Origin of the sequence: Dyella sp. KRB-257 (assembly GCF_049445995.1) — a bacterium.
Taxonomy (GTDB): Bacteria; Pseudomonadota; Gammaproteobacteria; order Xanthomonadales; family Rhodanobacteraceae; genus Dyella_A.
The window spans coordinates 54,574-167,135 of the sequence record NZ_JBMSDZ010000001.1 but is presented as its reverse complement, the minus strand read 5'-3'; the positions used below and the strand labels follow the sequence as shown (position 1 = coordinate 167,135).

Below are 112,562 nucleotides of genomic sequence, written 5' to 3'. Positions count from 1 at the left end.
CGCCCAGCTCAAGGCGATCGGCAGCGCCGCGCGCCGGCACATGGAGCGCCTGTTCGAGCGCAAGGTGTTCCTCAAGCTGTGGGTCAAGGTGCGCGAGGGCTGGGTGGACGACGAGTCCATGCTGAAGAAGTTCGGCTACACCGACTGACCCGGCGGCACGCGTCGCGACCCACGCCATGCGCATCGAGCAGCAGCCTGCCTATGTCCTGCACGCGCGGCCGTACCGCGAGACCTCGCTGCTGCTGGAGTGCCTGACCCGCGACCACGGGCGGATCGGCGTGGTTGCGCGCGGCGTGCGCAGCGGGAAAGGCCGCGCGCAGCGCGCGCTGCTGGAACCGTTCCAGCGCCTGGCACTGGATCTGCTGATGCACGGCGAGCTGGCCACCCTGCGCGGCGCCGAGCCGCTGGACGCACCGCGCCGGCTGACCGGCGATGCGGGCCTGGCCGGGCTGTACGTCAACGAGCTGGTGGTGCGCCTGACCGGTCGCCAGGATCCGCATCCGGACCTCTTCGACGCCTATGCGCAGACGTTTGCGCGGCTGGGTGCGCAGGAGTCGCTGGCGTGGACGCTGCGCCGCTTCGAGCGCGATCTCCTGCAGGCGCTCGGCTACGCGCTGGTGCTCAACCGGGACGCCGCAAGCGGCGACCCGCTCGATCCGCATGCGTTTTACCGCTACCACGCCGAGAGTGGGCCGATGCCCTGCCTGGCCGGCGACGCCGGCGCCCTGCGCGGCGACAGCCTGCTGGCGCTGGCCGAGGATCGTCCGCCGGAGGCGGCGGACCTGCATGCCCTGCGCGGCATGATGCGCGGGATCATCCGCTTCCATCTCGGCGGCGGCGAGCTGCGCGCGTGGCAGGTGCTGGCTGCCGCCATCACGCGCCGCTGAATCGGCGCGCCCCTGCGGCTCAGGCCGCCTGCTGCGGCCGATCCAGCGCCTGCAGCGTGTCCATCAGCACGTTGCGCAAACGCGCCACGGCCGCGGCGGTCTGCTCCGGCCGCGCCCCCAACTGCTGCTGCAGCGCCACCACGTGCGCGGACAGGGCCGTGGCGCCGCAGAAGCCGCACGAGGAGCGCAACCGGTGCAGGCGGTCGCGCAGGGCCGAGACATCCTGGCCGAGCCGGTCCAGGTCGTTGCACAGCGTCACCAGTTCCTGTTGCAGCAGCTGACGCAGGGCGCGCATGGTGATCGAGTCGCCGCTGGCGAGCAGGGCGGCGTCATCGTCGAGTACGGGCAGCTGGCGCAGGTAGGCCGGTGCCAGCGCCATCACGCGACGCAGGTCATCGATGCGGCATGGCTTGACCAGCACGTCGCTGAAACCCGCGGCCAGCAACTGCGGGCGTTGCTCCGGGTCGAGCTCCGCGGTGGTGGCGACCGCCAGACTGTCGTGCGAAGCGGCAAAGCTGTCCTCGCGCAATGCCGCAAGCACCTCGGATGCGCCGGCACCGGGCATGCGGCAGTCGAGCAGCAGCAGGTCGAATGCCGTGTTCTTCGCCGTGCCCAGTGCCGCCTGGCCGTCCGCGCAGTCCACGCCGTCGGCACCCAGTGCGCGCACGGCGTCGAGCAGGAAGCGGCGGCTGGCCGCGTCGTCGTCGGCAATCAGTATCCGCAGGGCGGGCGCGTCGGCGGGCGTGCCGGACGTGGCATGGGGAAGCGGGTGCGTCATGACGAAATCCTTGTCGTTCAGCAGAGTTTGGCAGAATGGCCGGACATGGGAGTCTTATCAAGCCGTCTGCCGCTGATCCTGCTGCTGATGCTGGCGCTGTCGGTATTGCCGACGGCCCGGGCATCGGCCGGTGCGAGCCTGGCTGCGAAGACGCTGACCGTGCCCGGTGCGACCTTGCAGCAGGTCACGCTGGCGGTGACGCCGGCCGATGCCGGCGGGCTGCGGCTGCAGCTCGACGCCGCGCGGGCCGATGTGCCGGCCATGGGCTGGCGACGTGTGGGGCTGCATCTCGATGGCGTGCTGCAACGCGATCGGCAGGGGCGCTGGCTGCTGGACGGTCCGCTGCAACTGAAGCGTGCGCCGGGCGGCGCGCTGGCTGACGCCACGGTCGGCCTGCAGGTGGATCAGGCGGCCAACACCCTGTTCGTCGATCTGCGCCAGGGCAAGGCCCGGGCCACCACCGCGGTGCCGCTGGACCAGCCCACCCACGCCCAGATCGAGTTGAAGAACCTGCCGTTCGGCTGGCTGCAGGGGCTGATCAGCACGGTCTGGTCCGGCCGGGCGACCGGCGGGCGCGTCAACGCGGTGGTGGCGCTGGACCGACGTTCCACCGGCATCCAGGCTTCCGGCCAGTTCGACCTCGCCGCGCTCGGCTTCGACTCGCCCGGCGGCAAGCTGGCCGCACAGGGCCTGAGCGGCGGCGGGCGCTTCATGCTCAATACCGCCGACGGCCCGGCCAGCATCAAGCTGGAGAGCACGCTGCGCGGCGGCGAGTTGTTGCTTGGACCGATCTACGCCAACCTGCCCGAACACGCCGTGCAGCTGTCGCTGGACGCGCAGGTGCGGGGCGGGGCGATCAGCGTCAGTCGGCTGCGGGTGGGGGATCCGGACGCCATGCAACTGCGTGGCTCGATGGCGTTCACGGCCAAGGGTGCCCTCGCCTCGCTCGATCTGGACCAGTTGCAGCTGAGCCTGCCGGCGGCTTACCAGCGTTACGGTCGCGCCTGGCTGGCCACCCTCGGGCTGCGCGACGTGACGACACGCGGCCAGCTCTCGGCGACGCTCGATCTGCGCGAGGACGGCCTGCACGCGTTCGACTTCGACACCGACGGCATGGACCTGATCGACGCCGGCGGTCGTCTCGCCATTTCCGGATTGCGCGGCGGGCTGGACTGGAGCCGCAATGGCCGGCGCCAGGCCACCAAGCTGAGCTGGCAGAGCCTGGGCCTGTATCGGTTGGTGAACGGGCCGGCCACCTCGCGCTGGCAGAGCGGCAATGGCGTGCTGTCGCTGCAGCAGCCGGTCAGCATGCGCCTGCTGGACGGACAGGTGCGCATCGGCAATCTGGACTGGATGCCTGCCGCGCCGAAGGGTCAGCGGCTTGATGTCTCGCTGGCGCTGACCGGCGTGGACATGGCGGCGTTCAGTCGCGCGATGGGCTGGCCGCCATTCCCCGGCACGCTCGGCGGCGCCATCACCGGATTGTCCGCCAGCGGCGACCAGATCGTGCTCACTGGCGGCCTCTCGCTCAACGTGTTCGGTGGGTTCATCGACGTCACCGGACTGGCGCTGCAGCAGCCGTTCGGCGACAACCCGGTGCTGGCCGGCGACATCGCGCTGCGCCAGCTCGACCTGGGCGCGATCACCAGCGTGTTCGATTTCGGTTCCATCACCGGTCCGCTGGACGGCCATGTCAACGGCCTGCGCCTGGTGAACTGGCAGCCGGTGGCGTTCGACGCGCAGCTGCTGGCCAGCCGGGGTGGACGCATCAGCCAGCGCGCGGTGAACAACCTCACCTCGGTCGGCGGCGGCGGAGTCGCGGCTGGCCTGCAGGGCGCCGTGCTCAAGCTGTTCAAGACCTTCGGCTACGAGCGCATCGGCCTGAACTGCCGGCTGCAGGGCTCGGTCTGCCACATGAGCGGACTGGAGCCGACGGCGGACGGCTACACTATCGTCGAGGGCAGCGGCCTGCCGCATCTGAACGTCATCGGGCACCAGGCCGACGTCGACTGGCCTACCCTGATCCGTCGACTCAAGGCTGCCATCGACGGCAACGCGCCGGTCGTGCGCTGACCGACTGTCCCGAATTCCCCGCCACCTGGAGCTGATCATGCGCAAGATTGTTTACGGATTGCTGGCCACCGTGATGGTGGCGCTGGTCGGCTGCGTCACCATCAACGTGTACTTTCCCGAGGCCGCGGCGCAGAAGGCCGCCGACCAGTTCATCGGCACCGTGCTGGACAACGCCGGCAAGCCGGCACCCAGGACCGACACGCCGCCGCCGGCCAAGCCGGCACCGCCCTCGGCGATGCTGCTGAACCTGCTCGTTCCCGCCGCCTACGCGGGCGATGCACCGAACATCCGCATCCAGAACGCCACCACCGAGGCGATCCGCCAGCGCATGCAGTCGCGCTTCCAGGGCGGCCTGGGCGACCTGTTCAAGAGCGGTGCGGTGGGTTTCACCCATGACGGCATGGTCGCCGTGCGCGACGCCTCCAAGGTGCCGCTGAGCCAGCGCGCCCAGGTCAACGCCATCGTGGCGGAGGAGAACCGCGACCGCGCCGCGCTGTATCGCGAGGTGGCCAGCGCCAATGGCCATCCGGAGTGGCAGGCGCAGATCCGCGCCACCTTCGCCAAGGGCTGGATCGAGCGCGCGCCGGCCGGCTGGTATTATCAGGACGCTGCGGGCGCCTGGAAGCGCAAATAAGCGTCCGCGGGCCCCATCCGCATCCCGCGCCCGGGTCCCTCGACCCGGGCGCCTCGTTTTGAGCGCCATGCAAGAACTCCAAGCCACCATCACCGACCTCAGCCACGACGGCCGCGGGGTCGCGCGCATCGACGGCAAGACCGTGTTCGTCAGCGGCGCCCTGGTCGACGAGCGGGTACGCCTGCGCATTCGCAAGCGCCACCGGCATTTCGACGAGGCCGAGGTGGTGGACGTCATCACGCCGTCGCCGCACCGGGTGACCCCGCGCTGCCGCCACTTCGGCGAGTGCGGCGGCTGCTCGCTGCAGCACATGGACGCGGCCGCGCAGATCCACGCCAAGCAGCGCGTGCTGGCGGACAACTTCGCCCGCATCGGCAAGGTGTCGCCGCAGCACTGGCTGGAACCGCTCACCGACGCGCCGTGGGGCTACCGCCGCAAGGGCCGCCTGTCGGTGCGCCACGTGCCGAAAAAGGAGCGCGTGCTGGTGGGCTTCCGGCAGGAGGCCAATCCGCGTTTCGTCGCCGAGATCACCCACTGCGAGGTGCTGCATCCGTCGCTCGGGCCGAAGATCGGCCTGCTGGCCGAGATGATCGGCAGCCTCGTCGCTGCGCGCGACATTCCGCAGGTGGAATTTGCCGGCGGCGACGAGGGCATCGCGCTGGTGTTCCGCCACCTGCAGCCGCTGGGCGAGCGCGATCGCGCGGCACTGATCGCGTTCGGCCAGCAGCACGGCTTTGCCATCTACCTGCAGCCCGGCGGCGTGAGCAGCGTGCATCTGCTGTGGCCGGAGCAGTCGCACCTGGCGTTCCGCATCGCCGCGGGCGCGGGCGTGCCGGACGTGGAGCTGGAGTTCCGCCCGCTCGATTTCGTGCAGGTCAACGCCGGCATGAACGCGAAGATGATGGCGCGCGCGCTCGAGCTGCTCGATCCGCAGCCAACCGATCGCGTGCTCGATCTGTTCTGCGGCCTGGGCAACTTCACCCTGCCGATCGCCCGCCGCGTGGCCGAGGCGGTCGGCGTGGAAGGCGAGCACGGCCTGGTGGAACGCGCCGCCGCGAACGCCGCGCGCAACGGCCTGGCCAACGCGCGCTTCCACGTCGCCAACCTGTTCGAGGACCAGCGCGGCACCGACTGGGCGCGCCAGCCCTGGGACAAGCTGCTGCTCGATCCGCCCCGGGCCGGCGCCGACAAGGTACTGGAATACCTTCCGCACAAGGTGACCAAACGCATCGTCTACGTCTCCTGCCACCCCGCCTCGCTGGCGCGCGACGCCGGCATCCTGGTCAACCGGCACGGATTTCGACTGGCGTCGGCCGGCGTGATGGACATGTTCCCGCACACCGCGCACGTCGAATCCATCGCGCTCTTCGAGAAATAACCGGTGCGTTCATCCATGAACGCGAGGATCAAGCAGCGGCCATTCCTGGCCGCACTCTTCATGAAAAGCCATGCCCATTGAGATAGAGAGGAAATTTCTGCTGCGCCATGACAGCTGGCGCGCGCGGATCGAACGCACCGAGCGCATGGCGCAGGGCTATCTGGTGAGCGCGCAGGCGCTGCGCGACGGCACCGCCAGGGCCTCGGTGCGCGCGCGCGTGGCCGGTGGCCGCGCGTGGCTCAACATCAAGGCGGCGCGGCTGGGCATCGAGCGCGCGGAGTTCGAGTACGCCGTGCCGCTGGCCGATGCCGAGGCGATGCTGGCGACCCTGTGCGACGGCGTGCTGGCCAAGCAGCGCCACTACGTCACCGTCGACGGCACGCTGTTCGAGATCGACGAGTTCGAGGGCGACAACGCCGGGCTGATCGTGGCCGAGGTGGAGCTGCCCGCGGTCGATGCGCCGTTCCCGCGTCCGGACTGGCTGGGCGCCGAGGTCAGCGCACTGCCGCGGTACTACAACGTCAACCTGATTGCGTACCCTTACGCGCAGTGGACGCGCGACGAGCGCGATGCCATCGATGGAGCACCGCCCGCATGCTGATGATCGGTCTGGCCGGCCTCACGCTGGAGCCGCGCGAACGCGACTGGCTGGTCGCGCCCGGTGTGTCCGGTGTGTTGTTGTTCTCCCGCAACTTCGCCTCGCGCGAGCAGCTGGCCGCGCTGACCGAATCGATCCGTGGGGCCGGCGGCGAGGGCATGCTGGTCGCGGTCGATCAGGAGGGCGGCCCGGTGCAGCGTTTCCGCGACGGTTTCACCCGCCTGCCGGCGCTGGCGAAAGTGGGCGCGCTGTACGACCGCGATCCGACCGACGCCGTGCGTCTGGCCGAAGAGCACGCCTGGGTGATGGCCAGTGAGCTGCGCGCCACGGGCGTGGATTTCAGCTTCGCGCCGGTGGTGGATCTCGCCCGAGGCAACGCGGCGATCGGCCTGCGCGCGTTCCACGCCGATCCAGCCGTGGCCGCCGAGCTGGGCCAGGCCTACGTGCGCGGCATGCACCTGGGCGGGATGGCCGCGGTGCTCAAGCACTTCCCCGGCCACGGTTCGGTGGCCGCCGACACGCACACCACGCAGGCGATCGACCCGCGCCCGCTGGCGGTCATCGAGCAGACCGACCTGCTGCCGTTCGCGCAGTGCATCGAGGCGCGCGTGGAGGCGGTGATGATGGCCCACGTGATCTACCCGGACGTGGACGCGCTGCCGGCGGGTTTTTCCAGGGTGTGGATCGGCGACGTGCTGCGCGGCCGGCTCGGCTTCGATGGCGCCGTGATCAGCGATGACATTTCCATGGCCGCCGCGGGAACCGCCGGTGGCGTGGCCGCGCGCGTGCGTGCGCATCTGGATGCCGGCTGCGACCTGGTACTGGCCTGCTTCCCCGAGGTGGTGGACGAGGCGATCGCCGCCGTCGCCGACCGCCATCCCGTCGCGCCCCGGCGCCTGGCGGCCCTGCGCGGCGCGCTGGGCGCCAGCTGGGATTCGCTCACCGACAACCCGCAGCGCGACCGCTTCGTCGCGCGCATCACGGCGCTGGACGCCGAAGGAACCACCGCATGACCCACGGCACGACCACGCCCTCGCTCGCCGACGCCCTGGCCAGCGCCGACCTGCTGGTGGACCGCCCGGCGATCGACGCGATGATCGCCCGCATGGGCGGCGAGATCGACGCCGCGCTCGATGGCGAGCGCGCGCTGTTCCTCACCGTGATGAACGGCGCGCTGATGTTCGCCGGCCAGCTCGCGCTGGCGATCCGCACCGACCTGGAGTTCGACTACGTGCACGCCACCCGCTACCGCGGCGCCACCACCGGCCACGACCTGCACTGGCTGCACGAGCCGCTGGTACCGATGACCGGCCGCACCGTGCTGCTGGTGGACGACATCCTCGACGAAGGCCACACGCTCAAGGCCGTTCGCGACGACTGCCTGCGCCGCGGCGCGCGCCGCGTGCTGATCGCCAGCCTGTGCACCAAGCGGCACGACCGGCTGGTCGAGGGTATCGCCGCGGACTTCAACGGCATCGAGCTGCCGGACCGCTACGTGTTCGGCTACGGCATGGACTACCACGAACAGGGCCGCAACCTGCCGGGCATCTACGCCCTGCGCGAATCCTGATCACTCAAGCGTTGGAACCGACATCGTGAGCATCGATCTGGCCGTCATCGGCGGCAGTGGCCTGTACAACTTCCCCGGGCTGGAGAACGCCCGGCGGCAATCGGTGGATACGCCGTTCGGCCCGGCCTCGGGCGACGTGGTCAGCGGCGACTTCGCCGGCAAGCGGCTGGCCTTCCTGGCCCGCCACGGCGAGAGCCACAGCCTGCCGCCGCACCGGGTGAATTACCGCGCCAACCTGTGGGCGCTGCATCACCTGGGCGCGCGCCGGGTGATCGGCGTCAACGCGGTCGGTGGCATCCGCCACGACATGGGGCCGCGGGTGATCGTGGTGCCGGACCAGATCATCGACTACACCCACGGCCGCACCACCAGCTTCTGCGACGTCGACGGCGCCGAGGTGAAACACATCGATTTCAGCGAGCCGTATACCGAGTCGCTGCGCCGCGAACTGCTCGCCGCGGCGAGCAAGGCCGGCATCGCGGTGGTCGACGGCGGCTGCTACGGTGCCACCCAGGGGCCGCGACTGGAAACCCGCGCCGAGATCGCGCGCATGAAGCGCGACGGCTGCGACCTGGTCGGCATGACCGGCATGCCCGAGGCGGCATTGGCCCGCGAACTGGAACTGGATTACGCCTGCCTGGCGCTGGTGGCCAATTTCGCCGCCGGCTGCGGCGACGAGGCGGAGATCAGCATCGAGGAAATCTTCGCCCACCTGGCCTCGGCCACGGCCGAAGTGCCGCGCCTGCTGGCGGCGATGCTGACGGCCTGAGACCTCCGTCGGGAGACGCGCATCCGCTCCGTTCAGGATATTGCGCTGGACCCACAAACATGCTGATACTTCAAGGGTGCCAGGGGCGGCGGACCAAGGGGATAGGGGTTCAACGCGCAAGCCTTGGTGCATCCATCCTTAAGCTTCAGAGGTTGCCGCAATGCGTTTCGGTACGGTCAAGTGGTTCAACGACGCCAAGGGCTTTGGTTTCATCGCGCCCGAGGACGGTGGGGAGGACGTTTTCGTCCACTTTTCTGCGATCAATTCCAAGGGCTTTCGCAGCCTGCAGGAAGGTCAGCGCGTGAAGTTCGAAGTGACCCAGGGGCCGAAGGGCGCCCAGGCCTCGGGCGTCGAGATCGCGGCCTGATCGTTCGGTCCACGAATTGCCCCAGCTGGACGGAAACCCCGCGCCTTGCGCGGGGTTTCTTTTTCCTTTTTCCGGATCCCTGCCGTCATCGGTGCACATGGTTCCTGTGCGAGGCAGCCAGGCAGGTGTTGCACGCCGCCACGCGGCGTAGCGTCGATGGCGCTGCGCATGCCTTGCCATGGCATCGGTCGGCGCGAACGGTGAGAATGCCGCTACCGGCATCCACTCACCTTGCGAGCATCGAAGCAATGGTCAAGGCAATCCGCCCCGTCCCCGCATTGCGTTATGCATGGCTGCCGGGAGAGAGATCATGCGGACGCCGCGCATGCTGATCGAACGGGTGCTGCGCCGCCTTTCGGTGGGCTGGCGGATTGGCCTGATCATCGTGCTGCTGCTTGCTCCGCTGGCCACGCTCAGCGCAGTGAGCGTGGCCGTGCTCAACCAGCAGGAGATGGCGTTCCGCGATTCGGTGGAAGAGTCGCTGTACATGCTGCTGCCGCTCACCACGCTGGAACAACTGCTGGATCGTGCCCTGATCGACGAACTGGAGGCGCAGTCCCACGAATCGGTGCCGGATTTCGCCTCGCTCACCGAGAACATCGACCACAGCTTCACCACGGTGGAAATGGCCGGCAGCAGCCCCGACCTTCTGCTGGACCGGGTCACGGCCGCGCAGCATGCCTGGGCGCAGGCCAAGCCTTCGGTGCAGCGCCTGATCGAGCAGGTCACGCGCGCCAGCGTGGGCGACAGCAGCGCCTCCGCGGCGCTTTCCAGGAAGGAGCTGCAGGAGGCGATCCGGGATGTGCGCGATGCGCGCGAGCATCTCGCTGCCGCGGTAAAAGCGCGCTACGAGCGCGCCGCGACCATGCGCCATCGCCAGTTGCATTGGCTGCTGTCCGGCTGGATCGCCACGCTCGCCGCGGCCGCGTTGATGATCGGCGTGGTGCTGCGTTCCATCCTGCGGCCGATACGCGAGCTGGGCGGCTCGGCCAGGCGCTTCGCGGCCGGCGACATGTCAGTGCGCCTGCAGGTGCGGGGGCGGGACGAACTCAGCGCCTTGGCCGAGCAGTTCAACGCCATGGCGATCTACTGGGAACAGACCCATCGCGAAGTGCTTGCCGAGGCCACGGAGGACGTGCTGACGGGCCTGCCCAACCGCCGGCGCATCCTCGCCCTGCTGTCGGCCGAACTCGAAGAGCACCGTGACGACCAGCGACCGCTCGCGGTCTTCATGATCGACCTCAACGACTTCAAGGCAATCAACGACGGCTTCGGCCATGCCGCTGGCGACGATGCGCTGGTCTGGGTCACCCAGCGCATGCGCGAGTCGTTGCGCGAGCGCGATCATCTGGGCCGGCTCGGCGGCGATGAATTCCTCGCCATTCTGCCCGATACGACGCAGCCGCAGGCGCAGGCGCTGGCCGCCCGCATGAGCGCCCATGTCGCTGCCGCTGCCGCATTGGAGGCCGCGCGCCCGACCATCGGCGTCGGCATGGCCGCAGCTCCTGCACATGGCTGGCAGCCGGGGACCCTGTTGAGCCATGCCGATGCCGAGCTGTATGCAAGCAAGCAGCGGGCGAAGGCGGGGCGCGGTGACTAGCTTCGCCTGGCAGCGCCTCCAGTTGGTGGTGCCGCTCATTCGACGAAAGATCCTGCAGAGTCTTGGCGGGCATTGCCGCCGGGCATAAAGTCAGTGCTTGCACGGACGACAGGGAACCAACGCATGACCCACTCAGCGGCAAGACGACTGCTACTCGCACTGGTGCTCGGCCCGTTGGCAACTGCCGTTAATGCTGCAGGGACATCGGATGCATGCGATGCCGCCGTTCCGGCGGGCCAGCAATCCAGACCGGCGGCCATTCGCGAACTGGCTTGCCAGGTGCAATCGCATCGGCTGCTGCTGTTCGGGGAGTTGCACGGCACGGCGGAATCGCCGGCCCTGCTGGGTGAGCTGCTGCGTGAGCAGCCCGCCGCGCGACCGATCCGGCTGGGGCTCGAGTGGCCCATCGAACTGCAATCCAAGGTTGATACCTATTTCCGGTCGGCGGGCACACCTGCCGATCGGGCGGCGTTTGCTGCCGGGCGCGACTGGACCTGGTATGACGGTCGCATGAGCCAGGCATGGCTTGCGCTTGTCGATACCCTGCGTGATCTGCACCGGCGGGGACGGGACGTGCAGATTTTCATGATGGAACCGACCTATGGCACACCGGCCGAGGTCAACGCCGCGGGCGGCTTCGTGAAGGTCAAGGAGGCCGGCATGGCCCAGGCCATTCAAGAGCAGTTGAAGCACGCGCCGCCCGGGGCACTGGTCGCCGCGCTGATGGGCAACTACCACCCGCGCGTCGGCGCGGACGTGCCGGATCGCGATTCGTCGGTAACCTACCGGCTGGTGGCCGACCATCCCCTGGTCCTGCTTCCACGCTCCACGCATGGAACCTTCTGGGCCATCGTCGGCTCACAGAATCGCGCCGCCGTGCAGACGATCGACAGCGCCAAACCGCCACTGCCGCATGGCGAGATGGTCATCAAGGCGCAGGCGGATGTTCCGGCCGGCGTGTTGGCCGAGACGATCCTGCTGCCCAGGTTCAGCGCGTCACCTCACCCTTAGGTACGTCTGACGGATTTCTGGCTCCGGCGTAGCGATGCGCTCGCCGCGATGTCCGCTAGCCCCGCCAGTTGGCGTACGACTCCCAGAACTCGGCAGCGCGCCGGTACGCCTCGCGATCCAGCGGCACGCCGGAGCCGCCTTCTTCCACGCCAAGTGCGTTGCGCAGCATGGTGATCGGCGCCATCGGGATTTCCTCCGGTTCCATCGTGTAGAGGCAGCCGACCACGCCCCAGTCGGCGTCGATCGAAGGCTTCGGCGCTGCAGTCCTGGATGGTGTTGCGGCGGGATTCGCGAGGGAACAGGCGAGCGCGGGCGAACGGCGTGAGCGCCATGGACATGGCGGGCCTCAGGCGACGAACTGCAACCGCGCCAGCTCCGCGTACAGTCCACCCTCGGCCAGCAGGCTCTCGTGCGTGCCCTGCGCCACGATGCGCCCGCCGTCCATCACCACGATGCGATCGGCGCGCTGCACGGTGGCCAGGCGATGCGCGATGACCAGCGTGGTGCGGCCTTTTTCCAGCCGCTCCAGCGCCTGCTGGATGGCCGCTTCGGACTGCGCATCGAGTGCCGAGGTGGCTTCGTCGAGCAGCAGCAACGGTGCGTTGCGCAGGATCGCGCGGGCAATCGCCACGCGCTGGCGCTGGCCGCCGGAGAGACGCACGCCGCGCTCGCCCATCTCGGCCTGGTAGCCGTCATCCAGTGCGCTGATGAACTCGTGTGCCTCGGCGGCCCTGGCCGCTTCGATCACTTCCGCGTCGCTGGCGTCCTGCCGGCCGAAGCGGATGTTGTCCGCCGCGGTGCCGCTGAAGATGATGGTCTCCTGCGGCACCAGCGCAATGGCGCCACGCAGGTCGGGCAGGGTGAGCTCGCGCAGGTCCACGCCATCGAACGTGATCGTGCCGGACTGCGGATCGTAGAAGCGCAGCAGCAGCGCGAACACGGTGCTCTTGCCCGCGCCGGAGGGGCCGACCAGCGCCACTGTTTCCCCCGGCTGCACGGCCAGCGAGAAGTCTTCCAGCGCCGCGGCGTTGGGGCGCGTGGGGTAGTGGAAGGTGACGTGATCGAACTGCAGTGCGCCGCGGGTGGGTCTGGGCAGCGCCAGCGGCTGGGCGGGTGCGGCGATCTCCGGCTGTTCGGCCAGCAGCTCGCCGATGCGTTCCATCGCGCCGGCCGCGCGCAGCACGTCGCCCCACACTTCGGACAGGCCCGCCACCGAGCCGGCGGCGAACACCGCGTACAGGACGAACTGGCCGAGGATGCCGGCATCCAGCGTACCGGTCAGCACGTGGCGCGCACCGGCCCACAGCACCAGCGTGATCGCGCCGAACACCAGCACGATCACCGCCATGGTGAGCAGCGAGCGCATGCCGATGCGTCGACGCGCGGTGGCCAGCGCGCGATAGATGGCGCTGGCGTAGCGTTCGCTCTCGATGCCCTCGCGGGCATAGGCCTTCACCGCAGTGGACGCGTTGAGGGTTTCGTTGGCGATGGCGGCGGCGTCGGCCAGGCGATCCTGGCTGGCGCGCGAGAGCTTCTGCACGCGCCGGCCGAAGACGAGGATGGGCAGCATCACCGCCGGAATCACCAGCGCGGTGAGCCCGGCCAGCGACGGTGCCGTCCATACCATCGCCACCGCCGCACCCACCAGCATCACCGCGCTGCGCAGCGCCACCGACACGCCCGAGCCGACCAGCGCCTGCACCACCTCGGTATCGGCACTGAGGCGGGAGGTGAGCTCACCGACGCGGCTCTTCTCGAAGAAGCCAACATCGAGCCGGATCACGTGCGCGTAGAGCGCATCGCGCAGCGAGGCCAGCGCGCGTTCGCTGAGCAAGGTGATGCAGAAGTAGCGCGCCGCCGTGGCGAAGGCGAGCACCAGCGCCACGCCGAACAGGGCGAGGAAGGTCTCGTTGATTACCGCCAGGCTGGAGTGGCCGAAGCCCTGGTCGATGATGTGGCGGAACGCCATCGGCAGCATCAGTGAGGCGCCGGAGGACATCGCCAGGAACAGCAGCCAGCCCAGCGCCAGCGCCTTGTGCGGCCTGAGGAACGGCCAGAGCTGGCGCAGGGCGCCGATGCGACGGGCAGGGCGGGGCGTCTCGGCGGCGGCGTCGGTCATTGGATCTCGCGCGGCAGGTTCTGGGGTGGTTTTGCAGTGGGTCGTCGCGGCTCGTGGCGGTTGGGCGTGGAGCGTTTGCCTGATGCCTTGAGGCCTGAGCGCTTGGCGAACTTACCTGACCACGATGACACGGCATTGAGGTGGGGTGGGTGGGGGTGGATTCAATGCGGAGGCGGGGCGAATGTTTTTGCGGTGGGCTGCGGTGCGGTGGGCTCTGAGAGCCAAGTCGCTGGATTCCGGCTTTCGCCGGAATGACGGATAAGGAGGTTCGCGTAAACTTGGGTCTCCACGCTTGATTGGTACACCTTCCTACTCGTCATTCCGGCGGAAGCCGGAATCCAGCGTCGTTGGCGTGGCGTTCCACCTATGCGCATGTCTCGGACAGCGCGAGCAAACTCACCCCACCCGCAGCGCGTCGCTCCGCCCGCGCGTGATGTCGCCGATGCGCGCCTGCACTTCGTCCGCCTGCGCCTGCGGCAGATGGATGAGCAGGTCGGCGCCGGTGGCAGTGAACGTCTCGGCGGTGATCGCGGCGCCCCATTCCGCCAGCCGCGCCTTGAGCAGCGCCAGCTCGGCAAAGTCGCACGACAGCGCCAGCGTGGCCATCGGCACGATCGGCACGCGCTCGGCCAGCCGCAGGCATTCGGCCGCGGTGCCGCCGTAGGCGCGCGCCAGTCCGCCCGCGCCGAGCTTGATGCCGCCGTACCAGCGGGTGACCACCACCACGGCGCGGTCGATGCCCTGGCCTTCGATCGCCTGCAGGATCGGTCGGCCGGCGGTGCCGCCGGGCTCGCCGTCGTCGTTGAAGCGGTAGGCCGGGCCGGTGCGATACGCCCAGCAGTTGTGCGTGGCCGCCGGGTCGCTGACCTGCTGCACGAAGGCCAGCGCCTGTTCGGGCGTGTCCACCGGCGCGGCCTGCGCCAGGAAGCGGCTCTTCCTGATGTCCTGCGCGTGGCGGCAGCGGCCGGCGAGTGACTGGCCCGGATCCCCGGCGCAGCGGTCTGCAGCCTGTGATGCAGCGGTACGGTTGGTGGTGGACATCGCGCGATTTTACATGCCCGGTGGCGGTGGCCGCCTCGCGGCGCGCCCGTCGGGAAGTCGTGCGCGATGCGGGCATCGCGTAGCATGCGTGGTTCCCGCATCCATCGACGCCCGCCATGCTCCACAACGACACCCTGCGCGCCATCCGCTACATGCTCGACCTCGGCGACGCCAAGGTGGTGGAGATCGTCAAGCTGGCCGACCCGGCCTACCTGCTGGAGAAGGAAGACGTGCAGGCGATGCTGCTGCGCGAGGACGACCCGGGTTACCAGACCTGCAGCAACACCATGCTGGCGCGCTTCCTCGACGGGCTGGTGATCTTCCGCCGCGGCCGCGACGAGAGCCGCCCGCCGCGGCCGCCGGAAAAGCGCATCACCAACAACATCGTGCTGAAGAAGCTGCGCGTGGCGTTCGAGCTGAAGGACGCCGACATGCACGCCATCTTCGACGCCGCCGGCTTGCCGGTGTCCAGGCCGGAGCTGAGCGCGCTGTTCCGCCAGCCCGGGCACAAGAACTACCGCGAATGCGGCGATCAGCTGCTGCGCAACTTCCTCAAGGGACTGACCCTGCGACTGCGCGGCGCGGGCTGAGCAAGCTTCGCACTTGCGTTGAGTCGCTTCAGCCGATCACGTTGCCTGGAACCGGGTGCCGGAAGTCCTCCGGCGCGAGGTTCTGCGTGAGGCGGAACACGCCTTCGTGCACTTTGCGCGGCAGCACGACGTCGAGCACGGTGGTCTGGTGCGGGCCGATGGCGGTGAGCAGGTCGTCGTCGTCGGCGCTGCTGGCCAGTGCGTGGTGCACCAGTCCGGTCAGATCGGCGGGCTGCACGCGGGCGCCGTAGGGGCGGTGCGGCTGCACGGCGGGGCGCAGCGTCTTGCGCACGTTGCGCGGATCGGCCACGCGGGCGTCGCCGGCCAGCAGGCTGTAGTTGAGGAACAGCGACACGCTGCTGCGCTGGTGCGAGTTGGCCTGGCGGTCGATCAGGAAGCCGGGTGGCAGCCGGTCGGCGCTCGGCGGCGTGCCGGCGGTGAGCAGGAAGCCGGCGTCGGTCAGCGGTTCGCCGGCTTCGTCGGTCAGGCGCACGATGAGCAGGCTGCGCGGATCGTGGATATGCACGCGCGGTGCGAACGGGCCGACCGGCTCCAGCTCCACCTTGTCGGCATCGCGTGCGGCGTTCTCGCGGTCGAAGGCATCGCACAGGTGCGCGTAGTCGTCGATGCTGCGCACGCCGAGGCAGCGCAGGATCGCCTCGATGGTGGCGGGCTGCGCGCTGGCGAGGATGCCGTGCGCGGCGCCGGAATGCGCCGCGCCGGCGATCAGCTTGAAGGCGCAGCGCGGCCCGCGGGTGAGGTACAGCGATAGTGCATCGATCGCGTTGCCCGTGATGGCCTGCGTGCTCAGTACCGCGTGCTGCGCGTTGAGGTTGGCGGCGGCCAGGCGCACCACGCCGTCGGAGCCGTCCTCGCCGGTGTAGCTGTTGAGATGGTCGTAGAGCGAGCGGTCCGGGCGGTCGCCGATCAGCACGAATTCGTAGCGATCGCCCGCCGCCGGATCGGCGCCATGGATGCGGTCGAGATTGAGCGACAGCGACGCGGCGCTGCCCAGCTCCAGCCAGTCGAGGATGCGCTGGCCCGGCTCCACGCTGTCGAACCACGCCTTCAGCCGCCCGATCACGCCCTTGCCCAGTTGCGCCAGCGCGGAGCCGAAGCTGGCCGGCGCCAGCATCACCAGGTGGCTGAGGCGGATGGTGCTGTAGCGGTTGGGCTTCTCGCGCTGCGCGCGCAGCCACTCGCGCACCACCGGCCCGCCGGTGGAGTGGGTGATGCAGGCGAACGACGGTTCCAGCAGGTGCAGGTCGCGCAGCGCGTGGTCGAAGGCACGCACCAGGTCGTCCATGGTCACCGCGTCGTCGAAGCTCACGTACTCGCCGAGCCAGAGGTCGCGCAGGGTCAGCGGCAGTCCCTGCGCGGCGGCCTGCTGCTGCAGGCGCTGCGGCATCTGGCCGTAGGTGGCGGTGCTGGTGACGCTCCAGCCGTGGACGAAGACCAGGGTGCTCATCGGGCGGCTCCATGTCCTGCACGTGCGATGCCGGGAGATGGTACGCCGCCCGCCTGGCCGGTGCGTGACGCAGTCGCTGGCACCGGCTACTCGGTGGCGAGGCGTGCCTGCGTGGTGGCGGACGGAGCCGGCCCGTGGCCGACCAGTTCCAGCGTCTGGCCCCACGGTGTCTGCACGTCGATGCGCACGAGTCCGTCGGCGCCGACGGTATCGGCGGCATGGTCGCCGATGACGGGAACGTGGCGGTGCTGCAGCCAGTCCAGCGCGGCGTCGACGTTCTCCACGCGCAGTCGCAGGGCCGGTGCACGCGGGCTGGAGGCGGCGCCGTGCACCACTTCGACGATGGCGCCCCGGCCGCATTCGAGCAGGGCGCGCCGGGTGGATACATCCAGCGGGTCGCAGCCCATCACGCCGGTGAGGAAGTCGCTGGCGCGGGCCACGTCAGGCGCGGCGACGCGGGCGTAGTCGCCGCCGCCATCGCCCTGCGCGAAGGCCGCCGACGGCAGTCCGCCCGCCAGCAGCAGCGCGAGCCACAGCATCTTTCCGAGCGATCCCTGTTGAGCCACGCCACGCCACCTCTCATCGGCACTGCATGCCAAGTGGTCATGGCTGGCGGGGTTTCCAGAGGGGGTTCGGTGGTCGCTGCGTTTCCTGCGGTGAACGCTGCGGCGGGCATGTGCTGTGCGCGAGGTGCCCGGCGCGGTCCCATCCCGATGGGATCGTCGCGATCGAGGCATGCGGGAGCCATCGTCAGCCTCTCAGCGCTCGCGCATCACCATCAGGCGGATCTCGGTCATGTCCTCGATGGCGTAGCGCACCCCCTCGCGGCCCAGGCCGGAGAGCTTCACGCCGCCGTAGGGCATGTTGTCGACGCGGAAGCTGGGCACGTCGTTGACCACCACGCCGCCTTGCTCCAGCTCGTCCCAGGCGCGCATGGCGTGGTCGAGGCGGTTGGTGAAGATGCCTGCCTGCAGCCCGAAGTCCGAATCGTTGACCAGTGCCGCTGCTTCCTCGAACGAGCGGAACGGGGCGAGCAGGGCGAACGGGCCGAAGGCTTCCATGCGGTTGACCTCGGCCTCGCGCGGCACGTCTTCCATCAGCGTGGCCTGCAGCATCGCGCCGTCTCGCTTGCCGCCGCACAGCAGCTTGGCGCCGACCTGGAGGGCCTCGTCGATCCAGCCGTGCAGGCGTTCGGCGGCGGCCTCGTCGATCATCGGGCCGAGGAACACGTCCTGCTTCTTCGGATCGCCGGCCTTGAGCTTCTTTACTGCGGCGACCAGCTTGCGTTTGAGCGCCTCGTACACGTCCACGTGCGCATAGATGCGCTGCACGCTGATGCAGCTCTGGCCGGACTGGTAGAAGGCGCCGAACACCAGCCGCTGCACCACGTGGTCGAGCCGGTCGCCCTGGTCGGCGTCGACGATGCAGGCGGCGTTGCCGCCCAGTTCCAGGGTGACCTTCTTGCGCCCGGCGCGGGCCTTCAACTCCCAGCCGATCTGGCCGCCGGTGAAGGAGAGCAGCTGGAAGCGTTCGTCCTCCACCAGCGGCGTGGCATGGGCGCCGTCCAGCGGCAGGATCGAGAACGCGCCCTTCGGCAGGTCGGTCTCGGCCAGCACCTCGCCGATGATCAGCGCGCCGATCGGGGTCTTCTCCGACGGCTTGAGCACGAACGGGCAGCCGGCGGCGATCGCCGGGGCGACCTTGTGCGCGACGAGGTTGAGCGGAAAGTTGAACGGCGTGATGAAGCTCACCGGGCCCAGCGGCACGCGGCGGGTGTAGCCGCGATAGCCGTCCAGACGGCCGGCCAGTTCCAGGTTGATCGTCTCGCCGTGGATGCGTACGGCCTCCTCGGCGGCGATGCGGAAGGTCTCGATCAGCCGGGTCACTTCGCCGGCGGCATCCCCGATCGGCTTGCCCGCCTCGATGCACAGCGCGTTCGCCAACTCGTCCCGGCGCTCGGCGAAGCGTTCGGCGCAGTGCTGCAGCACGGCCTGGCGCTGCCACGGCTTGAACGCGCGCATCGCGGGCGTGGCCTGCACCGCGGCGGCGATCGCCTTTTCGGTGGCGCGGGCGTCGGGCACCGCCACGCGCGTGGCGACCTTGCCGCGGTACTTGTCGCGCACGTCCAGCATCGTCTTCGCGGTCTGCGGGCGGTTGGCGAGGTAGTAGGGGTAGGTCTTGGCAAGCATGGCGACTCCCGGTGCGGGCCGGTGATGAAGGGCAGAAGTCAGTGTGCGGCGACGGGCGTGGTGCGTGCGTGGACGGCGGCGATCAGTCGCCGGCGCGCGCGGGCAGCTCGCCGTCGGCGAGGCGGATGCGCAGGGTATCGCCGTCGCTCACGTTGGCGACCGAGCGCAGCACCTTGCCCTGCGCGTCGAACACGATGGCGTAGCCGCGATCGAGCGTGGCCAGCGGGTTCACTGCGTGCAGCGCGCGGGCGGTCTGGCCCAGCGTGAGCCGTTTGCGTTCCAGCGTGCGCGCGACGGCGCGACGCAGGCGCGGATCGAGTTCGGCCAGCCGGCGCGCGAGCAGGGCGAGTCGATGGCGCGGATGCTGGGCGAGCAGCCGGCCGTGCAGTTGTTCCAGTCGGCGCTCGCGCCGCTGCTGGCCGACCGCACCGGCGGCGAGCAGGCGGCGATGCAGGTTGACCAGCCGCTCGCGGTCGCGCGCCAGGCGTGCCTGCGGGCGCTGCGCGTTGAGCCGGGTGAGCAGGTGATCCACCCGCTGCGCCAGCGTCTGCTGGCGGCGCTGCTGCACGGTGGCGATGCGCTGGCGCAGATGGCGCAGCTGGCGCGTCATCGCCGTGACGTCGGGCACCAGCAGTTCGGCGGCGGCCGAGGGCGTCGGCGCGCGCAGGTCGGCGACGAAGTCGGCGATGCTGAAGTCCACCTCGTGGCCCACCGCGCTCACCACCGGCACCGCGCTGGCATGGACGGCGCGGGCCACAGCCTCGTCGTTGAACGCCCACAGATCTTCCAGCGAACCGCCACCGCGGGTCAGCAGCAGCGCGTCGTAACGGCCGCTGGTCGACGCCTTGCGCAGCATCGCCACGATCGCCGGTGGCGCCTCCTTGCCCTGCACCGGCACCGGCAGCACGTCGACCTCGACCAATGGCCAGCGCCGGCCGAGCACGCTGAGCACATCGCGGATCGCCGCGCCCGTGGCCGAGGTGATCACACCGAGGCGGCGGACGTAGCGCGGCAGCGGCCGCTTGCGCGCCGGGTCGAACAGGCCTTCGGCGTCGAGCTTCGCCTTCAGCGCATCGAACGCGCGGCGCAGCGCGCCCTCGCCGGCCGGCTCCATGCTCTCGGCCACCAACTGGAACTCGCCGCGCGGCTCGTACAGACCCACCTTGGCCCGCACCAGCACCTGCATGCCGTCCACCGGCTTGAAGGTGAGCCGGCTGCTTTTCAGCTTGAACATGGCGCAGCGCACCTGGGCGCCGGCGTCCTTGAGCGTGAAGTACAGATGGCCGGAGGCCGGGCGCGCCATGTTGGACAGCTCGCCCTCGATCCACACCATCGGCAGCGCGTCCTCCAGCAGTCCCCGCACCAGCCGGTTCAGCGTGCTGGGAGTGAGGATGCGGCGCGGCGCGGCGGCGTCGTCGGACGCGGGGCCACGCCCGGAGAGGGGGTCGAAGGCGGACATGAGTGCGGGAGGTTAGCACAAAGGTGACGCACAACATGTGCTTGCGCCGCGAGCTGCCGGTGCTTTCTCACACAGGTTCGGCAACTCCATGATAAACCTGAAGAACAACGGGCCTGAGCGGGCTCAGGACTCGTCCTCGTCGCCCTGCCGGCGCGCGCGATGCGCCTGCCGGGTGCGCCATGCACGCACCGCCAGATTGAGCGCAAACCAGGCAGCCAGCAGCGCCAGCGGCCAGGCGATCACCGCCGGCCACAGGGCGCCGATCACCGCGACCGCCGCCAGCACTGCGGTGCCGGCCAGCAGCGGACCGGTGTCGGTATCGCCGAGCACGCGGCGATCGGTCAGCACCGCGCCCACCGAGTTGGCCAGGCGCAGGGCGCTGGCCGCGGCCCGGCCGGAGCTGCCGTTGCCGCCGCGCGGACGGCGCACGGTGCGATGCATACGCGCGGCCGGATCGTCGCCGGAGCGCTGCACGCGTTCGCCACGCAGGCGCCGGCGCGGCGCCAGCACGATTTCGGTGGCATTGCCCAGGTCGGTCTCGTACTGCTCGGCGAGCTGGCGGGCGAAGCCCTCGTCTTCCACCGCCACGTCGATCTCGCGGTTGCCCAGCCAGCTGGCGATGTTGAGGTTGGAAGACCCGACCCGCGCCCAGATGCCGTCGGCCACCGCCGTCTTGGCGTGGATCATCGAGCCGTTCCACTCGAACACGCGCACGCCCGCCTTGAGCAGCGGCCGGTAACCGGAGCGCGACAGGCCGGCAACCATCGGGATATCGCTGCTGCCCGGCACCAGCAGGCGTACGTCCACGCCATCGCGCGCGGCGGCGGTGAGCGCCTGCACGTAGGGCGCCACGCCCACGAAGTAGGCGTCGGTGAGCCACAGCGTCTTGCGTGCCATCGCGGCGATCTGCTGGTCCAGCCGGTACAGGCCGGCGGTGGACGGTTCGGTGGCGATCACCCGCAGCGCCACCTTGCCCGGCGGCTCGTGTGGCGCCACGCTCGGCCAGTGCGGCAGCGGTACCCCGGTGCCGGCCCAGCTGCGGGCGAAGGCCGCTTCCACCTCGGCCACGGCCGGACCGCGCAGCGCCACGCCGGTATCGCGCCACGGCGCCACGCCGCGCGAGGGGTCGCCCAGCCACTTCTCGCTGATGCACACGCCGGAGAGAAAGCCCAGTTCGCCGTCCACCACCAGCACCTTGCGATGGTCGCGGCTGATCCAGCCGAACGGCTTGCCCAGTTGCGGCGGGTTGAACACGCGCACCTGGCCGCCGGCGTCGCGCAGCGGTTTCCAGAACGCCGCGCCGGACTGCCCCAGGCAACCGAGCCAGTCGCACACCACGGCGACGAACACGCCGCCCAGCGCGCGTTCCACCAGCGCGTCGCGGAAGACGCGGCCCACGCTGTCGTCGCGGATGATGTAGTTCTCCAGCAGCACCCGCTGGCGCGCGTGGTGGATCGCCGCCAGCCAGCGCTGGTAGTGCACGGCGGCGTCGATCAGCAGCTCTACCGCATTGCCGGTGAGCAGCGGTGCGCCGGCGGCGCGGCTGAGCACCTGCGCGGCGATGAGGCGATCCGGGCGGGAGGTGTCTATGGGAGATGCAGCCATGGCGCGAGTCTAGTGTGGCGATGCAGAATCATCGACACATGTAGGAGCGCACCCTGTGCGCGAATGCTCTTGGCGACGTGACGAAGAGCATTCGCGCACAGGGTGCGCTCCTACGGCGCCGGACGTTGCTGAATTTCATTGTCGCAACACCACACCAGGCCATGCTCCGTGAAAGTCGCTTCTGGCATGATCCGACCATGCCACTCCAGCAGCGATACACGGACACGTCCGCCTGCGCCCAGGTGATCGCCGACCGGCTCGGTCCGGATCTGCGCGTGGCCGCGCCGCTCGGCCTGGGCAAGCCGCACGACCTGCTCAACGCGATCTATGCGCTGATCGCCTCCCAGCCGGCGCGTTCGCTCACCCTCTACACCGCACTGTCGCTCACCCGCCCGCAACCGAAACCGGGGTTGGAGGCGCGCTTCCTGGCGCCGTTCCTCGAACGCCATTTCGGCGCCGACGCAGTCGATCCGCAGTACGCGCTGGACCAGGCGCGCGATGCGCTGCCGCCCAACGTGGCGGTGCATGAGTTCTACCTGCAGTCCGGCGCGATGCTGCATTCGGGCAGCGCCCAGCGCAGCTGCATCAGCCAGAACTACACCCACGTGGCGCGCGATCTGGCGGTGCAGGACATCAACCTGCTGTTGCAGCTGGTGGCGCGTCGGCAGACGGCCGATGGCGTGCGCTACAGCCTGTCCAGCAATCCGGACCTGACGCTGGATTTCCTCGATCGCGTGGTGGCCAGCGGCAAGCCGCGGCCGTTGTGCGTGGCGGTGGTGCATCCGGACCTGCCGTACCTCTCCGGCAACGCCGAGGTGCCGCAGGACTACTTCGACATCGAACTGGCGCCCGAGTGCTCGCCGCCGCTGTTCGCACTGCCGCGCCAGCCGGTGACGGCGGCCGAGTACGCGCTCGGCCTGCACGCCAGCGCGCTGGTGAGGGACGGCGGCTGCCTGCAGATCGGCATCGGCGCGCTGTCCGATGCGCTGGTGCAGGCGCTGCTGCTGCGCCAGCGCGAGAACCTCGCCTGGCGCGCGGCGCTGGAGGCGCTGGACACCGGCTACGTCACCCACACGCTGGCGTTGTCGCTGGGCGGGATGGAGCCGTTCCAGCGCGGCCTGTACGGCGCCAGCGAGATGGTGATGGACGGCTTCATGCACCTGCAGCGCGGCGGCATCCTCAAGCGCCGCGCGTGGGACAACCTGGCGCTGGAGCGCGCCGCGGCGATCGGGCGGCTGCCGGACGATGCACCGGGCGGACATTACCTGCGCGGTGCGTTCTTCCTCGGTTCGCGCGAGCTGTACCGCTGGCTGCACGAGACCGAGGCGGCGGACCCCGACGCGATCGACATGTGTCGCGTCTCCAACGTCAACCAGCTCTACGGCGACCATCAGGTGCTGGCCAGCCTGCAGCGTCGCGGCGCGCGCTTCTTCAACACCTGCATGATGGCCACGCTCACCGGCGCGGCGGTCTCTGACGCGCTGGAGGATGGCCACGTGGTCAGCGGCGTGGGTGGCCAGTACAACTTTGTGGCGATGGCGCACGAGCTGCCGGACGGGCGCTCGGCGCTGCTGCTGCGCGCCACCCGCGAGGGTGCGCACGGCACCGAGACCAACATCCGCTTCAACTACGGTGCCACCACCATTCCGTGCCACCTGCGCGACCTGTTCGTCACCGAGTACGGCATGGCCGATCTGCGCGGCAAGACCGACGAGGAGTGCGTGGAAGCGATGCTGTCGATCTGCGACGCGCGCTTCGTCGACGCGCTGGCCGCCGAGGCGAAATCCCACGGCAAGCTGCGCGCGGATTTCGCGGTGCCCGAGGCGTGGCGCCGGCATCGTCCGGAGGTGCTCGCCGACGCGCTGGCGCCGCTGCGCAAACGCGGGCTGATGCCGACCTTTCCGTTCGGCAGCGATTTCAGCGAGGTCGAGCAGCGGCTGCTGCCGGCGCTGGGCTGGCTCAAGGCGAACAGCCGCACGTGGCGCGGCCGGCTGCGCATCCTGCGTGCGATGGCCAAGCCCGGCCAGCCGCGGGCGGGAGAGTCCGCGGCGCTGGCGCGGATGGGTTTCGGGCACCCGCGATCGCCGGCCGACCGCCTGCAGCGCCGGCTGCTGCAGGCGGCCCTGCGGCACGGCGGGAATCCGGCATAGCTGCATGTCGGGCGTGGGCATCCGGGTTCACGCCAGGGGCCGTGATGCATGCGCGGCGTGACCGCGCCGCCGCCGCGTCTTGACGAGACGTTTACGGATCGACGCGTCGCGCTGGGGCGGCCGGGAGGCTTCGGTTATTCTTGCCACTTCGCCGCGACTTCCTGCGGCAGGCATCATTCCGGTCCCCATGAGCGAACTTTCCCAACCCGCCCCGCGTCCCGCGCAAGCCGCACCGCGCCGTCCCAGCGTGGGCGTGCAGATCGGCAAGGTCACCGTCGGCGGCGGCGCGCCGATCGTCGTGCAGTCGATGACCAACACCGACACCGAGGATGCGGCCAGCACCACCAAGCAGATCGCCGAGCTGGCCCGTGCCGGCTCGGAGCTGGTGCGCATCACGGTCAACACGCCGGCCGCCGCCGCGGCGGTGCCGCGCATCGTCGAGCGGCTGCAGATGATGGGCGTGGAGGTGCCGATCATCGGCGACTTCCACTACAACGGGCATCAGTTGCTGGAGGTCGAGCCGGCCTGCGCCGAGGCGCTGGCGAAGTACCGCATCAACCCCGGCAACGTCGGTTTCGGCAAGAAGAAGGACGCCCAGTTCGGCGCGATCATCGAGAAGGCGATCGAGTACGGCAAGCCGGTGCGCATCGGCGCCAACTGGGGCTCGCTGGACCAGTCCATGGTCGCCATGCTGATGGACCAGAACGCGCAGCGCGCGCAGCCCTGGGATGCCCCCCACGTGGCGCGCGAGGCGCTGATCCGCTCGGCGCTGGATTCGGCCGCGCTGGCCGAGAAGATCGGCCTGCCGCGCGAGCGCATCATTCTGTCGGCCAAGGTGTCCGGCGTGCAGGAGCTGATCGCGGTGTACCGCGACCTCGCCGCGCGCGGCAATTACGCGCTGCACCTGGGCCTGACCGAGGCCGGCATGGGCTCCAAGGGCATCACCGCCTCGGCCGCGGCGCTGGCCGTGCTGCTGCAGGAAGGCATCGGCGACACCATCCGCATCTCGCTCACGCCCGAGCCCGGCGGCGCGCGCACCGGCGAGGTGATCGTGGCGCAGGAGCTGCTGCAGACCATGGGCCTGCGTGCGTTCACGCCGCTGGTTACCGCCTGCCCGGGCTGCGGCCGCACCACCAGCGAGTTCTTCCAGCAGCTGGCGCAGACGGTGCAGGCGCACGTGCGCGAGCAGATGCCGCTGTGGCGAGTGAAGTACGACGGCGTGGAGAACCTCACCCTGGCGGTGATGGGCTGCGTGGTGAACGGGCCGGGCGAATCCAGGCACGCCAACCTCGGCATCTCGCTGCCGGGCAACGGCGAGGCGCCGGCCGCGCCGGTGTTCATCGACGGCGAGAAGGCGATGACCCTGCGCGGGGACAACATCGCCAGCGAGTTCATCGGCATCCTCGACGAGTATGTCGAATCGCACTACGCCTCGCGCGCCAGCTGAGACGATGGGCGGCGATCGCGAAACGGCGATCCTGCGTGTCTGGCACCAGCACGCCGCGCCATGGACGCGGGCGGTGCGCGAGCAGGCGATCGCCAGCCGCCGGCTGGTGACGGATGCGGCGATCGTCGAGGTGGTGCTCGCGCGGCGCCTGCAGCGGGTGATCGACGTGGGCTGCGGCGAGGGCTGGTTGCTGCGTGCGCTGGCCCGGCACGGTATCGAGGGCCTCGGCGTTGACGCGGTGCCTGCGCTGGTCGAGTCAGCCCGCGCGACCGGCGGTGGACGTTTCCTCGCCATGGACTACGCGGCGATTGCCGCCGGCGCCCTGCGCGAGCAGGCCGACGTGGTGGTGTGCAATTTCTCTTTGCTCGGCGGGGAGTCGGTCGATGCGCTGCTGGGCGCCATGCCCGCGCTGCTTGCGCCCGGCGGCGCGCTGCTGATCCAGACCCTGCATCCGTGGAGCGCCTGCGGCGATGGCGCCTATCGCGACGGCTGGCGCGAGGGTTCCTGGGCCGGCTGCGGCGAAGGGTTCGGCGAGGCGGCCCCGTGGTATTTCCGCACGCTGGCCGGCTGGATGCGGAGTTTCGCGGCGGCCGGGCTGGTGCTGGAGTCGATGCGCGAGCCGATCCATCCGCAGAGTGGTCAACCGGCTTCAGTGATCTTCGTCCTGGTGCCACGTTGATTCAGGCCCGTGTCGCGCATCCATCGGCGCGACGCCGGCCCACAGCGCGGGATCCAGCGGCTGCGCGGCCAGGCTGCGCAGCGCGGCCAGGTAGTCCGCCCGCGGCATCTCCTCGGCACCCAGCGAGAGCAGGTGCGGGTTGGCCACCTGGGCATCGAGCAGCGGGCAGCCCCACTCGTGCAGCAGGCGGGCCAGCGCCAGCAGGGCCACCTTGGAGCCGCCGCTTTCGCGGCTGAACATCGATTCGCCGCTGAACAGGCGCCCGGACATTACGCCGTAGATGCCGCCGACCATCGACGCGCCCCGCCACACCTCGACGCTGTGCGCGTGGCCACGGGTGTGCAGCGTGGCGTAGGCGTCGATCATCTCCGGGCTGATCCAGGTGCCGTGCTGGCCATCGCGCGGCGCGGCGCAGGCGTGCATCACGCCGACGAAATCGCGATCCACGGTGACCTGCCAGCTGCAGCGCGCCAGCAGCCGGCGCAGCGAACGGTTCGGTCGGCACAGCTTGGCGGTGCGGAACACGCAGCGCGGATCGGGCGACCACCACAGGATCGGCTCGCCCTCGTTGAACCAGGGAAAGATGCCCTGCGCATAGGCCGCGCGCAGCCGCTCGGGCGAGAGGTCGCCGCCGAAGGCGAGCAGGCCGGAAGGCTCGCGCAGCGCCTCGGCCGGATCGGGAAAGCGCTCCGCCGGCCAGTGATCGAGCAGCGGCAGGCGGATCATGCGATCTCGCCCGGTGCGCGGCCGTGGGCGTACGGGCTGTGCGCCTGCAGCTCCTGGGCGTAGGCCTGCAGCGAGGCCGTTTCGTGCACCAGCGCATCGCGCACGGCGCGGCGGAACTGCGGGTGCGCCAGGTAGTGGCGCGAGTGCGTGTGCACCGGCAGGAAGCCGCGCGCCAGCTTGTGCTCGCCCTGTGCGCCGGGCTCGAAGCGCTGCAGGCCGTGGCGGATCGCGTGCGCGATGCCCTGGTAGTAGCACAGCTCGAAGTGCAGCCCCGGCACCTCGACGCTGGCGCCCCAGTAGCGACCGTACAGCGTGTCCGCGCCCTGGATCAGCAGGGCCATCGCCACGATCGTCTCGCCATCGCGCGCCAGCGCCAGCTGTACGGCATCGCCCAGCGTGTCGCCCAGCGCCAGGAAGAATGCCCGCGTCAGTGCCGCGTGGTTGCCCTTGGCGTCGAAGGTGTTTTCGTACAGCGCGTGCACGCGGCACCACTCCTCGCGGCTGACGCTGGCGCCGCCGCGCATCCCGATCTGCAGGCCGCTGCGTGCGACCTGCGCGCGCTCGTGTCGGATGTTCTTCCGCTTCTTGTGGTTGAGCGCGGCGAGAAAGGCCTCGAAATCGGTGTAGCCGCGGTTGTGCCAGTGGAACTGCACGTCGCTGCGTGCCAGCCAGGCGTCGTCGAACGCAGGCAGCTCGTCGTCGCGCAGAAAGTTGGCGTGCAGCGAGGACAGGCCGAGTCGGTCGACCTCGCCGCGCATCGCCGTGACCAGCGCCCGGCGCAGCGCGGCGGCGTGGCGACCGCTCCCGGCCAGCAGCCGCGGCCCGGTGACGGGCGAGTAGGGCACGGCGTTGAGCAGCTTCGGGTAGTACTCGCCGCCGGCGCGCTCCCACGCGCTGGCCCAGCTCCAGTCGAACACGAACTCACCGTGCGAGTTGCCCTTCAGGTAGAGCGGTGCGGCGGCGACCAGGGTGTCGCCTTCGTACAGGCCCAGGTGATGGGCCTGCCAGCCCCACTCGTGGCGGATGCAGCCGGTGGCTTCCAGCGCGGCGAGAAAGGCGTGCGAGACGAACGGGTTGTCGTCCGGCCGCAGGCTGTCCCATTCCGCGGCTGGCAGTTCGGCGATCGCGGCATGGAAGCGGATGTCGTACATGGGCGATAGGCCTTACGGTAGGAGCGCACCCTGTGCGCGATGCTTTTGGCTTTGATGTCGATCAGGAGCAAAAGCATCGCGCACAGGGTGCGCTCCTACACAGGTGTCAGCCAGCCGGCGTCTGTTGCTCCAGCCAGCGCTCGGCATCCAGCGCCGCCATGCAGCCGAAGCCGGCCGAGGTGATCGCCTGGCGGTAGACGTGGTCGGCGACGTCGCCGGCGGCGAACACGCCGGGCACCGAGGTCATCGTGGCCATGCCGTTCTGGCCGCCGTGGATGCGCAGGTAGCCGTCGTGCATGTCGAGCTGCCCCTGGAAGATGCCGGTGTTGGGCGAGTGGCCGATCGCCACGAAGAAGCCGGTGGCCTCGATGTCGCGGGTGGCCTCGTCGTCGACCGCCTTCACCCGCACGCCGGTGACGCCGGAGTCGTCGCCCAGCACCTCGTCGATGGTGTGGTTCCACAGTAGTTCGATCTTGCCGGTCGCGGCCTTGGCGAACAGCTTGTCCTGCATGATCTTCTCCGCGCGCAGGGTGTCGCGACGGTGCACCAGGGTGACCTTGCGGGCGATGTTGGACAGGTACAGCGCCTCCTCCACCGCGGTGTTGCCGCCGCCGACCACCACCACGTCCTGCTCGCGGAAGAAGAAGCCGTCGCAGGTGGCGCAGGCGGATACGCCCTTGCCCTTGAACTTCTCCTCCGAGGCGATGCCCAGGTATTTCGCCGTGGCGCCGGTGGCGATGACCAGCGCATCGCAGCTGTATTCGCCCGCATCGCCCTTGAGCGTGAAGGGCCGCTTGGACAGGTCCGCCTGGTGGATGTGGTCGAACACCATCTCGGTGTGGAATCGCTCGGCGTGCTCGGCCATGCGCTGCATCAGCATCGGGCCCTGCAGGCCTTCCACGTCACCGGGCCAGTTGTCCACGTCGGTGGTGGTCATCAACTGGCCGCCCTGCTGCAGGCCGGTGATCAGCGTCGGCTTGAGGTTGGCGCGGGCGGCGTACACGGCAGCGGTGTAGCCGGCGGGGCCGGAGCCGAGGATCAGCAGGCGGCTGTGCTTGGGCGTTTCGGACATGAGATAATCCTCGGGTTTGCTGAACGGCTTTGATCGCTTTCGGCCCGGTTGCCAGCGGCACGTTGACGCGACCGATTCGGAAGGGAGGGGCGGTGCTATCGAATCCGCAAGGATGGGGAAGCCCACGGCCCGATTCAAGCGTTCCATCGCTTTGCTTTCCCAACCCAGGGCGGCGCCGCTTCGGTGCCGTCCAGACGAACTCCACAGGATTGCTTCCCTATGCGTATCGGTATTCCTTCCGAAACCAAGACCCTCGAAGGTCGTGTTGCCCTGGTACCCGCCGCCGCCGCCGATCTGGTGCGCCGCGGCCATGAGGTCTTCATCCAGGCGGGCGCCGGCGAAAAGAGCGGCTTCGCCGACGCGGCCTACACCCAGGCCGGTATCACGGTGGTGCCGGACGCCGCGGCGCTGTACGAGAAGGGCGAGCTGATCGTCAAGGTGAAGGAGCCGATCGCCGGCGATTTGGCCCTGCTCAAGAAACACCACCTGCTGTTCTGCTACCTGCACCTGGCGGCCGAGCCGGAACTCACCCGGAGCCTGCTCGACATCGGCCTGACCGGCGTGGCGTTCGAGTCGGTGGACGACAACGGCAGCCTGCCGCTGCTGCTGCCGATGTCGGTGATCGCCGGGCGCATCGCCACCCAGATCGGCACCACGCTGCTGCACCGCCCGCAGGGCGGCAAGGGCAAGCTGCTGGGCGGCATGGCCTCCACCTCGCGCGGCAAGGTGGTGGTGCTCGGCGGCGGTGCCGCCGGCAAGGCGGCCGCCTCGCTGGCCGCTGCCGCCGGTGCCCGCGTGGTGGTGTTCGACAAGCGCCAGGATCGCCTCGCCGAGATGATGGATCTGGGCGCCAACGTCACCGCGCTGTACGCGTACGAGTCGTCGGTGGCCGAGGAAGTGCGTGACGCCGACCTCGTGGTCGGCGCGGTGCTGATCCCCAGCGCCAAGGCGCCGCGCGTGGTCACCGAGGACATGGTCAAGACCATGGAGAAGGGTTCGGTGCTGGTCGACATCTCGATCGACCAGGGCGGCTGCTTCGAGACCTCGCGCCCGACCACCTGGAAGGAGCCGACCTACGACGTGCACGGCGTGACCCACTTCTGCGTCACCAACATGCCCGGTGCGGTGCCGCAGACCTCGTCGCTGGCGATCTCGGCGGCGATCCTGCCGTATGTGCAGCGCATGGCGGCCGGTCCCGGATGGCGCGACTTCGAGCCGCTGCGTTCGGGCATCAACGTCGATGGCGGCAAGCTGGTGCATCCGGCGCTGCTGGGCTGATTCACCGCGATGGACGCTGGCCGGCGCCTGCAGGCCAGCGCATCGGGGCCGGGCCTTCGGGTCCGGCCTTTTTCGTGGCCGACGCCGCGTTCCGCGCGCTTCTGAAGGGGGGGGCCGCCTGTGTAGACTTGGGCGGAATGCCCAGTTTCATGGAAGTGCGTACCGGTGGCGCGTAGCGCGAACGTCAAGAAAGCCAGGCCCCCCACGCCCGCCCTCAGCGAGGAGCTCAAGCGGCGCCTGCGCGAGGCCGGCGCGCTGCTGTTGCTGCCGCTGGCGCTGTACCTGCTGGTCTGCCTGTTCAGCTACAACGAGCAGGACCCCAGCTGGGGCCACGTCGGCACGGTGGAGCACGCGCGCAACTTCGGCGGCGCGATCGGCGCCAACATCGCCAACCTGTTGCGCTACATCTTCGGCCTGGCGTCCTACGCGTTCCCGTTGCTGCTGCTGGTGCTGGGCGTGCAGGTATTGCGCCACCGCGGCGAGCGGGCGGTACACCCGTGGGAACCGTCGCTGCGCCTGATCGGCTTCGTGTTCTTCTTCATCACGCTGCCGGCGCTGTTCGCGCTCAACGCCAGCCGCCCCGATCCGGTGATGCCGCAGGGCGTGGGCGGCATCGCCGGGCAGTGGCTGGGCAACTCCCTGCTCGAGGCGCTGGGTTCCACCGGCGCACCGCTGCTGCTGCTGGCGCTGTTCCTGGTCGCGGTGACGCTGGCGACGGGGCTGTCGTGGTTCCGCCTGATGGACTGGACCGGGGCCATCGTGCTGCGCCTGGTCACCTGGGTCGGTACCAGGCTGCGCAAGGCGCCGGAAGTGATCGCCGCCCGCCAGGCGCGCGGCGAGCGCGAGGTGGTGAAGAAGGCCGAGGCGGTCAAGCAGGCCCGGCGCGAGCCGGTGCGCATCGAGGCGCCGCCCGCCCCGGTGGCGAAGAGCGACCGCGCCCGGCTGGAAACCCAGATTCCGCTGTTCGTCGGTGCCGCCCAGCCCGGCGAGCTGCCGCCGCTGTCGCTGCTGGACGAAGCCCCGCCACAAGGTCCCGGCTATTCCGAAGAGACGCTGGAAGTGCTCTCGCGCCAGGTCGAGCTCAAGCTCAAGGATTTCCGCATCGAGGCCAAGGTGGTCGGCGTGTATCCCGGCCCGGTGATCACCCGCTTCGAGCTGGAGCCGGCTGCCGGCGTGCGCGGCTCGCAGGTGTCCAGCCTGGACAAGGACATCGCGCGCGGCCTGTCGGTGGTGAGCGTGCGCGTGGTCGACGTGATCCCCGGCAAGAACGTGATCGGCCTGGAGATTCCCAACACGCGCAAGCAGATCGTCTACCTCTCCGAGATCCTGCGCTCGGACAGGTACGACCAGATGAAATCGCCGCTGGCGCTGGCGCTGGGCAAGGACATCGGCGGCAAGCCGGTGGTGGTGGACCTGGCCAAGATGCCGCACCTGCTGGTGGCCGGCACCACCGGCTCGGGCAAGTCGGTGGCGGTCAACGCGATGGTGCTGAGCCTCTTGTACAAGGCCAGTCCCAAAGACGTGCGCATGATCATGATCGACCCGAAGATGCTCGAGCTCTCGGTCTACGAGGGCATCCCGCACCTGCTGGCGCCGGTGGTCACCGACATGAAGGAGGCCGCCAACGCGCTGCGCTGGTGCGTGGCCGAGATGGAGCGCCGCTACAAGCTGATGGCGGCGGTGGGCGTGCGCAACCTGGGCGGCTTCAACAAGAAAGTGAAGGACGCCGAGAACGCCGGCCAGCCGCTGCTGGATCCGTTGTTCCGGCCCAACCCGGAGATGCCCAATCTCGCCGCCGAACCGCTGGAGCCGCTGTACAACATCGTGATCATCATCGACGAGTTCGCCGACATGATGATGATCGTCGGCAAGAAAGTGGAAGAACTCATCGCCCGCCTGGCGCAGAAGGCGCGCGCCGCCGGCGTGCACCTGGTGCTGGCCACCCAGCGTCCGTCGGTGGACGTGATCACCGGCCTGATCAAGGCCAACATCCCCACCCGCATCGCGTTCCAGGTGTCGAGCAAGATCGACTCGCGCACGATTCTCGACCAGTCCGGCGCCGAGGCACTGCTGGGCCACGGCGACATGCTCTACCTGCCGCCGGGCACCGCCACGCCCGAACGCGTGCATGGCGCCTTCGTCGACGACCACGAGGTGCACCAGGTGGTGGCGTGGCTGCGCTCGCAGGGCGCACCGCAGTACATCGAGGGCGTGCTGGAGGAGGTGCAGGCCACCGGCGATGGCAAGTTCATCAACGACGCCGGTCTGCCGCAGGACGGCGAGGAGGGTGGCGACGCCGACACCCAGCTGTACGACAAGGCGGTGGCCATCGTCACGCAGACCCGGCGTGCCTCGATCTCCGGCGTGCAGCGCCACCTGCGCATCGGCTACAACCGCGCGGCCCGCCTGATCGAGCAGATGGAGGTCGACGGCGTGGTCAGCGCGCCCCAGCACAACGGCAACCGCGAAGTGCTGGCGCCCCCGCCGCCGAAGGGGTGAGCCATCTCCCGTAGGACGTAGGAGCGCACCCTGTGCGCGAATGCTCTTGCTTTGATGTCGGTCAGGAGCAAGAGCATTCGCGCACAGGGTGCGCTCCTACACGGGGCGAGGCGAACGGCGTGCCGGCGAGAGCGGTTAAGCCTTCCGCCTTACAATGGTCGCCCCATCCCGTGCTCCCGGTCTCCGATGAAACCCATTCTTGTCTTCGCCGCCGCCGCGCTCTTCGCCCTGACCGGCATGGCCCACGCGGCGACCGGCCCTGCGCGCGCGCGCCTGGACGCCTTCGCGCACGACCTGCACTCGCTGACCGGCCATTTCACCCAGACCCTCACCGATGCCAACGGCAGGGTGGGCAAGGGTAGCGCCGGCCTGCTGGCGCTGCAGGCGCCGCGGCAGTTCCGCTGGGAGACGCTGACGCCCTACCGGCAGACCATCGTCGCCGACGGCAGCCGCGTGTGGCTGTACGACCCGGAGCTGGAACAGGTCACCGTGCGCAAGCAGAGCTCGGCCGAATCGCACAGTCCGCTCACCGTGCTCACCGACCTGAAGCAGATGGACAAGGACTTCACCGTCACCGAACAGGGCGAACACGACGGCCTGGCCTGGCTGCGCCTCACCTCGAAGGACCAGGATCCGCAGTTCGACTACGCCGACCTCGGCTTCGACGCCAGCGGCCTGGCACGCATGGTGTTCCGCGACCAGCTCGGTTCGACCACGCAGATCCGCTTTTCCGGCTGGCAGCGCAACGCGCCGATCGCCCCGGATACCTTCAACTTCGTGCCGCCGGCCGGCGCCGACGTGATCGGCGACCTGCCGGTGATCAGCACCCGGCCGCTGAAGGACTGATCTGCCGTGTGGATCGGATGCTGCGGCGGCGGCAGGCTACGGTCGGCGCTGCCGGGTGATCTGCAGCAGGCCGCGCAGCAGCGCCAGCGGCGTGGGTGGACACCCGCTGACCACGATATCGACCGGAATGACGGCGCTGATCGGGCCGCGCGTGGCATAGCTCTCGCCGAACACGCCGCCGCAGGCACCGCAGTCGCCGACCGCCATCACCCATTTGGGCTCGGGCATCGCCGCGTAAGTGCGCTTGAGGGCGTCTTCCATGTTGACCGAGACCGGGCCGGTGACCAGCAGTACATCGGCATGCCGCGGGCTGGCCACGAACGCCATGCCGCTGCCTTCGAGGTTGTAGTACGGATTGGAAAGCGCATGGATCTCCAGCTCGCAGCCATTGCACGAGCCGGCATCCACATGGCGGATGCGCAGCGCGCGCCCGAACACGCCCTGCAGTTGCCGCTGCAATTTTTCCACCACGGCATCGGGCGGCTCCAGCTTCGGCAGGGGTTCACTGAGGATGCCGTTGCGGCGAATGCGGTTCAGGATATCGAACATGCTGGCATCACCCGTCGGGGCCGCTGTAGGCGAGGTTGAACGATTTGTTGATGAGCGGGAAGTCCGGCACGATGTTGCCGATGATCGCGTACTCGACCAATGGCCAGTTCTGCCACGAGGGATCATGTGCGTGGCAGCGTCGCACGCGCTGATCCGCCGCCGTTTCCAGGGCGATCAGCACCGGGCCGCGCCAGCCTTCGATGAGGCCGATGCCGAGTCGACCGGGCTCCGCCGCCGGTATGATCGCTTCGATTGATCCGGGCGGAAGTGTTTCGAGCAGCGAGCGGCACAACCGCAGCGACTCCATGACTTCATCGAAGCGCAGCAGGGCGCGGGCGGCCACGTCGCCGCCGGTGGCCAGCGTCGGGTTGGGGCGCAGACGATCGTAAGGTGGCCATGGCAGGTCGATGCGCAGATCCTGCGCGATACCTGATGCACGTCCAACCAGGCCCAGTGCCCCCCGTGCCCTGGCCAACTCCGGGCTGAGCACACCGGTATCGCGGAAACGATCCTGCACGCCAGCGTGGTTTTCATAGATGGCACGCAGCGCAGGCATAGCCAGCTCGAGCATCGCCACTTCATCGAGCATGGCCCGCACCGCCCGTACCTCCGGATCGACGGCGACGCCGCCGGGAACCACGTAGTCGAACAGGTAGCGCTGCCGAAACACGTCCTGGTTCAGCCGCACGAGCCGCTCCTTCAGGGCAGAGAACTGCATCAGGCCGAAGGCCAGGCCGGCATCGTTGCCCAGCGCGCCCAGATCACCCAAATGGTTGGCCAGGCGCTCGCGCTCCAGCGCCAGTGCGCGCAGGGACGCGGCGCGACGTGGCAGTTCGATCCCCGCGATCGCCTCCAGCGCGGCACAGTAGGCCCAGGAAAACGCCACGGTGCTGTCGCCGCAAATCCGTGCCGCCAGACGATGGCCTTCCTGCAGCGGCAGGTTCTCGAAGCGTTTGGCGATGCCCTTGTGGGTGTAGCCCAGGCGCGCTTCCAGGCGCAGCACTTTCTCGCCCACCACGGAAAAGCGGAAATGCCCCGGCTCGATCGTGCCGGCATGCACCGGGCCCACGGCGATCTCGTGCACGCCATCGCCCTGGACCGGCACGAAGGGATAGGGCCGCGGTTGACCCGGATAGGTGGTCGCCGCAGCAACGTCCCGGCGCAACGGGAAGCAGTTCTCGGGCCACCCGCCATGGCGAAGCCACGGCCGGGTATCGCCCGAATCGGCCACCAAGCCCAGCAGATCGTATACGGCACGCTGCAACCGATCGGCGACCGCGAACCAGCGGGTCAGTGCGGGATAGCCCAGCGTGCCGCCGGCCAGGGCGTGCTCCAGCACGACGACCCGATCGGGCAGCAGGAAGACGGCGAACACCCGAAAAACACCGTCGCGATCGTGGTCATCGGCGCCCCACAAGGCAAGCAGGCTGCTGCCTTGTTCATGCAGACGCTGTGCGTTTGCCATCCATTGCGCGGCATCGACCAGCACATGCTGCGCCGGCACATTGGCGGGTAACCGGCCGCCTTCCTGCTGAAGCAGATCGAGAGTCATGCTGTCATCCCATCAACCGCCAATCAGCCGGGCCGCCAGGCGGTACCACTCGGCCAGCGCCGGCGGAATGTACACGCCCATCATGAGCACGATCCCCAGGTGGATGAATGCCGGAACCAGCGCCGGGGAGTGCGGCAGCGGTTGGGTATCGGTATCGCCATACACCATGGGTTGCAGGCGACTGAAGATCGCGCCGAAGGCGACGGCGAGGGCGATCAGCAGGATGGGCGTGGCCCACGGGTGATCGCGCATCACCGTGGTCAGGATCAGGTATTCGCTGGTGAACACACCAAACGGCGGCATGCCGAGTATCGCCAGTCCGCCGAGCATCAGGCCCCAGCCCACGCTGGGATGAATCGCCAGCAGGCCGCGGATCTTGTCCATGCGCTGTGTACCGGACAGCTGCGTGGCATGGCCGGCGGCAAAGAAGATGGCGGACTTGGTCAGCGAGTGCATGGTCATGTGCAGCAGCGCCGCGAAGTTCGCGATCGGCCCGCCCATGCCGAACGCGAACGTGATGATGCCCATGTGCTCGATCGAGGAATAGGCGAACAGCCGCTTGATGTCGCGCTGACGCCATAGAAAGAAACTCGCCAGTACGGTCGACAGCAGCCCGAAACCCATCAGCATGTGACCGGGCAGGTTCGAATGGAGCGCCCCATCGGTGAGAATCTTGCAGCGGATCACCGCATACAGCGCCACGTTGAGCAGCAGGCCGGAGAGCACCGCCGAGACCGGTGTCGGACCCTCGGCATGCGCATCCGGCAGCCAGTTGTGCAGCGGCGCCAGGCCCACCTTGGTGCCATAGCCGACCAGCAGGAAGACGAACGCCATGCCCATCACGCGCGGTTCCAGCTGACCCTTGACGGCGTCGAGATGGGTCCACAGCAGGGCGCCCATGCCTTCGCCCCCGAGCAGATCCTCGGCGGCGGTGTACAGCAGCGCGGTGCCGAACAGCGCCAGCGCGATGCCGACGCCGCACAGGATGAAGTACTTCCAGGCGGCCTCGATGCTGGCGCGCGTGCGATACAGCGAAACCAGCAGCACGGTCGACAGCGTGGCCATCTCCATCGCCACCCACATGAAACCCATGTTGTTGGTGGTCAGTGCCAGCAACATGGCCGCCATGAACAGCTGGTACATGCTGTGGTACAGCCGCAGCCGAGCCGGCGTGAGCCGACCCTGGTTTGCCTCGATGCGCATGTACGGCCGTGAAAAGATGGCGGTGGTGAAGCCGACCAGTGCAGTCAGCGCCACCAGAAACACGTTGAACGGGTCGATGAAGAACTCTTCGTCCCAGGCGGTTATCGGGCCGTGCCGGATGACCCGCGCCACCAGTGCCGCGGCTGCCAGCAAGGTGGCCAGGCTGACCACCACGCTGACCTCGGCGGCATGGCGTTTCGCCCCGGCGGCGGCGAGCAGCGCCGCACCCAGCAGCGGACATCCCAAGACCAGCAGAATCTCCACGTCAATTCTCCCTGAGAGATTCGAGTTGGTCGAGATCGAGGCTGTCGAACTGCTCCCGGATATGGAAGAAGAAGATGCCGAAGATGAAGACGGCCACCAGCAGATCCAGTGCCATGCCCAGTTCCACCACCATCGGCATGCCGTAGGTGGTGCTGGTGGCGGCGAAAAACAGCCCGTTTTCCAGCGACAGGAAACCGATCACCTGGGTGAACGCCTTGCGCCGGGCCAGTATCATCAGGAACGACAGCAGGATCACCGCCAGGGCGATCCCCAACGTGTGCCGCAGCACCGTCGTGGCCAGCGCCGTGACCGGCTGCGCCAGCCCGAACGCGAAGATCACCAGGCCCAGCCCGACCAGCATCAGGGTGGGCACGTTGACCAGCGGCTCGTTGTCGCGTTCGATGCCCAGCTTGCGCATCAGCCGGAACAGGATCCATGGCAACAGGCACACCTTGAGCAGCAGGGTCAGCGCGGCCGAGTAATACAGGTGCGTGAGATGGGCCGAGGCGGCTACCAGCACGGTGGAGGCAACCAGCATCGCGCCCTGCCACACCAGCAGGATCAGCAGCCGGCGGCTACGCCGCTCGGCCATCATGGCGAACGAGATCAGCAGCAGGGTGCCCGCGAGCACCTGCACGACCTGAGTGGCGAAGCTCAACGGGGCCATGGGCTCAGGCTCCCAGCAGCAGGTAGACGAGCAGACCGAGCACGGCGAACAGGAACGCCATGGTCAGGAACTCCGGCGCACGGAACAACCGCAACTTGGCCGAGAGGGTCTCGAACAGGGCAAGCGCGGCCCCGGCGATGACGAGCTTGACCAGCAGCGTGCCGATGGCGAGTGCCAGCAGGCCGATACCGGCACCATGCAGGGCGATACCCCAGGGCAGGAAGAGCGCGAAGCCGATGCAGGCGTAATTGAACAGCTTCAGCCACGAGGCCCATTCGAGCAGTGCCAGATGGCGCGCCGAATATTCCAGGATCATCGCTTCATGGATCATCGTCAGCTCGAGATGAGTTGACGGGTTGTCGACCGGCAAGCGGGCATTTTCGGCCAGCAGCACCATCACGAATGCCACGCCGGCAAAGAACAGGCTCGGATGCAGCACGATAGCGTGCCGGCTCAACGCACCTTCCACCACGCTGGGCAGTGCGGTGCTGCCATACGTCATGAAGGCGCAGAACAGCACCATCAGCAGCGCCGGCTCGGCCAGAAAACCGATCATCATTTCGCGTCGCGCGCCCATGCTGCCAAACGCCGTGCCGACATCCATCGCCGCGAGCGAGATGAAGACGCGCCCGGTCGCGAACACACCGACGAGCGCGATCGCGTCGGCGACGCGGGCCAGCGGCAGATCGGTGGTCACCGAGGGAATGATCGCAGCCGCCACCACCATGGTGGAAAACACCACATAGGGTGCCGAGCGAAACAGCCAGGAGGCATGCGTGGCCAGCGCCGCGTTCTTGTGAAACAGCTTGCGCAATACTTTGTAGGGCTGCCACAGCGGCGGTGCGGATCGGTTCTGCAGCCAGGCACGACATTGCCCGACCCAGCCGGCGAACAACGGCGCGAGGGCGATCGCCAGCAGGCACTCGCCCAGCTGCCATGCGTAAGCGATGGCTGTCATAGCACCCACACCAGCAGCAACAGCAGCGTCATGAAGCTGTAAAGCAGGTAGATCGCCAGACGTCCGCCCTGCAGGATCGTCACGCGTTCGGCGATGCGCTGCACCAGCCGGGCCAGTGGCAGGTAAAGCGCATGCCAGAAGCGTTCCTCGACCTTCACGCGATACTGCGGCTGGGTATCGGCGGGCGACGGCAGCTCGCGCTCCATCCGGAACACCGGGCCGAACAGATGGCGGATCGGTTGGCCGAAACCCTCGGAGGAATCCTGCATGCGCGGCGTCTGCCACGGGTAGCCGCAGTCCCATGCCGGCGTTCGGCGAACGCGGCCATGGTAGAAGCGGCGCACGAGCACGAAAGTGGCGCCGATCACGAGCAGCAGGCCCAGCCACAGCCACAAGCCGCTGTACGACGCCTGGTTCGAGGCGACCGGAGTCATCCACCACGGCGACGGTCCCCGTTGCACGGCCGCCCCGACCAGTGGCTGGGTGATGCGGCCCGCCACATCCAGCGCCACCTGGGGAAACACGCCGATCAGGATGCAGCCGAGTGCCAGCCAGCCCAGGCCGATCCGCTCAAGCCAGCCGGCATCGTGTGCTCGCTCCAGCGAAGGTTCGCGCGGCTGGCCGAGAAAGATCACGCCATAGAACTTCACCATCACGTAGCCGGCCAGCGCGGCGGTCAGCGACACGATCGCCGCGCCCAGCGGCACGATCATGTTCAGGAACGCATGCGGAATGTGCGGCGTCTGCAGAAACGCCTGCAGCAGCAGCCACTCGGAGACGAACCCGTTGAGCGGCGGCAGCCCGGCGATCGCCAGCGAACCGATCAGGGCCAGCGCTGCCACCCATGGCATGTAGCGGATCAACCCGCCGAGCTTGCCGAGGCTGCGCTCGCCGGTGGCGTGCATGACCGATCCGGTGACGAGGAACAGCAGGCTCTTGAAGAACGCATGATTGAACGCATGAATCAGCGTCGCGGCCAGTGCCAGTGCCGCCAGCAGGCGCATGTCAAAGCTGCGGCACAGCAAGGCCAGCCCGACGCCGGCGAAGATCAGCCCGATATTCTCGATCGAGGAATACGCCAGCAGACGCTTCATGTCGGTCTGCACCGCTGCGAAGATCGCGCCATACAACGCGGTGACGAGGCCGAGCCCGAGAGTCAGCAGACCCCACCACCACGGCCCCATGTGCAGCAGGTCCAGGCTGACCCGCAACAGTCCATACACCCCGACCTTGAGCATCAGGCCACTCATCATCGCCGACACCGGCGACGGCGCCGCAGGGTGGGCCTCTGGTAGCCAGACATGCAGCGGTACCAGGCCAGCCTTGGCGCCGAACCCGAACAAGGCCAGCACGAAGGTCACGCTGGCCCAGGCCGGCGCCAGCGTGGTGCCGCGCATCGCAGCAAAGGTCATTTGCCAGCTGCCGCCATGCAGCACTCCGAAGCACAGCAGGATTCCGAGGGCGCCCACATGGGCCATCAGCAGATAGAGGAAGCCGGCGCGCCGGATCTCCGGCAACCGATGCTGGGTGGTCACCAGAAAATACGAGCTCAGAGCCATGGTTTCCCAGGCCACCATGAACAGGTAGGCATCGTCGGCCACGATGACCATCGCCATGCTGGCCAGAAACACGTGGTACTGCAGACAGAGCAGGCCAGGGGCGGTGCCTTCGCCTTGCCTGAAATAACCGGCGGCGAAGATCGAGATCCCTGCACCCGCGCTGCCCAGCAGCAGCAGAAAGAAGCCGGACAATGCATCCAGTCGCACGTGGAACGGCAGATCCGGCAATCCGAGCGGAAGCACGGCGCTCTGCACGGCGAAGTTTGTCGTCAGCGCCAGCGCACCCATGCCGGCGACGCCGAGCGCCGCCAGTGCCCCGAGCGGAAACAGGGTGCGCGCGACCCATCTGATGCGATTGGGCTCGACCAGGCCAAGCGCACCCACCAGCAACCACGCGGCGACGAGATCCAGCAGCAGTGCCAGCGGCGTGGTGATTCCCAGTGTGCTCACCGCTGCCGTATCCCTGGCGCGGGCATGCCGCTGGCCGGGCGGCAGCTGGTCAGGACCGGCCTTTGTGTGGTTACCATGATAAATGTATTATCATACAAGTTGCTTCCAGTGTAAGACTGATGAGACACATATGCCAACAGAAAATCGCACGGCCCGCCTGACCATCCTGATCGACCCGCGCAAGAAGGCCGTCTTCGAGCGACTGTGTGCGGGCGAGGACGCCACACCGTCGCAGGTCGTGCGGCGGCTGATCCGGGACTATATCGAGCAGCGCTCGGGACGCCCCTGGCATGCCGAGAACGATCCCGCTGAAAAATCCACGCCCACATCCGGGAATCCACATGCCCGGGCACGCTGAGTACGCCCGGCGGCCAACGCGGCAGACAGCGGCCGCTGCAGGCAAGGCCGCGCCGCCGTCGATGACCGGGCTGGCCCCCGAACACGTGGCCTTCGTGGGTCAGACCGCCGCAAAGAACGTGTTCGTGCAAATCCTGTGCTGGCCCACGATGCCCGCTGCGTGGTCGATGCTCGCCGAGGCGGTCGCGGCCTTGCGGGCCGTGCGCAATGGCCTGTCCATGTCCAATCCGGTGCTGGGTTCATCCTGGATGCAACAGGTGGCGCCGCAGTTGAGCGGGCCGCTTGAACGCGAATGGGGCGCCGCCGAGAGCACCGTGGCCACGCTCATCCGGCGCCTGCCGGTGCGCTTCGCGGCAGCCGTCGTGGAACACGAACCGGGGCAAGGGCAGGGTACCGATGCGATGCGTCACCGCTCGCTGTTCTCGGGCTGCCTGACGGCCTATGACACCTATCTCAAGAACTCCAATCAGCGTGCATTCCGGCTCATGCTTGCGCCAAGTCACAGTGCAGCAGAGAACGACCTGCGCCAAGCCGTCCTTGCGGAAATGCTGCCGCACATGGACGGCAGCGAGCGATTGGGAACCCTCGAGCTGGCATTCTGGTCCGGGGCCGCATCACCGCTACCGATGGAAGTGGCGCAACTGGCCGCGGTGGCCGTGAGTCGTCATCTGCAGGAGCCGGCCCAGGTCAGTCCGCTGTTCGAGGCAGTGCGTGCGCGCCTCGCGCCCCCGTCACACTTTCATGCCTTCGGGGGTCGATCGGCGCGTCGCTGAGCGCGTGCGGCTTGAGCTGGCGCGGGCCGGCGGTGGCTGGCTATGCCGTATCATGGCGGCATGCCACGCTCAGTCGCGCCGCCCATTGCCGGTCTGTTCACCGACTTCGACACGCTCAGACCCCTGGCCGAACGCATGCGCCCGCGCAGCCTCGACGAGATCGTGGGCCAGCAGCGCATCGTCGGCCCGGACAAGGCCCTGCGCCGTGCGCTGGAGGCCGGCAAGATCCACTCGATGGTGCTGTGGGGGCCGCCCGGCTGCGGCAAGACCACGCTGGCCCTGCTGGTGGCGCGCTATGCCGAGGCCGAGTTCAAGGCGATCTCGGCGGTGCTCTCGGGCCTGCCCGATGTGCGCAAGGCGCTGGCCGAGGCCGAGACCAACTTCGCCCAGGGGCGGCGCACCGTGCTGTTCGTGGATGAGGTGCACCGCTTCAACAAGGCCCAGCAGGACGCCTTCCTGCCGCACATCGAGCGCGGCGTGATCCTTTTCATCGGCGCCACCACCGAGAACCCCTCGTTCGAGCTGAATTCGGCGCTGCTCTCGCGCTGCCGCGTGCACGTGCTGGAGTCGCTGTCGGTGGACGACATCGTGCAGGCGCTGCGCCGCGCGCTGGCCGACCGCGAACGCGGCCTGGGCGAGCTGCAGCTGGAAGTGCCCGACCCCTCGCTGCGCATGATCGCCCAGGCCGCCGACGGCGACGTGCGCCGTGCGCTCACCCTGCTGGAAATCGCCGCCGAGCTGGCCGATGGCGGCAGCATCGGCGAGGCCACGCTGGAGCAGGTGCTGGCCGATCGCACCCGCCGCTTCGACAAGAACGGCGAGCAGTTCTACGACCAGATCTCGGCACTGCACAAATCCGTGCGCTCCTCCGACCCCGACGCGGCCGTGTACTGGCTCACCCGCATGCTCGACGGTGGCGTCGATCCGCTGTATCTGGCCCGCCGCATGACCCGCATGGCGGTGGAGGACATCGGCCTGGCCGAGCCGCGCGCCTGGCGCATGGCGCTGGATGCCTGGGACACCTACGAGCGCCTGGGCAGTCCCGAGGGCGAGCTGGGTCTGGCGCAGCTGGCGATCTGGCTGGCCATCGCGCCCAAGAGCAACGCCGCCTACATGGCCTACAACAAGGCCCGCGCCGCCGTGCGCGAAGGCGGCACGCTCGACGTGCCCATGCACCTGCGCAACGCGCCGACCAAGCTGATGAAGGGCCTCGGCTACGGCAAGAACTACCAGTACGACCATGACGCCGAAGGCGGCGTGGCGCTGGACCAGCAGTGCCTGCCGGACGAATTGGACGGTACTGTGTTCTACGAGCCGGTCGACCGCGGGCTGGAGATCAAGCTGCGCGAAAAACTCGAGGCGCTGCGCGCGGCACGGCGGCGAGCCCGGGAGAAGTAGTTCAGTCGGGGTCGCGGTTTACGAGCGCAGGTATGCGCGGCCGGCTGGTGTCGGCGTATCGCCAGCCATGACGTGCCGAATGGCGTTTGCCCACACAGCACCGTCCGTCCACGTCGCCCCCGATGCCTTGCAACCCCTCGACGTCATTCCCGCACAAGCGGTAAGCGATCTTCAACGGCGCATGCCGGTCATCCACTTAGCTTTACCGGCCGAGAGCAAGATGGATTCCCGCGTTCGCGGGAATGACGGCGAGGAGGGTCGAGCACAGCCCGTAGGAGCGCACCCTGTGCGCGACCCGGGGCTGGCGGCCGGAATCGGGGGCGCGGCAAGCCGGGCCGCCGACGCGCGGTAGCAGTGTATCGGCCGCGGTGTTGTCGCTGTCGCCCACCGCGGCCTTGAGCAGCTGGCGCACGGTGAAGCGCATCGAGCTTCGCCTGCAGCCCGTCGGCGAAGGCGGGCGCGGTGCACAGCAGCAGCGCCGTGGCGATCATCCATGGGTACTTGCGCATCGTTCTCTCCCTGCAAAAACGGCGTTGCCGCTCTCGATCACCACCGTGCGCACCGGCGCATAGAACGGGTTCGGCGCGATGGTGCCGGGGCGTGGCGGTTGTCCCACACGCACCGCAGCCGGCGGCTTGTGCCGCGACAAGGTGTAGCGCTGCCAGCCCTGCGGCAGGGCGGTGTCGGCCGGCGCATGGGAGAAATCCAGCGCCGCGGTGTCGGCGTGGGCGGGCAGGGCGAGCGTGGTCAGCAGCGCCGCGAGGGCGGGCCAAAGGCGTCGATGCATGCGAGGTCCAAAAAGTCGCGAAGTGCCGGCGGGGCATCCAGCGGGCGCGGCAGTGTGGCGAAGCGGGTGTGCAGCGCGTGTTACCGCCGCACGGCGTTTGCGCGGCCACGGCGGCGGCCGCGATAATTCCACGCCTTGACCGCCCGAAGGAATCACCATGCTGGACCCCGCCCTGCTGCGCTCGCGCCTGGCCGAAACCGCCGCCCGCCTCAAGGACACCCGCGGCTACCCGTTGGACGTCAGTTCGATCGAGTCGCTGGAAGGCGAGCGCAAGCGCCTGGCCACCCAGACGCAGGAGCTGCAGAACCTGCGCAACACGCGCGCCAAGGCGATCGGCCAGGCCAAGGCCAAGGGGGAAGACGTGGCGCCGCTGATGGCCGAGGTCGCCGGCATCGGCGACAAGCTCAAGGCCAACGAAACCGCGCTGGCCGAGGTGCAGGCCAAGCTCGCCGACATCGCGCTGGGCATCCCCAACATCCCGCATGAGTCCGTGCCGCCGGGCAAGGATGAGCATGACAACCGCGAGATCCTGCGCTGGGGCACGCCGCGCACGTTCGATTTCGCCATCAAGGACCACGTCGACCTCGGCACCCGCCACGGCTGGCTCGATGCCGACGCCGGCGCCAGGCTCTCCGGCGCGCGCTTCACCGTGCTGCGCGGCCAGCTGGCGCACCTGCACCGCGCGCTCGCCCAGTTCATGCTCGACCTGCAGACCGGCGAGCACGGCTACCTGGAGTGCAACGTGCCGCTGATCGTCAATGCCGACGCCATGCAGGGCACCGGCCAACTGCCCAAGTTCGAGGAGGATCTGTTCTCCACGAACGTGGCCGGGACCAAGCGCTACCTCATCCCCACCGCCGAAGTGGCGCTCACCAACCTGGTGCGCGAGTCCATCGTCGAGGCGTCCGAGCTGCCGATGCGGCTCACCGCTCACACACTGTGCTTCCGCGCCGAGGCCGGCAGCTACGGCCGCGACACCCGCGGCATGATCCGCCAGCACCAGTTCGAGAAGGTGGAGATAGTGCAGCTGGCCACGCCGGAGCAGTCGTTCGACCAGCTGGAGGAAATGGTCGGCCACGCCGAGGCCGTGCTGCAGAAGCTGGGCCTGCCGTACCGCAAGGTGCTGCTGTGCACCGGCGACATGGGCTTCTCCGCGGTGAAAACCTACGACCTGGAAGTATGGCTGCCCAGCCAGGACACCTATCGCGAAATCTCCAGCTGCTCCAACTGCGGCGACTTCCAGGCGCGCCGCATGCAGGCGCGCTGGCGCAACCCGGCCACCGGCAAGCCGGAGCTGCTGCACACGCTCAACGGCTCCGGTCTGGCGGTGGGCCGCACCCTGGTGGCGGTGATGGAGAACTACCAGAACGCCGACGGCTCGATCACCGTGCCGGACGTGCTGCGTCCGTACCTGCGCGGCGCGGACACGCTGGCGTGAGCACGTCCACCCGCCGTTCCTGGGACAAGGTGGAACTGTTCGCCACCTTCAGCCTGCTGGTGGTGCTCGCCACCGTGCTGATCACCCGGCTCAGCTTCGCCGAGGTGTGGAAGCTGCCGACCGTGGATCTGGTGCTCACCTGGATGGCGCTGGCGTTCACCGCGCTGGCGCTGTGGCTGGGCCGTCGCCGCCGCTGGCTGCGCATCGGCGCCGTGGTGTTCGGCGGCGCCACCCAACTGGTGCCGATGGTGGTGCGCCAGCCCGTGCTGATCTTCCCGCTGCTCGGCGCCATCATCCCGGTGATCATCCTGGCCGTCTCGCTCGCCCTGCTCTCGCGCAAGCGCCCCGAGACCCGACCGGCGCCGCGATCCTGATACCATGCGCAGCGGCCGCAGCACGCGCGGCCGCGACACGGGAGCCGGCCCTCAACGCCGGTCCCGGCACAAGCTTCAAGCGGGGAGCGCAACGCCACCCGGACAATCCAAACGGAGAGATGGCCGAGCGGTTTAAGGCACCGGTCTTGCTCGCGGAGGCAGGACGCCGGAGCGAACATCGGCGAAGCCGATGGCCCGGAGGGCGAGGGGCAGGAGCCCCGAGTCAAACCGGCGAAGGGCGCGCAACGCGCCTGCGACAACTGAATACGGAGAGATGGCCGAGCGGTTTAAGGCACCGGTCTTGAAAACCGGCGAAGGGTCAAACCTTCCGTGGGTTCGAATCCCACTCTCTCCGCCACTTCAGTCCCTGAGTGGGCACCGGGTTTGCGCTGCTTTTTCCGGTGAGCGCCCGTAGCAGCCGGTCTTCGATCCCATGATCCGTACCTCGCCGTCCGCGACCTCGACGTACTGGGCGAGCGCGCGCAGGCGGCCGTGGCGATAGCCGACGCCTTCAAGGCGGATGCGCTGACGGGTGGTTCATGTCATCGTGGCGATCGTCTTGCGGAACCGCGCAAGCGCGAGGCCGAACAGGGCGGCTCCGATCGCTGCGATGGCGAGGAACTGCGGCCAGACGGCGGCGAAGCCCGCGCCGCGATAGAGAATCGCCTGGGCGAGCATGACGAAGTGGGTGTTGGGAGCGGCGAGCATGACGTACTGCACGGCCTCCGGCATGCTCTCGCGCGGCGTCGAGCCGCCGGAGAGCATCTGCAGCGGCAGCAGCACCAGCATAAGCAGCAGGGCGAACTGCGGCATGGAGCGGGCGACGGTGCCGAGGAAGATGCCCATCGAGGTGGTCGCGAACAGATGCAGCGCCGCCCCGGCCAGGAACAGCGCGAGCGAGCCTTCGATCGGCACCGACAGCCAGCCCTGCACGACGGCGGTGAGCGCGAAGGCGGTGGCGGCAAGGACGACCAGCCCCATCGACCACACCTTGCTCGTCATGATCTCGAAGGGCGTGATCGGCATGACCAGCAGATGCTCGACGGTGCCGTGCTCGCGCTCGCGGATCAGCGCCGCGCCGGTGAGGACGATGGAGAGCATGGTCACGTTGTTGATGACCTGCATGATCGCACCGAACCACGATTTGTTGAGCTGAGGATTGAAGCGCGCCCTGAGCGCCAGATCGACCGGCAACTCCGGAACCTCGCGGTAGCGCTGCGCGAAGGCGCGCACCTCATCGGTGACGATGGTCTGGATATAGCCGCTGCCGGTGAAGGCTTGGCCCATGCGCGTGGCATCGACGTTGAGCTGGACCGTTGGCCGCCGCCCCGCCAGAAGGTCGCGCTGAAAGTTGGGCGGGATGTCGAGGGCGAAGGTGTCGATCCCGGCATCCATGCGGGCATCCATCTCGGCCTGATCGATCACGTCGGGGAGAGCAAAGTACGGCGGGTAAAAGGCGCTGACGATGCGCCATGACAGCGGCGAGCGGTCCTCGTTCACAACCGCGATCGGCGCTTTGTTGAGGGTCTCCGGCATGGCCGTGGCCGCCGTGTAGACCGAAACGGTAAAGGCGTAGGCGATCAGCACGAGCATGATCGGATCGCGGACGAGGCTGCGCAGTTCCTTGACGCCGAGGTGAAGGATGTTGGCCGCGCGCATGGACTACCGCTCCTGCTTCTTGAGCAGTGCGGCGGACAGCCCGATCAGGACCGGCACGGCCAGCGCCAGCGGGAGAAAGGCGGCATGCAGGTCGGAGAAGTTGAGGGCCTTCGAGAAGGTGCCGCGCGCGATCGTCAGGAAATGCGTCGTCGGGTAGATCTCGCCGATCAGTCGGCCCATCCCTTCGAGGGACGAGACCGGGTCGATCATGCCGGAGAAGTTCGCCGCTGGCAGGATGGTGAGTACCGCTGTGCCGAAGATCGCCGCGATCTGGCTGCGCATGAAGGTTGAGATGAGCAGCCCCACGGCCGTCGCGGCGCCGACATAGAGCAGCGCACCCATCGCCAACGTCAGGAAACTGCCTTTCAGCGGCACGCCGAAGACGGTCACCGCGAGCAACGTGAGCAGCAGGAAGCTCAGGAAGGACAGCACTACATATGGCAACTGCTTACCGAGCAGGAATTCGAGCCGCGTGGTCGGCGTAACGTAGAAGTTGGTGATCGAGCCGAGCTCCTTCTCGCGCACCACGCTGAGCGCCGCGAGCATGGCCGGGATCAGCATGAGCAGAAGCGGGATCACTGCCGGCACCATCGCGACCAGACTCTTGACGTCCGGGTTATAGCGAAACCGGGTCTCGATATTGACGAGCCCCGCCAAAGCCTCGCCGTAGCCGGCCTCGCGCGCCTTGGTTGCCAGCCAGTGGGCATGAATCCCCTGCACATAGCCGCGGACGGTCTCCCCCCGTGTCGGCATGGCGCCGTCGATCCAGGCACCGATCTCGACCCGCCGGCCCCGTGCGATGTCGCGCGCGAAGCCCGGCGGGATCTCGATCGCCAGACTGATGTCGCCTTCGCGCATGCGCCGGTCGAGATCGGCATAACCGGTAATCGGTGCCCGCTCGACGAAGTAGCGGGAGCCGGCGAGGTTGAGCGTATAGTCGCGGCTGACAGTGGTCTGGTCGCGATCCAGCACCGCGAAGCTGAGATCCTCGACATCGAGGCTGATCCCATAGCCCATCACGAACATCAGGATGACGCTGCCGAGCAGCGCCAGTGTCAGCCGGATGGGATCGCGACGCAGTTCCAACCCTTCGCGCCGGGCATAGCTGATCATGCGTCGGGGGTCGAACTGGCGCCGCCAGCCTTGTGGTTCGACATGGCCTGCCGACGCGTCAACCGAATCGAGCGAAGCTGTCCCATCTGGTTGCCTTTCGGCGGCTTCGCCCTCCTTCGACGCCTCCTCCAGATGCGCCACAAACGCCTCTTCCAGGGTCTCCACGCCCCGCTGCCTGATCAGAGCGGGGGGCGTGTCGGTGACCAGCACCCGGCCCGCATGCATCAGCGAGATGCGGTCGCAGCGCTCGGCCTCGTTCATGAAGTGGGTGGAGATGAAGATGGTCACCCCGTCGCGACGCGACAGCTCGACCAGCATGCGCCAGAAGGCGTCGCGCGCCACCGGGTCGACACCCGAGGTGGGCTCGTCGAGAATCAGCATCTCGGGCTTGTGGATCATGGCGACCGCCAGCGATAGGCGTTGCCGATGGCCGAGGGGCAGCCGTCCCGGCAAGCTGTCAATCACCGCGGCCAGATCGAATCGCTCCACCATTTCGTCCACCCGCCCTGAAATCTCGGCAGCGGGCACGTGGAACAGCCGGGCATGCAGCTCCAGGTTCTGCCGCACCGTCAGTTCGGTGTAGAGCGAGAAGAACTGCGACATGTAGCCGACGCGGCGGCGGGTCGCGAGGTCGTGCGGGTCCACCTCGTGTCCGAACAGCCAGGCCCGGCCTTCGCTCGGCGGCAGGAGGCCGGTCAGCATCTTCATCGTCGTGGTCTTGCCGCAGCCGTTGGAGCCGAGAAAACCGAAGATCTCGCCCCGTTGGATGCGCAGGTTGACATGATCGACCGCGGTGAAGTCGCCGAACCGCATGGTCAGATCCCGGGCTTCGATCGCGGTATCGCCATCGTCTTCCGGCCGCGGCGGAATCTCGACCGCCCGATAATCCCGGCGCTTGTCTTCCGGCAGCAGCTGGATGAAGGCCGCCTCCAGAGAATCCGCTCCCGTGCTCCGCAGCAGGCCTTGGGGCGTGTCGCTGGCCAGCACCCGCCCGCCGTCCATCGCCGCCAGCCAGTCAAAGCGTGCCGCCTCCTCCATATAGGCCGTGGCCACCAGCACGCTCATGCCGGGCCGGGAACGACGGATGCCGGCGATCAACTCCCAGAACTGGCGTCGTGAGAGGGGGTCGACGCCGGTGGTCGGCTCGTCGAGGATGAGCAGGTTCGGATCGTGGAATAGCGCGCAGCAAAGGCCGAGCTTCTGCTTCATGCCGCCGGATAGCTTGCCCGCCGCCCGATCGAGAAACGGCTTGAGCCCGGTGGCCTGGGTCAGCGCCTCGATGCGGCGCGCCCGTTCGCCGCCGTCATGCCCGAACAGGCGCCCGAAGAAGTCGAGGTTCTCGAACACTGAGAGCATCGGATAGAGGTTCCGCCCCAGGCCCTGCGGCATGTAGGCGATACGCGGGCCGACTTCGCGGCGATGGCGTGCATCAGCCATATCGCCACCGAGCACCTCGACCTGTCCCATCTGGAGCGCGCGGGCGCCCGCGATCAGCGCCAGCAGGCTCGACTTGCCGACCCCGTCCGGACCGATCAGCCCGGCCATGCAGCCCGCCGGGAGATCGAGGCTGACCTCGTCGAGCGCGCGCACCTTGCCGTAGCGCAGGGACACATCCCGCAGGCGGGCAACCGGCGGGGTGCCGCCCCCGCCATCCTCGATCTGTGCATGTACATCCCGGCTCATTGCGGCAGTCTCGTCTGCAGTTCAGGCGGCCAATCCACCCGCGGGTCGAGCCGCACATAGGCCATGCCCGGCAGGCCGGTCTTGACCTGGAGGAGGTGCTCTCTGAGCAGGTCCGGGGCGATCCGCGCCTTGATGCGGAACATCAGCTTCTGCCGCTCATCTTCCGTCTCCACCGTCTTCGGCGTGAACTGGGCGACGTCAGCAACGAAGGAGACATCGGCTGGGACTACGTACTGTGGAGCGGCGTCGAGCACGAGCCGTGCCTCGGCCCCGAGCGCGACCCGCCCGGCCTGTTCCGTCGGCAGGAAGAAGGTCATGTACACATCGGTGAGATCGACCATGTTCAGCACCACACCGCCCGGGGAGAGGACCTCGCCGGGCTGGGCGACGCGGTACTGGACACGTCCGTCACGCGGCGATTTCAGCACGCTGTCGTCGATATCGGCCTGGATGCGCTGGATGGTGGCCCGCGCCGCTTCCACCGAGGCCTCCGCGGCAATGACATCCGACTTGGCCCGCCCTATGGCGGCTTGCGCGGCTGCCGCCTGCGCCTCCGCGGCGCCGACCGCAGCCTTCGCCGCCTGAAAGGTGGCGCGGTCGTCGTCCAGCATCGAGACGGGGACGGCGCCTTTCGGGGCGAGCTCCTCCGAGCGCGCGACCCGTCGTTGGGTGGCGTCGAGTTCGGCCTTCCTCTGGGTTATGAGCGCCTCGGCGGCCTGCTTCTCGGCTTCGCGCTGGGTTACCTGGCTTTGCGCGGTCTCGATGCCGATGAGCGCCCGTCGCAGCTGCGCCTCGGCCTCCCGGAGCTGCGCCTCCAGGACGGCCGTGTCCATTTTCGCCAAGACCTGGCCGGCGCGGACGAAGTCGCCCTCGTTGACCAGGATCTCCCGGACCCGGCCCGCGGTCTTGGCCGCGATATCGATCTCGACCGCCTCGATCCGGCCGTTGCCGGCGGCGAATCCGTCGGGCAGCCCCCTGGGTTGAAGAAACCACCAAACAGCAGCGGCAGCGCCACTGGCAAGTGCGATAAGGGCGATTTGCCACAGCCAGGTTCTAATCGGTTTGCGCATCCCCTTGCCCCGTCGTTGTTGACCCTGGCGTCGCAGCGCATGACCCAATGCTCTCAACAGCCTCAGCACGCCGGATTGTAGCTGAGGTGGACATCTTCCCATTCCATCACGCACCGGTAGACTGTGGCGGCACGTCGCACCTGCCGTGGGTGCGGGCTGGGAGAAAAGATGAGCGCCACCCGGATGGTCCTGATCGTCGACGACGATCCTGCCGTGCTTGAGACCATGCGCATCCTGCTGGAAGGCAAGGATGGCTTTGAGGTGTTCTGTGCGCTCGGCTCGCACGGTGCGCGGCATCTGATGGACCGCATCGAGCGGCTGGACGTGCTGATCGCCGACGTGGTCCTGGCCGGCGAGGCGACCGGTATCGACATCTGTCACGAGGCGGTGTCGCGGCATCCGCAGGTGGCGCTGGTGGTGATCTCGGCCGATCCAAGCACCGATGCGGCGAGGATGCCCCACGACGTGGTCTACCTGCGCAAGCCGTTTGGCGGCTGCGAATTGATGACGGCGATCGACGAAGCCGGGCATCTGGCACGGACACACCGGGCGAACGCGACGGCGCGCTGAGGTTCCCCGAGGCGTTCGCTGCGCATCTGCCCACTCCGCCTCTCAACGTACCCTGTGGTTCCCGACCGCACAGGATCTGCTTCGCCCATGTCCCTTGCCATCGTCTGGCTGCGCCGCCACCTGCGCCTGGCCAACAACCCCGCCCTGCACGCCGCCTGCGCCGCGCACGAGCGCGTGCTGCCGGTCTACATCCATGCGCCGCAGGAAGAGGGCGAGTGGCCCCGGGGTGCTGCCAGCCGCTGATGGCTGCATCACTCGCCACTCGCTGGCGGCGCTGGACGCCTCGCCGCACAGCCATCACGCCACGCTCCTAGGCGCTGGGGGCTGTCGGCGCGCGTTTGAGCAGCATCGCCAGCACCGGCGGCGTCACCATCGCGGTGAGCAGCGACATCGCCACGATGATCGCGTAGACGCGCTCGTTGAACACGCCCGCTGCCAGCCCAAGGCTGGCGATCACCACGCCGACCTCGCCGCGCGGCACCATGCCGAAGCCGACGATGGTGGCGCTGCGCTTGCCCAGCGACAGCGCGCCGAGAAAGCCGCCGGCGAGCTTGGAGACGATGGCGATCACGGTAACCACGGCGAGCATCACCAGCGCGTCCACGCCGGCCAGCTCGGACAGGTTCACCTTGGCCCCGGTCACCACGAAGAAGAATGGCGTGAGGAAGGACAGCAGCGGCATCGTCTGGTGTTCCAGATCGTCGCGCTGGCGGGTTTCCGAGGCGATCATGCCGGCGAGGAAAGCACCGATGATCGCGGCCAGGCCGAAGCGCGTGGACAGCCACGCCAGGCCAAGGCAGATCGCCAGCACCAGGGTCAGCGGCGAGTGCGGGCTGATCGGTTTTTCCAGCCAGCCGGAGCCGCGGCGCATCACCTTGGAGCCGCCCCAGCCGATGATTGCCACGAAGCCGACCGCACCGGCCAGGGTGAGCAGCAGCGACTGCAGGTCGAGCTCGCCGCCGCCCTGCAGCGAGGACACCACGCCGAGCAGCAGCATGGCGAGGATGTCGTCGATCACCGCGGCACCGAGGATCACCCGGCTCTCCATCCGCGACAGCACGCCCAGCTCCTGCAGCACGCGTGCGGTGATGCCGGCCGAGGTGGCGACGAACGCGGCGGCCACGAACAGCGACTTGATCCAGTCGAAGCCCTCGCCATGTGCCCACAGCGCCCCCAGCCCGAACGGCAGGATCACGCCGAGCACGCCGACCAGGAAGGCGCTCCTGCCGACTTTCTTCAGGTCGTCGAGGCGGGTCTCCAGGCCTACCGAGAACAGCAGCAGCACCACACCGATCTCGGCCATCACGTCCAGCGGCGTGCCGGGCAGGATCTGCTCGGAAGTGAGCCAGCCAAGCGCGGAGGGGCCGACCACGCAGCCGGCGGCGATCTCGCCGACCACGCCAGGCAGCTTCAGCCGCTGGGCGATCTCCGCGCCGATCTGCGCGGCGATGTAGATCACGAACAGCGTGAGCAGGATGTCAGCGGCGTGGTGCATGCGTCGGTCGCTCCCTCGGAGTGGCCGACCATGCTACACGGCACGCGTGCCGATCATCAGCCGTGGAACACGTGCGTCGCCAGCCACAGGTGCAGCGCGATGCTGGCGACGTAGCCAAGCGCGATCGCCCAGCTCCAGCGCAGGTGGCTCATGAAGGTGTACTGCCCGCGCGAGGCGCCCATCAGCGCCACGCCAGCGGCCGAACCAACCGACAGCAGGCTGCCGCCGACGCCCGTGGTGAGAGTGATCAGCAGCCACTGCGCCTCGTCCATCGACGGGTTCATCTTGAGCACCGCGAACATGATCGGGATGTTGTCCACCACCGCCGAGGTCACGCCCATGATCGCGTTGGCCAGGGTGAAGCCCAGGCTGCCGTAGAGATGCTGCGAGGCCAGCTCCAGGTAGCCCAGCGCGGCCAGTCCGCCGACGCAGGCGAACACGCCGTAGAAAAACAGCAGCGTGTCCCACTCCGCGTTGGCGATGATGCGGAAGATCGAATAGCTCTGCGGCTCCTCGCCCTGCGCCAGTGCGTAGCGGCGCTGGCGGCGGTCGATGCGCGTGGCCACCAGGTTGAGGAAGGCCAGACCGGTGAGCATGCCATAGGCGGCCGGCATGCCCAGCCACTGGCGGCCGACCACGGTGATCGCGATGGTCAGCGCAAAGGTCAGGCAGATGCCGATGGCGCCATGCTTGAGCTGGCTGACGCCTGCGCCGCACTCGGGTTGCCCCTTGGGCAGGGCGAACGCCATCAGGATCGCCGGCACCAGCCAGTTCACCAGCGACGGCGCGAACAGCCGGAAGAAATCGAAGAAACCGCTCTTGCTGGCCTGCCACACCATCAGCGTGGTGATGTCGCCGAACGCGCTCCAGGCGCCGCCGGCGTTGGCCGCCACCACCAGGTTGATCATCGCCAGCGCGATGAAGCGCCGGTTGCCGCCGGCCACGGCCAGCACCACGGCGGACATCACCAGCGCCGTGGTGAGGTTGTCCAGCACCGGCGAGAGGAAGAACGCGATCAGCCCGGTGATCCAGAACAGCGAGCGGTAGCCGAAGCCGCGCCGGATCAGCGCGTCGCGCAGCGCCTCGAACACGTTGCGTTCGCCCATCGCGGTGACATAGGTCATCGCCACCACGAGGAAGAAGAAGATCTCCGCGTATTCGAGAAACATGCTCTCGAAGGCGGCCGCCGCCGGCGACACTGCGCCGCCCGGCCCGCCGGTGGCCCACGCGATCATCCCCCAGATCAGCGCCGCGGCCAGCATCACCGGCTTGGACTTGGCGATGTGCAGGCGCTCCTCGAAGATCACCGCCAGGTACGCGAGCACGAACAGCACCAGCGCGATCCAGCCGACCGGATGGGTGGTGAGGTGGAAATTCGCTTCCCGGGACGGCTCCGCCATCGCGGGCATGCTGACGAGCAGGGTGGCGGGAGCGACGGTCCAGCGCATGCGGCGGTCCTTGGAATAGCCAGTCGAGCTGCGAAGGGTAGCAGCCGCCAGTGTGGTGTTGCCCGCTCGCTGAAAGGGCCGCCAAGCGTGCAACACCACATTCTTGTTGCGACACTGAAATTCAACAACATCCGGAACCGTAGGAGCGCACCCTGTGCGCGAATGCTCTTGCTCCTGATGGACATCAAAGCCAAGAGCATTCGCGCACAGGGTGCGCTCCTACGTGTTTCGATAGTTCAGTGTCACCACACTAATTTTCGACCACGGCGCCGCGCGGCGCAGCGCCGGGATGATCGGGCCGCAATCGCAGGAAGATCGTCGCCGCCAGCGCGGTGACCGCCGCCAGCACCAGCACGGTGATGTGGAAGGCCGCCACGTAGGCGTGCGCGGCGTGCACCTCGCGTCCGACGAAGATTTCCATCAGCAGCGAGGCGAAGGCGATGCCGAAGCTGATCGACAGGTACTGCGTAGTGGAGGCCATCGACGAGGCCATTGAAGCGTGGCGAACGTCCAGATCGGTGTAGGCGAGCGTGTTCATGCCGGTGTACTGCAGGCCGGTGAAGCCGCCGTAGATGTAGACCAGCAGCGCAATCAGCCAGATCGGCGTGGATCCATCCACCAGCGAGAACGCGGCCAGCATCACCGCCACCGCCGTGGTGTTGGCCAGCAGCAGGCGGCGATAGCCCAGCCGCAGCAGCAGCCGGTTCACCACCCACTTGGAGCTGATCGAGCCCAGCGCCTGCGGCACCATCATCAGGCCGGCCAGAGTCGGCGACCAGCCGCAGCCGACCTGCAGGAACAGCACCAGCAGCAGGAACATGCCGCCGATGCCGAGCCGCGTGAACACGTTGCCGACCAGCGCTACCGACAGGCTGCGCACGCGCAGCAGGGCGAGGTCGGCCACCGGATGCCCGGTGCGCCGGCTGTGCCACACATAGAGCGCGCCGAGCAGCACCGCCAGCACTCCGCAGCCGGCGACCAGCGGCCAGTGGTGCACCTGCGCGCCGGCCTGCTCCGAGGCGGTGAGCAGCAGGGCCGAGGCGGCGGCGAACAGCAGGAAGCCCGTCGTGTCGAACGCTCGCGCCTGCTCCAGCCGGTACTCCGGCATGTCGCGCTGGTTCATCCACAGCCCGGCCAGGCCCACCGGCACGTTGATCAGGAAGATCAGCCGCCAACTGGTGAACTCCACCAGCACGCCGCCCAGCAGCGGCCCCAGCACCGAGCCGAGCAGGCCGAACGTGGCCACCGTGCTCATCGCGTGCACGTAATCGCGCTTGGCGATCGTGCGCACCAGCACGTAGCGTCCCACCGGCATCAGCGAGGCGCCGCCGATGCCCTGGATCACGCGAGCGACCACCAGCTCCGGCAGCGTCTGCGCCATGCCGCACAGCAACGAGCCGATGCCGAAGATGGTGATCGCCGCGGCGAACACGCGGCGCGTACCGAAGCGGTCGCACAGCCACGGGCTGGCCGGGATCAGGATCGCCAGCGTCAGCACGTAGCTGGTGAGCGCGCTGCGCATGCCCAGCGGCGTTACGCCGAGGGCCGTGGCCATCGCCGGCACTGCGGTGTTGACGATGGTGGAGTCCAGCGCCTGCATGAAGAACGCCGCCGCCACCAGCCACAGCAGGCCGCGGTGGGTGGTATGCGGGGAAGCCGTCGTCGACGAGGCCGGATCGTCAGCCGCCGCGGGGGCGACGACCGGCAGGGCAGAGGGGGGAGACATCGTCCGCGATGATACTTGCTTGGGCAGGTATCGATCTGTGCCACCGTCCGGGAGAGTCAGGACGGCTTCATGCGCGCGGATCTCCGGGCACGTCGAGCGCGCGGACCCGATCAACCCGATGCGCAGCCGATCCGATGAGCGTCCGTCCCCGGAGCATGCCCGGGGCAGGCCCAGCGCGCAGGTCCGCAGGGCCATCCCCGTTCGTGCCGGGCCTGGTTGGTGCCAGCCAGCGGGGTCGAAGCACTCGCCTCCGTGCAGCCTTCGGCCAAGAGCGGCCGGGCATCGGGGCTGATCAGGAGCGCGGAACAGTTCGCTAGACTGATGCGTCCGAGGAACTTCCGCATGAATTTTTCCGCATGACCCGCCACCCCGAGGCCACCGCGCGTGCTGCCGCCCTGCGCGAACAGATCGAGCAGGCCAACTACCAGTACCACGTGCTGGACGAGCCGATGATTCCCGACGCCGAGTACGACCGCCTGATGCGCGAGCTCGAAGCGCTGGAAGTGGCGCATCCGGAGCTGGCCACGCCCGATTCGCCCACCCGCAAGGTCGGCGCGCGCGCCACCGGCGGCTTCGCCGAGGTGCGCCACGCCATTCCCATGCTGTCGCTGGGCAACGCTTTCAGCGAGGAGGGCGAGACCGACCGCGAACGCTTCCGCGAGGTGGCCGAGTTCGAGCGGCGCATCGAGCAGACGCTGGGCCGCCGCGAGCCGGTATTTTCAGTGGAGCCGAAGCTGGATGGCCTGGCGATCAGCCTGCGCTACGAGCATGGCGTGTTCGTGCAGGGCGCGACCCGCGGCGACGGCGAGACCGGCGAGGACGTCACCGCCAACCTGCGCACCGTGCGCGCCATCCCGCTGCGCCTGCGCGGCACGGATTGGCCCGAGGTGCTGGAGGTGCGCGGCGAGGTGGTGATGCTGCGCAAGGATTTCGAAGCCTTCAACGAACACGCCCGCAGCCACGGCGAGAAGACCCTGGCCAATCCGCGCAACGGCGCCGCCGGTTCGCTGCGCCAGCTCGACCCGGCGATCACGGCGAAGCGCCGGCTGAGCTTCTTCGCCTATGCGGTGGGCGTGGTGGAGGGCGGCGAGTTGCCACCCACCCATTCGCAGACGCTCAGGAAGCTGCGCGACTGGGGCTTTCCGGTGTCGCCGGAGGTGTCCACCGCGAAAGGCTTCGACGGCCTGATCGGGTACTACCGCGCCATCGGCGAAAAGCGCGACGCGCTGCCGTACGACATCGACGGCGTGGTCTACAAGCTCGACGACTACGACGGCCAGCATGCGATGGGCTTCGTCTCGCGCGCGCCGCGCTGGGCGATCGCGCACAAGTTCCCGGCGCAGGAGCAGATGACCCGGGTGGAGGCGATCGAGATCCAGATCGGTCGCACCGGCGCCGCCACGCCGGTGGCGCGACTGGCGCCGGTACAGGTGGCCGGCGTCACGGTGACCAACGCCACGCTGCACAACGCCGACCAGGTGGCGCGGCTGGACGTGCGGGTGGGCGACACGGTGATCGTGCGCCGCGCCGGCGACGTGATTCCCGAGGTGGTGCGCGTGGTCGAGGAGCAGCGGCCGGCACATAGCCATCCCTGGCAGATGCCGGCGCATTGCCCGGTGTGCGGCTCGGCGCTGGTGCGCGAGGAGGGCGCCGCGGCCTGGCGCTGCTCCGGTGGCCTGTTCTGCGCCGCGCAGCGCAAGGAGGCGTTGATCCATTTCGCCGCGCGGCGCGCGATGGACATCGACGGCCTGGGCGAGCGCTATGTCGACGCGCTGGTCGAGTTCGACATGGTCAAGACGCCAGCCGATCTCTACGCGCTGACGGTGGACGATTTCATCGAGATGAAGCGCCGCGCCGACGAGCGCAAGCCTGCCCCGGCGGAGGCCGGGGGCACCGTGCCGGAGACCGTCAAGCAGGGCAAGGTGGCCACCAAGTGGGCCGAGAACCTGGTCGAGGCGATCGACGCCAGCCGCACCACCACGCTGGCGCGCTTCCTGTTCGCGCTGGGCATCATGCACATCGGCGAAAGCACGGCGAAGACGCTGGCCGCCTGGCTGGGTCGGCTGGAATTCGTGCGCAGCATGCCGGCAATGGTGCTGCGCGTGCTGCCGGACATCGGCGCCGAGGTGGCCGGGTCCATCGCGGCGTTCTTCGCGCAACAGGGCAACCAACGAGTGGTCGATGCGCTGCTGGCCGCCGGCGTGCACTTCGCCGACGAGAGCGATCCGTCACCGAAGCTGCGCGAGCGCCTCAACCTCGGCGTGCTGCTGGACATGGCCAACGTGCCCAAGCTCGGTCCGAAGAGCACCAGGCTGCTGGCCGACCGATACGCGACGCTGCAGTCGCTGGAACAGGCCGGTTCGGCGCACTGGATCGTCGCCGGCGTACCGCAGGCCGCGGCGATCAACCTGGAGGCGATGCTGGCCGACGATGCGCGTCGCGCCGAACTGGAACATGCCGAGAAGATGATGGCTGCGCTGCTTGCCGCGCTGCCCGCGCAGGCCGCCGCGCAGGCTGCGCCGCTGGAAGGCCAGACCATCGTGCTCACCGGCACGCTGCAGTCGCTCAGCCGCGACGAGGCGAAGGATCGGCTGGAGGCACTGGGTGCCAAGGTGTCCGGTTCCGTGTCGAAGAAGACCAGTTTCGTGGTCGCCGGCGAAGCGGCCGGTTCCAAGCTGGACAAGGCGCAGGAACTGGGCGTGCCGGTGTGGGACGAGGCATGGCTGCTGGCGCTGCTGGCCCGGCATGAGGGGTGATGTCGTGAGCGAAAAGCACCCCCTCACCCCAACCCTCCGATCGGGTCGAGGGCTGGCTCTCTCCCCCGGCTGCGCCAGGGGAGAGGGAGCTGAAAGCTCGCATGCCGTAGCTCCCTCTCCCCTGGCGCAGCCGGGGGAGAGGGTTGGGGAGAGGGGGGCTCTTTAATCCATGGAACGCGCCAAGGAACTTCGCCGCCACCAGACCGATGCCGAGCGCAAGCTCTGGTCACGCCTGCGCGCCGCCCAGCTCGGCGTGAAGTTCCGCCGACAGCATCCTGTCGCCGGTTACTACGCGGACTTCTGCTGCGTCGAACACGCGCTGATCGTGGAACTGGACGGCGGCCAGCACGACGAACCTTCCGATGCGAAGCGCACCGCTGATCTGGAGCAGGCAGGCTTTCGCGTGCTGCGGTTCTGGAATGACGAAGTGTTGCTGCGCACGGACGATGTGCTGGAGGAGATCGTGCGGGTGCTCAAGCAAGGGCAGCCCCCTCACCCCGGCCCTCTCCCCCGGCGCCGCCGGGGGAGAGGGAGCCAAAAGCTCGCCAGCTCGAACTCCCTCTCCCCCGGCGCCGCCGGGGGAGAGGGTTGGGGTGAGGGGGCGCCCTTGATCTTCTCAGCCAATGAACTCAACGCCGCGCTCCATCTACGAGCCGCCGTCTACCGTCTCATCCGCCAGTTCTTCGACACCCGCGACGTGCTTGAGGTGGAAACCCCCATCCTCTCCGCCGCCGGCAACACCGACCCCAACATCGAGAGCTTCGTCACCCGCTTCACCGGCCATGTCGATGCCGGCGCGCCGCAGCGCTGGATGCGCACCTCGCCGGAGTTTCCGCTCAAGCGCCTGCTCGCCGCGGGTGTTGGCGACTGCTACGAACTGGGCCGCGTGTTTCGCAACGGCGAGGCGGGCGGTCGGCACAATCCCGAGTTCACCATGCTGGAGTGGTACCGCGTCGGCTGGGACCATCATCGGCTGATGGAGGAAACCATCGAGCTGGTGCAGCAGGCGCTGGCCCTGGTCGACCGGCGTGCGGAACTGGTGATCAGCGGCTATCGGCAGCTGTTCCTCGACGAACTCGGCATCGACCCGCTGCACGATCCGCTGGAAACCCTGCAGGCGCCGCTGCGCGAGTACGGCATCGATCCGGCCGGTCTGGAGCGCGACGACTGGCTCGACCTGCTGATCACGCACACGCTGCAGCCGGCGTTTCCGCCCGACCGCATCACGGTGATCCACGATTACCCGGCCAGCCAGTGCGCGCTGGCGCGCATCCGTCCCGGCGCCCCGCCGCTGGCCGAGCGCTTCGAGCTGTACCTGGGACGCCACGAGTTGGCCAACGGTTACCACGAGTTGAACGATGCGGCCGAACAGGCGGCGCGATTCACCCGCGACAACGCCAGGCGCCGCGCCCGTGGTCTGCCCGACGTGCCCGTCGACGCGCACCTGCTCGCCGTGCTCGACGCGATGCCCGATTGCGCCGGCGTGGCGCTGGGCATCGAGCGCCTGCTGATGTGCCTGGCCGACACCGACGCCATCGCCGACGTGCTGGCGTTCCCGTTCGCCGAGGCCTGACGAGCCCCGGATACCTCCCGTCATCGCGACGCAGAAGTGCTGCGCCGCGATGACGGCCTCGCGCTTACGGTCGATCGAAGCGCAGCGCCAGCGCGCGGTGTTCCAGCAGGCTGATCGCCGGCTGGTCCTGCAGGCGCAGGTCGCGCAGTTCGTACGGGGCGCCGATGCCGGCCACGCTGCCGCGGTCGAAATGCAGCGTCAGAGCACTGCGGCCCGGCGCAAGCCACGCCGCCGATTGCGCATATGCGCCGGGCACCATCCGGCCGCTGGCATCGCGGCCATAGAGCACGCCGGAAACCGCGTAGCGGCTGGCGCTGGCGGCGTTGAGGCCGAGAGTCACGTCGATGCCGCGATCCCTGCCTCGCCGGGTGTCGGCGGTGCCGTCCAGTCGCGCGTCCGGCACGGCCACCGCGAACACGCTGGTGGTATCACGGCGTACCGCGTTGCCGTGGCCGTCGTCGCTCAGGGTGAAGCTGTGCAGTTCCCACAGGCCAGGCGTGCGGCTGGCGTGCAGTGGCAGGGCGGTGGCGTCGAAGGCGCCGTGGGTGCCGGTGCGGTAGTCGAGCAGGGTGGTCTGGCCGTCGGGCGCGCGCAGGAAGCCGCCGACTGCCTGCAGCGGGCGGGTGCGATCGCCGTCATGCATTGCCACCGTCACATGCACCGGCTCGCCGAGCAGGGCGACATCGCGGTCGGTCCGCGCGGTTACGGTGAGCGTGCTGCGCGGTTCGAACACGTGCACGACGTAGCGACCGCTGGCGCCGGCGGCGGTGAGGGTCGCGGCGCCGGCACCGAGTTCCGGCCGCAGCTGCATCACCAGCGAGGCGTCCGGCACGTCCATACCGTTGGCGCGCAGTGCGCCGACGTCGCCGACCTGGCTGGCGGCGCGGTTGCCGGCGAAGCTCTGTCCGCCGATGCGCACATTGATGCCGCTGGCGGCGAGCCGACCGCCGCGGGTGTCGCTCGGGCTGAGTCGGATGATGGCGCCCGGCGCGCTCAACGGCAGCGCGATGCCGCGCTGCAGTTCGGTGGCCGAGACGTCCATCCAGTATTCGCGGCTGGCGCGGGCGAACGGCTGCGGCACGGGGTCGATCGGCGCATCGCCGGGCAGGGCCCAGCTCACGCTGACCGGAAGGCGTTCGGCACGCGGACGCGGTGCATCGCGGGTGATCAGGGCACGGGCCGGCGGCAGCGCCTGCAGGTGGCCGGGCACCATGTCGTCGCTGCCCGCCGGCAGCAGGTTGTGGCTGGTGGCGGCGACGTTGGCGGCGGCGAGGATGGCCAGCAGGCCGAGGGTGAGAGTGCGTGGCTTCATCATGGTCATCCCTGGATGTCGTTGGCGAGGATCGACGGCAGGCCGAAGCAGGCGCGCCGGCTCTGGTTGTGGTTGAGCACCTGGCCGCCGCTGGTGCGGGCGCTGTCCTTGAACCACAGCGTGCCCGCGGCCTGCGCGCTGGAGCATTCGATGAAGCCGTCCGAGCAGCTGTCCAGCCAGTTCTGGGTGATCTCCAGCCCCACGCTCTGGGGGTAGCCGCCGCAGTAGGCCTGGCTCGACCACACGGCCGACACCACGTCGGTGCCCACCGCGTCGCGGAAGGCCACGGGCAGGGCGGGGCGGCCACTGGTGCCGAGCAGGTAGTACTGGTTGTAGGTGGCCATCCAGCCGACCTGCTGCTGGCGCACGGCGTCGGTCTTGTAGCCGAGCAGCCAGCCCAGCGAGCTCTCGAACACGTTGCCGGCGATCACTGCATCGGCCAGCGGCGTGCCGGCGCTGGACGGAGCGATCGCATCGACCTTGACGATGCGCCGGATGATGTCCGGGTAGCGCGCGTCGTAGGTGGGGTTGGACAGGATCCAGCGCATCACGTTGCCGCCGTTGGAGTGCGTGATGACGGTAAGCCGGTCGATGTTGCGCGCCTGGATGAAGTGGGTGAGCTGGCCGGCCAGGCAGCCGGCGGCGCGGTCGTCCCACATGTACTGGTCGAAATCGCAGTTCACCACCAGCAGGTTGTTCGGATCGGTCAGGCCCTTGCGCACGCCCTCGACTATGTCCGATTGCCAGTAGCTGTTGTAGGCATCGGTCTGCTTGCCGGTGCCGTGTACCAGCGCCACGCCGGTGGCGGCCTGCGCCCCCGCGCTGGCCAGCGCCAGCACTCCCAAAAGCATCATGCGTTGTTGCATCGCTGTCTCTCCCTCAAGGCGGCATCGCCGCGTGTGGGGTCGCCCTGCAGGACGCGGACACGGAGGGGACAAACCTTCCGTGGCTTGCGGGCAGATCGACCTTCGTTGAGTGCCATCCCCATGGCACCGCAGGACGCCGTGGTCTCCCCTGGCGACCATGCGGCGGCGCATGGAATCTAGCAGTGACGGATTGCCGCGGTCTTGCCACAGCGCATCGCGAGTGCGACGTGGTCGACAAATACGGGCATCGGCTATCGTGACCGCCCTTTGAATGCAAACGCGATGCGCATGCACGACACCACTGCGGAGGGTCCGTTCGCCATCGATCGCCTGAGCCGGGGCGACCTGCGCACGCTCGGGTTGGCCGCGCTGGGCGGCGCGCTGGAGTTCTACGACTTCGTGGTGTTCGTGTTTCTCACGGTGCCGCTGAGCGAGCTGTTCTTCCCCAGGGGCACGGCGCCGTGGCTGGCGCAGCTGCAGGTGTTCGGCATCTTTGCCGCGGGGTATCTGGCGCGGCCGCTGGGCGGCATCGTGATGGCGCACTACGGCGACCTGCTGGGACGCAAGCGCATGTTCACGCTGAGCGTGTTCCTGATGGCGCTGCCCACGCTGGCGATCGGTCTGCTGCCGGTGTACGCGCAGATCGGTGTGCTGGCGCCGGTGCTGCTGCTGGCGTTGCGCGTGCTGCAGGGGATCGCGGTGGGCGGCGAAGTGCCGGGCGCGTGGGTATTCGTGGCCGAGCACGTGCCGGCGCGTCGCGTCGGCATCGCCTGCGCCAGCCTCACCAGCGGGCTCACGGTGGGCATCCTGATCGGCTCGCTGCTCACCGCGGCGATCCACGAGCGCATGACCCCCGAGCAACTGCTCGACTACGGCTGGCGGCTGCCGTTCCTGGCCGGCGGCGTGTTCGGTTTCATCGCGGTGTGGCTGCGCCGCTGGCTGCGCGAGACGCCGGTGTTCGAGGCGATGCAGGCGCGCCGCGCGCTGGCCGACGAGCTGCCGCTGAAGCGCGTGCTGCGCGAACATCGCGGTGCGCTCGCTCGCTCGATGGCGGTGACCTGGACGCTCACCGCGGCGATCGTAGTGGTGATCCTGATGACCCCGACCCTGGTGCAGGCGGTGTTCCACCTGCCGCCCGCCACGGCGTTTCTGGGCAATAGCCTGGCCTCGTTCGCGCTGGCGGTGGGTTGTCTGGCGTTCGGAGCGGTGGCCGATCGCTTCGGCGTGGCGCGCACGCTGGCCGTCGGCGCCGTGCTGATGACACTGGCGACCTGCGTGCTCTATCTCGATCTGCAGCGTGGCGGGGCGCATTTCCTGCCACTGTATGCGCTGGCAGGTTTTGCGGTGGGCGTGGTCGGTGTGGTGCCCACGGTGATGGTCCATGCGTTTCCGCCGGCGGTGCGCTTCAGCGGGCTGTCGTTCTCCTACAACGTCGCCTACGCGATTTTCGGCGGCATCACCCCGCCGCTGATCGGCGCGCTGGTGAAAGGCCTCGGTCCGCTGGCGCCGGCGTACTACGTGTCGCTGGCCGCGCTGGCGGCAGTCGTGGTGGCCGCGGGTCTGCGCACCGAGAGGCGGATGCCGCCGAGTCTCGGTGACTGAAACCGCCAGCATCCGCCATCGCCGGTAGGAGCGCACCCTGTGCGCGAATGCCTGTCGTGTATCGGGGCCAGGAGCGTTCGCGCACAGGGTGCGCTCCTACCGAGGGCTAGAACTCCAGCTCCTGCGCCGCGCACAGGTAGTCGTTGAGCGGGGCGAGCTGGCGGTAGATGTCCACCAGCGTGGGCAGCAGCTTGGGCGAGCAGGCAATTGTCTCGTCGAAGCCCTGGCCGGCGGCGAAATCCTTGCGCTTGAGGTCGTCGATCAGCTCGTGTGCGGGATCGAAGCCGCGCGGCGGCCGGCTCAGCGATTCGCCCCAGAGCTGGAACCGCTCGCGGAACGCCTTGCCGTGCGTGGCCTTCTTCCACGCCGCCGGGTTGTCGGCGATGAAGCTGCGGATGCGCTTGAGGTCGTCGGGCTCCGGATGCCACATGCCGCCGCCGGCGAAGCAGTCGCCGGGCTGGATGTGCACGTAGAACGACGGTGCGGCGATCTCGTGCCGGCGCTCGTGGAAGAAGCGCGCGCCCTGCCACGGCTTGTACGGCAGCTTGTTGTTGGAAAAGCGTGTGTCGCGATGGATGCGGAACAGCGAGCCGCCGTTCTTGCGCGTGTCGGCGCGGTAGTGCGGGCTGATCTTGGCCAGCGGCGCCTGCATGTCGGCGATCAGGGCGAGGAACGGTTCGCGCACGTGCCGCTCGTAGTCCGCCTTGTGGTCGTGGAACCATTCGCGGCTGTTGTGGTGATCGAGCGCGCGGAGAAAACGGAAGGTGGCGGGCGAGAAGTAGGCGACGGGCATGGTCGGTGACGTCAGGCAAGCGGCGTGATCTCGTCGGCCAGCTCGCGGCCCCAGGCGGCGAGCTGGTCGAACAGGGTTTGATGGTGGGCACAGGAAGGGTCGTCGCGCAGCTGCGCAAGGCGCGCGGCGTACTCGTCCAGGGTGAGGCCGGTGAGCGGCGTGGAGCGCGTCAGACGGTCGCGGCGGAACGCATCCCAGCGCGCGCGTTCGTCGGCGCCGAGTGTGTGCGGCCAGTTGCGCGCGCGGTAGCGGAACAGCAGCTCGGCGTAGCGCGGGTCGCGGAAGGCGAAGGTGCGCGTCGCCAGCTGCTCCGGCGGCATGCCGCGGACCTCGGCCAGCAGGCGCTTGTCGGCATCGGGCAGGAAGCCGTCGTACAGCGCCAGCTCGGGGTCGTCCGCCTTCGGCATGGCGGCGGCCTGCTGGAACAGGCGCTGCACTTTCTCGCGCAGACCGGCGGCGGCGCGCAGCGTGTCGGCGTGCGCCAGGCAGCGCTGGGGATCGAGCTGCAGGCGATCGAGGTCCGCCCCCTTGAGCACCGACAGCGGCGCCAGCGCCGGTGCACGGTTCGCGCGCACGGTGCGCAGCGCGATGCGTTCGACACCCTCGGGCAGGTCGGCACGGGCGGTGAACACGCGGTCGGCGATGTCTTCCTCGTCCAGCGCGATCAGCTCAGCCGGATCGAAACGCAGGTCGTAGACGATCACCTCGCCTGGCCGCGTCGGGTGCAGCGCCAGCGGGGCGATCAGGGTCAGGCAGTGCTGGCTGGCCGGGTAGCGCGAGGACACGTGCACCAGCGGCGTCATGCCGGCCACGTCCAATTGCTCGAACACGCGCTGCTTGCGGCGCAGGGCGAAGTGCCAGTCCCACAGGCGCGGCTGGCGCACGCGGATCAGCCGCGCCAGGTCGATCAGCGCATGTACATCGGAGAGGGCATCGTGCGCGCGCTCCTGCTGCAGGCCGTTGGCCCTGGCCAGATGCTCCAGCCTGAAGCTGGGCGAACCGTCCTCGCGGGTGGGCCAGTGGATGCCTTCCGGGCGCAGCGCCTCGCACATGCGCACTAGGTCGATGAGGTCCCAGCGGGAGTTGCCGTTCTCCCACTCGCGACCATAGGGATCGAAGAAATTGCGGTACAGCAGCTGGCGGGTGAACTCGTCGTCGAAACGCAGCGAGTTGTAGCCCACGCCGCAGGTGCCCGGTTCGGCCAGCTGCTCGTGCACGCGGGCGGCGAATTCCGCCTCGATCACCCCCTCGCGCTCGGCCTGCTGCGGCGTGATGCCGGTGATCATGCAGGCCTCGGGGTGCGGCAGCGCATCGCGCGGCGGCTTGCCGAAAAACATCACGGGCTCGCCGACGATCTCCAGTTCCATCGTGGTGCGGATGCCGGCGAACTGTGCCGGGCGATCGCGCCGGCTGTCCGCGCCGAAGGTTTCGTAGTCGTGCCAGAAGAAGGTCTGCATCGGGCGATGATCGCATGCGCGGCGGGCCCGGGCATGGCTACTGCTAGACTCTCGCGGCCCAGGAGGACGCATGAGCCAAGCCAACGAAAACCACCTGATCTGGATCGATCTGGAGATGACCGGCCTCGACACGGACGCCGATTCCATCCTGGAAATCGCCACCATCGTCACCGACAGGGATCTCAACGTGCTGGCCGAAGGGCCGGTGTTCGCGATCCGCCACGAGCTGGATAGGCTGGAGTCGATGGACAGCTGGAACCGCAACCAGCACAACCGCTCGGGGCTGTGGCAGCGCGTGCTCGATTCGACCACCGACCACGCCCAAGCGGAACGGGCGACAGTGGATTTCCTCAAGGCCTGGGTGCCGCCCGGCAAATCGCCGATGTGCGGCAACTCGATCTGCCAGGACCGCCGCTTCCTGCATCGGCAGATGTCGCAGCTGGAGCGTTACTTCCACTACCGCAACCTCGACGTGTCCACGCTCAAGGAGCTGGCGCGCCGCTGGGCGCCGGAGGTGGCCAAGGGCTTCAGCAAGGATTCGGCGCACACCGCGCTGTCGGACATCCGCGATTCCATCGACGAGCTGCGCTACTACCGCCAGCACATGGGCGCGCTGAGCGGGCCGGGCTGAGGCGCCGACGATGTCCGCCGCCGACCTGTTCGCCACCGTGCTCGACTGCAACGGCCGTCCGCTCGCGCTGAACTGCCCGCGCGTGGTGGGCATCCTCAACGTCACCCCCGACTCGTTCTCCGACGGCGGCCTGTACGCCGATCTCGACGCCGCCGTGGCCCACGGCCTGGCGATGGTGGAGCAGGGCGCGGACATGCTCGACGTAGGTGGCGAATCGACCCGCCCCGGCGCGGCCGATGTGCCGCTGGACGAGGAACTGGCACGGGTACTGCCGGTGATCGAGGCGCTGGCCGCGCGCTGCGCCGTGCCGATCTCGATCGACACCTCCAAGCCCGAGGTGATGCGCGCGGCGGTGGCCGCCGGCGCGGGCATGATCAACGACGTCTACGCGCTGCGCCGCGAGGGCGCGCTGGACGCCGCCGCCTCGCTCGGCGTGCCGGTGTGCCTGATGCACATGCGCGGCGAGCCGCGCGGCATGCAGGACGATCCGCACTATGACGACGTGGTGGGCGAAGTGCACCGCTTCCTCACCGACCGGCTGTTCGCCTGCGAGCTGGCCGGCATGAATCGGCGCAAGGTGCTGGTCGACCCGGGTTTCGGCTTCGGCAAGACGCTGGAGCACAACCTCGCACTGCTGCGCGAGCTGCGCCGCTTCGCCGACCTCGGCGCGGGCGTGTACGCCGGGCTCTCGCGCAAATCGATGATCGGCACGATCACCGGGCGCAGCGCGCCGGCCGAGCGCGCCGCCGGCTCCGTGGCCGCAGCGCTGATTGCCGTGCAGCACGGCGCCCGACTGGTGCGCGTGCACGACGTGGCCGCGACCGTCGACGCACTGGCGGTGTGGCAGGCGGTGGATGCCCACCGCCCGGCCCGGCGCAAGGATGCCGGCCCTGCTGCGCCGCGCTGGCCCGACGACGAATGACGTGGCGAAGCCCGCCGCGGCGCGGCTTCGTCTTCAGCAAAGGATCGACCCATGACCCAACGCAATTACTTCGGCACCGACGGCATCCGCGGCCGCGCCGGCGAGTGGCCGATCAGCGCCGATTTCATGCTCAAGCTCGGTCGCGCCGCCGGCGCCGTGCTCGCCGGCCAGGGCAGCGGCGCCAGGCGCCCGTCGGTGGTGATCGGCAAGGACACGCGCATTTCCGGCTACATGTTCGAGTCGGCGCTGGAGGCCGGACTGGTCGCCGCCGGTGTCGACGTCAAGCTGCTCGGTCCGATCCCGACCCCTGCGGTGGCGTTCCTCACCCGTTCACTGCGCGCGGACGCCGGCATCGTGATCAGCGCCTCGCACAATCCGTACGCGGACAACGGCATCAAGTTCTTCTCCGCCAGCGGCGAGAAGCTGTCCGACGCGATCGAGCTGGCGATAGAGGCCGAGCTGGAGCGCGATTTCGTCACCGTGCCGTCCGAGCGCCTGGGCAAGGCGAGCCGCATCGACAACGCGGTGGCGCGCTACGCCGAGTCGTGCAAGGCGACGGTGCCGGAGGATCTAGGCCTGCACGGCATGAAGATCGTGCTGGACTGCGCGCACGGCGCGACCTACCAGGTGGCGCCCAAGGTGTTCGCCGAGCTGGGCGCCGAGGTCAGCGCCATCGGCGATGCGCCGGATGGCTTCAACATCAACCGCGGCGTGGGCTCGACCCACCCCGAGGCGCTGCAGCAGGCGGTGATCGGGCGCGGCGCGGACATCGGCATCGCCTTCGACGGTGACGGCGACCGGGTGCTGCTGGTGGATCGCCACGGCGTGCTCGCCGACGGTGACGACATCCTCTACGTGCTGGCGTGCAGCTGGCGCGCGCGAGGGCTGCTCAAGGGGCCGGTGGTTGGCACCTTGATGAGTAACTACGGGCTGCAACAGGCGCTGCGCGCGATGGATGTGCCGCTGCTGCGCGCCAACGTCGGCGACCGCTTCGTGCTGCAGCAGTTGCGCGAGCACGGCGGCGTGCTGGGCGGCGAAACCTCCGGCCACATCCTGTGCCTGGACCGCGCCACCACCGGCGACGGCATCGTCGCCGCGCTGGCGGTGCTCGAGGCGCTGGCCGGGGCCGGACAGGATCTCGCCGAAGCCCGCCGCGGGCTGGTCAAGCTGCCGCAGGTGATGCTCAACGTGCGCGTGGCCGGCAACGCGCGCGGCGTGCTCGAGCACGCCGACGTGGCCGCCGCCGTGGCGCGGGCGCAGGCGCAGTTGGAGGGGCGAGGTCGCGTCTTCCTGCGCGCCTCCGGCACCGAGCCGGTGGTGCGCGTGACGGTGGAGGCGGCCGATGCCGCCGAAGTGCAGGCGTTGGCACAGACGCTGGCGGACGTCGTAACATCCGCCCTCGAACGCTCGTGAGCCTGCTTTAGGGAGCATCCCTAGCTGTAACCCAGGTCGCCAAGGATTGGCCCGACGTGCCCCGCCCTTGCGGTGGCGGATGAAATCGACCGCACGCCAACCTGGAGTCGCCATGAAGAACGTTCCCACCCTCGACATCCGTCGTTACGACACCGACCGCGACGCCTTCGTCGCCGAGCTTGGCGCGGCCTACCGCGAGTTCGGCTTCTGCTGCATCAGCGGCCACGGCATCGACAAGGCGCTGGTCGACGGCGCCTACGACGCGTTCCAGCGCTTCTTCGCGCTGCCCACCGAAACCAAGATGAAGTACCACGTGCCCGGTTCCGGCGGTGCGCGCGGCTACACGCCGTTCAAGGTGGAAACCGCCAAGGACAGCGCGCACCCCGATCTCAAGGAGTTCTGGCACGTGGGGCGTGAGATTCCGCGCGATTCGAAGTTCGCCGACGTGATGGCGCCCAACCTGTGGCCGACCGAGGTGCCGGACTTCAAGCGCTACGGCTACGGCCTATTCGAGGCGCTGGACGCGCTCGGCACGCGCGTGCTGCGCGCGCTGGCGCTGCACGTCGGCCTGCCGGAGAACTACTTCGAGGACAAGACCGACCTGGGCAATTCGATCCTGCGGCCGATCCACTACCCGCCGATCACCCGGGACGACATCCCCAACGTGCGCGCCGGCGCGCACGAGGACATCAACTTCATCACCCTGCTGGTCGGCGCCAGCGCCGAAGGACTGGAAGTGCTCACCCGCGAGGGCGAGTGGCTGCCGATCACCACCGAGGGCGATGCCATCGTGGTGAACATCGGCGACATGCTGCAGCGGCTGACCAACCACGTGTATCCGTCCACCACGCATCGCGTGGTCAACCCGAAGAACGACAACGCGCGCAAGCCGCGCTACTCGGTGCCGTTCTTCCTGCACCCCAACCCTGATGTCGTGCTTGATCCGGTGCCCGAATGCATCACGCCGGACAACCCCAGCCGCTACGACAGCTCGATCACCTCGCACGAATACCTGCTGCAGCGGTTGCGCGAGATCAAGTTGATTTGAGCGGGCTGATCTGATCGGATGCGCGTGCGAAGGCAGCAAGCACGGGGAGCTTCGGCTCACCGTGTCGCGTCAGGCCATCCAGAAGAACACGGCGGTCATCCGCTTCGACTCCGGGCCATCCAGGCCCCAGTACGCCGACGCGCTGTGGATGATGTTGGCCTTGTAGACCAGCAGCCGGTTGTAGCGATGGGGGACGCGTACGTCCTCGACGAAGGCCGTCGGCGCCACGAAGCGGGCGCCAAGTGCGTCCACCAGGTGGCGGTGCGGCGGCATCACCATGTTGCCGCCGAGCTGGCCGTTGGGCATGCGCTGGCGGAAGAAACTGGTGCCGCAGCGGTCCGGTGCATCCGGGTGCAGGTAGAGCACCGCAGCGTAGCGGCACAGGTTCAGCGAATCAGTGTGCGGTTTCACCGCGCCCTCGGTGGAGCCGACCACCTGCACGCAGTTGTGGTTGAGATGCTGGCCTTCCGGCGTCTGCTCCACCCACAGGCGGCTGGTGCCGGTGAGCTGGCGTACCTTCGCCTCGATCGCCGCCAGTTCGCCGGCTTCGAGCGCGTCGCTGGCGCGCATGCCCGGCCACACTTCGCCCGTGGTGGGATAGCCGAACTCCCACTGGGTCTTGGCCAGGCAGCGGCGGCGCACCTCGTCGGGGTTGGGCAGCGCGTCGTCGACCACCCAGTAGTCGCGGCCTTCGGTGGGCTTGCGGTATGGCAGCGGGCGCATGGCCGGGTGCCTTGGAAACAGCGACATGCTCGGCGATCTCGGTGCAGGGCGTGAGCGCCACACAGTAGCGCAAGGGCGGGCGGCTCAATCGTGGTGGTTGCGATAGCGCCCGGACTGGCGATGCGACAGCCACAGCGCGAGCCGGTCCGGCAGCGACTCGGCGATCGCCTTGATGGCGCGGTTGACCCGCCCCGGCACGTGGACCACCGCGCCGCGCTCCACCGCCTCGATGCCCTCGCGCGCCACCTCCTCGGCGGTCAGCCACATGAAGCCCGGCATCGCATTCATCTTCTGCCGCGTGCCGGTGACGTCGTGGAACTCCGACCGGGTGAAGCCGGGGCACAGCGCGCTCACGTGCACGCCGGCATCGCGGTTCTCCAGCGCCAGCGACTGCGACAGCTTAATCAGATAGGCCTTGGAGGCCGCGTACAGCGTGTGCCCGGCGGTGCCCGGCACGAAGCCGGCCAGCGAGGCCACATTGACGATACGGCCGTGACCGCGCCTGCGCATGCCGGGCAGCAAGCGCCAGGCCAGTTCGGTCGGCGCCGTCATCATCACCTGGATGAAATCGGCATGCGCCTGCCACGGATTGGCGACCAGCGTGCCGGGCAGGCCGTAGCCGGCGTTGTTGATCAGCCAGTCCACCTGCAGGCCGCGCGATGAAAGTTCGCGGCACAGCGATTCGGGCGCCGCGGGATCGGCCAGGTCGGCCGCGATCACCTCGCAACTGCTGCCGTGCGTGCGCCGCAGTTCGTCCGCCAGCGCCCGCAGCCGATCCTCCCGCCGCGCCACCAGCACCAGGTCGTGGCCGCGGGCGGCCAGTGCGCGGGCGAATGCCATGCCGATGCCGGCGGACGCGCCGGTGACCAGGCTCAGGGGGCGGGTGGCAGTCATCGCGGATCCTCGCTCGCAAAGACGTCTATCTTGACCGCTGCGCCGTACCCCACGCCACGGCCGGATTGTCCGAATCGGGGCCGCATCGCTAAGCTCGCGTTTTTTTGCGGGGCATCCTCATGCGCAAGAAGCTCGTGGCAGGCAACTGGAAGATGCACGGCAGCCGCTCGATGGCGCAGGGGCTGGTGGCGGAGCTCGCCGCCGCGTCCTCGCCGGACATCGACGTGCTGCTGATTCCGCCGTTTCCCTATGTCGGGCTGGTGGCGCAAGCCTGCCAGGCAGCCGGTCTGGCGCTGGGTGCGCAGGACCTGAGCGAGCACGAGGGCCAGGGCGCCTATACCGGCGAGGTGTCCGGCGCCATGCTCAAGGACGTCGGCGCGGAGTGGGTGCTGGTCGGCCATTCCGAGCGCCGCCAGTATCACGCCGAGAGCGACGCGCTGGTGGCGCGCAAGTTCGCCGCGGCGCTGGCCGGCGGCCTGACCCCGATCCTGTGCGTGGGCGAGACGCTGGCCGAGCGCGATGCCGGGCAGACCGAAGCGGTGGTGCAGCGGCAGCTGCGCACCGTGCTGGATCATGTCGGCATCGCCCCGTTCGACACCGCCGTGATCGCCTACGAGCCGGTCTGGGCGATCGGCTCCGGACGCACCGCCAGCCCCGGGCAGGCCCAGCAGGTGCACGCCTTTCTGCGTAGCCAACTCGTGAACGAGGATGCTATGATTGGCGGTCTGACGCGGCTGCTGTACGGCGGCAGCGTCAAGGCATCGAATGCCGCGGAATTGTTCGCGCAGCCGGATGTCGATGGTGGTCTGGTGGGTGGTGCCTGCCTGCTGGCCGCCGATTTTCTCGGCATCTGCTCGGCCGCTCGTTGAGCGCAACGGAATCCATACCGACATGTTCGTCATTTTCAGCGTGTTCTACATCCTGGTCGCCGCGTCGATGATCGTGTTGATCCTCATGCAGCGCGGCGCCGGTGCCGATGCCGGTTCGGGTTTCGGCGGCGGTGCCTCGGCCACCGTGTTCGGTGCCCGCGGCTCGTCCAACTTCATGAGCCGCGCCACGGCCGTGCTGGCCGGCCTGTTTTTCCTGCTCAGCCTCGGCATGGGCATGTACCTCAGCCACAGCGGCGCGCCGCAGCAGTCGACCGACGATCTGGGCGTGATGGCAGGGCTTGCCAAGAAAGCCCCGGCCTCCCAGAATGCGCAGCCCGCCGCGCCGGTGAACAGCGATGTTCCGCAGGCGGCGAAGGTGGCTCCGGGTTCCGATGTTCCCGCCGCGCCCGCCACGAAGAACACCGACGTGCCGGCTCCGGCCTCGTCGGCGAAGTAAGTCGAGACACACCTGCCCAGGTGGCGGAATTGGTAGACGCACTACCTTGAGGTGGTAGCGACGAGAGTCGTGGGGGTTCGAGTCCCCCCTTGGGCACCAATTGAGCATCACACAACGTCACGCAACATACCTAAAGCCCTGTTTTTCAGGGCTTTTTCTTTGCCTACTGCCTGGATAGCGTCCCGCTGGCTCCCCGGCTTACCGTTGAGTTACCGCAATTTTGACGGTAGTGTTGACGGTAACCCGGCGCCCGTCCGGTAACTCGCCGCGAGGATACCGTCATGCTGACCCCTTCCGCCGTCGCCAATGCCAAGCCGCAGGCGAAGCCGTACAAGCTGGCCGACGAACGCGGCATGTACCTGCTGGTGAGGCCGGACGGTGCGCGCTGGTGGCGCTTTGATTACCGGCGCCCAAGCACCCGCAAACGCAACACCTTGAGCCTGGGCACCTTCCCGGACGTTACCCTGCGCCAAGCGCGAGACAAGCGCGAGGCGGCCCGCAAGCTGGTAGCGGATGGCATCGACCCCGGTGCCAGCCGGCAGGAAGCCAAGGCCACCAAGGTGGCTGCCGTGGAGGCGGCAGGCGATACCTTCGAGGCTGTTGCGCGGGCGTGGATGGCGCGGCAGGACGTGGCCGAGGTCACAGCGAACAAGTCGCGCTGGATTCTGGAGACCTTCCTGTTCCCCGAAATCGGCAGTACGGCCATTGCCGAGGTCACGCCGCGCCTGCTGCTGGACGCGCTGCGCAAGGTCGAGGCCACCGGCAAGCTGGAAACCGCCAAGCGCGCCAAGATCAAGGCGGGGCAGGTGTTCCGCTGGGCGATGCTGGAAGGCAAGGCCGAGGCCGACCCGACCGCCAGCCTGCGCGGCGCCTTGAAGCCGCCCAAGAACAAACATCACGCCAGCATCACCGACCCGGCCAAGATGGGCGAACTGCTGCGCGCCATCGACGGCTTCACTGGCCAGCCCGTCACGCTCGCCGCCTTGAAGCTGGCGCCGCTGGTGTTCGTGCGCCCCGGCGAACTGCGCAGGGCCGAGTGGAGCGAGATCGACATGGACGGTGCCGTCTGGCGCATCCCCGCCGAGCGCATGAAGATGAAGGCAGCGCACATCGTGCCGCTGTCATCGCAAGCCGTGACGATCCTGCGCGACCTGTACCCGCTGACTGGCGCAGGGCGCTACGTCTTTCCTGGCCTGCGCAGCGCCAGCCGCCCGATGAGCGAGAACACCGTGAACGCCGCCCTGCGCCGGCTGGGCTACGGCACCGACGAAATGACCGGCCACGGCTTCCGCAGCATGGCGGCCAGCCGGTTGAATGAAATGGGCTGGAACGCAGACGCCATCGAGCGCCAGCTCGCGCATGCCGAATCGAACAAGGTCCGCGAGGCCTATACGCACGCGGCGCAGTACCTGGACGAACGCAAGCGGATGATGCAGGCGTGGGCCGACTATGTCGACGGGCTGCGCGCTGGCGGCAACGTCATACCGATGCACCGCAAAACCGCCTGATCCTTTTCACGCCGCGCCTAGCCCGACGGGGCGAACACCGGGCACCTTCCCCGGCTGGCGCGGCACCTATTGGAGGGCGCAAGAGGTAGGCGCGATGAACGCTACGCAAGCCAACATTGTCCACGTTGCGGCAGACAAGCAGATGTTCACCCTGGACGAAACCGCCGCGCTGTTGGCACTGGCGAGGTGGCCGGAGGTACAAGGCCGCCGCGTGTCGTACCCCTTGCGATTCAATGCGCCAAACGCGCGCGGCTCTATGCTCTCCGACGGCGACAACATCGTGCTGGCGGCAATATGGGAGCGTGCGAAGCTAACGCCGCCATCGTTCCCCATGACTGAATCGGAGTGGGAGAACTACACGCGAGCATTCGATAGCAGCGAGGAAAGGCCGGATTGGGCTCTAGGTTGTTGCATCGACGACGATGCACTAACGCACGGCATGCTTCGTGCCGCGGCCGAGGAGCAATTCATGACGGGTCTGGTGGACGCGATACGTAATGGCAGCATCACGGCGCGTGATCCGTTGACGCACATGCCATGCACGGGCATCCGCGTGTTGGCTGGACAACGAGATCTGCTGCTGAGCCGTGGGGATGTTGAGCTGTTCGCGGCTTCGGCAATGATCGAAGTGCACATGGAACCCGGCCGTGCCGCTGCACTAATGCGAGCCGAACGAATCGAGGCGCGCTGCCAAGAGTTGAGGGCTAAAGGCGTTCGTGATTGGCTGAAAACCGTAGCGAGCGAGGAAGGCGTGAGCGAGTCGCGCATCAAGCAAATTCGCGCAAGCAAAAGAGCTAGCCCTAGCTAAAAACTATGTAATCCCTTGTGTGATGAGGCTTCCAAGCCATTCTATCGAGACAGTTGCAAGCTAGAGCTCTAGCTCGCGTGGAATCAGCCATGGTCACCCGATAACCGGGTGCGTACCTGGAGATTCCACGATGCAAACCAATGTCCCCCAACCCATCGCCAAGCTGGAACCCGGCGACCTGATCGACGAAAACGAAGCCGCCGCGATTCTTTCCACGGCCGTCCGCACCCTGCGCAACTGGCGCGCCCTGCGCAAAGGCCCGCGCTATCGCAAGATCGGCGCCCGCATGGTCCGCTATCACCGCGCCGACCTGGCCGATTTTCAGAAGGTCATGGCCGGCGATGCCGACCCGGCGAACGCGGCATGAACCGGCTCAACGAAAAAAACCACGCTGGCGGGCGTGGGTCGGGGATCGAACGCAAAGGCAACCCGGCTTATTTGGCTACCCTGTCGGCATTGTACGGCAGCGCCGTGCGGGCGGGAATAACCGCAAGCGCCAGCGGCCACAGCGCACGCGCCGATTTTCTGGGCGCCATCCGCCACGCCGGCATCATCCCGACCGAACCCGATCGCATCGAAGCCGATGGCGCGCTGTGCCGGTTCCACGTCGAGGGCGACAAGCGCGGCGCGCGCAACGGCTGGGCAGTGCTGCACCTGGACGGCCTGGCCAGCGGCGCGTTTGGCCACTGGCGCACCGGGCAGCATGAGACCTGGTGCAGCGGCAGCCGCGACCGCCTGACCCCGGCGGAGCGGGCGCGCATCGAGGCGGCCATCACGGAGGCCAAGCGCGCACGCGAGGCGCAGCGGCTGGCCCTGGCGCACGAAGCCCAAGGCCGCGCGATGGCGCTGTGGGCGCAAGCGGCGCCACCGTGCGCGCATCCCTACCTGCTGGCCAAGGGCACGCCAGCCCACGGCATCCGCCAGCGTGACGACCGGCTGCTGATCCCGCTGCGCGATGGGGACGGCGCCTTGTGGAACGTGCAGACGATCGCACCGGACGGCGCCAAGCGGTTCCTGTACGGCGGGCGCAAGCGCGGCCTGTATCACGCCATCGGCGGCCCCGTGGCGGGCGTGCTGTGCGTCGCGGAAGGCTACGCCACGGCGGCCAGTATCCACGAGGCGACCGGGCACCCGGTGGCGGTGGCGTTCGACTGCGGGAATCTGTTGCCCGTGGCCAAGGTGCTGCGCGCGAAGTATCCGCACGCGGCCATCACCGTGTGCGCCGACAACGATACGCAAACCGCCGGCAATCCCGGACTCACGGCGGCGCGCGCGGCAGCCGAGGCAATCGGCGGCACCGTGGCGATACCGCCGGCACCGTTCAATGACTTCAACGATGTCATGCGCGGGGGTGAGGCATGAACGCGCGACCGGCGGAGCTGATCCGCCTGGCGGTGGCAAGCGCGCAAGAGGTTTCCAAGCCGGCCCCTGTCTTTTCCGCTGGGGACAGCGGGGACACTGGGGACACGTTGCACACCAACGGCCGCGACGTCCCCAACCTGTCCCCGGTAGCGGCCAACAGTGGGGACAAAACCCGCCCTCGCGCACGCTTCGAGCTTGTAAAACATCAAGCCTGTCGCATGCCTGGCGTCTACTGGATCGGCACCGAGGTGGATAGGGAATCTGGGCAGGAAACCGAAAAGGAACCCGAGTGGATATGCTCGCCGATGGTGGTCGACGCCACCACGCGCGACCCCGGCGGCAATGAGTGGGGACGCTTGCTGGTGTTCGCCGACCGCGACGGCTTGGAGCATCGCTGGGCCATGCCTATGACCTTGATGGCAGGCGATGGGGCGGAGCTGCGCGCCGAGCTGCTGCGGCAAGGGCTGGAGATCGCTACCGACGCAACCCGGCGGCGGCGCCTGCTGGAATACATCCAATGGGCCAAGCCCGACACGGCCGCGCGCTGTGTCACGCGCACCGGATGGCATGGCGAGGCGTTCGCGCTCCCGGCCCGCACGTTCAATGACATAGCGGAGCCGGTCATTTATCAGGCCGCGTCACTGGACGGCATCGCCCTGTCGCAAGCGGGAACGCTGGAAGGATGGCGCGAACAAGTTGCCATGCCCTGCGCGGGCAATAGCCGGCTGGTGCTCGCCATCGCTGCGGCCTTTGCCGGGCCTTGCATGGGGCTGCTGGGCAACGAAGGCGGCGGCTTTCATCTTCGCGGCAGCTCCAGCGTGGGCAAGTCCACTGCATTGCAGCTAAGCGGTTCGGTGTTCGGCCTGCCGGAGCGATTCGTGCGGACGTGGCGGCAGACGGATAACGCATTGGAGGGCGTCGCGTCGCTGCACTCTGATCTGCTACTGATCCTGGACGAAATCGGCGAGCTTGACCCACGCCACGCGGCCGGCGTGGCCTACATGCTCGCCAACGGGCAAGGCAAGGGCCGTGCGAACCGCAGCGGTGGCGCACGCGCAGCGGCACGCTGGCGGCTGCTGTTCCTTTCATCGGGCGAAGTGAGCCTAGGCGATCTGGTGACGCAAGCCGGCGGCACCTTGCGGGCTGGGCAAGAGGTGCGGGTTATCGACGTGCCAGCGGACGCGGGCGCCGGCCTTGGCCTTTTCGATCGGGTCCCCGGTGGCGTAGCGCCTGGCCTGTTCGCCGAACAATTGAAGGCGGCGGCAGCGACCCACTACGGGCACGCGCTGCCGGCCTTCCTGGAGGCGTTGACGGCGGACGTTGAAGGCAACCGCACCGCACTGGCTGCCATGCGCGACGCCTTAACCGGAGAGCTGGCCAGCGGCGCCGACGATGGGCAGGTGCGGCGCGTGGCTCAACGCTTCGCCTTGATCGCCGCTGCCGGAATGCTCGCCACGCACTACGGTTTGACCGGCTGGGCAGCGGAGGAAGCCGAGCACGCCGCACGCGCCTGCTTTCGTGACTGGCTCGCCGCGCGCGGTGGCAAGGGCAATGCGGAACCGGCGGCGATGGTGGCAATGGTGCGGGCGTTCCTGGAGGCGCACGGGGAGGCCCGATTCACTGCCTGGGGCGCTTATGCCGATGGGCCGCGCACCGCCAACCGCGCCGGCTATCGACGCCAGACCGACGCCGGCCCCGAGTATTACGTGGAGGTCGAAGCATTCCGCCGCGAGGTCACGAAAGGCTTTGATGCTTCGGCCGTCGCACGCGTGCTGGCCACGCATGGCGCGCTGCTGCCGGAGAGTGCCGAGCGACTGACGCGCAAGGAACGATTGCCCGATGGGCGCAGCGCCCGCGTGTACCGGATCACGCCGACACTGTGGGAGATCGAGCTATGACGCTCGCCGCGATCCTTGCCAAACACAAGCCGGCCGTTTGTCCCCACTCGCCTGAAAGGTGGGGACATGCTGGGGACGCGCAAACCGTTGCGCCGCAACGTGTCCCCACTGTCCCCACTGTCCCCACGCCAAAACGTGACCCCGAGCGAACGCGGGCATTTCTGCTGGCGATGGCGGCACGCCTGGACGTCGAGGCGGCAACCGTCGAGTGCATGCCGCTGGCCGAACTGGAGGCGACCGCGCAGCAAGCGGCGGACGTGCTGGCGATCAATGGGCCGGCGATCACGCGCCGGTTTCTGGAAAGCTACCTGATGGCCTGGCGCGACACGCTAGACCGCCAAGCCGGGCGAGTGCCTGCCGGCCACACGGCGCCGATGCACTGCGCCCACTGCGGCCCGGTATGGGCGCATCCGGGCATGGCCGCTGCCCTGCCGATGGTCGGCGGCTGGCCGCGCGCGCTGGGCTGCCCGTGGTGCTTTGTTCGCCAAGCTGGCGGCTACATCCCGCGTCCGCGCGTTACGTGCGAAGGCTGCGCCCACTTCACGCCGGACACGATTAACCCCGAGGCCGGCATGGGCACCTGCGGCGCTGGCAACGGCTCGCATTACCCGATGCAGCGGCACGTCTGCGCCGGCTTCGCTATCACGACTGAAAAAAGGGACTTAGCCTAATGATTTCGTATTCTGTGGCGAATCCATCGTGAGCCGTGGCGGCTCGCGTCATGGCGCCGGGCGGCCCGCGCAAAACGTCCGCATCGAATCCTTGAAACGGTTGGACGTGCGCTACCTGCACGCGCGCGGCCTGCTGAAACCGGGCACGGCGTTCACGCAAACGTGGTCGATGGGCGAGCGGCAGACCGGCGCCGTTGGCGTGACCGTGACGGGCGGCGCTGTGGTGCTGGCCTACTGCCACGGCGCCAGCGGCGACCCCGTGCGCGTCACCCTGTATCTGGAGCAAACCGCCTGCCATTACGGCGGCACGCGGCCGTGGTTCCGTTGCCCACGCTGCGGCCATCGCGTCGCCGTGGTGTGCATGGCCGGCGCCCTCTGGGGCTGCCGGCACTGCCTGCGCGTGCGCTATCAGTCACAGTCGGAAGATCAAGTGCAACGCACCTGGCGGCGTACCCGTAAAATCGAGGCGCAACTGAAGGTGGGGGAAGATCGGCCATACGGCAAACCCGCTGGCATGCGCTGGGCAACCTTTGCCCGGCTACACGACGAGTTGGCTGCCATCGAGGAACGCCGCAACGCTGCTTTTTGCGTGAGTATCCGGCGCCGGTTCCCGGAGCTGCTGCGGTGAGGTTTCCGCTTTGCGCTCGATGGCGGAGCGCAGCGCCGAACACAATAGCGTGGCCTGACACCTCCGTTCGCACGGTAGGAAGCTGGAAGGATCGGCCACCGGTGCAATGATGTGCAGGCGGACCTTGTCATTGGCGCCAAGCCCAAGACCGGGGCGGATGCCGAGTTTGACACTGCGGTGGCGGCGTTTGCGGGGCAGGGGTAGGATGCTAGGCAAGCTAAAGGGGGGAGATGCCATGCGGAAAGACAGACCACGGGAAGGCGGTATCGCCCTTGTTTTGCAGCTAATCGGTGGCGTGGCTTTGCTGGGCGCCTTTTTGGGGGGCGCCCTGGCAAACCTCAGTCTGGGCGGAGAGATCATGCTCATGATCGCCACCTTTGTGGCCTCCTGCCTGCTGTGGGCTGGTGCAGCGGTGATCGAAGAGCTACGCAGGATCGAGTTCAACACGCGTGGTGTCTCGCCGCAATGCGATGTCATTATTTCAAATCCGTTGCCGTCGGTGCCTACCGAGGAGACGATAAAGAGCTACGGCATTACCCGTGAAGGTGATCGTTATCTCTTCGATGGATATTTTTTTGAGGATGCAATCGAAGCGGTTAATTACGCCAAATCAAGGGACTGACGTTCCAAGTCGATGCCCAGGAGAAGCGCCATGATCCAGTTCCCGATTTTCGGAGAAATACGCGCGCGCGATGGCTGCGGAAACTTGACCTTGAGCGACTTGACGTCGGGCCAGCTTGAGAAAGGCTTGGCGGTGCGGCTTGCGTGGCGTCAGCGCGTCGCAAAGTGCGACCGAAGTGCGATGGCAAAGGGTAAGAAAACAGGCGGCAGCACCCGCCGGGCGTCGCCCATGAAAGGCGGTAGATTTTGCGGTAACTTTTTTTCCGAATCCTTCTAGCCCGCATCACAAAAGGCTTTTCGTTGCCCCCCTTGGCACCAATTGAAGAGTTCGGGACTCGCACAGAGATCCCGCAGACACAAAAACCCGCCAGGCTGCGGGTTTTTTTATATGTGCGACTGTCGCGCATCGGTCGACCTTGCGGGTCGAGCCGCCGGGGTCGGATCAGCTGCCGGCCGGCACCTCGTACAGCTCCAGCGGCAGGTCGTCGGGATCGGCGAAGAGCACGAATCGGAAGGTTCAATCCGCCGATGGATGGCCGCGACGCGCCAGCCGCTCGCTGATCTGCGCATGCCATGCGGCGGACAGTCCGGGCACCGTCAGCGCGGCTGCCAGCACGTCCTGCGAATCACGCTCGTTGGGCGTGAGGTAGGCCGCGAACAGGGCGCGGATGGTGATCCGGCGCTCGGCTGGCGCCACCACGTCGACCGTGTCGCCGGCAGACAACTCGCCCTGTTCCAGCACGCGCAGGTAGACGCCGCTGCGCAGCGATCGGGAGAAGCGCCGCGGCATGGACGGGTCGCCGAAGCGCAGCCCCAGCTTGAAGCAGGGCACGCGCGGCTGGGTGATCACGAACCGAGCGCTGCCGATGGCCAACTGGTCGCCCACGCACAGTACCGACTCGTCCAGCCCGGCCACGGTGAGGTTTTCGCCGAACTGGCCGGGCGGGAGCGGCGCGCAGCCCAGCGTCTGTTCCCACCACGCGTAGTGCTCGTGGCCGTAGGCGTAGACGGCCTTGTCGGGACCGCCGTGGTGCACGCGATCGGCCTGTCCGTCGCCTTCCAGTTGTTCGGCGCGCACGCGCACCGGTCCGTTCACGGGGTGCTTGAAGATACCGGTCGACACGGTGCTGCGGCCGTGGGCGACCGATCGGGGCAGGGCGACGCTGACGGCGACGACGCGCATGGCTGGGGTCCGTGGGCGGACGCAGTGCCGCAGTGCCGCAAATTTTACGCAGATTTTATGCCGCGGCGCCGTTCCCGGCCCCCTTTCTTACGCCCGTTTGTCCAGAATGCGCGCCTTGCCACGCAGGTGCGCACCGGGCGGTGCGGCCGTGGCCTGCAGCGATGGCAGCGCCATCGTCGGGAGTTCCTGCAATGCATGTTTCATCCAAGCGGCGCGTGGCGGCCCTGGCCCTCGGTGCCGTCGGCGTGGTCTATGGCGACATCGGCACCAGTCCGCTGTACACGCTCAAGGAAGTGTTCGGGGTGCACGGCGTGCCGGCCACGCACGACAACGTGCTTGGTGCGCTGAGCCTGGTGTTCTGGTCGCTGATTCTCGTGGTGTCGGTGAAGTACCTGCTGTTCATCATGCGCGCCGACAACAAGGGCGAGGGCGGCATCATGGCGCTGATGGCGCTGGCCCAGCGCAGCGCCCGCGACCAGCCGCGACTGCGCCTGGCGATCGCGGTGCTGGGCATTTTCGGCGCGGCGCTGTTCTACGGCGACGGCGTGATCACGCCGGCCATGTCGGTGCTGTCCGCGGTGGAAGGCCTGAAGGTGGCCGCGCCGCACCTGGAGCACTACGTGGTGCCGATCACGGTGGGCGTGATCCTGGTGCTGTGCTGGGTGCAGAAGCGCGGCACGGCGCGCATCGGTGCGGTGTTCGGCCCGGTCTGCGCGGTGTGGTTCGTGAGCATTGCGGCGCTCGGCGTGCTCGGCATCGCGCGTCATCCGGCCGTGCTCTATGCACTGTCGCCGATCTACGCCGTGGCGTTCTTCACCCACAACCATGCCGAGGCGTTTTTTGCGCTCGGCGCGGTGGTGCTCGCCGTCACCGGCACCGAGGCGCTGTATGCGGACATGGGCCATTTCGGCAAGGGACCGATCCGGCTGGCCTGGTTCAACTTCGTGCTGCCGGCGCTGGTGCTGAACTATTTCGGGCAGGGCGCGCTGATCCTGCACGAGCCCGCTGCGATCGCCAACCCGTTCTATCACCTGGTGCCGCGCGCGCTGCTGTATCCGATGATCGCGCTGGCCACGGCCGCGACGGTGATCGCGTCGCAGGCGGTGATCTCCGGCGCCTTCTCGATGACCCGCGAGGCGATGCAGCTCGGCTACGTGCCGCGCATGCAGGTGGTGCACACCTCGCACGAGATGTCCGGCCAGGTGTTCGTGCCGTGGATCAATCGTTCGCTGCTGGTGCTGATCGTGCTGGCCGTGGTCGGCTTCCGCTCGTCGGACAACCTCGGCTCGGCCTACGGCATCGCGGTGACCGGCACGATGGTGATCACCACGCTGCTGGCACTGATCGTGGCGCGCCGGCAGTGGGGCTGGAGCGTGCCGGCGGTGATCGTGGCGGGCGTCGGCCTGCTGACGGTGGATCTGGGGTTCTTCAGCGCCAATATCATCAAGATCGAGTCGGGCGGCTGGTTCCCGCTGGCGCTGGGGTTGCTGGTGTTCGGGCTGATGACGACCTGGCGCCGCGGTCGCGAGCTGGTGGTGCGCGAGATCCAGCAGGGCGGGCTGGCGATCGCCCCTTTCATCGTGAACATGATCGAGCACCCGCCGCTGCGCGTGGCGGGCACCGCGGTATTCCTCACCGGCAACGCCAACACCGTGCCGCACGCGTTGCTGCACAACCTCAAGCACAACAAGGTGCTGCACGAGCGCAACGTGCTGCTGACGGTGGAGACACTGGACACGCCGCTGGCCGATGCCGAGGAGCAGCTGGAGTGGGAGCCGCTGGAAGGTGGCTTCGGTCGCCTGCGCCTGCGCTTCGGCTTTGCCGAAGATCCGGACGTGCCGGCACGCCTGGCGCGCGCCGCACGGGTCGGTGTCGCCTTCGACATGATGGACACCACCTTCTTCGTCTCGCGCGAGAGCATCGTGGCCGGCACGCGTCGGCCCGGCATGGCACTGTGGCGCGAGAAGCTGTTCGTGCTGATGGCGCGCAACGCGATGCCGGCGACGGCGTTTTTCCGCATCCCCGGCAACCGGCTGATCGAGCTGGGCGCACAGGTGGAGATCTAGGCGATGCGCCGGGTGGTGCGACCGCGTCCCGTCGGCATCGCGCACGGCGCCGCGGCGCTCGCGGCTGGCGTGGCCGATGTACTAACGTGGGCGTCCTTCCCGGGGTCCGTCCGCATGGCCGCTTCGTCCCGCCCGCAGCCGCTGCCGCGCTGGCGCGCATCCGGCGAGTACCTGTTCGCCACGACGGTGGCGCTGCTGGGTTTTGGCCTGGCGTTCGTGGCGCAGAACTCCCTGTCGGTAGCCAACCTGTCGCTGGTGTTCCTCACCGTGGTACTGGTGGTGGCGGCGCGCACGCGCATGACGGTGGCGGTGTACACCGCGCTGCTGTGCTTCGTCGGCTACAACTTCTTCTTCACCCAGCCGCGCTACACGCTGGCCATCACGCACCCGGACGACCTGCTGGCGGTGGTGCTGTTCCTGCTGGTGGCGCTGGTGTGCAGCCGGCTGGCCACCCGCCTGGCCAGCCAGGTGGAGTCGCTGCGAATGGCGCAGTGGCACGCGCGCGCGATGCTGGCGCTGGGCAAGCAACTGGCTGCCTGCGCGAGCGTCGCCGCGGTTCGCGTCGAAGGCGTACGCGCCATGGCCGATACCCTCGACGCGCGGGTTGTACTGCTGGCCACGGAGCCGGCACACGGATTGACGACGCTGGCTGCGCATCCCGAGCCGGTCGACCTCACCGAATCCGACCGGGAGGCTGTGGCCTGGTCCGCCGCGCATCGCCAGCCGGCCGGGAGGCACACCGCCCGACACCTCCGCTCCACCTGGTGGATGCTGCCGCTGGATGCGGTCGCCGATGCCACCGAGGTGCTGGCGCTGGCGCTGGCCGACGAGCACGACGCGCCCGACGAGGCGCGCCGCGAGCTGGCCCAGGCGATGGCGGCCGACCTGGCCCGCGCGCTGGAGCGCGCCCGGCTGGCCGAGGCGCTGGAGCAGGCACGCGTGCAGGGTGAAACCGAACGCCTGCGCAGCGCGCTGCTCTCGTCGGTATCGCACGACCTGCGCTCGCCGCTGGCGGCGATGATCGGTGCCGCCGGCACGCTGGCGACGTACGACGCCCAGCTGCCCGCGGACGATCGGCGCCAGCTGATGGAGTCGATCCTCGACGAAGGCCAGCGGCTGGATCGCTACATCCAGAACCTGCTGGACATGACCCGGCTCGGCCACGGCACGCTCACCCTGCACCGCGACTGGGTGGACGCCGGCGAGATCGTGCTGGCCGCGGTGGCGCGGGTGCGCAAGTTCCACCCGCGGCTGCGCGTCTCGACCGATCTGCCGGCGGGGACGGTGCTGCTGTACGTGCATCCCGCGCTGATCGGGCAGGCGCTGTTCAACATCCTGGAGAACGCGGCCCAGGTATCGCCGCCCGAGGCCTCGGTGCGGGTCGAGCTGGAGGTGTCCGGCGAGCAGGTGGAGATCCGCGTGATCGATCGCGGGCCGGGCATTCCGGAGGACGAGCGCGCGCGCATCTTCGACACGTTCTATTCGGTGTCGCGCGGCGACCGTGGGCGCAAGGGGACCGGGCTGGGGCTGTCGATCTGCCGCGGCATGGTCGGCGCGCACGGTGGCAGCGTGGAGGCCGCCGCGGGCGAGGAGGGCGGCACGATCCTGCGCGTGCGGCTGCCGCTGCCGCCCACGCCGGAGTCCGCCGCATGAATCCCGCCACCGCCGCGCGCGTGCTGGTGATCGACGACGAGGTGCAGATTCGTCGCTTCCTCGACATCGGCCTGCGCGCCGAGGGCTATCTGGTGCTGCAGGCGGCGACCGGGGCCGAGGGGCTGGCGCTGGCAGCCACGCAGTCGCCGGACCTGATCATCCTGGACATCGGCCTGCCCGACCGCGAGGGGCACGAAGTGCTCGCCGAACTGCGCCAGTGGAGCAACGTGCCGGTGATGATGCTGTCCGTGCGCGACTCGGAGAGCCAGAAGGTGCTCGCGCTCGACCACGGCGCCAACGACTATGTGACCAAGCCGTTCGGCATCCAGGAGCTGATGGCGCGACTGCGCGTGCTGCTGCGCAGCCGCGCCGCCACGCCGATGACCGAGGCCCCGCCGCGCTACGACGACGGCCGTCTGGTGATCGACCAGGTGCACCGCGAAGTACTGCTCGATGGCGGGCCGGTCGCCCTCACGCGCAAGGAATACGCCGTGCTCGCGCTGCTGCTGCGCCATGCCGGCCGCGTGGTGAGCCAGCAACTGCTGCTGCGCGAGGTGTGGGGCGCCACCCACGTGCAGGACACCCACTACCTGCGCATCGTGATCGGCCGCCTGCGGCAGAAGCTGGGCGACGATCCGGCCGCGCCACGCTGGCTCAGGACCGAGCCGGGCGTGGGCTACCGCTTCCTGGCGGGCGAGCCGGACTGAAGCCTTACTCGGCGTCGGCCTTGCGTCGACGCCGGCGCGGCTGCGGCTGGGCCAGCAGCGATTGCAGGTAGGCGATGCCTTCCTCTTCCGGAAAGAACGCCACCACGTCGGCCACGGTCAGGTCGTGTCGGGCGCGCAGGGCCAGGAACTCCTCGCGCACGCGCGCCAGGCGCTCGGCCTCGGCTGCCTTGGTGCTGGGCCGGCCGCGTTTTTTCGGTGCCGCGGGTGCCGCCGCCGGCGCGGGTGCTTCGACCGGTTTTTCTTTCGCCTTGGTCGCGTCCAGTGCGGCCAGTTCGGCCTGGAACTGGCGGAAGTCGTAACTGCTCATGGATGGGAAACAACGATGCGTGGACAGGGGACGCCATTTTCGCATGGCGTACGGGGTGGCGCTTGCGTCATCGCGCCGTGGCCGCGTCGATCGGGGCTTGTCGCCAGGCGCGCAGACCCATTGCCGCCAGCACGATGAAACCCGCGTACAGCACCGAGGTGATCAGCAGGTGCTTGTAGACGTATTCGCCCACGTAGATCACGTCGATGACGATCCACAACCACCATGCCTCGATGTGCCGCCGGCCCTGCCACCACTGGGCGACGAGGCTGAAGCTGGTGAGCGCGGCGTCGAGCCAGGGCAGCGCGGCGTCGGTCCAGCGATGCATCGCGTAGCCCAGCGCCAGCGCACCGGCCGTGCCGATGGCGACGTGCCAGGTTGCTTCGGCGAACGGCAGCGGCGTCACCAGCACGCGCCCGTCCTCGCCGAGATGGCGCAGCCAGCGCCGCCAGCCGTAGACGATGAGTCCGGCGAAGGCGAGCTGGAGCAGGGCGTCGGAATAAAGCTTGGCGTCGACGAAGATCCCGCCGTAGAGCAGCACCGAGGCCAGCCCCACCGGCCAGCACCACGGGCGGCGCCGGGCGGTGAGCCACACCGCCCAGGCACTGATCAAGGCACCGGCCAGCTCGACGAGGGTCACGCTCAGAACCCGACCGTCACCGACAGCCGCGCCAGTCGCGGCGCCCCCGGGAACAGGTACGTATCGCCGTAGGCACCGCCGGTGTCGCGCCAGTAGAAGCGGTTGAACACGTTGTCCACGCTCAGGTGCCAGGTCATCGGGTGACCGCTCCAGTCGGTGGTGTAGCGCAGGCCGGCGTCGAACACGTGGTAGGCCGGCACGCGGGCGCGACCGTCCGGCGTGGCCGGGTTGGCGCTGGCGTAGCGCCAGCCGCCGAGCAGGCCGATATTGGCCGCCACCGGCAGGCGGTAATCCAGATAGACGGCCGAACGCAGGCGCGGCACGTTGATGATCTGGTGGCCTTCATAGGCCGGCGTGCCGGTGTGCCGCGCGCGGGCCTGGATCAGGTTGACGCTGGCGGTGAGGCGCAGGCGGTCGCTCACCCGTCCGGCGGCGTTGAGCTCCAGTCCGGCATGCACCTGCTGGCCGCGCTGCACGAAGGTGAAGCCGTAGACCGAGCCGTCCGGCTGCGCGTACTGGTAGGGCTGGCGGATGCGGTACAGCGCGCCCTGCAGGCTCAGCGCGCCGCTCCATTCGTACTTCACGCCGGCCTCGACCTGGCGCGCATGCACCGGCGCGAGGATCGCGCCGCCGTTGGTGGTCCAGTACGGCGCCTCGGCGCCCAGCGACAGGTTCTCGCTGTAGCTGGCGTAGACGGTGAGCGGGGCGGTCGGCTGCCACAGCACGGCGGCCTGCGGCAGGGTCTTGCCCAGACGGGTGTGGCGTTGGAGCACCAGGCCGCTGCCGTCGTAGGCGCGCTCGTCCAGTCGCACGAAGCGGGCACCGGCCAACAGCTGCCACTGCGCACCGAAGTGCACGCGGTCCAGCGCGAACAGCGCGCGCTGCCAGCTGGTGAAGGTGCGTGCCGAGGGACCGGGCCGGTTCGGCGAGGGCGCGAAGTAGGGCGGGTCGAGCTGATCGATGTTGCCGGTGCCCACGTAGTCGTACACGTAGGGGCGCTGGTCCAGCGTGCGGCGGAACGCGCTGGCGCCCAGGCTCACCTCGTGACTGAGGCGGCCGGTGTCGAAGCCGCCCTTTAGCACCGCGCGCACTTCGTCGTTCTGGCGGGTGTCGCCGGGGCTGCGGAAGTCGTAGATGTCGTAGTCGCCGTTGGGCGCGAAGAACTGGCCGGGGTACTGGCCGGTGGCGCACTGTGGCGCATAGAAGCAGCCGTAGGCGAAGGCGACGTTGTCGTCGATCACCGTGTGGCTGTGGCCGGCCGAGAGCTGTGCGCTCCACTGTTCGCCGAAGCGGTAGTTGAAGCGCGCGGTGGTGTTGCTGGAATGGATGCCCACCGGCTGCTGCCACGGCTCGTAGCCGAGCAGGCGCGTGTTGCTGGGGTGCGCCGGGATCGTGGTGCCGCCGAGCAGCTGATAGCCGGACACCGAGCGCTGGCCGCTGGTCTGATAGTTGCTGTCCAGCTCCAGCGTGGCGCGGGTGCTGATCTTCCAGTCGGCGGCCAGCGAGAAGAAGCTGCGTCGGCCGGGCGTGTGCCGCACGTAGGAGTGCATGTCCTCGTGCGCGGCGTTCACGCGCACGCCGAAGGTGGGGGTGAGCCAGCCGCCGATATCCACCGCGGCGTAGCGCGAGCCGTGCGAGTCGGTGCCCAGCGTGGCGGTGCGCACGTTGGCCGGGCGCTTGCTGACGTAGTTCACCAGACCGCCCGGCGCCACGATGCCGGCCTCCAGGCCGCCCAGGCCCTTGAGGATCTCCACCCGCTGCTTGTCCTCCAGTGGGGTGAGCTGTTCGCCGTTGATGGTCATGTCGTTGAGGCGGTAGGCGGTGGCCAGATCCAGCACGAAGCCGCGGATGGCCAGATCCTGGTAGTAGCCCACCGGCGCGTAGTTGTCGCCCACCGCGGCATCGGCGCGGGCCAGTTCGCTGAGCGTGCGCGGCTGGCGGTCGTCGATCTGGTCGCGGGTGATCACGGTGACGGCGGCCGGCGTGTCGTGCAGCGGCGCGGCGCCGAAGCTGCCGAAGGTGTCCACCTGCGAGCTCTCCGCGCGGTAGCCCTTGTCGGTGGTCGCGGTGACCTGCACGGCGCCCAGGCGCCTGGCCTGGGTCTTGTCGTGTGTGGTTTCGCCGGCAGCGTGCGACGGCGCAACAGTGGCCAGCGCCAGCGTGGAAACGAGCGCGGCGGCAAGGGGATGGCGGTGCAGGGGATTCATGGTCGTCGTCGTCTCAAGAGGGCAGGACGAAGCGACGGCGCGCGCACGACGCACGGACGTGCGCCAAGGTGCTGCAAGCTCCCTACGCCGGTACTGGCCGGATCAGGTTCCAAGGGACTCTCTCAGCCCGGCGTTTCGCCGGGCACCCCCGCTTCAAGGCGCACATTGAACCACGAAACGCGGTCGGTGCGTCAGGCCGCAGCGCGAATCGCGTCCAGCAGGGCCTGCCCGGGCGGCGTGGAAAACCAGGCGGCATGGCCGCGCAGGAAGGTGTCGTAGGCGACATCCGCGGCGCGCCGGTTTTTGGTGGCCGCATGGAAGTACTCCACTTCCGACAGTGCGAAATCGACGTGCACCACGGGCAGCAGCTCGGCCAGCAGATGGACGTCCGAACGATCCAGCGGACGCCGCCGCCGATAGCCGGCGATCAGCGCGAGCGCGATATCGGCATGCACGGCATCGTTGCCGCTGTCGAGCTCCAGCCAAGCGATCGCGTTGCGCTCGATCGCCGTGGCCAGGTCGAACAGTGCGAAGTTGGCGGCGGCCAGCCCGAGATCGAGCACGGTGGTGATCGTGGCGTCGTCGCCCGCGCCGCTCCAGCACAGGTTGGAGACGTGCCAGTCGCCGTGGGTCCACAGCCGCGGCTGCCGGGCCAGCGCGGGTTGGGCGTGCCGCCACGGCGCGAACAGCGCAGCGAGGTCGCGGCGCCAGTCGCGTCCGCGCAGGTAGTCGGCGAGTCCCGGGCGTTCGTGGAGCTGCGCGGCGAGGGCCTGCGCGGGATCGGCGGCGGTGGCCAGCTCGCTGCGTGCCACCAGCACGTGGGTGCTGCGCTGTTCGGCCACATGGCCTTGCGCCGCGCGATGCAGGCACGCAAGCATCTGGCCGGCAGCGAAGGCGTGCGCCGGTCGTGTCGGCGGCGACCAGGAGATGGTTTCGCGATACAGGTCGATGCCGTCCGCCTGCTCGTGCACTTCGTACACCCAGTCGCCGTGCGCGTGGGCGGTGTCGCCGTGCGCGTCGGCAAGCAGTCGCGCCAGCGGCATGCCGGCGCGACGCAGATGGGCGATGAAGTCGTGCTCTTCGCGCAGCGTGGCGGCGCTGCGCACGCTGCGGTGGTGGCGCTTCACGAACACCGTGCCGCCACCGGTCTGTACCAGGCAGGCGGCCGACAGCGGCCGCGGGCTGTGCCAGACGATCCGCCGCGGCGGCACCAGTTGCGGCATCGCGTCCAGCAGTGCGTGCACCTCGTCGCCGGTGAGGGCGGGCCAGTCCGGCGCGATCTCGTCGCCGGCCAGGCCGTGCACGCGGTGGGGGGAGTCGGTCATCATCGGGTCGCGCCGGAACACAGGCGCACGATTATCGTCGATGGCGCGCCGCGCGCCCGACTCTGGCCTTCCGCGGTCATGCTGCATCGCGTCTAATGGTGCTCCGCCCGCTGCCGTGTGTTGCCCTCGATGAGTGCGTTGCTGCTGCTGTTTGTCTGCCTGGTGCTGGGGGCGCTGGTGGCGCGTTTCGCGCGTCCGCCGGCGGGCATCGTGCAGGGGCTCAACTGGTGGGTGCTCAATATTGCGCTGCCGGCGCTGGTGCTGGCGATGATTCCGCGCGTGCATTTCAACCGGCACATCTGGTTTCCCGTGGCCACGATGTGGGTGACGTTCTTCGGCGCGTGGCTGCTGTTTGCGCTGCTCGGTCGTGTCTTGCACTGGCCGCGTGCGCGCATCGGCGCGCTGACGCTGGTGTGCGGGCTGGGCAACACCTCGTTCATGGGCTACCCGATGGTGCAGGCCATGCACGGCAAGCCCGGGCTGGCGCTGGCGGTGGTGGCCGACCAGTTGGGCTGTTTTCCGCTGCTGGCTGCTGGCGGCATCGTGGTGGCGTCGCTGTATTCCGGGCGCCAGCCCAGCGCGGTGCTGGTGGTGCGGCGCATCGCCACGTTCCCTGCCTTCATCGCGCTGCTGATCGGCATCGCGGTGGGCATGGCCGGCGGCTGGCCGGAAGCACTCGACCATCTGTTCCTGCAGCTGGGGCAGACGCTGACGCCGCTGGCGCTGTTCTCGGTGGGCCTGCAGTTCAAGCTGCATCTGGAGCGCGATCAGCTCGGCGCGCTGTCGGCCGGCCTCGGCTGGAAGCTGCTGCTGGCGCCGCTGGCCGGCTGGGCGCTGGGGTGGGTGTTCAGGGTGGACGGCCTGACGCTGTCGGTGGGCGTGCTGCAGGCGGCGATGGCGCCGATGGTCTCGGCGGCGATCCTGGCCGACCAGTACGAACTGGAACCGCGCCTGGCCAACACGGTGCTGGGCGCCGGCATCGTGCTGTCGCTGGCCACGGTGCCGATGGCCAATGCGTTGATGGGCAGCTGAGCGATGGCGCTGGAACTGACCGAGGTACGCGTGGACGTGTGGCTGTGGGCCGCGCGCTTCTTCAAGACGCGCGGCCTCGCCAAACAGGCGATCGGCAGCGGCAAGGTGCAGCTCAACGGCGGTGCGTGCAAGGCCGCGCGCCCGGTGCGCGTGGGCGATCGACTGATCGTGCGCCGCGGCGGGGAGACGGTGGAAGTCGAGCTGCTGGGACTGTCCGAACAGCGCGGCCCGGCGCCCGTGGCACAGGCGCTGCATCGCGAGAGCGAGGCCAGCCGGACCGCACGCGAGGCGGCGCGCGAGCAGCGTCGCCTGGCCGGTGCGCCGGTGCGGCCGGCGGGACGCCCGGGCAAGCACGATCGTGCCGCGCTGCGCCGGTTCAAGGACCACGGCGGCCACGGGGGAGTCTGAGCGCCGCCGCACACCCCGCAGTCGCGACAGGCATGTGCGATTGCGCTGCGGCGCGCCTGCACCGAGACTAGGAGCGGGGTAACACGGGGGAAGGCTCATGTCCGGATTCGATCTGTTCAAGCGTTTTCTGGGCAGCGGCAACGAGCGTCGGCAGCATCTGCCGCGCATCCAGGCCGCGCGCGGGATGCACATGCTGGTAGTGGACGACTCGCCCACCATCCGCGCCGTGCTCGGCAAGATGCTCAGTCAGGACGGCTACGAGGTGTCTGCGGCGGGCGACGGCGAATCCGCGCTGGCGATGGCGCGCAGCGAGAAGCCCGGCCTGATCTTCCTGGATATCGTGATGCCCGGCATGAACGGCTTCGCCGTGCTGCGCGCGCTGCGCCGCGAGCCGGACACCCAGGGCATTCCCATCGTGATGATCAGCGGCAACCTGCAGGCCACCGAGCAGTTCTACGTGCAGCGCTTCGGCGCCGATGACTTCATGAAGAAGCCGTTCGGCCGCGCCGAGGTGTTCACCCGCATCCAGCAGCTGGTGGAAGCGGGGCGGCTGGCCGCGCGCGACCCGATCCTCGATCCGCCGCAGGATCTGTCCAGCGAGCAGGTCGACGCGCACGATGCGATTCCCGACGTGGCGCTGCCTGATGCCGACGCCCCGCACATGGTGACGCCCACCGTCATCGGTCCGCTGATCGAGCCGCACGACGATGTGGTGCATGTGGCAGCGCCCATCGAGCACGACAAGCCGTACTGAGTCGCTACCGCGGCGGACTACAAAACGAGGAAGGCATGGATGAGCGGTAGACGCCCATGGTGCGATGGAATTCGTTTGTTCCGATTCGAACGATAGCTGCACACTATGCTGCATCCGCAGCGACCGACGATGCCGGCGGCCCAATCGATACGCGCAGGTTCGTCCCGACGCGTGATGGAAGCGACTGTCGCCGTCAGCCCAGCGCCTTGAGCCGGTAGAGCTCTTGCAGCGCCTCGCGGGGGGAGAGGGCGTCGGGATCGATGTCGGCCAGCCGCTGCTCCAGCGCCGAGGGTGCCGGTGGGGCGAACAGCCCCAGCTGCGGCGAGGCCTCGTCATGATGCGGTGCGGAACCGCCAGGATGCGCGCCTTTTTCCAGCCGGGCGAGGGTGTGCCGTGCGTCGGCGATCACCGCCCTGGGCAGGCCCGCCAGCGCGGCCACCTGCAGGCCGAAGCTGCGGTTGGCGGGGCCGTCCTTCACCGCGTGCATGAACACCAGTTGGTCGCCGTACTCGACCGCGTCCAGGTGCACGTTGGCGATGCCGGGGTATTCGCCGGCCAGCTCCGTCAACTCGAAATAGTGCGTGGCGAACAGCGTCCAGGCGCGGCAGTGGGTGGCCAGGTGCACGGCGCAGGCGCGTGCCAGCGCGAGGCCGTCGTAGGTGCTGGTGCCGCGGCCCACCTCGTCCATCAGCACCAGGCTGTGCTCGGTGGCGTTGTGCAGGATGTTGGCCGTCTCGCTCATTTCCACCATGAAGGTGGACTGGCCGCGCGAGAGATCGTCGCCGGCGCCGATGCGGGTGAAGATGCGGTCGATCGGACCGATCGTCGCCGCGCTGGCCGGTACGTGGCTGCCGATGTGGGCGAGCAGCACGATCAGCGCGTTCTGGCGCATGTAGGTCGATTTACCGCCCATGTTCGGGCCGGTGATCACCAGCATGCGGCGGCTGTCATCGAGCTTCAGGTCGTTCGGCTCGAACGGCTCGTCGCGCACCTTCTCCACCACCGGGTGGCGGCCGCGCTCGATCGCGATGCCGGGCTCGTCGCTGAGGACGGGTGCGGCCCAGTCCAGCGTCTCGGCACGCTCGGCCAGGGTGGCCAGTACGTCCAGTTCGGCGATCGCCGCGGCGGCGGCCTTCAGCGGTTCGAGCTTTTCGATGAGCTGGTCGAGCAGCTCCTCGTACAGCGCGCGCTCGCGCATCAGCGAACGCTCCCTGGCCGAAAGCACCTTGTCCTCGAAGGTTTTCAGTTCCTCGGTGATGTAGCGCTCGGCGTTCTTGGTGGTCTGGCGGCGCGTGTAGTGGGTGGGCGCCTTGTTCGACTGCCCCTTGCTGATCTCGATGTAGTAGCCGTGCACGCGGTTGTAGCCGACCTTGAGCGTGGCGATGCCGCTGGCGGCTTTTTCGCGCTCTTCCAGCTCGACCAGGTATTGGTCGGCGTGGGTGGACAGGCGGCGCAGTTCGTCCAGCTCGGCGTCGTAGCCGTCGGCGATGACGCCGCCGTCGCGCTGCAGCGCGGGCGGCTGCGCCACCACGGCGCGGGCCAGCCAGGCGGCGGTGTCGGCGTGGTCGCCGATGCGCTCGACCAGCGCGTGCAGCAGCGGGCTGTCCAGCGCGGCGATCTGGCCGCGCAGCTCGGGCGCGGCGGCGAGGCCGTCGCGCAGGGTGGAGAGGTCGCGCGGCCGCGCCGAGCGCAGCGCGACGCGGGCCAGGATGCGTTCCAGGTCGCCGATGCCGCGCAGCGTCTCGCGCAGGCTCAGGTGGCGCCGGCTGTCGATCAGCAGGCCGAGCGCCTGATGGCGCTGGCGCAGCACGGTGCGCGAGCGCAGCGGCCGGTTCAGCCAGCGGCGCAGTGCTCGCGCACCCATCGGCGTGACCGTCTCGTCGAGCACGCCGAGCAGGGTGTGTTCGGTGCGGCCGCTGGGGTGGGTGTCCAGCTCCAGATTGCGGCGGGTGGCGGCGTCCAGCGCGATGGTCTCGCTGGCGCTTTCCACCGCCATGCCGGTGAGGTGCGGCAGCGCGCTCTTCTGGGTTTCCTCGACGTAACCGAGCAGGCAGCCGGCCGCGGCCACCGCCAGTGGCAGCTTGTCGACGCCGAAACCGCCGAGGTCGCGGGTGCCGAAGAAGCGGTTCAGTTCGCGTCGTGCCGCATCGCTGTCGAAGTGCCACGGCGGACGCTTGCGCAGGCCGGGCAGGGCGCTGACCAGCTTCGGCCAGGCGACGTTCTCGTCGATCAGGGTTTCGGCCGGCTGCAGGCGCGCCAGTTCCGCGGCCAGCGCTTCGGCGGTGGGCACTTCGCTGAGCAGGAAGCGGCCGCTGGACAGATCGACCCAGGCCAGCCCGTAGGCGCCACCCGGCCCGGCGGCGATCGCCAGCAGCAGGTTGTCGCGGCGCTCTTCCAGCAGCGCGGCGTCGGTCACCGTGCCTGGAGTGACGATGCGCACCACCTTGCGCTCGACGATGCCCTTGGCCAGCGCCGGATCGCCGATCTGCTCGCAGATCGCCACCGACTCGCCCAGCTTCACCAGCCGAGCCAGGTAGTTCTCCACCGCGTGGTAGGGCACGCCGGCCATCGGGATCGGCGCACCGGCCGAGGCGCCGCGCTGGGTCAGCGTGATGTCCAGCAGTCGTGCGGCCTTGCGGGCGTCGTCGTAGAACAGTTCGTAGAAGTCGCCCATGCGGAAGAACAGCAGCACGTCGGGGTGCGCCGCCTTCGCCGAGAGGTACTGGCGCATCAGCGGCGTGTGCTGGGAGAGATCGTCTTGGCTCATGCGTGGGGCGGGTCTTGGCTCGGTCGCGCGGAACGGGTAGAACGGGAGGCTTCGCGCCGGAAGCGGCGCTTCGTTCAAGCCCGGGAGTCTCGCATGGAGTCGTCGTCCGTTCCTACCGATGCGCAACTGCGCCAGCTCGGCGAGGACGTTGCCGCACTCATGCGTGAGCGCAAACTGATGTTGGTGACGGCCGAATCATGCACCGGCGGCTTCATCGCCAAGGTGCTGACCGATCTGCCCGGCAGCTCGGCCTGGTTCGACGCCGGCGTGGTCACCTACAGCTACGAGGCGAAGGAGGCGCTGCTGGGCGTCAATCCGCGCACGCTCGAACGCGCCGGTGCGGTGAGCGAGGAAACCGTGCTGGAGATGGTCTCCGGCGCGCTGGCGCGCTTCGGTGCGGGCGCCGCGGTGGCGGTGACCGGCATCGCCGGGCCGTCGGGAGGCACCGACGAGAAGCCGGTCGGCACCGTGTGGATCGGCTGGAAGCGCCGCGGCGGTTACGCCCACGCGCGGCTGTTCCATTTCCAGGGCGATCGCGATGCGATCCGCCGTCAGACCGTGGCCGCAGCCCTCGACGGCCTGGGCAGGGAGCTGACGGACTGAGCCGGCGCGGGCCGGCCGCCGGACGGGCGGTCGCGCCCGCGGGATCGGCTTGACCGGTATGGGATACTCCCTGTCCGGTTTATCGCAGCCCATGAGATTGCCCCGGGGCATCATGTGGGCTGTCGTTCCAGCCTCCTCCTCTTACCGCTACCGCAGGACTCCCACGATGGATGACAACAAGCGCAAGGCGCTCGCCTCGGCCCTCGGCCAGATCGAAAAGCAGTTCGGCAAGGGCGCCGTGATGCGCCTGGGCGACCGCGTGAACGAGGCCATCGAGACGGTCTCCACCGGCTCGCTCGGCCTGGACATCGCGCTGGGCATCGGCGGCCTGCCGCGCGGCCGGGTGGTCGAGATCTACGGTCCGGAATCCTCGGGCAAGACCACGCTGACCCTGCAGGTGATCGCCAACTGCCAGAAGAACGGCGGCACCGCCGCCTTCGTCGACGCCGAGCACGCGCTCGACCCGACCTACGCCGAGAAGCTCGGCGTGAACCTGGACGATCTGCTGATCTCGCAGCCGGACACCGGCGAGCAGGCGCTGGAAATCGCCGACATGCTGGTGCGCTCCAACGCGGTGGACGTGGTGGTGGTCGACTCGGTCGCCGCGCTCACGCCCAAGGCGGAAATCGAGGGCGAGATGGGCGACTCCCACGTCGGCCTGCACGCCCGCCTGATGAGCCAGGCGCTGCGCAAGCTCACCGCCAACATCAAGAAATCCGGCACGCTGGTGATCTTCATCAACCAGATCCGCATGAAGATCGGCGTGATGTTCGGCAGCCCCGAGACCACCACCGGCGGCAACGCGCTGAAGTTCTACGCCTCGGTGCGGCTGGACATCCGCCGCATCGGCGCCGTCAAGAAGGGCGACGAGGTGATCGGCTCGGAGACCCGCGTCAAGGTGGTCAAGAACAAGGTCGCGCCGCCGTTCCGCCAGGCCGAGTTCGAGATCCTCTACGGCGAGGGCACCTCGCGCGAGGGCGAGATCATTGAGCTGGGCGTGCGCGAGAACCTGATCGACAAGTCCGGTGCCTGGTACAGCTACAACGGCGAGCGCATCGGCCAGGGCAAGGAGAACGTGCGCCAGTTCCTGCGCGACAACCCGGCCATTGCCAACGAGATCGACCAGCAGTTGCGCGCCCGTCTGCTGGTCAGTGGCAAGGCCGCCCCGGCCGCCGCCGAAGAGGCGGTCGACGCCGACGCCTGATGCGGGCCGATCCGCGCCCCGCGTTCCGGCACGGATGAAGCGGCGCAACGACAACGATCGCCCCAGGCCCAGCGCCTATGACAAGGCGCTGGGCCTGCTGGCGCGTCGGGAGCAGTCCCGGCGCGAGCTGAAGCGCAAGCTGGGGCAGGGCGGCTACGAGCCGGACGAGGCCACCGCCGCACTCGACCGCCTGGGCGAGCAGCGCTACCAGGACGATGAGCGCTTCGCCGGCATGCTGGTGCGCAATCGCGCCGGCCAGGGCTACGGCCCGGTGCGCATCCGCATGGAACTGAAGACCCACGGCGTGGACGACGCCACCATCCGCCAGCTGCTGGAGGAGGCCGACACCGACTGGCTGGCCAGCGCCGCCGGTCAGCTGCGCAAGCGCTATGGCAGCAAGCCTGCCGCCGACCATGCCGAACGCGCCAAGCGGGCGCAGTTCCTCTTGCGTCGCGGCTTTTCCGCCGCCACAGTACGGAATGTTACCCACGCCGAAGTGGATGACGCCGGCGACGACTGAGGCATTGGTTGACGCGGCGTCGCCGCGGCGTGGCCTTGTTTCAGCCATCGGATTTTTCGATGGCCCCATCGCCAGAAGCCCGCATGAAAACCGCCGAGATCCGTACCGCCTTCCTCGAATTCTTCCGCGCCAAGGACCACGCGATCGTGCCGTCCGCCTCGCTGGTGCCGTCCAGCGACCCGACGCTGCTGTTCACCAACTCGGGCATGGTGCCGTTCAAGAACGTGTTCCTGGGCAGCGAGAAGCTGCCGTACGCACGTGCGGCCGACGTGCAGCGCTGCCTGCGCGCCGGCGGCAAGCACAACGACCTGGACGCCGTGGGCTACACCGCGCGCCATCACACGTTCTTCGAAATGCTGGGCAACTGGTCGTTCGGCGACTACTTCAAGCGCGAGGCGATCGTGTGGGCGTGGGAGCTGCTCACCGACGTCCTCAGGCTGCCGGCGGACAAGCTGTGGGTCACCGTCTACCACACCGATGACGAGGCCTTCGGCATCTGGAACAAGGAGGTCGGCGTGCCGGCCGAGCGCATCGTGCGCGTCGGCGACAACAAGGGCGCGCCGTTCGCCTCGGACAACTTCTGGCAGATGGCCGACACCGGTCCCTGCGGTCCGTGCACCGAGATTTTCTACGACCACGGCCCGGACGTGGCCGGCGGCCCGCCCGGTTCGCCGGACGAGGACGGCGACCGCTACATCGAGATCTGGAACCTGGTGTTCATGCAGTTCGACCGCGCGCCGGACGGCACGCTGAGCCCGCTGCCGGCACCGTGCGTGGATACCGGCATGGGCCTGGAGCGCCTCGCCGCCGTGCTGCAGCACGTGCATTCGAACTACGAGATCGACCTGTTCGAGCGCCTGATCCGCAAGGCCGGGGAGTGCACCGGCACGGCGGATCTCGCCAACAAGTCGCTGCGGGTGATCGCCGACCACATCCGCGCCTGCGCGTTCCTGATCGTCGACGGCGTGCTGCCGTCCAACGAGGGCCGCGGCTACGTGCTGCGCCGGATCATCCGTCGGGCCCTGCGCCACGGCTGGATGCTGGGCGTGCGCGGCGATTTCTTCTGGAAGATGGTGGCGCCGCTGGTGGCCGAGATGGGCGAGGCCTATCCCGAACTGGCGTCGAAGCAGGCGTTCATCGAGGACGCGCTGCGCACCGAGGAGCAGCGCTTCGGCGAGACGCTGGAGCACGGCATGCGCGTGTTCGACGAGGTGGCCGGCAAATCCGGGAAGACGATTCCCGGCGTCGACGCTTTTCGCCTGTACGACACCTACGGCTTCCCGGTCGACCTCACCGCCGACATCGCGCGCGAACGCGGCATGGAAGTCGACATGGCCGGCTTCGAGCAGGCCATGAACGAGCAGCGCGAGCGCGCCCGCGCCGCCGGCAGGTTCGAAGCCAGGGGCCTGATGCCGGCCGATCTCGCCAGCCAACTGCAGCCCACGGCGTTTCTCGGTTACGACGCGCTTCGGATCGAGGGCGCGACGGTGGTCGGCATCGTGCGTGGCGGCAAGCAGTTCGATCGGCTGGCCGAGGGCGAGGACGGGCTGGTCATTCTCGACCGCACGCCGTTCTACGCCGAGTCCGGCGGCCAGGTGGGCGATACCGGTGTGCTGGCTGCGGCGGCCGGTCGCTTCGAGGTCTCCGACACGCTCAAGATGGGCGGCGTGTTCTTCGGTCATGCCGGCACCTGGCGCGGGGCCCAGCCGCTGCGCCGTGGCGATGTCGTGACCGCACAGGTGGACGAGGCACGCCGGCAAGCGGTCGTGCTGAACCATTCGGCCACCCACCTGCTGCACGCGGCGTTGCGCAGGGTGCTTGGGGACCACGTGATGCAGAAGGGCTCGCTGGTGGCACCGGAGCGCCTGCGCTTCGACTTTGCCCATTTCAAGCCGATGAGCCGCGAGGAGCTGGCCGAGGTCGAAACGCTGGTGAATGCCCAGGTGCGCCGCAATGCACCGGCCGAAGTCCACAACATGGCCTACGACGAGGCGATCGCCTTCGGTGCCATGGCGCTGTTCGGCGAGAAATACGGCGACGAAGTGCGCGTGCTCAAGATGGGTGAATTCTCCACCGAGCTGTGTGGCGGCACGCACGTGGGCCGCACCGGTGACATCGGCCTGTTCAAGATCGTCAGCGAGTCCGGCGTGTCTTCCGGGGTGCGTCGTATCGAGGCGGTCACCGGCGCCGGTGCGCTGGCCTACGTGGCAGACGAGGAGCGTCGACTGGGCGAACTGGCGCAGCTGCTCTCGGGCCATGGCGACGAGGTGGTCGACAAGCTGCGCCAGTTGTTCGACCGGCAGAAGAAGCTCGAGCGCGAACTGGAGTCCCTGCGCGCCAAGGCGGCGGGTTCGGCTACGGTCGACCTGGCCAGTTCGGCGCAGGTGGTCGACGGCATCAAGGTGGTCGCCGCGCGGCTGGAAGGGCTCGATGCCAAGGCCCTGCGCGACAGCATCGACCAGCTCAAACAGCAGCTGGGCGACTGCGTGGTGCTGCTGGCCGGTACGGCGGACGGTCGCGCCTCGCTGGTGGCCGGCGTGCACGGCAAGGCGCTGGGTCGCATCAAGGCTGGCGACGTGGTGGCCTATGTCGCGGCCCAGATCGACGGCAAGGGCGGTGGGCGGCCGGACATGGCGCAGGGCGGCGGTCAAGATGCGCCGCAGTTGCCCGGCCTGTTGAATGCCTTGCCGGCATGGGTCGGTGAGCGTCTGGCCAGTTGAGGCCTCTCGCTGAACGGCCGCGCTTTCAATCAAAGGCCGATTGCGCGGTTCGGCGACGCTCGGCTAGTATCAACGGATTGCCAGTGCCACTCGTTGCGATGGTGCTGCCTGCCGGGGCACGTTGTTCGCCTTGGCTGAAGCCGGGGAAGGCGGAAAGGCCTTCGACGGAAACTGTCGTCGAACTGTTGGCGGACTCAGGGGTGAGGTCTCGTCAGCCAGATGGCCTGTAACCACACCATTCTATGGAGTAGCAAATCATGTTGATTCTGACCCGTCGGGTCGGTGAAACCCTGATGATCGGTGACGAGGTGACCGTCACCGTTCTCGGCGTCAAGGGCAACCAGGTGCGTATTGGCATCAATGCGCCCAAGAACGTCTCGGTGCATCGCGAAGAAATCTACCAGCGGATCAAGGGCGAGAACGAGTCCGGCAACCTGGGTTCGGGCGAGAATACCGCCGAGTAGGAACTCGAGGCTTTACCTCGACCACGTCGGTCGGTATGCTTGCCGGCTCCGCAGCAATGCGGACAAATACGGAGAGATGCCCGAGAGGCCGAAGGGGCTCCCCTGCTAAGGGAGTATAGGGTCAAAAGCCTTATCGAGGGTTCGAATCCCTCTCTCTCCGCCAGAAACGCAAAACGCCCCTTCGCGGGGCGTTTTGCGTTTCTGGAATGCCGTTCCGGATCGCGCAACACAACTGTCGCAGCGCGTATTTCGCTCAGGAGATGGGCAGGCCTGACAGCTCGATGGCCTGGCGCGTCACGCGCAGCAGCGAACCCTGCGCATACCAGTCGCCCAGCACGATGCGCTCGGCCGGTTGGCCGTCCAGATCGAAGCGATGGATGGCCGGACGATGCGTGTGACCATGAATCAACCGGGTGACGCCGGCGTTGCGCATGGCTTCGGCGACGGCGTCGGCATTGACGTCCATGATGGCTTCCCCGCTACTGCCTGTATGCGCGCGGCTGTCTTCGCGGGCCTTGGCGGAAAAAGCGCGACGGGCATCGAGCGGCATGCCCAGAATCTGCGCCTGCCACTGCGATTGACGCACCTGCCTGCGGACGGCCTGGTACGCACTGTCATCGGTGCACAGCACGTCGCCGTGCATCAGCAGCGTGCGGCGCCCTTCGATGTCATGCACCGTGCCGTCGTCGAGCAGGGTCAGGCCGGCGCGGCGTGCGAACGACTCGCCGAGCAGGAAGTCGCGGTTGCCCGCCATGAAATACACCCGGACACCGGCGTCGCTCACCGCGCGTGTGGCGGCCGCGATGCGCGCGGGCAAGTGCGCATCGTCATCATCGCCGATCCAGGCTTCCACGAGATCGCCAAGAATGTAGAGCGCCTGTGCCGAGCGCACTTCCCGGCCAGCGAGCAACCGTTCGAAGAGTGTGGTGATGTGCGGCCGGCTGTCGTCCAGGTGCAGGTCCGAAATGAGCACAGTTGCCATCGCGTCAGTGCTTGCCGCCGGACTTGGCCTCGGCCGGCTTGGCCTTCGCGCCGGTGGCTGCGGATGGGATCTTGCTGTCCACGACAGCGGGCGAGGGCTCGCCCACAACCTCGGCGCCGGTGATCACCACGATGGGGTTGGGAACATCACCGGCGAACGGGCCAAGTGCACGCGTTGGCAGGGCAGCGATCTTGTCCACGACGTCCATGCCTTTGACCACTTTGCCAAAGACGGCATAACCCCAGGTCAGTCCGCTCTGGCTGCCCACGAAATCCAGCCGGCGATTGTCCACGAGATTGAAGAAGAACTGCGACGTGCCCGAATTCGGATCCGCGCCGCGGGCAACCGCTACCGTGCCACGTACATTGGACAGGCCGTTGTCCGCCTCGCTGGCGATGGCGGGCCGGGTGCGCCGTGGTTGCAGGTCCCGCGTATAGAGGCCGCCCTGAACGAGATAGCCCGGAATCACGCGGTGAAAAACCGTGCCGGCATAGAAACCGTCGCGCACGTACTGCAGGAAATTCGCCACGCTCTTGGGCGATTTGTCCGGATAAAGCTCCAGCGTGATGTCGCCCTGGGTGGTGTGCAGGACGACCTGTGGCGCCGGTGCTGGCGCAGCGGGAGGATTCTTCGGCGCACCCTGGGCGTTCAGCGCAGCGGGAACGATCATCAGCAGGGACAGCAGGCAGGTTTTGAACATGGGACTCGTGCGTGCAGGGGATTTCCTCATGATACGCGGCCGGGATGGCCCGGTGCAGCGCGGCGTGCAGCCGGCGTGAAGGATTTGCTAACCTGTCCGCGGCTGCGCAGGGGCAGCTGTGGAGATGCCACATGCAAACGATGAATGCGCACTTCGCGTTGCGACGCGGACTGCGGTTGTTTGCAGGGATGCTGGGGGCTCGCAAGGATTTTCCTGTATCGCAAGCGACAGGCGTGATTCGGAATGATCTCGTGTCCTGGTGCTCCGACGCACGAACCCGTCGCGGCGACGAAATGGCCAGACGCCAGGGGCTGGACCCGCTTGCCGACGATTGAGCCGCTGCCCGGCCACGGTCTGCATTTTCTGCCGGCCCACGGCGCAAAACCGGTGTGCAAGTCCGACCTGCGCGCACACTGTGTGTAGGCATGTTCTGACGGCGACCTGGCTGCGGTCATGGCAAGCTGGCCGTGGCAGGTCCGGCCGCAGGGGGTGTGGGAAGCAGGCCTGCCGTCTTCGACATGCAAGGGAAGAGCCCGGGCTGCCGGGTAAGGGAAGAGCCCGGGCTGCCGGGTCCAGGCTGTCAGCGGGCGCGAACGCGCCTATCATGGGCAGGCGCCGCGGGCGTTGCTGCCGTCATCACCCAAGGAGGGTATGAAGTGATCAATATTGTCTTGGTGGACGATCACGAACTGGTGCGTACCGGTTTCAGAATGATCCTGCAGCAACAGCCGGATATACGCATTCGCGGCGAGGTGGGCACGGCAGAGGAGGGCTTGCGCCTGATTCGCACGCTGGCCCCGGACATTGCCCTCGTGGATGTGCACATGCCCGGCATGAGCGGCATCGAACTCACCGAACGCGTGGTCCGGTCCAAGTTGCATACCCGCATCGTGATCGTGACGGTGGTGGACGACGCCCGCTTTCCCAAGCGCCTGCTGGACGCCGGAGCGCTGGGCTACCTGACCAAGGGATGTTCGGCGGAAGAACTGCTCGCGGCGGTGCGGCAAGTGGCCATCGGGCGACGTTACCTTGCGCCTGCCGTGGCCCAGCAGCTGGCGCTGGCCACCCTGGATGGTACCGAATCGCCGTTTGATGCGCTGTCCAGTCGGGAACTGGAGGTGGCCATGATGCTGGTCCGGGGCAAGCCACTGACGCTCATCGGCGAACAACTCAATCTCAGTCCAAAGACGGTTTCCACGTACAAGCAGCGCTTGATGGAAAAACTCAACGTCGACCACGTGATCAGCCTGTCGCATCTGATGGCCACGCACGGCTTGATCGACATGGCCAACCAGCAGCACGCCAACGTCTGAGAGGCTGAGAAAAAATCGCCCGCCTACTGCGACCGTCGCCAAACGCCCGTGCCGGCGGCGCGCTGGGCGCAAATCCGGGTCATTTGGTTCACCAAACTCCCCGGATTTGCGCCCAACGCACCTTGTCACGAACGCTTGGCGGCGCTCTCGCTACGGCGGTCGAATTTTTCTCAGCCTCTGAGGCTTGCTGCAGGCACAAAAAAACCGGGCTTTCGTCCGGTTTTTTTGTGCGTGGGCGGAGGCTCAGCCGGCCGATGGATTGTCCCGGTTGCGTCTCTCCTCGGCTTCGTCCGGCGCGCGTTCGAGCGGCTCCATGCCCGCGGTGTGCGCAGCGGCGGCCAGCAGATCCCCTTGGGCCGGCGAAGGCCTGGGCTGTACCGGCTCCGACACCGCAGGCGTAACCACCGGCTGCGGCGGCGCGACCGCCGCAGCCGGCTCAGCCGGCTCCGCTTGCCCGGTCGTCACCGTCACCGCCGCCGGCGCCAGCGGTGCCGGCGGCGTTGGAGCGACGGGGCTCGCCGGGATCTCCGCTTCCGCCACGCGACCGTCAATCACCGGGGTGTGCGGCGGTTGCTCCGCTGCATCAGTCACCTGCTCCGGAATCGGGGGCAGTGTGGGCAGATTGAACGATGTTGCGGAGGACGTGCTGACCTGTGTCCCGGACCCGGTTGCCGGCGCAGGCGATGGCGGGGTGGTTGGCAGGAAAGTGGCAGGGGGCGGCAGGACCGGAGATTGTTCGGCTTGCGGAGCACGGGCATGACCCGGCACCGTGGCGCCGTCCGTCACTGGCGAGGCGACGCCGGTTGCCACTGGCGCCGCGCGCTGCGGGCCGGTTGCCCGGTCGACATGGGCCGATGGGGATGTTGCCGGTGCCGCTGAAGGATCGGCCGCGCTGGCTACGGCATCGTCGCGATCCTCGTCGTCCAGCATCCTGGCCTGCTGCGAGGCTTCGGCCGAAGCCGGAGTCGCGTTGTCGTCCTGACGGCGGCGGCGGCGGCCGCCACGACGGCCGCGGCGGCGACGTGCGCCGTTGCTTTCGGTATCGCCATCGCCATCGCCGGCGCTGTCCGGGCGGGAGACTACCGGTGCGTTGGCGATACCTGCCGAATCGACCGACGCGATCTTGACCTCGTCGCTTGCCGGCTCGGCACCGGTCGCCGGGCGTGATGCCTGCGGCCGGCGCTCGGGACGCGCAGAGGCAGGCGCAGCGCCGGGGGCATCGCTCCTGGCGGGCCTGTCCTCGGCGTGCGGCGCAGGCTGCGGGGCACGTGGTGGTCGCGGTTCCTGGCGAAGTGTGGTGCTGGCCTGCGCCTGGCGCACCTGGCTGCCTTGCGGCTGCTCGCCACGTTGGCGGTTGCCCTTGCCGGGTCCGTTGGAACTGCCGCGGTTGGCGTTGTTGGAGGGACCTGGTTCGCGGCGGGTGCTGCCCTGGTTGCCACGGTTGCCGGAGGGCGCCGCCTGGGACGAGCCCGGACGGCCGCGTTCGTCGCGACGCGTGCCCTGTCGGCGATTCGTGGCCTCGCCCGGCACCGAAGTCGAGGACTTCGGTGCCCGCTCCGGTCCGCGGAACCAGCCCAGCAGCCGGGACAGCAGGCCGCCGGTATCCGGCGCCGGCGCGGCCGCTGCGGGCGCGGGCGCCCGGCGCGGCGGCACCGCCGGCGGAGACGGCGCCGCCGACTCTTCGCGCACGGGCGCGGGCGAGGACGGCACCACCCCGCTGACGGCAGGCTGCTCGCTGCTGCCCAGCGCCTGGCCCATCTTGGGAATCGGCGCGGCCTCGACGGTGGTCAGGCGCTCGTAGCTGGGCTTGCTGTGCTCGCCCATCTCCGCTTCCTTGATCCGCTGGATCTGGATGTGCGGCGTTTCCAGCTTGTCATCGGCCACGATGACGACGTGGACCTTGTTGCGCAGCTCGATCTCGACCACGCTGGCGCGCTTCTCGTTGAGCATGAAGTTGGCCACTTCCGGCGGCGCCTGCACCAGCACCTGGCCGGTGTTGTCCTTCATCGCATGCTCTTCGATCAGGCGCAGGGTCGACAGCGACAGCGATTCGATGCCGCGGATGTAGCCATGGCCCTCGCAGCGCGGACAGACCACCTGGGTGGCCTCGCCCAGCGACGGACGCAGGCGCTGGCGCGACATTTCCAGCAGGCCGAAGCGCGAGATGCGGCCGATCTGCACGCGGGCGCGATCGAGCTTGAGCGCGTCCTTGAGCTTCTCTTCCACTTCGCGCTGGTGGCGTGGGCTGTCCATGTCGATGAAGTCGATGACGATCAGGCCGCCGGCGTCACGGATGCGCAGCTGGCGGGCGATTTCCACCGCAGCCTCGCAGTTCGTGTTGAACGCGGTTTCCTCGATGTCGCCGCCCTTGGTCGCCTTGGCCGAGTTGATGTCGATCGCGGTCAGCGCCTCGGTCTGGTCGACCACGATCGAGCCGCCTGACGGCAGGCGCACCTGGCGATCGAACACGCTCTCGATCTGCGTCTCGATCTGGTAGCGCGAAAACAGCGGGGTATCGTCCTTGTACAGCTTGAGCTTGCGCAGGGCGTTGGGCATCACCTGCTGCATGAACTCGCGCGCGTCGTTGTACAGCGATTCCTCGTCGATCAGGATCTCGCCGATGTCGTTGCGCAGGTAGTCGCGCAGGGCGCGGATGAACAGCTTCGATTCCTGGTAGATCAGGAACGGCGCCTTCTGCTTGCTGGCCGCCTCGGAAATCGAGCGCCACAGCGTGAGCAGGTAGTCCAGGTCCCACTGCAGCTCTTCGGCGTCGCGACCCATGCCGGCGGTGCGCACGATCAGGCCGACGTCGTCGGGCACCTTGAGGTGCTCCAGCGCCTCCTTCAGCGCCTGCCGGTCCTCGCCCTCGATCCGGCGGGAGACGCCGCCGGCCTTCGGGTTGTTCGGCATCAGCACCATGTAGCGGCCGGCCAGGCTGATGAAGGTGGTCAGCGCCGCGCCCTTGTTGCCGCGCTCTTCCTTCTCCACCTGGACGACCAGTTCCTGGCCTTCCTTCAGCAGTTCGCGGATGTTCGCCTTGTTCGGGTCCAGGCCCGGGGTGAAGTATTCGCGGGCGATTTCCTTGAGCGGCAGGAAGCCGTGGCGTTCGGCGCCGTAATCGATGAAGCAGGCTTCGAGGGAGGCTTCGACGCGAGTGATGCGGCCCTTGTAGATGTTGGCCTTCTTCTGTTCGCGGGAGGGGATCTCGATGTCGAGGTCGTACAGAGTCTGGCCATCGACGATGGCCACGCGCAACTCTTCACGCTGAGTTGCGTTGATCAACATGCGTTTCATTGTGTTGTTTTCCTTGAACTTGCCGCGCGTCGCGTGCCTCGGTGGCGCCACTGGGGGCGGCCTGCCGGGGATCGCGCCGCTGCGGTCAAGCGGCAAAAGTACGGCACCGTTCCGGGTGCCGGCGATGATTCCTGGTCACTACGCCGCGGAACGCCAATACGGGGTGAGCCGATCGGACAAACCGCAATCCGAACCGTTACGATGAAAGGGAGCAGCGACCGGCTGCCCGGGGAAGGCGGCCGGCGCAATCCTCGCCGACGTGACGGACGGGCCGGTCCGATCGATCCGATCGGACACGGGCAAAGCGCCGGTCGAGTATCCTATCGAAGCGGATTTTTTTCAATGCAGACGGCAACTTCCCCCGCGGTATCTCAAGGGGTGCGTCAAGTCGAGGTCGGCCCGGAACGGGATGGCCAGCGGATCGACAACGCCCTGATGACTCTGCTCAAGGGTGTCCCCAAGAGCATGATCTACCGCATCGTGCGCACCGGACAGGTGCGGGTGAACGGCAAGCGGGCCAAGCCCGACACCCGGCTCAGCGCAGGCGACATGCTGCGTATTCCCCCTGTCCGCGTCGCAGAGCGGCCCGAGACGCAGGGGCCGAGTGCCGGTCAGATGGCCGCGGCGGTCGAGGCGGTGATCTTCGAGGACAGGCATTTCCTGGTCATCGACAAGCCCACCGGCATGGCCAGCCACGGCGGCAGCGGGGTCAGCCACGGCGCGATCGAGCTGATGCGGGCGGCGCGCCCGACCGATCACCTGGAATTGGTGCACCGGCTGGATCGCGACACCAGCGGGGTGCTGGTGTTTGCCAGGACCCGTGCCGGGCTGACCGGCCTGCAGGCGGCGATCCGCGACAGCCAGGTGATCAAACAATACCTCTGCCTGATGGTGGGGCATCCGTCCAAGGCGCGTTTCGACGTCAATGCCCCGCTCGCCAAGTCGGTGCTTCAGGGCGGCGAGCGCATGGTAAGAGTGTCCGACAACGGCAAGCCGTCGCTCACTTTTTTCCGCGAACTGGAACAGTATCCGGGTGCCCGGTTGATGCAGGCGACCTTGGGCACGGGGCGCACGCACCAGATTCGCGTGCACGCCGCCCACGTAGGGCATCCGCTCGCCGGTGACCCGAAATATGGCGATCGCGAGGCCAACAAGCGCTTCCGCGCGATGGGATTGCAGCGGCTGTTCCTGCACGCCTCGCACATGAGTTTCGAGCTGGACGGACGCTCGTACAGCTTCTCCACTCCGCTGCCGAGTGACTTGAGGAATTTCCTGGATAACCTTGGTTCTAAAGGAAAAAGCGTGCGCTGACTTCCAGCGAACGCAGGCCATTGCCGACCAACCCCGCGCCCACCAGCAGCGCGCAGGCGGCATGGGCCAGGGCGATCGGCAGCAGCGCACGTTGCCGGGTGAAGCACCACGCCCACCAAAGTTCGGCGAGGAAGCACAACTGCATCAAAGCCCCGTTGGGGACGTGCAGCAGGGCGAACAGCGCCGCGGCGGCAAGCACCGCCCAGGCGACGGGCAGCAACTTCCCCAGCTGCCCCAGCGCAAAGCCCAGCACCAACCATTGCTGCAGCGCCGCCCAGCCGAAATAGACCAGCGCCCGGCGCAGCGGCACGGGTTCCAGCGCATGTCCCCAGATCAGGCACACCGACAGCGCCACCGGGATCAGGGCGAGTGGCCACCGCCAGCCGGCGGATCGCCAGGCTCCGACCCATCGCCAATTCGGCGGCGCTGCCTGGTGCTGAATCCGGAACGCGAAAGCCAGCGCCGCACCGAGGGCGATCACGCCCGGCACCGACGGCCGTTGTCCCCATTGCAGGCCGGCGATGAGCACCAGCGGGCCGAGCATCCCCGCCAGCAGCGTCGGCAGCGCGGCCCGCGGACGGCGGGAAAGCGCCAGCAGCATCAGCACATAGGCGGTGGTGGCGAGCCAGGACAGGCGGCGCGGCATTGGCCGGGGTGGACTGCCCGCAAGCGAGGTTCCATCCACGATCACGATGGCTGCCGGGCGCCAGGCCAATGCCTCGTCGCGGCGAGCCAGCATCTGTTCGGCGCTGGCCGTCGCGTGCAGCCGCACGATCGGCACGGCCGTGCTGGAGGAACGTCCGGATCTCGGACGGAACGAGCCCGCCAGGTCTTGTGGCGTCGGGACCAGCGCAGGCGGATCAGCCGCCCGCAGGGAAGCCTTGCGCAACACCAGTTCCTGGCCCCGGGTCATGGTCAGGCGCAGTCGCAGCATGCCGGCGTTCGCCGGGAGTGCGCAGTGGCCCGAACCGGGCGCCGAGGCGTCCACGGCACGCAGGTCCAGGTCGAGGCGGGCATCGCGCCAGGTCATCGGTGCGCTTGCGCACGTGGCCGATCCGGGTGCCTGCCAGAGGATGGACAGGGCGACGGGTTCCTTGCCGCGGCGATCGAGATGCAGGATCGGCCAGTGCATCAGATCCACCCCGCGCGCGATCGGCAGGCCGAGATCGAACGGCGTGCCGTCGCGGCTGGTGATCCGCAGACCGTCGTCGACCGCCTGCACGTCGGCGTGGCCGAACGCGCGACCGGCGACCAGATCCTCCGTCGTGGTGAAGGTCCAGCGCCACAGCGGCTGGCCCGCTCTCAGCAAGGCCAGCTCGCCGTGGGCCTCCCGTGCGAGGTGGCGCGCGGTGAGTGCACCGGCCAGCAGACGGAACGCAAGCAATGCCGCCACCACCGCCAGCAGCCAGCCAGTCTTGACGAGGATGCCGCGGGCGGACGACGCCACGATCAGGGCGCGAGCAGGGCTTCGACCTTCGCCGCGCAGATGAAGTCGTTGAGCGAGAGCCCGCCCACGTCGTGGGTCGACCACAGTACTTGGCAGTGGCCGTAACCCGCTTCCAGGTCGGGGTGGTGATCCTGCCGGTTCGCCATGAAACCGACCGCGTTGATGAAGCCCAGCGTGCGGTGGAAGTCCTCGAAGCGGAAATCCTTCGCGATGGCCTTGCCGTCCGGGGCCAACGACCAGCCCGGCAGGGCGGCCAGCAGGTCCCGCACTTGCGCCGCGTCCAGCGCGTGCTCGCTGCCCTTGCGCGCAACGCAGTGCTGGTTGGCCAGATCGGTGGAATTCATGCGTGTCTCCCATGCAGCTGCGATGCAGGATGCGAAGGGTCCAGGCTGCGCCCGCAAAAGTCAAAGCGCGCACGCCGGACGAAACAGTACTAAAATGGTGCTGTTTTGATCGGCGCCCGTCATCGCAGCCGCTCACGCCATTTTCCGGAGTCCCCATGATCGACATTTCCGAGCGCGCCCAGCAGCACTTTCTCAAGCTTCTCGCCCAGCAGGGCGGCGATGGTCTGGGCATCCGCCTGCGCGTGGTCGATGCCGGCACGCCGGCCGCCAACTGCGAGCTGGAGTTCTGCGAGCGCGCGGACCTCACCGGCAACGAATGGATCATCGAGTGCGCCGGCTTCCAGTTCTACGTGGAGGGCGACAGCGCGCGCTGGCTGGATAACGCCAGCATCGACTACGAGCCCAACCTCACCGGCGGACAGCTGAACATCCGTGCGCCCGGCATCAAGGGCAAGCAGCCGGGCGCCGACGCCGGCCTGATCGAGCGGGTGCAGTACGTGCTGGAGTCCGAGATCAATCCGCGGCTGGCCTCGCATGGCGGACGCGTGAGCCTGCGCGAGATCGATGCCGATGGCGTGGTGATGCTGCAGTTCGGCGGCGGCTGTCACGGCTGCGGCATGGTCGACGTCACGCTCAAGCAGGGCGTGGAGAAAACCCTGCGCGAGCGCGTGCCGGAGATTTCCGCAGTGCGCGATGCCACC

100 protein-coding genes, 3 tRNA genes, 3 pseudogenes and 1 riboswitch (2 of these 107 only partly in view) are annotated in these 112,562 nt (G+C 68.5%); of the genes and pseudogenes, 63 read left to right on the top strand and 43 right to left on the bottom strand.

Annotation, left to right across the window (positions count from 1 at the left end):
• Nucleotides 1-148 carry the 3' end of a GTPase Era gene (era, locus tag ACO2Q2_RS00810; protein ID WP_423253873.1) on the top strand. Its footprint begins 800 nt before the window's first position, so the window shows 148 of its 948 coding nt (coding positions 801-948); its start codon lies off the left edge, out of view; its stop codon occupies nt 146-148.
• A gap of 28 nt (nt 149-176) precedes the next feature.
• Nucleotides 177-887 carry a DNA repair protein RecO gene (gene recO / locus ACO2Q2_RS00805; protein WP_423253872.1) on the top strand — a complete coding sequence of 237 codons (711 nt, stop codon included), beginning with the start codon at nt 177-179 and terminating at the stop codon, nt 885-887.
• A gap of 19 nt (nt 888-906) precedes the next feature.
• Here recO and ACO2Q2_RS00800 read toward each other — a convergent pair whose 3' ends face one another.
• A complete protein-coding gene (locus tag ACO2Q2_RS00800) occupies nt 907-1,665 on the bottom strand; it encodes a response regulator (RefSeq protein ID WP_423253871.1) in 759 nt (252 codons plus the stop codon).
• A 45-nt stretch (nt 1,666-1,710) separates the two neighbouring features.
• On the opposite strand from ACO2Q2_RS00800, the gene ACO2Q2_RS00795 reads away from it, so the two are divergent.
• The 10 genes from ACO2Q2_RS00795 to ACO2Q2_RS00750 all read left to right on the top strand — a co-directional run bounded on the left by ACO2Q2_RS00795 (nt 1,711) and on the right by ACO2Q2_RS00750 (nt 11,665).
• Nucleotides 1,711-3,738 (top strand): hypothetical protein, encoded by a 2,028-nt coding sequence (locus ACO2Q2_RS00795; protein ID WP_423253870.1) that lies wholly within the window; start codon nt 1,711-1,713, stop codon nt 3,736-3,738.
• A 37-nt stretch (nt 3,739-3,775) separates the two neighbouring features.
• Nucleotides 3,776-4,372, top strand: coding sequence for a YdbL family protein (locus ACO2Q2_RS00790; protein WP_423253869.1), 597 nt, complete (start codon nt 3,776-3,778; stop codon nt 4,370-4,372).
• A gap of 67 nt (nt 4,373-4,439) precedes the next feature.
• On the top strand, nt 4,440-5,750 hold the full coding sequence (gene rlmD / locus ACO2Q2_RS00785; RefSeq protein ID WP_423253868.1) for a 23S rRNA (uracil(1939)-C(5))-methyltransferase RlmD: 1,311 nt from the start codon (nt 4,440-4,442) through the stop codon (nt 5,748-5,750).
• A gap of 70 nt (nt 5,751-5,820) precedes the next feature.
• A complete protein-coding gene (locus ACO2Q2_RS00780) occupies nt 5,821-6,351 on the top strand; it encodes a CYTH domain-containing protein (RefSeq protein ID WP_423253867.1) in 531 nt (176 codons plus the stop codon).
• Nucleotides 6,345-7,361 carry a beta-N-acetylhexosaminidase gene (gene nagZ, locus ACO2Q2_RS00775; RefSeq protein WP_423253866.1) on the top strand — a complete coding sequence of 339 codons (1,017 nt, stop codon included), beginning with the start codon at nt 6,345-6,347 and terminating at the stop codon, nt 7,359-7,361. The genes ACO2Q2_RS00780 and nagZ overlap by 7 nt, the downstream gene beginning before the upstream one ends.
• Nucleotides 7,358-7,918: a hypoxanthine-guanine phosphoribosyltransferase gene (locus ACO2Q2_RS00770; protein ID WP_423253865.1), complete on the top strand. Its 561-nt coding sequence runs from the start codon at nt 7,358-7,360 to the stop codon at nt 7,916-7,918. The genes nagZ and ACO2Q2_RS00770 overlap by 4 nt, the downstream gene beginning before the upstream one ends.
• Before the next feature lie 25 nt (nt 7,919-7,943).
• Nucleotides 7,944-8,687, top strand: coding sequence for an S-methyl-5'-thioinosine phosphorylase (locus ACO2Q2_RS00765; RefSeq protein WP_423253864.1), 744 nt, complete (start codon nt 7,944-7,946; stop codon nt 8,685-8,687).
• A 160-nt stretch (nt 8,688-8,847) separates the two neighbouring features.
• Nucleotides 8,848-9,054, top strand: a complete 207-nt coding sequence (locus tag ACO2Q2_RS00760; protein ID WP_072320702.1) for a cold-shock protein — start codon at nt 8,848-8,850, stop codon at nt 9,052-9,054.
• A gap of 310 nt (nt 9,055-9,364) precedes the next feature.
• Complete coding sequence (locus tag ACO2Q2_RS00755; RefSeq protein ID WP_423253863.1) at nt 9,365-10,654, top strand: diguanylate cyclase domain-containing protein; 1,290 nt, start codon at nt 9,365-9,367, stop codon at nt 10,652-10,654.
• 123 nt (nt 10,655-10,777) lie between these two features.
• The gene (locus ACO2Q2_RS00750) at nt 10,778-11,665 is read left to right on the top strand and encodes a hypothetical protein (protein WP_423253862.1); all 888 of its coding nucleotides are present in this window, start codon (nt 10,778-10,780) and stop codon (nt 11,663-11,665) included.
• A gap of 55 nt (nt 11,666-11,720) precedes the next feature.
• Here the strand turns inward: ACO2Q2_RS00750 and ACO2Q2_RS00745 are convergent.
• The 3 genes and pseudogenes from ACO2Q2_RS00745 to ACO2Q2_RS00735 all read right to left on the bottom strand — a co-directional run.
• Nucleotides 11,721-11,909 (bottom strand): annotated as a pseudogene (locus ACO2Q2_RS00745) (DUF3228 family protein); the annotation flags it as partial.
• A gap of 102 nt (nt 11,910-12,011) precedes the next feature.
• Nucleotides 12,012-13,784 carry an ABC transporter transmembrane domain-containing protein gene (locus ACO2Q2_RS00740; RefSeq protein WP_423253861.1) on the bottom strand — a complete coding sequence of 591 codons (1,773 nt, stop codon included), beginning with the start codon at nt 13,782-13,784 and terminating at the stop codon, nt 12,012-12,014.
• 396 nt (nt 13,785-14,180) lie between these two features.
• Nucleotides 14,181-14,825 carry an IMPACT family protein gene (locus ACO2Q2_RS00735; protein WP_423253860.1) on the bottom strand — a complete coding sequence of 215 codons (645 nt, stop codon included), beginning with the start codon at nt 14,823-14,825 and terminating at the stop codon, nt 14,181-14,183.
• Between the two features lie 116 nt (nt 14,826-14,941).
• Here ACO2Q2_RS00735 and ACO2Q2_RS00730 point away from each other — a divergent pair, with 116 nt between their 5' ends.
• Nucleotides 14,942-15,415, top strand: a complete 474-nt coding sequence (locus ACO2Q2_RS00730; protein ID WP_423253859.1) for a DUF1456 family protein — start codon at nt 14,942-14,944, stop codon at nt 15,413-15,415.
• A 28-nt stretch (nt 15,416-15,443) separates the two neighbouring features.
• Here ACO2Q2_RS00730 and ACO2Q2_RS00725 read toward each other — a convergent pair whose 3' ends face one another.
• From ACO2Q2_RS00725 to ACO2Q2_RS00705, 5 genes are all read right to left on the bottom strand, one after another.
• A complete protein-coding gene (locus ACO2Q2_RS00725) occupies nt 15,444-16,883 on the bottom strand; it encodes a phospholipase (protein WP_423253858.1) in 1,440 nt (479 codons plus the stop codon).
• An 86-nt stretch (nt 16,884-16,969) separates the two neighbouring features.
• Complete coding sequence (locus tag ACO2Q2_RS00720) at nt 16,970-17,422, bottom strand: VOC family protein (RefSeq protein WP_423253857.1); 453 nt, start codon at nt 17,420-17,422, stop codon at nt 16,970-16,972.
• Nucleotides 17,423-17,641: 219 nt separating this feature from the next.
• Complete coding sequence (locus tag ACO2Q2_RS00715; RefSeq protein WP_423253856.1) at nt 17,642-19,072, bottom strand: aldehyde dehydrogenase family protein; 1,431 nt, start codon at nt 19,070-19,072, stop codon at nt 17,642-17,644.
• Between the two features lie 82 nt (nt 19,073-19,154).
• Nucleotides 19,155-20,531: an exodeoxyribonuclease VII large subunit gene (xseA, locus tag ACO2Q2_RS00710; protein WP_423253855.1), complete on the bottom strand. Its 1,377-nt coding sequence runs from the start codon at nt 20,529-20,531 to the stop codon at nt 19,155-19,157.
• Between the two features lie 123 nt (nt 20,532-20,654).
• Nucleotides 20,655-22,136, bottom strand: coding sequence for a phospholipase D-like domain-containing protein (locus ACO2Q2_RS00705; protein WP_423253854.1), 1,482 nt, complete (start codon nt 22,134-22,136; stop codon nt 20,655-20,657).
• A 197-nt stretch (nt 22,137-22,333) separates the two neighbouring features.
• On the opposite strand from ACO2Q2_RS00705, the gene ACO2Q2_RS00700 reads away from it, so the two are divergent.
• From ACO2Q2_RS00700 to ACO2Q2_RS00690, 3 genes are all read left to right on the top strand, one after another.
• Nucleotides 22,334-24,286: an acetyl-CoA hydrolase/transferase C-terminal domain-containing protein gene (locus ACO2Q2_RS00700; protein WP_423253853.1), complete on the top strand. Its 1,953-nt coding sequence runs from the start codon at nt 22,334-22,336 to the stop codon at nt 24,284-24,286.
• 187 nt (nt 24,287-24,473) lie between these two features.
• On the top strand, nt 24,474-25,733 hold the full coding sequence (gene ispG, locus ACO2Q2_RS00695) for a flavodoxin-dependent (E)-4-hydroxy-3-methylbut-2-enyl-diphosphate synthase (RefSeq protein ID WP_423253852.1): 1,260 nt from the start codon (nt 24,474-24,476) through the stop codon (nt 25,731-25,733).
• Between the two features lie 4 nt (nt 25,734-25,737).
• A complete protein-coding gene (locus tag ACO2Q2_RS00690) occupies nt 25,738-26,412 on the top strand; it encodes a class I SAM-dependent methyltransferase (protein WP_423253851.1) in 675 nt (224 codons plus the stop codon).
• Here the strand turns inward: ACO2Q2_RS00690 and aat are convergent.
• From aat to trxB, 3 genes are all read right to left on the bottom strand, one after another.
• Nucleotides 26,383-27,138 (bottom strand): leucyl/phenylalanyl-tRNA--protein transferase, encoded by a 756-nt coding sequence (aat, locus tag ACO2Q2_RS00685; protein WP_423253850.1) that lies wholly within the window; start codon nt 27,136-27,138, stop codon nt 26,383-26,385. The genes ACO2Q2_RS00690 and aat overlap by 30 nt on opposite strands.
• Nucleotides 27,135-28,289, bottom strand: a complete 1,155-nt coding sequence (locus ACO2Q2_RS00680) for a GNAT family N-acetyltransferase (RefSeq protein WP_423253849.1) — start codon at nt 28,287-28,289, stop codon at nt 27,135-27,137. The genes aat and ACO2Q2_RS00680 overlap by 4 nt, the downstream gene beginning before the upstream one ends.
• 106 nt (nt 28,290-28,395) lie before the next feature.
• Nucleotides 28,396-29,361 (bottom strand): thioredoxin-disulfide reductase, encoded by a 966-nt coding sequence (gene trxB, locus ACO2Q2_RS00675; RefSeq protein ID WP_423253848.1) that lies wholly within the window; start codon nt 29,359-29,361, stop codon nt 28,396-28,398.
• Nucleotides 29,362-29,580: 219 nt separating this feature from the next.
• Here trxB and ald point away from each other — a divergent pair, with 219 nt between their 5' ends.
• The 3 genes from ald (at nt 29,581) to lolA (ending at nt 33,984) form a co-directional block, all read left to right on the top strand.
• Nucleotides 29,581-30,639 carry an alanine dehydrogenase gene (ald, locus tag ACO2Q2_RS00670; protein ID WP_423253847.1) on the top strand — a complete coding sequence of 353 codons (1,059 nt, stop codon included), beginning with the start codon at nt 29,581-29,583 and terminating at the stop codon, nt 30,637-30,639.
• A 165-nt stretch (nt 30,640-30,804) separates the two neighbouring features.
• Nucleotides 30,805-33,138 (top strand): DNA translocase FtsK, encoded by a 2,334-nt coding sequence (locus ACO2Q2_RS00665; RefSeq protein WP_423253846.1) that lies wholly within the window; start codon nt 30,805-30,807, stop codon nt 33,136-33,138.
• Between the two features lie 186 nt (nt 33,139-33,324).
• Nucleotides 33,325-33,984: an outer membrane lipoprotein chaperone LolA gene (gene lolA, locus ACO2Q2_RS00660; RefSeq protein WP_423253845.1), complete on the top strand. Its 660-nt coding sequence runs from the start codon at nt 33,325-33,327 to the stop codon at nt 33,982-33,984.
• A 36-nt stretch (nt 33,985-34,020) separates the two neighbouring features.
• Here lolA and ACO2Q2_RS00655 read toward each other — a convergent pair whose 3' ends face one another.
• The 6 genes from ACO2Q2_RS00655 to hyfB are packed head-to-tail and all read right to left on the bottom strand — an operon-like array spanning nt 34,021 to nt 41,186.
• On the bottom strand, nt 34,021-34,533 hold the full coding sequence (locus tag ACO2Q2_RS00655) for an NADH-quinone oxidoreductase subunit B family protein (protein WP_423253844.1): 513 nt from the start codon (nt 34,531-34,533) through the stop codon (nt 34,021-34,023).
• A gap of 7 nt (nt 34,534-34,540) precedes the next feature.
• Entirely contained in the window at nt 34,541-36,085 is a 1,545-nt protein-coding gene (locus tag ACO2Q2_RS00650) for an NADH-quinone oxidoreductase subunit C (RefSeq protein ID WP_423253843.1), read from the bottom strand.
• Between the two features lie 12 nt (nt 36,086-36,097).
• Complete coding sequence (locus ACO2Q2_RS00645; RefSeq protein WP_423253842.1) at nt 36,098-37,552, bottom strand: hydrogenase 4 subunit F; 1,455 nt, start codon at nt 37,550-37,552, stop codon at nt 36,098-36,100.
• Nucleotide 37,553: 1 nt separating this feature from the next.
• Nucleotides 37,554-38,219 carry a formate hydrogenlyase gene (locus tag ACO2Q2_RS00640; protein WP_423253841.1) on the bottom strand — a complete coding sequence of 222 codons (666 nt, stop codon included), beginning with the start codon at nt 38,217-38,219 and terminating at the stop codon, nt 37,554-37,556.
• Between the two features lie 4 nt (nt 38,220-38,223).
• Nucleotides 38,224-39,177, bottom strand: coding sequence for a respiratory chain complex I subunit 1 family protein (locus tag ACO2Q2_RS00635; RefSeq protein ID WP_423253840.1), 954 nt, complete (start codon nt 39,175-39,177; stop codon nt 38,224-38,226).
• Nucleotides 39,174-41,186 carry a hydrogenase 4 subunit B gene (gene hyfB, locus ACO2Q2_RS00630; RefSeq protein ID WP_423253839.1) on the bottom strand — a complete coding sequence of 671 codons (2,013 nt, stop codon included), beginning with the start codon at nt 41,184-41,186 and terminating at the stop codon, nt 39,174-39,176. The genes ACO2Q2_RS00635 and hyfB overlap by 4 nt, the downstream gene beginning before the upstream one ends.
• 130 nt (nt 41,187-41,316) lie before the next feature.
• Between hyfB and ACO2Q2_RS00625 the strand changes: the two genes are divergently transcribed.
• From ACO2Q2_RS00625 to ACO2Q2_RS00615, 3 genes are all read left to right on the top strand, one after another.
• Complete coding sequence (locus ACO2Q2_RS00625; RefSeq protein WP_423253838.1) at nt 41,317-41,544, top strand: CopG family transcriptional regulator; 228 nt, start codon at nt 41,317-41,319, stop codon at nt 41,542-41,544.
• A 61-nt stretch (nt 41,545-41,605) separates the two neighbouring features.
• Nucleotides 41,606-42,316, top strand: a complete 711-nt coding sequence (locus ACO2Q2_RS00620; RefSeq protein WP_423253837.1) for a hypothetical protein — start codon at nt 41,606-41,608, stop codon at nt 42,314-42,316.
• A gap of 60 nt (nt 42,317-42,376) precedes the next feature.
• Nucleotides 42,377-43,714: a replication-associated recombination protein A gene (locus ACO2Q2_RS00615; protein ID WP_423253836.1), complete on the top strand. Its 1,338-nt coding sequence runs from the start codon at nt 42,377-42,379 to the stop codon at nt 43,712-43,714.
• A gap of 202 nt (nt 43,715-43,916) precedes the next feature.
• On the opposite strand, the gene ACO2Q2_RS00610 is transcribed toward ACO2Q2_RS00615, so the two are convergent.
• Together ACO2Q2_RS00610 and ACO2Q2_RS00605 are read right to left on the bottom strand one after the other, a co-directional pair.
• Complete coding sequence (locus tag ACO2Q2_RS00610; RefSeq protein WP_423253835.1) at nt 43,917-44,138, bottom strand: hypothetical protein; 222 nt, start codon at nt 44,136-44,138, stop codon at nt 43,917-43,919.
• A 63-nt stretch (nt 44,139-44,201) separates the two neighbouring features.
• A complete protein-coding gene (locus ACO2Q2_RS00605) occupies nt 44,202-44,501 on the bottom strand; it encodes a hypothetical protein (RefSeq protein WP_423253834.1) in 300 nt (99 codons plus the stop codon).
• A 157-nt stretch (nt 44,502-44,658) separates the two neighbouring features.
• Here ACO2Q2_RS00605 and serS point away from each other — a divergent pair, with 157 nt between their 5' ends.
• The 3 genes from serS (at nt 44,659) to ACO2Q2_RS00590 (ending at nt 46,671) form a co-directional block, all read left to right on the top strand.
• Nucleotides 44,659-45,939: a serine--tRNA ligase gene (gene serS / locus ACO2Q2_RS00600; protein WP_423253833.1), complete on the top strand. Its 1,281-nt coding sequence runs from the start codon at nt 44,659-44,661 to the stop codon at nt 45,937-45,939.
• On the top strand, nt 45,936-46,313 hold the full coding sequence (locus tag ACO2Q2_RS00595) for an LrgA (protein WP_423253832.1): 378 nt from the start codon (nt 45,936-45,938) through the stop codon (nt 46,311-46,313). The genes serS and ACO2Q2_RS00595 overlap by 4 nt, the downstream gene beginning before the upstream one ends.
• 268 nt (nt 46,314-46,581) lie before the next feature.
• Nucleotides 46,582-46,671, top strand: a tRNA-Ser gene (locus ACO2Q2_RS00590).
• A gap of 179 nt (nt 46,672-46,850) precedes the next feature.
• Here ACO2Q2_RS00590 and ACO2Q2_RS00585 read toward each other — a convergent pair.
• From ACO2Q2_RS00585 to ACO2Q2_RS00575, 3 genes are read right to left on the bottom strand one after another with little or no spacing between them, the layout of a single operon-like run.
• The gene (locus ACO2Q2_RS00585; RefSeq protein ID WP_423253831.1) at nt 46,851-47,972 is read right to left on the bottom strand and encodes an ABC transporter permease; all 1,122 of its coding nucleotides are present in this window, start codon (nt 47,970-47,972) and stop codon (nt 46,851-46,853) included.
• 3 nt (nt 47,973-47,975) lie between these two features.
• Entirely contained in the window at nt 47,976-50,768 is a 2,793-nt protein-coding gene (rbbA, locus tag ACO2Q2_RS00580; RefSeq protein WP_423253830.1) for a ribosome-associated ATPase/putative transporter RbbA, read from the bottom strand.
• The gene (locus tag ACO2Q2_RS00575; protein ID WP_423253829.1) at nt 50,765-51,838 is read right to left on the bottom strand and encodes an HlyD family secretion protein; all 1,074 of its coding nucleotides are present in this window, start codon (nt 51,836-51,838) and stop codon (nt 50,765-50,767) included. The genes rbbA and ACO2Q2_RS00575 overlap by 4 nt, the downstream gene beginning before the upstream one ends.
• Before the next feature lie 168 nt (nt 51,839-52,006).
• Between ACO2Q2_RS00575 and ACO2Q2_RS00570 the strand changes: the two genes are divergently transcribed.
• Together ACO2Q2_RS00570 and ACO2Q2_RS00565 are read left to right on the top strand one after the other, a co-directional pair.
• Nucleotides 52,007-52,408: a response regulator gene (locus ACO2Q2_RS00570; RefSeq protein ID WP_423253828.1), complete on the top strand. Its 402-nt coding sequence runs from the start codon at nt 52,007-52,009 to the stop codon at nt 52,406-52,408.
• 87 nt (nt 52,409-52,495) lie between these two features.
• A pseudogene (locus ACO2Q2_RS00565) lies at nt 52,496-52,648 on the top strand (deoxyribodipyrimidine photo-lyase); the annotation flags it as partial.
• A gap of 70 nt (nt 52,649-52,718) precedes the next feature.
• Here the strand turns inward: ACO2Q2_RS00565 and ACO2Q2_RS00560 are convergent.
• The 3 genes from ACO2Q2_RS00560 to ACO2Q2_RS00550 all read right to left on the bottom strand — a co-directional run bounded on the left by ACO2Q2_RS00560 (nt 52,719) and on the right by ACO2Q2_RS00550 (nt 57,077).
• Nucleotides 52,719-53,903 (bottom strand): cation:proton antiporter, encoded by a 1,185-nt coding sequence (locus tag ACO2Q2_RS00560; RefSeq protein ID WP_423253827.1) that lies wholly within the window; start codon nt 53,901-53,903, stop codon nt 52,719-52,721.
• A 56-nt stretch (nt 53,904-53,959) separates the two neighbouring features.
• Nucleotides 53,960-55,351 carry a sodium:proton antiporter NhaD gene (gene nhaD, locus ACO2Q2_RS00555; protein WP_423253826.1) on the bottom strand — a complete coding sequence of 464 codons (1,392 nt, stop codon included), beginning with the start codon at nt 55,349-55,351 and terminating at the stop codon, nt 53,960-53,962.
• Between the two features lie 250 nt (nt 55,352-55,601).
• Complete coding sequence (locus ACO2Q2_RS00550; RefSeq protein ID WP_423253825.1) at nt 55,602-57,077, bottom strand: MFS transporter; 1,476 nt, start codon at nt 57,075-57,077, stop codon at nt 55,602-55,604.
• A 356-nt stretch (nt 57,078-57,433) separates the two neighbouring features.
• Between ACO2Q2_RS00550 and ligA the strand changes: the two genes are divergently transcribed.
• From ligA to epmA, 3 genes and pseudogenes are all read left to right on the top strand, one after another.
• Nucleotides 57,434-59,833: an NAD-dependent DNA ligase LigA gene (gene ligA, locus ACO2Q2_RS00545; RefSeq protein WP_423253824.1), complete on the top strand. Its 2,400-nt coding sequence runs from the start codon at nt 57,434-57,436 to the stop codon at nt 59,831-59,833.
• Nucleotides 59,834-60,002: 169 nt separating this feature from the next.
• Nucleotides 60,003-60,296: pseudogene (locus ACO2Q2_RS00540) on the top strand (endonuclease domain-containing protein); the annotation flags it as partial.
• Nucleotides 60,297-60,443: 147 nt separating this feature from the next.
• Nucleotides 60,444-61,406 (top strand): EF-P lysine aminoacylase EpmA, encoded by a 963-nt coding sequence (epmA, locus tag ACO2Q2_RS00535; protein ID WP_423253990.1) that lies wholly within the window; start codon nt 60,444-60,446, stop codon nt 61,404-61,406.
• 64 nt (nt 61,407-61,470) lie between these two features.
• On the opposite strand, the gene ACO2Q2_RS00530 is transcribed toward epmA, so the two are convergent.
• Entirely contained in the window at nt 61,471-62,718 is a 1,248-nt protein-coding gene (locus ACO2Q2_RS00530; RefSeq protein WP_423253823.1) for a DUF4785 domain-containing protein, read from the bottom strand.
• 5 nt (nt 62,719-62,723) lie between these two features.
• Nucleotides 62,724-63,572: a hypothetical protein gene (locus ACO2Q2_RS00525; RefSeq protein WP_423253822.1), complete on the bottom strand. Its 849-nt coding sequence runs from the start codon at nt 63,570-63,572 to the stop codon at nt 62,724-62,726.
• A gap of 300 nt (nt 63,573-63,872) precedes the next feature.
• On the opposite strand from ACO2Q2_RS00525, the gene ACO2Q2_RS00520 reads away from it, so the two are divergent.
• On the top strand, nt 63,873-65,186 hold the full coding sequence (locus ACO2Q2_RS00520) for an MFS transporter (protein ID WP_423253821.1): 1,314 nt from the start codon (nt 63,873-63,875) through the stop codon (nt 65,184-65,186).
• 106 nt (nt 65,187-65,292) lie between these two features.
• Here the strand turns inward: ACO2Q2_RS00520 and ACO2Q2_RS00515 are convergent, their stop codons facing one another.
• Both ACO2Q2_RS00515 and sbcB read right to left on the bottom strand, forming a co-directional pair.
• On the bottom strand, nt 65,293-65,979 hold the full coding sequence (locus ACO2Q2_RS00515) for a DUF2461 domain-containing protein (RefSeq protein ID WP_423253820.1): 687 nt from the start codon (nt 65,977-65,979) through the stop codon (nt 65,293-65,295).
• An 11-nt stretch (nt 65,980-65,990) separates the two neighbouring features.
• Nucleotides 65,991-67,436 carry an exodeoxyribonuclease I gene (gene sbcB, locus ACO2Q2_RS00510; protein WP_423253819.1) on the bottom strand — a complete coding sequence of 482 codons (1,446 nt, stop codon included), beginning with the start codon at nt 67,434-67,436 and terminating at the stop codon, nt 65,991-65,993.
• Between the two features lie 70 nt (nt 67,437-67,506).
• Here sbcB and orn point away from each other — a divergent pair, with 70 nt between their 5' ends.
• The 4 genes from orn to ACO2Q2_RS00490 all read left to right on the top strand — a co-directional run bounded on the left by orn (nt 67,507) and on the right by ACO2Q2_RS00490 (nt 71,450).
• The gene (gene orn, locus ACO2Q2_RS00505) at nt 67,507-68,067 is read left to right on the top strand and encodes an oligoribonuclease (protein ID WP_423253818.1); all 561 of its coding nucleotides are present in this window, start codon (nt 67,507-67,509) and stop codon (nt 68,065-68,067) included.
• A 10-nt stretch (nt 68,068-68,077) separates the two neighbouring features.
• Complete coding sequence (gene folP, locus ACO2Q2_RS00500) at nt 68,078-68,989, top strand: dihydropteroate synthase (protein ID WP_423253817.1); 912 nt, start codon at nt 68,078-68,080, stop codon at nt 68,987-68,989.
• 51 nt (nt 68,990-69,040) lie between these two features.
• Nucleotides 69,041-70,402, top strand: a complete 1,362-nt coding sequence (gene glmM / locus ACO2Q2_RS00495; protein ID WP_423253816.1) for a phosphoglucosamine mutase — start codon at nt 69,041-69,043, stop codon at nt 70,400-70,402.
• 112 nt (nt 70,403-70,514) lie between these two features.
• Complete coding sequence (locus tag ACO2Q2_RS00490) at nt 70,515-71,450, top strand: isopenicillin N synthase family dioxygenase (RefSeq protein WP_423253815.1); 936 nt, start codon at nt 70,515-70,517, stop codon at nt 71,448-71,450.
• A gap of 69 nt (nt 71,451-71,519) precedes the next feature.
• Here ACO2Q2_RS00490 and ACO2Q2_RS00485 read toward each other — a convergent pair whose 3' ends face one another.
• Both ACO2Q2_RS00485 and ACO2Q2_RS00480 read right to left on the bottom strand, forming a co-directional pair.
• Nucleotides 71,520-72,173 (bottom strand): DUF6445 family protein, encoded by a 654-nt coding sequence (locus ACO2Q2_RS00485; RefSeq protein ID WP_423253814.1) that lies wholly within the window; start codon nt 72,171-72,173, stop codon nt 71,520-71,522.
• A gap of 84 nt (nt 72,174-72,257) precedes the next feature.
• Nucleotides 72,258-73,067, bottom strand: a complete 810-nt coding sequence (locus ACO2Q2_RS00480; RefSeq protein WP_423253813.1) for an SDR family NAD(P)-dependent oxidoreductase — start codon at nt 73,065-73,067, stop codon at nt 72,258-72,260.
• 119 nt (nt 73,068-73,186) lie between these two features.
• Between ACO2Q2_RS00480 and tpiA the strand changes: the two genes are divergently transcribed.
• The 12 genes from tpiA (at nt 73,187) to ACO2Q2_RS00420 (ending at nt 82,166) form a co-directional block, all read left to right on the top strand.
• The gene (gene tpiA / locus ACO2Q2_RS00475; protein ID WP_423253812.1) at nt 73,187-73,936 is read left to right on the top strand and encodes a triose-phosphate isomerase; all 750 of its coding nucleotides are present in this window, start codon (nt 73,187-73,189) and stop codon (nt 73,934-73,936) included.
• Nucleotides 73,937-73,958: 22 nt separating this feature from the next.
• A complete protein-coding gene (secG, locus tag ACO2Q2_RS00470) occupies nt 73,959-74,393 on the top strand; it encodes a preprotein translocase subunit SecG (protein WP_423253811.1) in 435 nt (144 codons plus the stop codon).
• A gap of 14 nt (nt 74,394-74,407) precedes the next feature.
• Nucleotides 74,408-74,492: transfer RNA gene (locus ACO2Q2_RS00465), tRNA-Leu, on the top strand.
• A 182-nt stretch (nt 74,493-74,674) separates the two neighbouring features.
• Nucleotides 74,675-75,901, top strand: a complete 1,227-nt coding sequence (locus ACO2Q2_RS00460) for a tyrosine-type recombinase/integrase (protein ID WP_423253810.1) — start codon at nt 74,675-74,677, stop codon at nt 75,899-75,901.
• A gap of 94 nt (nt 75,902-75,995) precedes the next feature.
• The gene (locus ACO2Q2_RS00455; RefSeq protein WP_423253809.1) at nt 75,996-76,709 is read left to right on the top strand and encodes a hypothetical protein; all 714 of its coding nucleotides are present in this window, start codon (nt 75,996-75,998) and stop codon (nt 76,707-76,709) included.
• Nucleotides 76,710-76,839: 130 nt separating this feature from the next.
• The gene (locus ACO2Q2_RS00450) at nt 76,840-77,076 is read left to right on the top strand and encodes a helix-turn-helix transcriptional regulator (RefSeq protein ID WP_423253808.1); all 237 of its coding nucleotides are present in this window, start codon (nt 76,840-76,842) and stop codon (nt 77,074-77,076) included.
• Nucleotides 77,073-78,071: a toprim domain-containing protein gene (locus ACO2Q2_RS00445; protein WP_423253807.1), complete on the top strand. Its 999-nt coding sequence runs from the start codon at nt 77,073-77,075 to the stop codon at nt 78,069-78,071. The genes ACO2Q2_RS00450 and ACO2Q2_RS00445 overlap by 4 nt, the downstream gene beginning before the upstream one ends.
• Before the next feature lie 218 nt (nt 78,072-78,289).
• The gene (locus ACO2Q2_RS00440; RefSeq protein WP_423253806.1) at nt 78,290-79,969 is read left to right on the top strand and encodes a DUF927 domain-containing protein; all 1,680 of its coding nucleotides are present in this window, start codon (nt 78,290-78,292) and stop codon (nt 79,967-79,969) included.
• Nucleotides 79,966-80,640, top strand: a complete 675-nt coding sequence (locus tag ACO2Q2_RS00435; protein ID WP_423253805.1) for a hypothetical protein — start codon at nt 79,966-79,968, stop codon at nt 80,638-80,640. Before ACO2Q2_RS00440 ends, ACO2Q2_RS00435 begins: the two co-directional genes overlap by 4 nt.
• 28 nt (nt 80,641-80,668) lie before the next feature.
• Nucleotides 80,669-81,268 carry a hypothetical protein gene (locus ACO2Q2_RS00430; protein WP_423253804.1) on the top strand — a complete coding sequence of 200 codons (600 nt, stop codon included), beginning with the start codon at nt 80,669-80,671 and terminating at the stop codon, nt 81,266-81,268.
• 235 nt (nt 81,269-81,503) lie between these two features.
• Entirely contained in the window at nt 81,504-81,890 is a 387-nt protein-coding gene (locus tag ACO2Q2_RS00425; RefSeq protein WP_423253803.1) for a hypothetical protein, read from the top strand.
• Between the two features lie 30 nt (nt 81,891-81,920).
• Entirely contained in the window at nt 81,921-82,166 is a 246-nt protein-coding gene (locus ACO2Q2_RS00420; protein WP_423253802.1) for a hypothetical protein, read from the top strand.
• A gap of 240 nt (nt 82,167-82,406) precedes the next feature.
• Here the strand turns inward: ACO2Q2_RS00420 and ACO2Q2_RS00415 are convergent, their stop codons facing one another.
• Complete coding sequence (locus ACO2Q2_RS00415) at nt 82,407-83,072, bottom strand: MOSC domain-containing protein (RefSeq protein ID WP_423253801.1); 666 nt, start codon at nt 83,070-83,072, stop codon at nt 82,407-82,409.
• Nucleotides 83,073-83,263: 191 nt separating this feature from the next.
• Here ACO2Q2_RS00415 and ACO2Q2_RS00410 point away from each other — a divergent pair, with 191 nt between their 5' ends.
• From ACO2Q2_RS00410 to ACO2Q2_RS00400, 3 genes are all read left to right on the top strand, one after another.
• On the top strand, nt 83,264-85,138 hold the full coding sequence (locus tag ACO2Q2_RS00410) for a potassium transporter Kup (protein ID WP_423253800.1): 1,875 nt from the start codon (nt 83,264-83,266) through the stop codon (nt 85,136-85,138).
• A gap of 114 nt (nt 85,139-85,252) precedes the next feature.
• A complete protein-coding gene (locus tag ACO2Q2_RS00405; RefSeq protein ID WP_423253799.1) occupies nt 85,253-86,791 on the top strand; it encodes a sensor histidine kinase in 1,539 nt (512 codons plus the stop codon).
• Entirely contained in the window at nt 86,788-87,498 is a 711-nt protein-coding gene (locus tag ACO2Q2_RS00400) for a response regulator (protein WP_423253798.1), read from the top strand. The genes ACO2Q2_RS00405 and ACO2Q2_RS00400 overlap by 4 nt, the downstream gene beginning before the upstream one ends.
• 4 nt (nt 87,499-87,502) lie before the next feature.
• Here ACO2Q2_RS00400 and ACO2Q2_RS00395 read toward each other — a convergent pair whose 3' ends face one another.
• From ACO2Q2_RS00395 to ACO2Q2_RS00380, 4 genes are all read right to left on the bottom strand, one after another.
• A complete protein-coding gene (locus tag ACO2Q2_RS00395; protein ID WP_423253797.1) occupies nt 87,503-87,826 on the bottom strand; it encodes a 2-hydroxyacyl-CoA dehydratase in 324 nt (107 codons plus the stop codon).
• Nucleotides 87,827-87,893: 67 nt separating this feature from the next.
• The gene (gene pnuC / locus ACO2Q2_RS00390) at nt 87,894-88,466 is read right to left on the bottom strand and encodes a nicotinamide riboside transporter PnuC (RefSeq protein WP_423253796.1); all 573 of its coding nucleotides are present in this window, start codon (nt 88,464-88,466) and stop codon (nt 87,894-87,896) included.
• 2 nt (nt 88,467-88,468) lie between these two features.
• Complete coding sequence (locus ACO2Q2_RS00385) at nt 88,469-90,673, bottom strand: TonB-dependent siderophore receptor (protein ID WP_423253795.1); 2,205 nt, start codon at nt 90,671-90,673, stop codon at nt 88,469-88,471.
• Between the two features lie 62 nt (nt 90,674-90,735).
• A riboswitch (TPP riboswitch) is annotated at nt 90,736-90,833 on the bottom strand.
• Between the two features lie 31 nt (nt 90,834-90,864).
• Nucleotides 90,865-91,998 (bottom strand): phosphotransferase enzyme family protein, encoded by a 1,134-nt coding sequence (locus tag ACO2Q2_RS00380; protein WP_423253794.1) that lies wholly within the window; start codon nt 91,996-91,998, stop codon nt 90,865-90,867.
• 129 nt (nt 91,999-92,127) lie between these two features.
• Here ACO2Q2_RS00380 and ACO2Q2_RS00375 point away from each other — a divergent pair, with 129 nt between their 5' ends.
• The 3 genes from ACO2Q2_RS00375 (at nt 92,128) to ACO2Q2_RS00365 (ending at nt 94,192) form a co-directional block, all read left to right on the top strand.
• Entirely contained in the window at nt 92,128-93,030 is a 903-nt protein-coding gene (locus tag ACO2Q2_RS00375; RefSeq protein WP_423253793.1) for an AEC family transporter, read from the top strand.
• A 3-nt stretch (nt 93,031-93,033) separates the two neighbouring features.
• Complete coding sequence (locus ACO2Q2_RS00370; protein ID WP_423253792.1) at nt 93,034-93,438, top strand: RNA-binding S4 domain-containing protein; 405 nt, start codon at nt 93,034-93,036, stop codon at nt 93,436-93,438.
• 97 nt (nt 93,439-93,535) lie between these two features.
• Nucleotides 93,536-94,192 carry a response regulator gene (locus tag ACO2Q2_RS00365; protein ID WP_423253791.1) on the top strand — a complete coding sequence of 219 codons (657 nt, stop codon included), beginning with the start codon at nt 93,536-93,538 and terminating at the stop codon, nt 94,190-94,192.
• A gap of 193 nt (nt 94,193-94,385) precedes the next feature.
• Here the strand turns inward: ACO2Q2_RS00365 and mutS are convergent, their stop codons facing one another.
• Nucleotides 94,386-96,959 (bottom strand): DNA mismatch repair protein MutS, encoded by a 2,574-nt coding sequence (mutS, locus tag ACO2Q2_RS00360; protein ID WP_423253790.1) that lies wholly within the window; start codon nt 96,957-96,959, stop codon nt 94,386-94,388.
• Nucleotides 96,960-97,052: 93 nt separating this feature from the next.
• Between mutS and ACO2Q2_RS00355 the strand changes: the two genes are divergently transcribed.
• The 6 genes from ACO2Q2_RS00355 (at nt 97,053) to ACO2Q2_RS00330 (ending at nt 102,633) form a co-directional block, all read left to right on the top strand.
• Nucleotides 97,053-97,562, top strand: a complete 510-nt coding sequence (locus ACO2Q2_RS00355) for a CinA family protein (RefSeq protein WP_423253789.1) — start codon at nt 97,053-97,055, stop codon at nt 97,560-97,562.
• A gap of 166 nt (nt 97,563-97,728) precedes the next feature.
• Nucleotides 97,729-98,766 (top strand): recombinase RecA, encoded by a 1,038-nt coding sequence (gene recA / locus ACO2Q2_RS00350; RefSeq protein ID WP_423253788.1) that lies wholly within the window; start codon nt 97,729-97,731, stop codon nt 98,764-98,766.
• A gap of 34 nt (nt 98,767-98,800) precedes the next feature.
• A complete protein-coding gene (locus ACO2Q2_RS00345) occupies nt 98,801-99,286 on the top strand; it encodes a regulatory protein RecX (RefSeq protein WP_423253787.1) in 486 nt (161 codons plus the stop codon).
• Nucleotides 99,287-99,369: 83 nt separating this feature from the next.
• Nucleotides 99,370-102,006, top strand: coding sequence for an alanine--tRNA ligase (gene alaS, locus ACO2Q2_RS00340; RefSeq protein ID WP_423253786.1), 2,637 nt, complete (start codon nt 99,370-99,372; stop codon nt 102,004-102,006).
• Nucleotides 102,007-102,263: 257 nt separating this feature from the next.
• The gene (csrA, locus tag ACO2Q2_RS00335; RefSeq protein WP_423253785.1) at nt 102,264-102,470 is read left to right on the top strand and encodes a carbon storage regulator CsrA; all 207 of its coding nucleotides are present in this window, start codon (nt 102,264-102,266) and stop codon (nt 102,468-102,470) included.
• Between the two features lie 70 nt (nt 102,471-102,540).
• Nucleotides 102,541-102,633, top strand: a tRNA-Ser gene (locus ACO2Q2_RS00330).
• 90 nt (nt 102,634-102,723) lie between these two features.
• Here ACO2Q2_RS00330 and ACO2Q2_RS00325 read toward each other — a convergent pair.
• The gene (locus ACO2Q2_RS00325; protein WP_423253784.1) at nt 102,724-103,452 is read right to left on the bottom strand and encodes a UDP-2,3-diacylglucosamine diphosphatase; all 729 of its coding nucleotides are present in this window, start codon (nt 103,450-103,452) and stop codon (nt 102,724-102,726) included.
• A gap of 4 nt (nt 103,453-103,456) precedes the next feature.
• Nucleotides 103,457-104,152 carry a peptidylprolyl isomerase gene (locus ACO2Q2_RS00320; protein ID WP_423253783.1) on the bottom strand — a complete coding sequence of 232 codons (696 nt, stop codon included), beginning with the start codon at nt 104,150-104,152 and terminating at the stop codon, nt 103,457-103,459.
• 131 nt (nt 104,153-104,283) lie between these two features.
• Between ACO2Q2_RS00320 and ACO2Q2_RS00315 the strand changes: the two genes are divergently transcribed.
• Together ACO2Q2_RS00315 and ACO2Q2_RS00310 are read left to right on the top strand one after the other, a co-directional pair.
• Entirely contained in the window at nt 104,284-104,487 is a 204-nt protein-coding gene (locus ACO2Q2_RS00315) for a hypothetical protein (protein ID WP_423253782.1), read from the top strand.
• A 321-nt stretch (nt 104,488-104,808) separates the two neighbouring features.
• Nucleotides 104,809-105,465, top strand: a complete 657-nt coding sequence (locus ACO2Q2_RS00310; RefSeq protein ID WP_423253781.1) for a response regulator — start codon at nt 104,809-104,811, stop codon at nt 105,463-105,465.
• A 243-nt stretch (nt 105,466-105,708) separates the two neighbouring features.
• On the opposite strand, the gene ACO2Q2_RS00305 is transcribed toward ACO2Q2_RS00310, so the two are convergent.
• Nucleotides 105,709-108,759 (bottom strand): Rne/Rng family ribonuclease, encoded by a 3,051-nt coding sequence (locus ACO2Q2_RS00305; RefSeq protein WP_423253780.1) that lies wholly within the window; start codon nt 108,757-108,759, stop codon nt 105,709-105,711.
• A 342-nt stretch (nt 108,760-109,101) separates the two neighbouring features.
• On the opposite strand from ACO2Q2_RS00305, the gene ACO2Q2_RS00300 reads away from it, so the two are divergent.
• Complete coding sequence (locus ACO2Q2_RS00300) at nt 109,102-110,070, top strand: RluA family pseudouridine synthase (RefSeq protein ID WP_423253779.1); 969 nt, start codon at nt 109,102-109,104, stop codon at nt 110,068-110,070.
• Here the strand turns inward: ACO2Q2_RS00300 and ACO2Q2_RS00295 are convergent.
• On the bottom strand, nt 110,048-111,517 hold the full coding sequence (locus ACO2Q2_RS00295; RefSeq protein ID WP_423253778.1) for a type II CAAX prenyl endopeptidase Rce1 family protein: 1,470 nt from the start codon (nt 111,515-111,517) through the stop codon (nt 110,048-110,050). The genes ACO2Q2_RS00300 and ACO2Q2_RS00295 overlap by 23 nt on opposite strands.
• Nucleotides 111,518-111,519: 2 nt before the next feature.
• The gene (locus ACO2Q2_RS00290) at nt 111,520-111,861 is read right to left on the bottom strand and encodes a 4a-hydroxytetrahydrobiopterin dehydratase (protein WP_423253777.1); all 342 of its coding nucleotides are present in this window, start codon (nt 111,859-111,861) and stop codon (nt 111,520-111,522) included.
• Nucleotides 111,862-112,016: 155 nt separating this feature from the next.
• Between ACO2Q2_RS00290 and ACO2Q2_RS00285 the strand changes: the two genes are divergently transcribed.
• Nucleotides 112,017-112,562 carry the 5' portion of an NfuA family Fe-S biogenesis protein gene (locus ACO2Q2_RS00285; protein WP_423253776.1) on the top strand. Its footprint extends 63 nt past the window's final position, so 546 of the gene's 609 nt are visible here — the first part of the coding sequence; it begins with the start codon at nt 112,017-112,019; the stop codon falls past the right edge of the window.

Coding starts and splice junctions, on each gene's coding strand:
- lolA (WP_423253845.1), top strand. CDS start 33,325: ATGAAACCCATTCTTGTCTTCGCCGCCGCCGCGCTCTTCGCCCTGACC.
- ACO2Q2_RS00780 (WP_423253867.1), top strand. CDS start 5,821: ATGCCCATTGAGATAGAGAGGAAATTTCTGCTGCGCCATGACAGCTGG.
- ACO2Q2_RS00730 (WP_423253859.1), top strand. CDS start 14,942: ATGCTCCACAACGACACCCTGCGCGCCATCCGCTACATGCTCGACCTC.
- ACO2Q2_RS00760 (WP_072320702.1), top strand. CDS start 8,848: ATGCGTTTCGGTACGGTCAAGTGGTTCAACGACGCCAAGGGCTTTGGT.
- ACO2Q2_RS00585 (WP_423253831.1), bottom strand. CDS start 47,972: ATGCGCGCGGCCAACATCCTTCACCTCGGCGTCAAGGAACTGCGCAGC.
- aat (WP_423253850.1), bottom strand. CDS start 27,138: ATGATCCGCCTGCCGCTGCTCGATCACTGGCCGGCGGAGCGCTTTCCC.
- ACO2Q2_RS00575 (WP_423253829.1), bottom strand. CDS start 51,838: ATGCGCAAACCGATTAGAACCTGGCTGTGGCAAATCGCCCTTATCGCA.
- xseA (WP_423253855.1), bottom strand. CDS start 20,531: ATGTCCGCCTTCGACCCCCTCTCCGGGCGTGGCCCCGCGTCCGACGAC.
- ACO2Q2_RS00615 (WP_423253836.1), top strand. CDS start 42,377: ATGCCACGCTCAGTCGCGCCGCCCATTGCCGGTCTGTTCACCGACTTC.
- folP (WP_423253817.1), top strand. CDS start 68,078: ATGTCCGCCGCCGACCTGTTCGCCACCGTGCTCGACTGCAACGGCCGT.
- ACO2Q2_RS00435 (WP_423253805.1), top strand. CDS start 79,966: ATGACGCTCGCCGCGATCCTTGCCAAACACAAGCCGGCCGTTTGTCCC.
- trxB (WP_423253848.1), bottom strand. CDS start 29,361: ATGTCCGAAACGCCCAAGCACAGCCGCCTGCTGATCCTCGGCTCCGGC.
- ACO2Q2_RS00755 (WP_423253863.1), top strand. CDS start 9,365: ATGCGGACGCCGCGCATGCTGATCGAACGGGTGCTGCGCCGCCTTTCG.
- ACO2Q2_RS00365 (WP_423253791.1), top strand. CDS start 93,536: ATGTCCGGATTCGATCTGTTCAAGCGTTTTCTGGGCAGCGGCAACGAG.
- ACO2Q2_RS00345 (WP_423253787.1), top strand. CDS start 98,801: ATGAAGCGGCGCAACGACAACGATCGCCCCAGGCCCAGCGCCTATGAC.
- ACO2Q2_RS00485 (WP_423253814.1), bottom strand. CDS start 72,173: ATGCGCCCGCTGCCATACCGCAAGCCCACCGAAGGCCGCGACTACTGG.
- ACO2Q2_RS00795 (WP_423253870.1), top strand. CDS start 1,711: ATGGGAGTCTTATCAAGCCGTCTGCCGCTGATCCTGCTGCTGATGCTG.
- ACO2Q2_RS00320 (WP_423253783.1), bottom strand. CDS start 104,152: ATGTTCAAAACCTGCCTGCTGTCCCTGCTGATGATCGTTCCCGCTGCG.
- ACO2Q2_RS00380 (WP_423253794.1), bottom strand. CDS start 91,998: ATGACCGACTCCCCCCACCGCGTGCACGGCCTGGCCGGCGACGAGATC.
- ACO2Q2_RS00445 (WP_423253807.1), top strand. CDS start 77,073: ATGAACCGGCTCAACGAAAAAAACCACGCTGGCGGGCGTGGGTCGGGG.
- ACO2Q2_RS00440 (WP_423253806.1), top strand. CDS start 78,290: ATGCCTGGCGTCTACTGGATCGGCACCGAGGTGGATAGGGAATCTGGG.
- ACO2Q2_RS00700 (WP_423253853.1), top strand. CDS start 22,334: ATGCCACTCCAGCAGCGATACACGGACACGTCCGCCTGCGCCCAGGTG.
- ligA (WP_423253824.1), top strand. CDS start 57,434: ATGACCCGCCACCCCGAGGCCACCGCGCGTGCTGCCGCCCTGCGCGAA.
- ACO2Q2_RS00480 (WP_423253813.1), bottom strand. CDS start 73,067: ATGACTGCCACCCGCCCCCTGAGCCTGGTCACCGGCGCGTCCGCCGGC.
- rlmD (WP_423253868.1), top strand. CDS start 4,440: ATGCAAGAACTCCAAGCCACCATCACCGACCTCAGCCACGACGGCCGC.
- nhaD (WP_423253826.1), bottom strand. CDS start 55,351: ATGCGCTGGACCGTCGCTCCCGCCACCCTGCTCGTCAGCATGCCCGCG.
- ACO2Q2_RS00570 (WP_423253828.1), top strand. CDS start 52,007: ATGAGCGCCACCCGGATGGTCCTGATCGTCGACGACGATCCTGCCGTG.
- ACO2Q2_RS00655 (WP_423253844.1), bottom strand. CDS start 34,533: ATGTTCGATATCCTGAACCGCATTCGCCGCAACGGCATCCTCAGTGAA.
- orn (WP_423253818.1), top strand. CDS start 67,507: ATGAGCCAAGCCAACGAAAACCACCTGATCTGGATCGATCTGGAGATG.
- nagZ (WP_423253866.1), top strand. CDS start 6,345: ATGCTGATGATCGGTCTGGCCGGCCTCACGCTGGAGCCGCGCGAACGC.
- sbcB (WP_423253819.1), bottom strand. CDS start 67,436: ATGCAGACCTTCTTCTGGCACGACTACGAAACCTTCGGCGCGGACAGC.
- ACO2Q2_RS00460 (WP_423253810.1), top strand. CDS start 74,675: ATGCTGACCCCTTCCGCCGTCGCCAATGCCAAGCCGCAGGCGAAGCCG.
- ACO2Q2_RS00735 (WP_423253860.1), bottom strand. CDS start 14,825: ATGTCCACCACCAACCGTACCGCTGCATCACAGGCTGCAGACCGCTGC.
- ACO2Q2_RS00415 (WP_423253801.1), bottom strand. CDS start 83,072: ATGCGCGTCGTCGCCGTCAGCGTCGCCCTGCCCCGATCGGTCGCCCAC.
- ispG (WP_423253852.1), top strand. CDS start 24,474: ATGAGCGAACTTTCCCAACCCGCCCCGCGTCCCGCGCAAGCCGCACCG.
- ACO2Q2_RS00385 (WP_423253795.1), bottom strand. CDS start 90,673: ATGAATCCCCTGCACCGCCATCCCCTTGCCGCCGCGCTCGTTTCCACG.
- ACO2Q2_RS00405 (WP_423253799.1), top strand. CDS start 85,253: ATGGCCGCTTCGTCCCGCCCGCAGCCGCTGCCGCGCTGGCGCGCATCC.
- ACO2Q2_RS00410 (WP_423253800.1), top strand. CDS start 83,264: ATGCATGTTTCATCCAAGCGGCGCGTGGCGGCCCTGGCCCTCGGTGCC.
- ACO2Q2_RS00725 (WP_423253858.1), bottom strand. CDS start 16,883: ATGAGCACCCTGGTCTTCGTCCACGGCTGGAGCGTCACCAGCACCGCC.
- ACO2Q2_RS00610 (WP_423253835.1), bottom strand. CDS start 44,138: ATGCGCTTCACCGTGCGCCAGCTGCTCAAGGCCGCGGTGGGCGACAGC.
- secG (WP_423253811.1), top strand. CDS start 73,959: ATGTTCGTCATTTTCAGCGTGTTCTACATCCTGGTCGCCGCGTCGATG.
- serS (WP_423253833.1), top strand. CDS start 44,659: ATGCTGGACCCCGCCCTGCTGCGCTCGCGCCTGGCCGAAACCGCCGCC.
- ACO2Q2_RS00750 (WP_423253862.1), top strand. CDS start 10,778: ATGACCCACTCAGCGGCAAGACGACTGCTACTCGCACTGGTGCTCGGC.
- ACO2Q2_RS00325 (WP_423253784.1), bottom strand. CDS start 103,452: ATGGCAACTGTGCTCATTTCGGACCTGCACCTGGACGACAGCCGGCCG.
- ACO2Q2_RS00640 (WP_423253841.1), bottom strand. CDS start 38,219: ATGGCCCCGTTGAGCTTCGCCACTCAGGTCGTGCAGGTGCTCGCGGGC.
- ACO2Q2_RS00305 (WP_423253780.1), bottom strand. CDS start 108,759: ATGAAACGCATGTTGATCAACGCAACTCAGCGTGAAGAGTTGCGCGTG.
- ACO2Q2_RS00705 (WP_423253854.1), bottom strand. CDS start 22,136: ATGGCTGCATCTCCCATAGACACCTCCCGCCCGGATCGCCTCATCGCC.
- ACO2Q2_RS00620 (WP_423253837.1), top strand. CDS start 41,606: ATGACCGGGCTGGCCCCCGAACACGTGGCCTTCGTGGGTCAGACCGCC.
- ACO2Q2_RS00740 (WP_423253861.1), bottom strand. CDS start 13,784: ATGACCGACGCCGCCGCCGAGACGCCCCGCCCTGCCCGTCGCATCGGC.
- ACO2Q2_RS00605 (WP_423253834.1), bottom strand. CDS start 44,501: ATGCATCGACGCCTTTGGCCCGCCCTCGCGGCGCTGCTGACCACGCTC.
- ACO2Q2_RS00720 (WP_423253857.1), bottom strand. CDS start 17,422: ATGCTGTGGCTCGCGCTGCTGCTGGCGGGCGGACTGCCGTCGGCGGCC.
- ACO2Q2_RS00800 (WP_423253871.1), bottom strand. CDS start 1,665: ATGACGCACCCGCTTCCCCATGCCACGTCCGGCACGCCCGCCGACGCG.
- recA (WP_423253788.1), top strand. CDS start 97,729: ATGGATGACAACAAGCGCAAGGCGCTCGCCTCGGCCCTCGGCCAGATC.
- ACO2Q2_RS00560 (WP_423253827.1), bottom strand. CDS start 53,903: ATGCACCACGCCGCTGACATCCTGCTCACGCTGTTCGTGATCTACATC.
- ACO2Q2_RS00515 (WP_423253820.1), bottom strand. CDS start 65,979: ATGCCCGTCGCCTACTTCTCGCCCGCCACCTTCCGTTTTCTCCGCGCG.
- ACO2Q2_RS00395 (WP_423253797.1), bottom strand. CDS start 87,826: ATGAGCAGTTACGACTTCCGCCAGTTCCAGGCCGAACTGGCCGCACTG.
- ACO2Q2_RS00770 (WP_423253865.1), top strand. CDS start 7,358: ATGACCCACGGCACGACCACGCCCTCGCTCGCCGACGCCCTGGCCAGC.
- ACO2Q2_RS00400 (WP_423253798.1), top strand. CDS start 86,788: ATGAATCCCGCCACCGCCGCGCGCGTGCTGGTGATCGACGACGAGGTG.
- alaS (WP_423253786.1), top strand. CDS start 99,370: ATGAAAACCGCCGAGATCCGTACCGCCTTCCTCGAATTCTTCCGCGCC.
- ACO2Q2_RS00370 (WP_423253792.1), top strand. CDS start 93,034: ATGGCGCTGGAACTGACCGAGGTACGCGTGGACGTGTGGCTGTGGGCC.
- ACO2Q2_RS00550 (WP_423253825.1), bottom strand. CDS start 57,077: ATGTCTCCCCCCTCTGCCCTGCCGGTCGTCGCCCCCGCGGCGGCTGAC.
- mutS (WP_423253790.1), bottom strand. CDS start 96,959: ATGAGCCAAGACGATCTCTCCCAGCACACGCCGCTGATGCGCCAGTAC.
- ald (WP_423253847.1), top strand. CDS start 29,581: ATGCGTATCGGTATTCCTTCCGAAACCAAGACCCTCGAAGGTCGTGTT.
- ACO2Q2_RS00625 (WP_423253838.1), top strand. CDS start 41,317: ATGCCAACAGAAAATCGCACGGCCCGCCTGACCATCCTGATCGACCCG.
- ACO2Q2_RS00375 (WP_423253793.1), top strand. CDS start 92,128: ATGAGTGCGTTGCTGCTGCTGTTTGTCTGCCTGGTGCTGGGGGCGCTG.
- ACO2Q2_RS00315 (WP_423253782.1), top strand. CDS start 104,284: ATGCAAACGATGAATGCGCACTTCGCGTTGCGACGCGGACTGCGGTTG.
- ACO2Q2_RS00790 (WP_423253869.1), top strand. CDS start 3,776: ATGCGCAAGATTGTTTACGGATTGCTGGCCACCGTGATGGTGGCGCTG.
- ACO2Q2_RS00420 (WP_423253802.1), top strand. CDS start 81,921: ATGATCCAGTTCCCGATTTTCGGAGAAATACGCGCGCGCGATGGCTGC.
- recO (WP_423253872.1), top strand. CDS start 177: ATGCGCATCGAGCAGCAGCCTGCCTATGTCCTGCACGCGCGGCCGTAC.
- tpiA (WP_423253812.1), top strand. CDS start 73,187: ATGCGCAAGAAGCTCGTGGCAGGCAACTGGAAGATGCACGGCAGCCGC.
- ACO2Q2_RS00455 (WP_423253809.1), top strand. CDS start 75,996: ATGAACGCTACGCAAGCCAACATTGTCCACGTTGCGGCAGACAAGCAG.
- ACO2Q2_RS00355 (WP_423253789.1), top strand. CDS start 97,053: ATGGAGTCGTCGTCCGTTCCTACCGATGCGCAACTGCGCCAGCTCGGC.
- ACO2Q2_RS00425 (WP_423253803.1), top strand. CDS start 81,504: ATGCGGAAAGACAGACCACGGGAAGGCGGTATCGCCCTTGTTTTGCAG.
- ACO2Q2_RS00715 (WP_423253856.1), bottom strand. CDS start 19,072: ATGCTTGCCAAGACCTACCCCTACTACCTCGCCAACCGCCCGCAGACC.
- ACO2Q2_RS00520 (WP_423253821.1), top strand. CDS start 63,873: ATGCACGACACCACTGCGGAGGGTCCGTTCGCCATCGATCGCCTGAGC.
- ACO2Q2_RS00650 (WP_423253843.1), bottom strand. CDS start 36,085: ATGACTCTCGATCTGCTTCAGCAGGAAGGCGGCCGGTTACCCGCCAAT.
- glmM (WP_423253816.1), top strand. CDS start 69,041: ATGACCCAACGCAATTACTTCGGCACCGACGGCATCCGCGGCCGCGCC.
- rbbA (WP_423253830.1), bottom strand. CDS start 50,768: ATGAGCCGGGATGTACATGCACAGATCGAGGATGGCGGGGGCGGCACC.
- ACO2Q2_RS00450 (WP_423253808.1), top strand. CDS start 76,840: ATGCAAACCAATGTCCCCCAACCCATCGCCAAGCTGGAACCCGGCGAC.
- ACO2Q2_RS00300 (WP_423253779.1), top strand. CDS start 109,102: ATGCAGACGGCAACTTCCCCCGCGGTATCTCAAGGGGTGCGTCAAGTC.
- ACO2Q2_RS00525 (WP_423253822.1), bottom strand. CDS start 63,572: ATGATGCTTTTGGGAGTGCTGGCGCTGGCCAGCGCGGGGGCGCAGGCC.
- ACO2Q2_RS00290 (WP_423253777.1), bottom strand. CDS start 111,861: ATGAATTCCACCGATCTGGCCAACCAGCACTGCGTTGCGCGCAAGGGC.
- csrA (WP_423253785.1), top strand. CDS start 102,264: ATGTTGATTCTGACCCGTCGGGTCGGTGAAACCCTGATGATCGGTGAC.
- ACO2Q2_RS00680 (WP_423253849.1), bottom strand. CDS start 28,289: ATGTACGACATCCGCTTCCATGCCGCGATCGCCGAACTGCCAGCCGCG.
- ACO2Q2_RS00690 (WP_423253851.1), top strand. CDS start 25,738: ATGGGCGGCGATCGCGAAACGGCGATCCTGCGTGTCTGGCACCAGCAC.
- ACO2Q2_RS00530 (WP_423253823.1), bottom strand. CDS start 62,718: ATGAAGCCACGCACTCTCACCCTCGGCCTGCTGGCCATCCTCGCCGCC.
- ACO2Q2_RS00490 (WP_423253815.1), top strand. CDS start 70,515: ATGAAGAACGTTCCCACCCTCGACATCCGTCGTTACGACACCGACCGC.
- ACO2Q2_RS00635 (WP_423253840.1), bottom strand. CDS start 39,177: ATGACAGCCATCGCTTACGCATGGCAGCTGGGCGAGTGCCTGCTGGCG.